General features: G+C 61.7%; 108 protein-coding genes, 1 pseudogene and 1 riboswitch (1 of these 110 cut by a window edge). Of the genes and pseudogenes, 43 read left to right on the forward strand and 66 right to left on the reverse strand.

From position 1 onward, the window contains the following. Both dsbG and QWI18_RS08835 read left to right on the forward strand, forming a co-directional pair. Positions 1–459, forward strand: partial view of a thiol:disulfide interchange protein DsbG gene (gene dsbG / locus QWI18_RS08830; RefSeq protein ID WP_369318700.1) — the 3' portion only. It extends 300 nt beyond the left edge of the window; the window shows 459 of its 759 coding nt (coding positions 301–759); its start codon lies off the left edge, out of view; its stop codon occupies positions 457–459. 149 nt (positions 460–608) lie between these two features. Then, positions 609–1,172, forward strand: a complete 564-nt coding sequence (locus QWI18_RS08835; protein ID WP_369318650.1) for a TetR/AcrR family transcriptional regulator — start codon at positions 609–611, stop codon at positions 1,170–1,172. Positions 1,173–1,229: 57 nt separating this feature from the next. On the opposite strand, the gene fabF is transcribed toward QWI18_RS08835, so the two are convergent. The 17 genes from fabF to mtnA form a co-directional block, all read right to left on the reverse strand. After that, the gene (gene fabF, locus QWI18_RS08840; RefSeq protein WP_369318651.1) at positions 1,230–2,504 is read right to left on the reverse strand and encodes a beta-ketoacyl-ACP synthase II; all 1,275 of its coding nucleotides are present in this window, start codon (positions 2,502–2,504) and stop codon (positions 1,230–1,232) included. A gap of 40 nt (positions 2,505–2,544) precedes the next feature. Then, a complete protein-coding gene (locus QWI18_RS08845) occupies positions 2,545–3,348 on the reverse strand; it encodes an SDR family oxidoreductase (RefSeq protein ID WP_192133782.1) in 804 nt (267 codons plus the stop codon). A gap of 167 nt (positions 3,349–3,515) precedes the next feature. Beyond that, positions 3,516–3,848, reverse strand: a complete 333-nt coding sequence (locus tag QWI18_RS08850) for a helix-hairpin-helix domain-containing protein (RefSeq protein WP_192133784.1) — start codon at positions 3,846–3,848, stop codon at positions 3,516–3,518. Positions 3,849–4,045: 197 nt separating this feature from the next. Further along, the gene (locus tag QWI18_RS08855) at positions 4,046–6,040 is read right to left on the reverse strand and encodes a polysaccharide biosynthesis protein (protein WP_369318652.1); all 1,995 of its coding nucleotides are present in this window, start codon (positions 6,038–6,040) and stop codon (positions 4,046–4,048) included. A 109-nt stretch (positions 6,041–6,149) separates the two neighbouring features. Beyond that, positions 6,150–7,166, reverse strand: coding sequence for a glycosyltransferase family 4 protein (locus tag QWI18_RS08860; RefSeq protein WP_369318653.1), 1,017 nt, complete (start codon positions 7,164–7,166; stop codon positions 6,150–6,152). Next, complete coding sequence (locus tag QWI18_RS08865) at positions 7,163–8,131, reverse strand: UDP-glucose 4-epimerase family protein (RefSeq protein WP_369318654.1); 969 nt, start codon at positions 8,129–8,131, stop codon at positions 7,163–7,165. Before QWI18_RS08865 ends, QWI18_RS08860 begins: the two co-directional genes overlap by 4 nt. A gap of 123 nt (positions 8,132–8,254) precedes the next feature. Further along, a complete protein-coding gene (locus QWI18_RS08870; RefSeq protein WP_065992989.1) occupies positions 8,255–9,628 on the reverse strand; it encodes a phosphomannomutase/phosphoglucomutase in 1,374 nt (457 codons plus the stop codon). Positions 9,629–9,824: 196 nt separating this feature from the next. Then, complete coding sequence (locus QWI18_RS08875; RefSeq protein ID WP_369318655.1) at positions 9,825–10,064, reverse strand: LapA family protein; 240 nt, start codon at positions 10,062–10,064, stop codon at positions 9,825–9,827. Between the two features lie 17 nt (positions 10,065–10,081). After that, on the reverse strand, positions 10,082–10,381 hold the full coding sequence (gene ihfB / locus QWI18_RS08880) for an integration host factor subunit beta (protein WP_037011901.1): 300 nt from the start codon (positions 10,379–10,381) through the stop codon (positions 10,082–10,084). 201 nt (positions 10,382–10,582) lie between these two features. Then, complete coding sequence (gene rpsA / locus QWI18_RS08885; RefSeq protein ID WP_065992985.1) at positions 10,583–12,274, reverse strand: 30S ribosomal protein S1; 1,692 nt, start codon at positions 12,272–12,274, stop codon at positions 10,583–10,585. A 121-nt stretch (positions 12,275–12,395) separates the two neighbouring features. Next, on the reverse strand, positions 12,396–13,085 hold the full coding sequence (cmk, locus tag QWI18_RS08890; RefSeq protein ID WP_065992981.1) for a (d)CMP kinase: 690 nt from the start codon (positions 13,083–13,085) through the stop codon (positions 12,396–12,398). After that, a complete protein-coding gene (locus tag QWI18_RS08895) occupies positions 13,082–15,289 on the reverse strand; it encodes a bifunctional prephenate dehydrogenase/3-phosphoshikimate 1-carboxyvinyltransferase (RefSeq protein WP_369318701.1) in 2,208 nt (735 codons plus the stop codon). The genes cmk and QWI18_RS08895 overlap by 4 nt, the downstream gene beginning before the upstream one ends. A gap of 28 nt (positions 15,290–15,317) precedes the next feature. Further along, on the reverse strand, positions 15,318–16,430 hold the full coding sequence (hisC, locus tag QWI18_RS08900) for a histidinol-phosphate transaminase (RefSeq protein WP_369318656.1): 1,113 nt from the start codon (positions 16,428–16,430) through the stop codon (positions 15,318–15,320). Positions 16,431–16,484: 54 nt separating this feature from the next. After that, entirely contained in the window at positions 16,485–17,579 is a 1,095-nt protein-coding gene (gene pheA / locus QWI18_RS08905; RefSeq protein WP_065992977.1) for a prephenate dehydratase, read from the reverse strand. Next, positions 17,579–18,664 (reverse strand): 3-phosphoserine/phosphohydroxythreonine transaminase, encoded by a 1,086-nt coding sequence (gene serC, locus QWI18_RS08910; protein WP_369318657.1) that lies wholly within the window; start codon positions 18,662–18,664, stop codon positions 17,579–17,581. The genes pheA and serC overlap by 1 nt, the downstream gene beginning before the upstream one ends. A gap of 162 nt (positions 18,665–18,826) precedes the next feature. Further along, a complete protein-coding gene (gene gyrA / locus QWI18_RS08915) occupies positions 18,827–21,622 on the reverse strand; it encodes a DNA gyrase subunit A (protein WP_369318658.1) in 2,796 nt (931 codons plus the stop codon). A 305-nt stretch (positions 21,623–21,927) separates the two neighbouring features. Next, on the reverse strand, positions 21,928–23,004 hold the full coding sequence (gene mtnA / locus QWI18_RS08920) for an S-methyl-5-thioribose-1-phosphate isomerase (protein WP_192133795.1): 1,077 nt from the start codon (positions 23,002–23,004) through the stop codon (positions 21,928–21,930). Between the two features lie 163 nt (positions 23,005–23,167). Between mtnA and QWI18_RS08925 the strand changes: the two genes are divergently transcribed. From QWI18_RS08925 to QWI18_RS08940, 4 genes are all read left to right on the forward strand, one after another. Continuing rightward, positions 23,168–24,499, forward strand: coding sequence for a TRZ/ATZ family hydrolase (locus QWI18_RS08925; RefSeq protein ID WP_065992970.1), 1,332 nt, complete (start codon positions 23,168–23,170; stop codon positions 24,497–24,499). Between the two features lie 67 nt (positions 24,500–24,566). After that, on the forward strand, positions 24,567–25,265 hold the full coding sequence (gene ubiG, locus QWI18_RS08930; protein ID WP_192133799.1) for a bifunctional 2-polyprenyl-6-hydroxyphenol methylase/3-demethylubiquinol 3-O-methyltransferase UbiG: 699 nt from the start codon (positions 24,567–24,569) through the stop codon (positions 25,263–25,265). A 3-nt stretch (positions 25,266–25,268) separates the two neighbouring features. After that, positions 25,269–25,940 (forward strand): N-acetylmuramic acid 6-phosphate phosphatase MupP, encoded by a 672-nt coding sequence (gene mupP, locus QWI18_RS08935; RefSeq protein WP_369318659.1) that lies wholly within the window; start codon positions 25,269–25,271, stop codon positions 25,938–25,940. A gap of 60 nt (positions 25,941–26,000) precedes the next feature. Next, positions 26,001–26,747 (forward strand): YciK family oxidoreductase, encoded by a 747-nt coding sequence (locus tag QWI18_RS08940; RefSeq protein ID WP_296306407.1) that lies wholly within the window; start codon positions 26,001–26,003, stop codon positions 26,745–26,747. A 227-nt stretch (positions 26,748–26,974) separates the two neighbouring features. Here QWI18_RS08940 and QWI18_RS08945 read toward each other — a convergent pair whose 3' ends face one another. The 5 genes from QWI18_RS08945 to QWI18_RS08965 all read right to left on the reverse strand — a co-directional run bounded on the left by QWI18_RS08945 (position 26,975) and on the right by QWI18_RS08965 (position 33,990). Then, positions 26,975–27,772 carry a TenA family transcriptional regulator gene (locus QWI18_RS08945; protein WP_065992963.1) on the reverse strand — a complete coding sequence of 266 codons (798 nt, stop codon included), beginning with the start codon at positions 27,770–27,772 and terminating at the stop codon, positions 26,975–26,977. A gap of 36 nt (positions 27,773–27,808) precedes the next feature. Continuing rightward, on the reverse strand, positions 27,809–30,274 hold the full coding sequence (locus QWI18_RS08950) for an EAL domain-containing protein (protein WP_369318660.1): 2,466 nt from the start codon (positions 30,272–30,274) through the stop codon (positions 27,809–27,811). A gap of 271 nt (positions 30,275–30,545) precedes the next feature. Then, a complete protein-coding gene (locus tag QWI18_RS08955) occupies positions 30,546–32,369 on the reverse strand; it encodes an ABC transporter ATP-binding protein (protein ID WP_192134055.1) in 1,824 nt (607 codons plus the stop codon). A 10-nt stretch (positions 32,370–32,379) separates the two neighbouring features. After that, the gene (locus QWI18_RS08960) at positions 32,380–33,015 is read right to left on the reverse strand and encodes a DsbA family protein (RefSeq protein ID WP_192133815.1); all 636 of its coding nucleotides are present in this window, start codon (positions 33,013–33,015) and stop codon (positions 32,380–32,382) included. Positions 33,016–33,018: 3 nt separating this feature from the next. Next, positions 33,019–33,990, reverse strand: coding sequence for a rhodanese-related sulfurtransferase (locus tag QWI18_RS08965; RefSeq protein ID WP_369318661.1), 972 nt, complete (start codon positions 33,988–33,990; stop codon positions 33,019–33,021). A gap of 187 nt (positions 33,991–34,177) precedes the next feature. Here QWI18_RS08965 and QWI18_RS08970 point away from each other — a divergent pair. The 3 genes and pseudogenes from QWI18_RS08970 to QWI18_RS08980 form a co-directional block, all read left to right on the forward strand. Beyond that, a pseudogene (locus tag QWI18_RS08970) lies at positions 34,178–34,321 on the forward strand (FMN-dependent NADH-azoreductase); the annotation flags it as partial. A gap of 132 nt (positions 34,322–34,453) precedes the next feature. After that, positions 34,454–35,155 (forward strand): glutathione S-transferase family protein, encoded by a 702-nt coding sequence (locus QWI18_RS08975; protein WP_296306417.1) that lies wholly within the window; start codon positions 34,454–34,456, stop codon positions 35,153–35,155. 104 nt (positions 35,156–35,259) lie between these two features. After that, positions 35,260–35,823 (forward strand): TetR/AcrR family transcriptional regulator, encoded by a 564-nt coding sequence (locus QWI18_RS08980; RefSeq protein WP_369318662.1) that lies wholly within the window; start codon positions 35,260–35,262, stop codon positions 35,821–35,823. Positions 35,824–35,874: 51 nt separating this feature from the next. Here QWI18_RS08980 and QWI18_RS08985 read toward each other — a convergent pair whose 3' ends face one another. Next, a complete protein-coding gene (locus QWI18_RS08985) occupies positions 35,875–36,171 on the reverse strand; it encodes a BolA family transcriptional regulator (protein ID WP_065992949.1) in 297 nt (98 codons plus the stop codon). A gap of 12 nt (positions 36,172–36,183) precedes the next feature. After that, positions 36,184–36,720 carry a DUF2059 domain-containing protein gene (locus tag QWI18_RS08990; protein ID WP_065992947.1) on the reverse strand — a complete coding sequence of 179 codons (537 nt, stop codon included), beginning with the start codon at positions 36,718–36,720 and terminating at the stop codon, positions 36,184–36,186. 261 nt (positions 36,721–36,981) lie between these two features. Between QWI18_RS08990 and QWI18_RS08995 the strand changes: the two genes are divergently transcribed. The 3 genes from QWI18_RS08995 (at position 36,982) to QWI18_RS09005 (ending at position 39,360) form a co-directional block, all read left to right on the forward strand. Further along, positions 36,982–38,376 (forward strand): class II fumarate hydratase, encoded by a 1,395-nt coding sequence (locus QWI18_RS08995; RefSeq protein WP_369318663.1) that lies wholly within the window; start codon positions 36,982–36,984, stop codon positions 38,374–38,376. After that, positions 38,369–38,983 carry an NAD(P)H-dependent oxidoreductase gene (locus QWI18_RS09000; RefSeq protein WP_296308026.1) on the forward strand — a complete coding sequence of 205 codons (615 nt, stop codon included), beginning with the start codon at positions 38,369–38,371 and terminating at the stop codon, positions 38,981–38,983. Before QWI18_RS08995 ends, QWI18_RS09000 begins: the two co-directional genes overlap by 8 nt. A 155-nt stretch (positions 38,984–39,138) precedes the next feature. Next, a complete protein-coding gene (locus QWI18_RS09005; RefSeq protein WP_192172835.1) occupies positions 39,139–39,360 on the forward strand; it encodes a DUF6316 family protein in 222 nt (73 codons plus the stop codon). On the opposite strand, the gene QWI18_RS09010 is transcribed toward QWI18_RS09005, so the two are convergent. Continuing rightward, complete coding sequence (locus QWI18_RS09010; protein WP_369318664.1) at positions 39,327–39,962, reverse strand: tRNA-uridine aminocarboxypropyltransferase; 636 nt, start codon at positions 39,960–39,962, stop codon at positions 39,327–39,329. The genes QWI18_RS09005 and QWI18_RS09010 overlap by 34 nt on opposite strands. A 10-nt stretch (positions 39,963–39,972) precedes the next feature. Beyond that, on the reverse strand, positions 39,973–40,866 hold the full coding sequence (locus tag QWI18_RS09015) for a LysR family transcriptional regulator (protein ID WP_065992937.1): 894 nt from the start codon (positions 40,864–40,866) through the stop codon (positions 39,973–39,975). A gap of 165 nt (positions 40,867–41,031) precedes the next feature. On the opposite strand from QWI18_RS09015, the gene speB reads away from it, so the two are divergent. Together speB and QWI18_RS09025 are read left to right on the forward strand one after the other, a co-directional pair. Then, entirely contained in the window at positions 41,032–41,982 is a 951-nt protein-coding gene (gene speB, locus QWI18_RS09020) for an agmatinase (RefSeq protein ID WP_065992936.1), read from the forward strand. Between the two features lie 418 nt (positions 41,983–42,400). Then, positions 42,401–42,691 (forward strand): hypothetical protein, encoded by a 291-nt coding sequence (locus tag QWI18_RS09025; protein ID WP_369318665.1) that lies wholly within the window; start codon positions 42,401–42,403, stop codon positions 42,689–42,691. A 124-nt stretch (positions 42,692–42,815) separates the two neighbouring features. On the opposite strand, the gene QWI18_RS09030 is transcribed toward QWI18_RS09025, so the two are convergent. The 4 genes from QWI18_RS09030 to QWI18_RS09045 form a co-directional block, all read right to left on the reverse strand. Beyond that, entirely contained in the window at positions 42,816–42,941 is a 126-nt protein-coding gene (locus tag QWI18_RS09030; RefSeq protein ID WP_122535674.1) for a PA1414 family protein, read from the reverse strand. A gap of 182 nt (positions 42,942–43,123) precedes the next feature. Further along, positions 43,124–44,575 carry an NCS1 family nucleobase:cation symporter-1 gene (locus QWI18_RS09035; protein WP_296308037.1) on the reverse strand — a complete coding sequence of 484 codons (1,452 nt, stop codon included), beginning with the start codon at positions 44,573–44,575 and terminating at the stop codon, positions 43,124–43,126. A 364-nt stretch (positions 44,576–44,939) separates the two neighbouring features. Next, entirely contained in the window at positions 44,940–46,304 is a 1,365-nt protein-coding gene (gene rmuC, locus QWI18_RS09040) for a DNA recombination protein RmuC (protein ID WP_167355836.1), read from the reverse strand. 675 nt (positions 46,305–46,979) lie between these two features. Further along, on the reverse strand, positions 46,980–47,171 hold the full coding sequence (locus tag QWI18_RS09045) for a hypothetical protein (protein WP_192133833.1): 192 nt from the start codon (positions 47,169–47,171) through the stop codon (positions 46,980–46,982). Positions 47,172–47,382: 211 nt separating this feature from the next. Here QWI18_RS09045 and QWI18_RS09050 point away from each other — a divergent pair, with 211 nt between their 5' ends. The 3 genes from QWI18_RS09050 to QWI18_RS09060 all read left to right on the forward strand — a co-directional run bounded on the left by QWI18_RS09050 (position 47,383) and on the right by QWI18_RS09060 (position 49,838). Continuing rightward, a complete protein-coding gene (locus tag QWI18_RS09050; RefSeq protein ID WP_065992924.1) occupies positions 47,383–47,607 on the forward strand; it encodes a hypothetical protein in 225 nt (74 codons plus the stop codon). 304 nt (positions 47,608–47,911) lie between these two features. Further along, entirely contained in the window at positions 47,912–48,403 is a 492-nt protein-coding gene (locus QWI18_RS09055; RefSeq protein WP_369318666.1) for a hypothetical protein, read from the forward strand. Between the two features lie 139 nt (positions 48,404–48,542). Beyond that, entirely contained in the window at positions 48,543–49,838 is a 1,296-nt protein-coding gene (locus QWI18_RS09060) for an OmpP1/FadL family transporter (RefSeq protein WP_369318667.1), read from the forward strand. A gap of 110 nt (positions 49,839–49,948) precedes the next feature. Here QWI18_RS09060 and QWI18_RS09065 read toward each other — a convergent pair whose 3' ends face one another. From QWI18_RS09065 to QWI18_RS09150, 18 genes are all read right to left on the reverse strand, one after another. After that, a complete protein-coding gene (locus QWI18_RS09065; RefSeq protein WP_369318668.1) occupies positions 49,949–50,500 on the reverse strand; it encodes a glutathione peroxidase in 552 nt (183 codons plus the stop codon). A gap of 71 nt (positions 50,501–50,571) precedes the next feature. Further along, positions 50,572–51,543, reverse strand: a complete 972-nt coding sequence (locus QWI18_RS09070) for a GlxA family transcriptional regulator (protein ID WP_369318669.1) — start codon at positions 51,541–51,543, stop codon at positions 50,572–50,574. A gap of 246 nt (positions 51,544–51,789) precedes the next feature. Continuing rightward, the gene (locus tag QWI18_RS09075) at positions 51,790–52,527 is read right to left on the reverse strand and encodes an adenosylcobinamide-GDP ribazoletransferase (RefSeq protein ID WP_369318670.1); all 738 of its coding nucleotides are present in this window, start codon (positions 52,525–52,527) and stop codon (positions 51,790–51,792) included. Continuing rightward, positions 52,528–53,100, reverse strand: coding sequence for an alpha-ribazole phosphatase family protein (gene cobC / locus QWI18_RS09080; RefSeq protein WP_192133842.1), 573 nt, complete (start codon positions 53,098–53,100; stop codon positions 52,528–52,530). It abuts the gene before it with no gap. Then, the gene (cobT, locus tag QWI18_RS09085) at positions 53,097–54,149 is read right to left on the reverse strand and encodes a nicotinate-nucleotide--dimethylbenzimidazole phosphoribosyltransferase (protein WP_369318671.1); all 1,053 of its coding nucleotides are present in this window, start codon (positions 54,147–54,149) and stop codon (positions 53,097–53,099) included. Before cobT ends, cobC begins: the two co-directional genes overlap by 4 nt. After that, positions 54,146–54,667 (reverse strand): bifunctional adenosylcobinamide kinase/adenosylcobinamide-phosphate guanylyltransferase, encoded by a 522-nt coding sequence (cobU, locus tag QWI18_RS09090; protein ID WP_065992905.1) that lies wholly within the window; start codon positions 54,665–54,667, stop codon positions 54,146–54,148. The genes cobT and cobU overlap by 4 nt, the downstream gene beginning before the upstream one ends. Then, positions 54,667–56,136, reverse strand: coding sequence for a cobyric acid synthase (locus QWI18_RS09095; protein ID WP_192133846.1), 1,470 nt, complete (start codon positions 56,134–56,136; stop codon positions 54,667–54,669). Before QWI18_RS09095 ends, cobU begins: the two co-directional genes overlap by 1 nt. Further along, positions 56,133–57,125 (reverse strand): threonine-phosphate decarboxylase CobD, encoded by a 993-nt coding sequence (gene cobD, locus QWI18_RS09100; RefSeq protein WP_369318672.1) that lies wholly within the window; start codon positions 57,123–57,125, stop codon positions 56,133–56,135. The genes QWI18_RS09095 and cobD overlap by 4 nt, the downstream gene beginning before the upstream one ends. After that, positions 57,118–58,035: an adenosylcobinamide-phosphate synthase CbiB gene (cbiB, locus tag QWI18_RS09105; RefSeq protein WP_369318673.1), complete on the reverse strand. Its 918-nt coding sequence runs from the start codon at positions 58,033–58,035 to the stop codon at positions 57,118–57,120. The genes cobD and cbiB overlap by 8 nt, the downstream gene beginning before the upstream one ends. After that, a complete protein-coding gene (gene bluB, locus QWI18_RS09110; RefSeq protein WP_192133851.1) occupies positions 58,032–58,682 on the reverse strand; it encodes a 5,6-dimethylbenzimidazole synthase in 651 nt (216 codons plus the stop codon). The genes cbiB and bluB overlap by 4 nt, the downstream gene beginning before the upstream one ends. Before the next feature lie 10 nt (positions 58,683–58,692). Then, positions 58,693–59,994 carry a cobyrinate a,c-diamide synthase gene (locus tag QWI18_RS09115; RefSeq protein ID WP_192133853.1) on the reverse strand — a complete coding sequence of 434 codons (1,302 nt, stop codon included), beginning with the start codon at positions 59,992–59,994 and terminating at the stop codon, positions 58,693–58,695. Further along, positions 59,991–60,602 carry a cob(I)yrinic acid a,c-diamide adenosyltransferase gene (gene cobO, locus QWI18_RS09120; protein ID WP_369318674.1) on the reverse strand — a complete coding sequence of 204 codons (612 nt, stop codon included), beginning with the start codon at positions 60,600–60,602 and terminating at the stop codon, positions 59,991–59,993. The genes QWI18_RS09115 and cobO overlap by 4 nt, the downstream gene beginning before the upstream one ends. 106 nt (positions 60,603–60,708) lie before the next feature. Beyond that, positions 60,709–60,935: riboswitch (cobalamin riboswitch) on the reverse strand. Between the two features lie 127 nt (positions 60,936–61,062). Beyond that, the gene (locus tag QWI18_RS09125; RefSeq protein WP_065992892.1) at positions 61,063–61,599 is read right to left on the reverse strand and encodes a C40 family peptidase; all 537 of its coding nucleotides are present in this window, start codon (positions 61,597–61,599) and stop codon (positions 61,063–61,065) included. An 87-nt stretch (positions 61,600–61,686) separates the two neighbouring features. Continuing rightward, positions 61,687–62,388, reverse strand: a complete 702-nt coding sequence (locus QWI18_RS09130; RefSeq protein ID WP_369318675.1) for a C40 family peptidase — start codon at positions 62,386–62,388, stop codon at positions 61,687–61,689. Positions 62,389–62,454: 66 nt separating this feature from the next. After that, on the reverse strand, positions 62,455–63,228 hold the full coding sequence (locus QWI18_RS09135) for an NAD-dependent deacylase (RefSeq protein WP_369318702.1): 774 nt from the start codon (positions 63,226–63,228) through the stop codon (positions 62,455–62,457). Positions 63,229–63,236: 8 nt separating this feature from the next. After that, entirely contained in the window at positions 63,237–63,941 is a 705-nt protein-coding gene (gene hda, locus QWI18_RS09140; protein WP_037011979.1) for a DnaA regulatory inactivator Hda, read from the reverse strand. A 216-nt stretch (positions 63,942–64,157) separates the two neighbouring features. Next, positions 64,158–65,231 carry an AI-2E family transporter gene (locus QWI18_RS09145; protein ID WP_065992883.1) on the reverse strand — a complete coding sequence of 358 codons (1,074 nt, stop codon included), beginning with the start codon at positions 65,229–65,231 and terminating at the stop codon, positions 64,158–64,160. Between the two features lie 54 nt (positions 65,232–65,285). Next, complete coding sequence (locus QWI18_RS09150; protein ID WP_369318703.1) at positions 65,286–66,359, reverse strand: DUF2066 domain-containing protein; 1,074 nt, start codon at positions 66,357–66,359, stop codon at positions 65,286–65,288. Positions 66,360–66,693: 334 nt separating this feature from the next. Between QWI18_RS09150 and purM the strand changes: the two genes are divergently transcribed. From purM to QWI18_RS09170, 4 genes are all read left to right on the forward strand, one after another. Next, positions 66,694–67,752: a phosphoribosylformylglycinamidine cyclo-ligase gene (gene purM, locus QWI18_RS09155; protein ID WP_192133858.1), complete on the forward strand. Its 1,059-nt coding sequence runs from the start codon at positions 66,694–66,696 to the stop codon at positions 67,750–67,752. 8 nt (positions 67,753–67,760) lie between these two features. Next, positions 67,761–68,411, forward strand: a complete 651-nt coding sequence (gene purN / locus QWI18_RS09160; protein WP_369318704.1) for a phosphoribosylglycinamide formyltransferase — start codon at positions 67,761–67,763, stop codon at positions 68,409–68,411. Between the two features lie 8 nt (positions 68,412–68,419). Beyond that, a complete protein-coding gene (locus tag QWI18_RS09165) occupies positions 68,420–69,136 on the forward strand; it encodes a DUF3108 domain-containing protein (RefSeq protein WP_065992876.1) in 717 nt (238 codons plus the stop codon). Positions 69,137–69,429: 293 nt separating this feature from the next. Further along, the gene (locus tag QWI18_RS09170) at positions 69,430–69,618 is read left to right on the forward strand and encodes a hypothetical protein (protein WP_065992874.1); all 189 of its coding nucleotides are present in this window, start codon (positions 69,430–69,432) and stop codon (positions 69,616–69,618) included. A gap of 73 nt (positions 69,619–69,691) precedes the next feature. On the opposite strand, the gene QWI18_RS09175 is transcribed toward QWI18_RS09170, so the two are convergent. From QWI18_RS09175 to QWI18_RS09205, 7 genes are all read right to left on the reverse strand, one after another. Then, positions 69,692–70,234 (reverse strand): DUF2058 domain-containing protein, encoded by a 543-nt coding sequence (locus QWI18_RS09175; RefSeq protein WP_065992872.1) that lies wholly within the window; start codon positions 70,232–70,234, stop codon positions 69,692–69,694. A 26-nt stretch (positions 70,235–70,260) separates the two neighbouring features. Beyond that, entirely contained in the window at positions 70,261–71,094 is an 834-nt protein-coding gene (mazG, locus tag QWI18_RS09180) for a nucleoside triphosphate pyrophosphohydrolase (RefSeq protein WP_369318676.1), read from the reverse strand. A 105-nt stretch (positions 71,095–71,199) separates the two neighbouring features. Further along, entirely contained in the window at positions 71,200–73,443 is a 2,244-nt protein-coding gene (gene relA, locus QWI18_RS09185) for a GTP diphosphokinase (protein WP_065992867.1), read from the reverse strand. A 156-nt stretch (positions 73,444–73,599) separates the two neighbouring features. Further along, the gene (gene rlmD, locus QWI18_RS09190) at positions 73,600–74,955 is read right to left on the reverse strand and encodes a 23S rRNA (uracil(1939)-C(5))-methyltransferase RlmD (RefSeq protein ID WP_369318677.1); all 1,356 of its coding nucleotides are present in this window, start codon (positions 74,953–74,955) and stop codon (positions 73,600–73,602) included. After that, a complete protein-coding gene (gene cysM / locus QWI18_RS09195; protein ID WP_192133866.1) occupies positions 74,955–75,857 on the reverse strand; it encodes a cysteine synthase CysM in 903 nt (300 codons plus the stop codon). The genes rlmD and cysM overlap by 1 nt, the downstream gene beginning before the upstream one ends. An 82-nt stretch (positions 75,858–75,939) precedes the next feature. After that, the gene (locus tag QWI18_RS09200) at positions 75,940–77,328 is read right to left on the reverse strand and encodes a histidine kinase sensor domain-containing protein (protein WP_369318678.1); all 1,389 of its coding nucleotides are present in this window, start codon (positions 77,326–77,328) and stop codon (positions 75,940–75,942) included. Between the two features lie 8 nt (positions 77,329–77,336). After that, positions 77,337–78,083, reverse strand: a complete 747-nt coding sequence (locus QWI18_RS09205; protein WP_369318705.1) for a response regulator transcription factor — start codon at positions 78,081–78,083, stop codon at positions 77,337–77,339. Positions 78,084–78,978: 895 nt separating this feature from the next. Here QWI18_RS09205 and QWI18_RS09210 point away from each other — a divergent pair. From QWI18_RS09210 to QWI18_RS09230, 5 genes are all read left to right on the forward strand, one after another. Then, positions 78,979–81,732, forward strand: coding sequence for a response regulator (locus QWI18_RS09210; RefSeq protein WP_065992855.1), 2,754 nt, complete (start codon positions 78,979–78,981; stop codon positions 81,730–81,732). Between the two features lie 156 nt (positions 81,733–81,888). Further along, a complete protein-coding gene (locus QWI18_RS09215) occupies positions 81,889–82,875 on the forward strand; it encodes a 2-hydroxyacid dehydrogenase (protein ID WP_369318679.1) in 987 nt (328 codons plus the stop codon). Between the two features lie 85 nt (positions 82,876–82,960). Further along, positions 82,961–83,398 carry a hypothetical protein gene (locus tag QWI18_RS09220; RefSeq protein WP_065992852.1) on the forward strand — a complete coding sequence of 146 codons (438 nt, stop codon included), beginning with the start codon at positions 82,961–82,963 and terminating at the stop codon, positions 83,396–83,398. Beyond that, complete coding sequence (locus QWI18_RS09225) at positions 83,395–83,799, forward strand: META domain-containing protein (protein ID WP_296309909.1); 405 nt, start codon at positions 83,395–83,397, stop codon at positions 83,797–83,799. The genes QWI18_RS09220 and QWI18_RS09225 overlap by 4 nt, the downstream gene beginning before the upstream one ends. A 165-nt stretch (positions 83,800–83,964) precedes the next feature. After that, on the forward strand, positions 83,965–85,884 hold the full coding sequence (locus QWI18_RS09230; protein ID WP_369318680.1) for an ATP-binding protein: 1,920 nt from the start codon (positions 83,965–83,967) through the stop codon (positions 85,882–85,884). A 29-nt stretch (positions 85,885–85,913) separates the two neighbouring features. Here the strand turns inward: QWI18_RS09230 and QWI18_RS09235 are convergent, their stop codons facing one another. From QWI18_RS09235 to QWI18_RS09250, 4 genes are all read right to left on the reverse strand, one after another. Continuing rightward, on the reverse strand, positions 85,914–86,468 hold the full coding sequence (locus QWI18_RS09235; RefSeq protein ID WP_369318681.1) for an ankyrin repeat domain-containing protein: 555 nt from the start codon (positions 86,466–86,468) through the stop codon (positions 85,914–85,916). 69 nt (positions 86,469–86,537) lie between these two features. Next, positions 86,538–88,013 carry a catalase KatB gene (gene katB, locus QWI18_RS09240; protein WP_065993239.1) on the reverse strand — a complete coding sequence of 492 codons (1,476 nt, stop codon included), beginning with the start codon at positions 88,011–88,013 and terminating at the stop codon, positions 86,538–86,540. Between the two features lie 234 nt (positions 88,014–88,247). Beyond that, on the reverse strand, positions 88,248–89,375 hold the full coding sequence (locus QWI18_RS09245) for an acyltransferase family protein (RefSeq protein WP_369318682.1): 1,128 nt from the start codon (positions 89,373–89,375) through the stop codon (positions 88,248–88,250). A 206-nt stretch (positions 89,376–89,581) separates the two neighbouring features. Further along, on the reverse strand, positions 89,582–91,393 hold the full coding sequence (locus QWI18_RS09250; protein ID WP_369318683.1) for an ABC transporter ATP-binding protein: 1,812 nt from the start codon (positions 91,391–91,393) through the stop codon (positions 89,582–89,584). A gap of 240 nt (positions 91,394–91,633) precedes the next feature. Between QWI18_RS09250 and QWI18_RS09255 the strand changes: the two genes are divergently transcribed. Then, entirely contained in the window at positions 91,634–92,017 is a 384-nt protein-coding gene (locus tag QWI18_RS09255; RefSeq protein WP_065993238.1) for a response regulator, read from the forward strand. Between the two features lie 104 nt (positions 92,018–92,121). Here QWI18_RS09255 and QWI18_RS09260 read toward each other — a convergent pair whose 3' ends face one another. From QWI18_RS09260 to QWI18_RS09285, 6 genes are all read right to left on the reverse strand, one after another. Next, positions 92,122–93,426, reverse strand: a complete 1,305-nt coding sequence (locus QWI18_RS09260; RefSeq protein ID WP_369318684.1) for a PAS domain-containing methyl-accepting chemotaxis protein — start codon at positions 93,424–93,426, stop codon at positions 92,122–92,124. Positions 93,427–93,703: 277 nt separating this feature from the next. Then, a complete protein-coding gene (locus QWI18_RS09265) occupies positions 93,704–94,144 on the reverse strand; it encodes a DUF421 domain-containing protein (protein ID WP_065992844.1) in 441 nt (146 codons plus the stop codon). Positions 94,145–94,151: 7 nt separating this feature from the next. Beyond that, complete coding sequence (locus tag QWI18_RS09270; protein WP_369318685.1) at positions 94,152–94,664, reverse strand: hypothetical protein; 513 nt, start codon at positions 94,662–94,664, stop codon at positions 94,152–94,154. Between the two features lie 200 nt (positions 94,665–94,864). After that, positions 94,865–95,476, reverse strand: coding sequence for a glutathione S-transferase (locus QWI18_RS09275; RefSeq protein ID WP_065992842.1), 612 nt, complete (start codon positions 95,474–95,476; stop codon positions 94,865–94,867). Positions 95,477–95,749: 273 nt separating this feature from the next. After that, positions 95,750–96,250, reverse strand: a complete 501-nt coding sequence (locus QWI18_RS09280; protein ID WP_369318706.1) for an RES family NAD+ phosphorylase — start codon at positions 96,248–96,250, stop codon at positions 95,750–95,752. Then, positions 96,219–96,995 carry a hypothetical protein gene (locus QWI18_RS09285; RefSeq protein WP_369318686.1) on the reverse strand — a complete coding sequence of 259 codons (777 nt, stop codon included), beginning with the start codon at positions 96,993–96,995 and terminating at the stop codon, positions 96,219–96,221. The genes QWI18_RS09280 and QWI18_RS09285 overlap by 32 nt, the downstream gene beginning before the upstream one ends. Before the next feature lie 332 nt (positions 96,996–97,327). Between QWI18_RS09285 and QWI18_RS09290 the strand changes: the two genes are divergently transcribed. After that, a complete protein-coding gene (locus tag QWI18_RS09290; protein WP_369318687.1) occupies positions 97,328–97,840 on the forward strand; it encodes a GNAT family N-acetyltransferase in 513 nt (170 codons plus the stop codon). A gap of 44 nt (positions 97,841–97,884) precedes the next feature. Here the strand turns inward: QWI18_RS09290 and QWI18_RS09295 are convergent, their stop codons facing one another. Next, positions 97,885–98,352, reverse strand: a complete 468-nt coding sequence (locus QWI18_RS09295) for a TlpA disulfide reductase family protein (protein ID WP_192133896.1) — start codon at positions 98,350–98,352, stop codon at positions 97,885–97,887. Positions 98,353–98,487: 135 nt separating this feature from the next. Here QWI18_RS09295 and arsC point away from each other — a divergent pair, with 135 nt between their 5' ends. From arsC to QWI18_RS09370, 15 genes are all read left to right on the forward strand, one after another. Continuing rightward, positions 98,488–98,841 (forward strand): arsenate reductase (glutaredoxin), encoded by a 354-nt coding sequence (arsC, locus tag QWI18_RS09300; protein ID WP_065992834.1) that lies wholly within the window; start codon positions 98,488–98,490, stop codon positions 98,839–98,841. Next, a complete protein-coding gene (wrbA, locus tag QWI18_RS09305; protein WP_192133900.1) occupies positions 98,838–99,443 on the forward strand; it encodes an NAD(P)H:quinone oxidoreductase in 606 nt (201 codons plus the stop codon). The genes arsC and wrbA overlap by 4 nt, the downstream gene beginning before the upstream one ends. A gap of 145 nt (positions 99,444–99,588) precedes the next feature. Beyond that, positions 99,589–100,260, forward strand: coding sequence for a DNA-3-methyladenine glycosylase I (locus tag QWI18_RS09310; protein WP_122622243.1), 672 nt, complete (start codon positions 99,589–99,591; stop codon positions 100,258–100,260). 90 nt (positions 100,261–100,350) lie between these two features. After that, a complete protein-coding gene (locus QWI18_RS09315) occupies positions 100,351–101,034 on the forward strand; it encodes a GntR family transcriptional regulator (RefSeq protein ID WP_065992829.1) in 684 nt (227 codons plus the stop codon). A 1,043-nt stretch (positions 101,035–102,077) separates the two neighbouring features. Further along, positions 102,078–103,028, forward strand: a complete 951-nt coding sequence (locus tag QWI18_RS09320) for a 4-hydroxyproline epimerase (protein WP_369318688.1) — start codon at positions 102,078–102,080, stop codon at positions 103,026–103,028. Then, entirely contained in the window at positions 103,025–104,161 is a 1,137-nt protein-coding gene (locus tag QWI18_RS09325) for an NAD(P)/FAD-dependent oxidoreductase (protein WP_369318689.1), read from the forward strand. Before QWI18_RS09320 ends, QWI18_RS09325 begins: the two co-directional genes overlap by 4 nt. Continuing rightward, positions 104,154–104,390 (forward strand): (2Fe-2S)-binding protein, encoded by a 237-nt coding sequence (locus QWI18_RS09330; protein WP_369318690.1) that lies wholly within the window; start codon positions 104,154–104,156, stop codon positions 104,388–104,390. Before QWI18_RS09325 ends, QWI18_RS09330 begins: the two co-directional genes overlap by 8 nt. Positions 104,391–104,410: 20 nt before the next feature. Beyond that, positions 104,411–105,658, forward strand: a complete 1,248-nt coding sequence (locus tag QWI18_RS09335; protein ID WP_369318707.1) for an FAD-dependent oxidoreductase — start codon at positions 104,411–104,413, stop codon at positions 105,656–105,658. Positions 105,659–105,822: 164 nt separating this feature from the next. Beyond that, on the forward strand, positions 105,823–106,575 hold the full coding sequence (locus QWI18_RS09340; RefSeq protein ID WP_369318691.1) for a helix-turn-helix domain-containing protein: 753 nt from the start codon (positions 105,823–105,825) through the stop codon (positions 106,573–106,575). Between the two features lie 395 nt (positions 106,576–106,970). Beyond that, on the forward strand, positions 106,971–107,783 hold the full coding sequence (locus QWI18_RS09345) for a transporter substrate-binding domain-containing protein (RefSeq protein WP_065992820.1): 813 nt from the start codon (positions 106,971–106,973) through the stop codon (positions 107,781–107,783). A gap of 256 nt (positions 107,784–108,039) precedes the next feature. Continuing rightward, a complete protein-coding gene (locus QWI18_RS09350) occupies positions 108,040–109,824 on the forward strand; it encodes an aconitase X (protein ID WP_369318692.1) in 1,785 nt (594 codons plus the stop codon). Continuing rightward, positions 109,817–110,482 (forward strand): amino acid ABC transporter permease, encoded by a 666-nt coding sequence (locus tag QWI18_RS09355; RefSeq protein ID WP_065992814.1) that lies wholly within the window; start codon positions 109,817–109,819, stop codon positions 110,480–110,482. Before QWI18_RS09350 ends, QWI18_RS09355 begins: the two co-directional genes overlap by 8 nt. A 10-nt stretch (positions 110,483–110,492) precedes the next feature. Next, entirely contained in the window at positions 110,493–111,143 is a 651-nt protein-coding gene (locus QWI18_RS09360; RefSeq protein ID WP_369318693.1) for an amino acid ABC transporter permease, read from the forward strand. Beyond that, a complete protein-coding gene (locus QWI18_RS09365; protein WP_065992809.1) occupies positions 111,136–111,858 on the forward strand; it encodes an amino acid ABC transporter ATP-binding protein in 723 nt (240 codons plus the stop codon). The genes QWI18_RS09360 and QWI18_RS09365 overlap by 8 nt, the downstream gene beginning before the upstream one ends. Positions 111,859–111,883: 25 nt before the next feature. Then, complete coding sequence (locus tag QWI18_RS09370) at positions 111,884–112,921, forward strand: proline racemase family protein (RefSeq protein WP_369318694.1); 1,038 nt, start codon at positions 111,884–111,886, stop codon at positions 112,919–112,921. Positions 112,922–113,117 lie beyond the last annotated feature (196 nt).

Consider the following 113,117-nt stretch of genomic DNA (forward strand, 5'->3'; position numbering starts at 1 on the left):
ATGTGGGGCCGCTTGGAAAACAGCACCTGGATCGCCGACGGCGCCAAGACTGCGCCGAAAATCATCTACCTGTTCAGCGACGCCAACTGCCCGTACTGCAACCTGTTCTGGGAGCAGGCGCGGCCTTGGGTGAAGTCCGGCAAAGTGCAACTGCGCCACATCATGGTGGGCGTGATCCGCGAGGACAGCGCCGCCAAAGCCGCGAGCCTGCTGGCCGACGTGAACCCGGAACTGGCCCTGCAGAACCACGAGCAGGCGGGCAAAGCCAGCACGCTCAAGGCCATGCAGAACATCCCCAAAGACATCCAGGCCAAGCTCGACGCCAACATGAAACTGATGGAAGGCATGGGCCTTTCCGCCACGCCGTCGATTTTCTACAAGGACGAGGCCGGGCACCTTCAGCAGCAACAAGGCGCACCCCGGCCTGAGGCGCTGGCGAAAATGATGGGGCCAAAATAGCCGGATATCCGCTGTCGTAAGCGGGTGGTGGTGGACGGGGCGCTCTGACCGGTGGCAGCTCGTGTTTCAACGCGGGTACTGCACCGGCCTGTCATCCGTGTAAAAATGTCGACCACCATTTCAAGAGCCACACTCGGGAGGCTCGCTCCATGCGTTACGCCGAAGATCACAAAGCCCAGACCCACCAGCGCATCCTTCAGGAAGCCGCCGCACGCTTTCGCCGTGACGGCATCGGCGCCACCGGTTTGCAGCCGTTGATGAAGGCATTGGGCCTGACCCACGGTGGTTTTTATGCCCACTTCAAATCCAAGGACGACCTGGTCGAGAAATCCCTGCGCTGCGCCGTCGACCAAATGCTCGCCTCAGTCGCCGAGAAACTGGCCGAAGACAACTCGACCCAGACGTTCATCGACTTGTACCTGTCGACCGCCCATCGCGATCACCCGGAAAAGGGCTGCCCATTGCCGACCATGGCGTCCGAACTGGGCCAGCGCGGGCAACCGAGCGAGATCACCGACGAGTTGATCCACCGCATGCTCGCAACCCTTGATGCAGGCATGCCGGCCGATGGGCAGAGCAGCGACAAGAGCGTGATGCTGATGTCCGGGCTGGTGGGGGCGATGGTGCTGGCGCGCAGCGCAAAGGATCCGGCGCTGGCCGAGCGGATTCTGGAAACCACCCGCGATCAGCTCAAGCAACTGATCGAGGGCTGAGGCTCACTTCCCTGCCCTTTCTCGGCAGGAAAGCGTTACGTTTGTTTCACTGATGCCTCAGGGATGCCAGCGACGGAACAGCACGCTGGCGTTCACGCCCCCGAAGCCAAAACCGTTCGACAGCGCGTACTCGATGTTCATCGGGCGCGCCTTGCCGCGGACGATGTCGATGCCCACCGCCGCCTCGTCCGGGTTCTCCAGATTGAGGGTCATCGGCGCGATCTGATCGCGGATCGCCAATGCCGTGAAGATCGCCTCGATCCCGCCTGCTGCGCCGAGCAGGTGCCCGGTGGCTGATTTGGTCGACGTCACCGCGACGCCATTCTGGTCACCAAACACCGTTTTGATCGCCGCCATTTCACCCTTGTCGCCCACCGGGGTGGACGTGGCGTGGGCGTTGACGTGCTGGACGTCGGCAGGCTGGATGCCCGCCTGACGGATCGCTGCCTGCATCGCTCGACGCGCGCCACTGCCATCCTCCGGCCCGGCAGTCAGATGATAAGCGTCCGCGCTGGTGCCGTAGCCAACCAGCTCGACGATGGGCGTTGCACCGCGGGCAAGTGCGTGCTCCAGGGTTTCGATAACGATGATCCCCGCGCCTTCGCCCATGACGAAGCCGTCGCGGTCACGGTCGAAGGGCCGCGAGGCGCGCGCAGGCGTGTCGTTGAAGCCATGGGAGAGCGCACGGGCGGCCGCAAATCCGCCCAGGGCGACGCGGTCGATACAGGCTTCGGCGCCACCGCAGATGGCCACGTCCGCCTCCCCGTTGCGAATCAGCCGCGCGGCATCGCCGATGGCCTGGACGCCCGCCGCACATGCCGTCACCGGGGCGCCCAGCGGGCCTTTGAAACCGTGCTGGATCGACACATGCCCGGCTGCCAGATTGACCAGAAACGACGGAATGGTGAACGGCGACAAGCGCCGCGGCCCGCGGCTGTCCGTAATGCGCACGGCCTCGGCGATGGCGCCGAATCCACCGACGCCGGCGCCGATGATGGTCGCGGTGCGTTCGCGCTCCTCTTCGGTGGACGGTGCCCAGCCCGCCTGCGTGACCGCCTGTTGCGCAGCACCCAGGGCGAACAAGATGAAGCGGTCCATCTTCTTCTGCTCTTTGGGCGGCGCCGCAGCGTCAGCATCGAACCCGGCTTCAGGGTCTTGCTCCAGTGTCGGCACCGGGCCGCCGACTTTGCCCGGCAAATCAGCCACCGTCCCCTCAGGCAACTGCACAATGCCGGAGCGGCCTTCGAGCAACCGCTTCCATACCGCTTCGACGCCGGAGCCCAATGGCGTTACCAGCCCCATACCCGTCACTACGATGCGACGCTCACTCATGGGTTCACCTTCTCCTCGTTTTTGGCAGTGGCCGGCACCCTTACGCGCCAGCCGTTTTGTAACGCTGCGCCGCGTGCTGCAGCGACAGATTCGGGCCCAGCGCCAGGCGTGCCTGGGTGAACGCCTGCCAGTGCGCGGCGTCGGGCAGCGACGGAATGGTCACCCGCTCCTGCTGATCAAACCCGGCCAACGCGGCGTCGACCATTTCGTTGACGTCCATGACCATTTCCGGCGGGAAGGCGTTGATGTCCATGCCCGCGCGCTCCCAGATTTCAGTGCGTGTGGCACCGGGCATCACCGCCTGAACCTGCACGCCCCGTTCGTTCATCTCGGCGGCCAGCGACTGGGTCAGGCTCAACACATAGGCCTTGCTGGCCGTGTACACCGCGTTGAAGCGCTCCGGCAGCATGGGCACAACGGAAGCGATATTGATGATCGCCCCGGTGCCGCGCGCCGCGAAACCGGCCGCTGCGGCTGATGCCAGATGGGTCAGCGCCACGATATTGAGTTGAATCAGGCGGTCCACCTCGCCCAGATCCGATTCGGCAAGGGGCGTACTCAGTGCAACCCCGGCGTTGTTCACCAGCAAAGTGACCGATGCGTCCGAGCGCAAACGCTGCTCGAGAACGCTGACGTCGTCGGGCTGGGTCAGGTCGGCTTTCACCACCTCGACGTGGATCGAATGCTTTGCGCGCAGATCGGTTGCCAGTGCTTCCAGCCGCGCCTGGTCACGGGCCACCAGCACCAGATCGAATCCGCGCCGCGCCAGCCGGTCCGCGTAAGTGAAGCCAATGCCCGACGAGGCGCCGGTGATGACAGCTTTGCCTTGAGTCTGAGTCGTCATGAACGTTCTCCGTGGGAAGGTAAGCGTAGCGGCGGAGAGATATTACATCCGTAATTTAAAAAATAATATGTCAGTCGACATTTTTCATGTCGTGCGTGATTGGCCAGCCCTGGTTTATTGCAGGCATAAAAAAGACCGATCAGTGATCGGCCTTTGCTCACAGGGTTTTAGTTGATCGACAGCTTGTCGCGGTTCTTGTCCAGCAGCGCTTTGCCGATGCCCTTCACTTCGAGCAACTCGTCCACCGCCGTGAAGCCGCCGTGTTCTTCACGGTAAGCGACGATGGCGTTGGCCTTCGCGGCGCCAATGCCGGACAGCTCTTTCTGCAGGGTTTCCGCACTCGCGCTGTTGAGATTGACCTTGGCGTCCTGCATGCCCGCCGGCGCGGACATGGCAGGTTTGGCGGCTTCAGGCGGGGTGGCGGCAGGGGCGGCAGTCACGGCGAGGGACGTACTCGCGAGCAGTGCGAAGATCAGAGAGGACAGGTAAGAAGTACGCATGAGTCATGCTCCATCGGCATCGTAAGTGGAAGCAGCATTCCTGAGCTGCTTCCCAAACCTAGCCGATGGCGGCAGTGCGTCAACGCAGGGATCGGTGACCGGATATGTCCTGTCTCGCAGGCTCCGTGCACAGCGGCCTGGCGCCCGTTTCAGCGATCATTTGGCTGCGTAAGAAAAGGTTTCCGGTGTGCGTGTACTCAGGGTTCCCGACGACGCTGCTGATGAATCCAGTCAACGATATCGCCCTCGGGCGCATAGCCACTGACGGTGTCCCCGAGGATCTGCCGCACGCGGGTGTAATCATCGTCGTCCAACGCCTTGAGCAGCTGCGAAAGGCTTTGCTTGAAGACGTCCCACGTGAGGAAGTCTTCCTGGGCGCTCATGATCATCGGGTGGCGAGTCGCTGCCACATTGTTGCCGATCAGCAGCTCCTCATAGAGCTTCTCGCCAGGCCGCAGTCCGGTGAACTCGATGGCAATGTCGCCCTGGGGGTTGTGTTCCGAGCGGATGCTCAGGCCCGACAGATGCACCATCTTCTCGGCCAACTCGATGATGCGCACCGGCTCGCCCATGTCGAGCACGAACACGTCGCCGCCCTGCCCCATGGAACCGGCCTGGATCACCAACTGCGCCGCTTCCGGAATGGTCATGAAGTAGCGGGTGATTTTCGGGTGCGTGACCGTCAGCGGCCCACCGGATTTGATCTGCTGATGGAACAGCGGGATCACCGAACCGGACGACCCCAGCACATTGCCGAATCGCACCATGATGAATCGGGTCTTGTTGACCTGATGCACATTGGAGCGGTCGCCGAACATCACCGGCGCGGTTTCCCGGCTCAGTGCCTGCAACGTCAGCTCGGCCAGGCGCTTGGTGCTGCCCATCACATTGGTCGGGCGCACGGCCTTGTCGGTGGAGATCAACACGAAGTTTGCCACGCCGGCCTGCAGCGCGGCTTGGGCCGCATTCAGCGTACCGACCACGTTGTTGAGCACACCCTCGGCGATGTTGTGCTCGACCATCGGCACATGCTTGTAGGCCGCTGCGTGGTAGACCGTGTTGACCTGCCAGGTCTTCATCACGTCCAGCAGCTTGGCGTGATTGCGAATCGAGCCCAGGATCGGCAGCAACTTGACCTTGAGCGACTCGCGGGCCACCCGCCGCTCCAGTTCGGTGAGGATTGTGTACAGGTTGAATTCGCTGTGATCGAGCAGCAACAGCGTGGTCGGCTTCAGCAGCAGGATCTGTCGGCACAGCTCCGAGCCGATAGAGCCGCCCGCCCCTGTCACCAGCACACACTGATGCTTGATGCAGTGTTCGAGCAGTTCTTCCTGGGCAGGTACGGCGTCGCGGCCAAGCAGGTCGGCAATGTCGACTTCCTGCAGATCGTCGACCTTCACCCGGCCGGCGGCCAGATCAGAGAAATTCGGCACGCTGCGAACATGCAGCGGGAAGCCTTCGAGGAAGCCGAGGATTTCCCGGCGGCGCGCACGGGCTGACGACGGAATCGCCAGCAGGATTTCCTGGGCGCCGGTCACATCGATCATCTGCTGAATGTGCTTGGGCTTGTAGACCTGCAGCCCGGAAATGACCCGGTTGGAGATCGAGTCGTCGTCATCGATAAACGCCACGGGACGCATCGACCGGCCCATGCGCAAGGCGGCAACCAGTTGATTACCTGCCGCGCCGGCGCCGTAAATGGCCACTTTGGGCAGGCCATCGTCACGGGTCGCGAACGGCACATGGCGAGCGGCAGAGAACCAGTCGCCGAGGAAGTACTGACGCATGGCCAGCCGCAGGCCACCGATCATCACCAGGCTCAGCCACCAGTAATTGAACATCACCGATCGTGGCACAACGTGCTGGTGGTTGCTGTAGAGGTAGACCACGACCCCGAGAATCAGGGCCGAAAGGCTGACGGCTTTGATGATCGCGATCAGCGCGTCGTTGCCGAAATAACGCATGACCGCGCGGTACATGCCGAACCGAATGAACAGCGGGATGGCCACCACGGGGGCGCTTGCGAACAGCCAGGTATGGATTTCCAGGGGATTGATGAGCTCGTCGATGCCCAGGCGAACGACGAACGCCATCCACAACGCGAACCAGATCAGACAGACGTCTGCGGCGACCTGCATGATCCGCTTGTGCCGGCGAGGCAGCGCCAGCAGCGAAGTGCGAATTTTCTCCATTGTCCCCTCAAGCACGCGTTCAAACTCCTTTCAGTCGACCCTTGCACCGGCCATTGATTCCTGTCCCGCAAGGGAATCGGATCAACAGCATCAGCGCCAATGTCCACGCTCAGCTTTTTTCAAGCGCCCCTGCCTTGAAGATGACTGCCAGGGCGAGCAATGGAGCGTAAGCAATGATCACGCCGAGTGCCCCGTCCAGCCCGAAACGGGTGACACCTACAGCGACCGGCAACAGCCAGCACAGATTGATTACACCGACTGCGGACGTCACGGGAAGGTGCTTGCCAAAACGGCGCGAGGCGAATTGATAAGCGTGACTTCTGTGCGCCTCATAGACCTTGTCGCCCCGAATGAGCCGACGGATGAGGGTTACGGTAGCGTCTACGATGAACACCCCGAGGAGGATAAGCCATACCCACAAGAACTGCGAGGAAATCCACGCGCCCTGCAGCGACAGACAACCGAGCATGATGCCGAGAAACCCGCTGCCGGCGTCGCCCATGAAGATCTTTGCCGGGGGGAAATTCCAGGCCAGAAAGCCCGCCACTGCGCACGCCAGCAGGACCGGCAGCCACACCAGCGTGGCGACACCGCTGAGGGCGTAGATGATCGCCGCACCGACGCAGACGCAGATCGCCTCGACGCTGGCAATGCCGTCGATCCCGTCCATGAAGTTGTACAGATTAAGCAGCCAGACCAGATAGAACGCCGCCAGCACGTTGACGATCAAGCCCGGGGCGAGGGTCATGCCGAACACGCTGACCGGCGGAAGACCTCCCAGCCAGAACAACGCCCACGCTGCCGCGAAGAAGTGCCCCAGCAGGCGCCATCGCGCCGCGATGTGGCCGTGATCGTCGAGAAACCCCAGCGCCGCGATCAACGCGCCCGCGCCGAACATGGCCAGGAACGGATCGCGCCCTATCAGCCCTGCACAAAGCATCCAGACCAGTGCCACCAGGTAACTGATGACAATCGCCACACCGCCGCCCCGTGGCGTCGGGATCGTATGAGAGCTTCTACCGTTGGGAATATCGAGCAGGCTCTTGTGCAATGCATATCGTCGCAATACATGCGTCAGCGCAAACGACAACACCCCAACAGCAACCGCGACCCACCAATAATTCATGCTCGATCCGTAACCAGAAAATGCTCGACGGTCTTTTTCAGGCCGTCCTCTACCGACACCGGGGGCTGCCACTGCAACCGTTCGCGATTTTTGCTGATGTCCACCCGCAGCGAACCCAGCACCCGCTCGGCCGCCGATGTGCGACCCAACAGTGAGGCGCCGAGCATGATAAGGGATTCGGGGACGGGAATAAGCCAACCCGATGCACCAATGTGCGATTTGAGGCGGGCGGCCAGTTCGGTGGTCGACAGGTCGCGGCCGTCGCTGACCAGAAAGACCTGGTTCGCGGCGGCAGGATGATCGATGCAGACGCGGATCAGGTCGATCAAATTGTCCAGCGAGACCAGGCTGCGCGCATTGTTCACCGAACCGAGCGGCAACGGCACACCTTTGCGCAGGGTGCGCATCAGTTGCAGGAAGTTCGCCTTGACGCCGGGCCCATACACCAGCACCGGACGGATGATGACCACTTCCATCGCAGAGGTCTTTGCCAGCGCCAGAAGGCCCTGTTCTGCCTCGTGCTTGGAGATGGCGTAGGGATCGCTCGGATTGGGCGCGTCGTCCGGACGAAAGCATTGGCCCCGCGCAGTGGACTCGCCGTTGACCTTGATCGTGCTGATAAAGATGAAGCGCCGGACACCGGCTGCGGCGGCCTGCTCAGCGAGGTTCAGCGTGCCGAGGGTGTTGACCTCCCGGTACAGCGAAAGGGGGTCAGCCGCGGTGTCGTGCATGACATGCACCCGCGCTGCAGCATGAACGACCGTATCGACGTCGTGCAGCACTGCTCGCCGTGGGGTGTCGGCAGTCAGCCCGGCAACAGTGGCCGTCGTGACGTTTGCAGAAGAATGGGGCATCGCCCGTCGGCTGACCGCAACAATGTGCGTGTCAGGCAGGTGTGCAAGGTGGTCAACCAGCGCTGTTCCCAAAAATCCCGAACTGCCTGTTACCAGGATTTTTCTGGTCATATCCGATCCATGCACATAAGAATTCGTCGTCGATCATGACGGCCGCTGCGGGGCAGCGGCGCCATTGTAGACGATTGGCTCGCGGCCCTGCCATTCAGTCAGCAGGACCGCTTGCCAAGTGCATCACTTGCCGTTGATCAACGCTTCGATCTCTTTCACCTTGGCTTCGACCAGGGCTGGATCACGACGGCTCTCGACGTTCAGACGCAGCAACGGCTCGGTATTCGAACCGCGCAGGTTGAAACGCCACTCAGCGAACTCAAGGCTGATGCCGTCGGTTCTGTCGATGTTCGAGCAGGACGGCGTGTAGTGCTCCAGGATCTTGGCGATGATGGATTTGACGTCGTCGACCTTGTAGTTGATCTCGCCGCTGCACGGGTAGGCCGCCATGCGCTCATCGACCAGCTGCGAGAACTTCTTGCCGGACACCGACATCAGTGCAGCGACCAGCAGCCACGGGATCATGCCGCTGTCGCAATAGGCGAAATCGCGGAAGTAGTGGTGCGCACTCATTTCGCCGCCATACACGGCGTCTTCAAGACGCATGCGCTCCTTGATAAAGGCGTGGCCGGTTTTGCACAGCACCGGCGTGCCGCCCGCCTGCTCGACCTGATCAATGGTGTTCCAGGTCAGGCGCGGGTCGTGAATGATTTTCGAGCCCGGGTGTTGCTTGAGTAGCATTTCTGCCAGCAGGCCCACCAGGTAGTAGCCCTCGACGAAACGGCCCTGCTCGTCAAAGAAGAAGCAACGGTCGAAATCGCCGTCCCAGGCCAGACCCAGGTCGCAACCGTGCTTGAGCAGCGCGTCGCGGGTGATGCTGCGGTTTTCCGGCAGCAGCGGGTTCGGTACGCCATTAGGGAAGTTGCCATCCGGCTCAGCGTTGATGATGACCCACTCGAACGGCAGCTGGGAGCGGATCGCCTCCAGTGCAGGACCGACCGCGCCATTGCCCGGATCAGCGAGGATCTTCAGTGGACGAAGATCGGCGTCTTTGACGTAGGTCAGCAGGTGCTGAATGTAGGCCGTTTTGTCCGGCTTGGACTGAACGCTGCCGTGCTGGGCGGCAACCTGACCGAAATCGCCCGCATCGACGCGCTGGCGAATGGCATCAAGGCCGGTGTCACCGCTGATAGGACGAGACGACTTTTGCACCAGCTTCATGCCGTTATAACCCTTCGGGTTATGACTGGCCGTGACCATCACGCCGCCGTCTGCTTCGTAGTGGCTGGTGGCGAAATAGACTTCTTCGGTGCCGCACAGGCCGATGTCGATGACATCCGCGCCGGCTTCCTGGATGCCTTTGATCAACGCTTGAGCCAAGGCCGGGCTTTCAAGACGCATGTCTCGGCCCACGACGATATTTTTGGCACCCAGTTCGACAACCATGGACCGCCCGATGCGGTACGCGATGTCATCGTCAAGGTCATTAGGCACCTGACCACGGATGTCGTAGGCCTTGAAGCAGCGAGTCTGAAGAGCGGGATAGTCGGAATTCATGTGTAAAAACCTATGCGACGAAAAAACCCGAAGGTTCCTCTGTTCAGTAGAAGCAGCTCGAATGAAGAACTGCACGCAACCCTCGCGCCTGAAAGCTTGAGGCGTGGGTTAGGCATTGAAAAAGGGAATTAGTTATAGGTGCGCTTGTAATTATCTTCAACGCAAGCGTTGAGGTGTCTGGCGCGCGGGGATTCTATCAGGGCAGGCGTGACGCTTTGGGCTTCCTGCGCAGACGCGCGACTGAAACCAACAGCGGGCCAATCAACATGCCCACCAGCAGTGCGAAGATCACCGGCACGGCAACAGGCAGCTCGGGCGTGTTCCAGCCAAAGAATACCAGTGCGACGGTTTGCTGGTTTTCCAGCACAAATACGAGAATCGCCGCTGCGATCAACAGGGCGATAACTAAAAAGATCAGACGCTTCACATTTCGCATGAGAACTCCTCAAAGAGCTATTGGAGCTCGTGCTCCTCTTCTTCGTTCACCCGGTCGCGGAGCTCTTTGCCTGGCTTGAAGTGAGGGACGAACTTGCCATCGAGGCTGACAGACTGGCCTGTCTTTGGATTGCGGCCTACGCGAGGCGCGCGATAATGCAGGGAAAAGCTGCCGAAGCCGCGTATTTCAATACGGTCGCCCGTCGCGAGGCACTGCGACATCTGCTCAAGCATGGTCTTGATGGCCAGCTCCACATCTTTGGATGAGAGCAGTCCTTGATGGGTGACAATTCGTTCGATCAACTCCGACTTCGTCATGTTTTTCCCTTCTTTTTCAAGCAGCTAGGTAAAGCGCTTTGAAGGTTTTAGCATGACCTGAAGCATTTGAACAGAGTATGTCCAGACTTAAATCAACCGAGCTTGAAGATCGTCAACAGGCACTGGCCGAACATGCCGCAAAAACACCCGCCCACAAAAAAGGGCGACCGAAGTCGCCCTTTTTCAATGGTCAGACAGAACTCAGTTCTGTTTTTCCATTTGAGCACGCAGCAGGTCACCCAGAGTGGTAGGACCAGTGCTTTCAGCGGTTTCAGGCTTGCTACGCAGGCTCTGAATCGCTTCTTTCTCGTCTTCAACGTCTTTCGACTTGATGGACAAGCTGATCACGCGGCTCTTGCGGTCAACGCTGATGATCTTGGCTTCGATCTCTTCGCCTTCTTTCAGAACGTTACGCGCATCTTCAACGCGGTCACGGCTGATTTCGGAGGCTTTGAGGGTCGCTTCGATGTCGTCGGCCAGAGTGATGATGGCGCCTTTGGCGTCAACTTCTTTAACGATACCGCGGACGATAGCGCCTTTGTCATTGACAGTGACGTACTCGGAGAACGGATCGCTTTCCAGCTGCTTGATGCCCAGCGAGATGCGCTCACGCTCTGGATCAACCGACAGGATCACGGTGTCAAGCTCGTCGCCCTTCTTGAAACGACGTACGGCTTCTTCGCCCACTTCGTTCCAGGAGATGTCGGACAGGTGAACCAGACCGTCGATGCCGCCGTCCAGACCAATGAAGATACCGAAATCGGTGATCGACTTGATGGTGCCGGAGATCTTGTCGCCCTTGTTGAACTGGCCAGAGAAATCTTCCCACGGGTTAGATTTGCACTGCTTGATGCCGAGGGAGATACGACGACGCTCTTCGTCGATGTCCAGAACCATGACTTCCACTTCGTCGCCAACCTGAACGACTTTAGACGGGTGGATGTTCTTGTTGGTCCAGTCCATTTCGGAAACGTGTACCAGGCCTTCCACGCCTTCTTCCAGCTCTGCGAAGCAGCCGTAGTCGGTCAGATTGGTAACACGCGCGGTAACGCGAGTGCCTTCCGGGTAACGAGCCTTGATAGCAACCCATGGATCTTCACCCAGTTGCTTCAGACCCAGGGAAACACGATTGCGCTCGCGATCGTACTTCAGGACCTTTACATCGATCTCATCGCCAACGTTGACGATTTCCGATGGATGTTTGATGCGCTTCCAGGCCATGTCGGTGATGTGCAGCAGGCCATCGACGCCACCCAGATCGACGAATGCGCCGTAATCGGTGAGGTTCTTGACGATACCCTTGACCTGTTGGCCTTCCTGCAGCGATTCCAGCAGAGCTTCGCGCTCGGCGCTGTTTTCGGCTTCCAGGACACTGCGACGGGAAACGACAACGTTGTTGCGCTTCTGGTCCAGCTTGATGACCTTGAATTCCAGCTCTTTGCCTTCCAGGTGCGTGGTGTCGCGCACTGGACGGACGTCAACCAGAGAACCTGGCAGGAACGCACGGATGCCGTTAACGTCGACTGTGAAGCCGCCTTTAACCTTACCGTTGATAACGCCCTTGACCACTTCCTCAGCTGCGAAAGCCGCTTCCAGAACGATCCAGCACTCGGCACGCTTGGCTTTTTCGCGGGACAGCTTGGTTTCGCCAAAGCCGTCTTCGACCGCGTCCAGCGCAACGTGGACTTCATCGCCGATCTTGATGGTCAGCTCGCCAGCATCGTTGTGGAACTGCTCCAGCGGGATGAGGCCTTCGGACTTCAGACCAGCGTGAACGGTGACCCAACCAGCCTGGTAATCGATATCGACGATGATCGCGGTGATGATCGAACCGGCCTGAAGGTTAAGAGTCTTTAGGCTTTCTTCGAAAAGTTCAGCAAAGCTTTCGCTCATTTTAATTCCTGTTGATAAGGGCGAAGAATACGCCCATCTGCCACGCTCCAGACAACGTGGGTTTCGTTCATATGAAAGAAAGCCTGCGGGACTATGACTGGTCTCCCACATGGCTTTCTGGTCATCCGGCGAGATCGCGGAGTGCGACTTCACTCAGGATGCGTTCAAGCACCTGCTCGATGGACAATTCGGTGGAATCCAGCTGAATGGCGTCATGCGCCGGCTTGAGCGGGGCTACCGCTCGCTGGGTGTCACGCTCGTCGCGGACACGGATCTCATCTAGCAGACTCGGCAGACTAACATCGTCACCCTTGGCCTTCAACTGCAAATATCGCCGTCGGGCACGCTCGTCGACGCTGGCCGTCAGAAAAATCTTCAACGGCGCGCCGGGAAAGACCACCGTGCCCATGTCGCGACCGTCGGCAATCAGGCCCGGAAACTCCTGAAACGCCCGCTGGCGCTGCAGCAGTGCTTCACGAACAGCGGGCAACGACGCCACCTGCGACGCGCCACTGCCGACATGCTCATTGCGGATGGCCGACGTCACGTCCTCCCCTTCGAGGATAATGCGCTGACCGTGGTCATCGGTCGCTGCCATGAACTGCACGTCCAGGTGCGCAGCCAGCAGTTTCAGTGCTTCTTCATTGGTCAGATCGACGCCATGGTTGACGGCCGCGAAGGCCAGCAGCCGATACAGCGCGCCGGAATCCAGCAGGGACCAGCCCAGACGTTTGGCCAGCTTGCCGGCCACCGTGCCCTTCCCGGAACCGCTGGGTCCGTCGATCGTAATGACCGGAGCTTGAACTTTCACGATTGCCCCTCTTGCGTTACACGAATACCCACCTGAGCACACAGCGTCAGGAAACTGGGAAATGAAGTCGCCACATTGGCGCAGTCCCGGATATGAATCGGGCTGGCCGCACGCAGCGACGCGATACTGAATGCCATGGCGACGCGGTGATCGCCCTGCGCGTTGATTTCACCACCGCCGAGGTTTCCACCATCAATAATGATGCCATCTGCGGTCGTTTCAACGTTTATGCCGAGCGTCGCCAGACCGTTGGCCATGGCGCGAAGGCGGTCTGATTCCTTGACGCGCAATGCCTGAGCGCCCTTGAGGACCGTTCGCCCTTCGGCGCAAGCGGCGGCAATCAAGAGCGCCGGGAGCTCGTCAGTGGCCAGCGGTATCAGGGCCAGCGGGATATCGATACCCCTGAGACGGGCATGGCGCACGTGCAGATCAGCCACCGGCTCACCGCCCGCATCGCGCGGGTTGTCCAGCGTGATGTCCGCGCCCATCAGGCGCAGGATATCGATGACGCCCGAGCGCGTCGGGTTCACACCCACCCCTTCGACGATCAAATCCGAGCCCTCGGCGATGGAGGCTGCCACCAGAAAGAACGCCGCCGAAGAAATATCGGCGGGCACTTCGATGCGGGCGGCCTTGAGCTCAACCCCTGACTGCAACGCGACTGTCGCGTCATGAGCGGAAACCGAATGACCCAACCCTTGCAGCATGCGCTCGGTGTGGTCCCGGGTCGGGGCTGGCTCGTGCACCATCGTTGTGCCATTTGCGTAGAGACCGGCGAGCAACAGCGCGGATTTCACCTGAGCGCTGGGCAATGGCATGTCGTAGCGGATGGCCTGAAGACCCTGCCCACCGCGAAGGGTCAGCGGCGGCCGGCCGTCTTCTGCGGTGTCGATCACGGCGCCCATCTGGCGCAACGGTTCGACGACACGGGTCATCGAATGCCGTGACAGCGAGGCATCGCCGGTCAGCACGCTGTCGAATCGCTGCCCGGCCAACAGGCCACAGAGCAGGCGCATCGACGTGCCCGAGTTACCGAGGTAAAGCGGCCCCGGCGCCGGTCGCAGCCCGTTGAGGCCGACGCCATGAATGGTCAGGCGACCGTGGTGTGGGCCCTCGATGACCACACCCAGGTCGCGGAATGCCTGCAACGTCGCCAGCGCGTCCTCACTCTCGAGAAAGCCTTCGACGACGCTGGTGCCCTGGGCCAGGGACCCGAGCATGATCGCGCGGTGTGAAATCGACTTGTCACCCGGCACGCGAACCTGTCCCCGGACAACGCCGCCAGGCTTCCCGATAAACTTCAGGTCGGCGCACGCGGCTTGTTCAACGTAGGCACGACGGGCAAGGATCTTGCCGAAATGCTCGCGTGCGACCCGGGCCCGGGTGAACACACCGAGCAACTGGTGGCCATCGCCTGCATCCACGGCATCGCGCAGCGCATCAAGGTCGCTGCGGAAGGTGTCGAGGGTGCGCAGCACCGCCTCGCGATTCGCCAGGAAGATGTCATGCCACATCACCGGATCACTGCCGGCGATGCGCGTGAAGTCGCGGAAGCCCCCCGCCGCATAGCGGAAGATGTCGAGGTTTTCGTTACGTTTGGCCAGCGAATCCACCAGGCCGAACGCCAGAAGGTGCGGCAAATGACTGGTCGCCGCCAGCACTTCATCGTGGCGCTCGACCTGCATGTGCTCGACGTCGGCGCCCAGTGCCGACCAGAGACGGTCAACCAGCGCCAGCGCCAATGGATCGGTTTCGGCCAGTGGCGTGAGGATGACTTTGTGCCGCTTGAACAGCTCGGCGTTGGAGGCTTCCACTCCGCTCTGCTCGGAGCCGGCAATCGGGTGGCCGGGCACGAAGCGCGGCGGCATCACACCGAACGCTTCACGCGCGGCGCGGACCACATTGCCTTTGGCGCTACCGACGTCGGTCAGCACGGCATTGCCCAGGTCCATTCCAGCCAGTACGCCGAGGAGCTTTTCCATGGCCAGAATCGGCACGGCCAACTGAATGACGTCAGCCCCTACGCAGGCGGCAGCGAGATTGTCTTCACAGCGATCGACCACGCCCAGCTCCACGGCCAGTGTGCGCGATTGCGGATCGAGATCGACGCCCACGACTTCGCGACACAGGCCACTCTCCTTCAAGCCCTTGGCGAACGACCCTCCGATCAGGCCGAGCCCGACCACCACCAGGCGGCCGATCATAGGCGCAGCGGGTTGCAGCGACGTGACATCAACCACGTGCCAGAACCTTGCTCAACGCCTCGATGAAACGACTGTTCTCGCTCGGCAAACCGATGCTCACCCGCAGGTGATTGGGCATGCCATAACCACCAATCGGGCGAACGATCACACCTTCACGCAGCAATCCTTCGTAAACCGAAGCGGCCTCGCGGCCCAGGTCTACGGCGATGAAGTTGGCTTTGGAGGGAATCCAGCTCAGGCCCATCTGACCAAGCCCCTCTTCCAACTGCTGCATGCCGGCTTCATTGAGCTGACGGCTTCGCGCAACGTAGTCCACGTCGCCCAGCGCAGCGCAAGCGGCGGCCAGCGCGAGGCTGTTGACGTTGAACGGCTGACGCACGCGGTTCAGCACGTCGGCCACGACCGGCGAGGACAACCCATAGCCGACGCGCAACGACGCCAGGCCATAGGCCTTGGAAAACGTCCGCGACACCAGCAGGTTTGGATAGGCGCTCAGGAAGTTAAGCCCGTCAGGCAGCTCGGCGCTTTCGGCGTATTCGATGTAGGCCTCGTCCAGCACGACCAACACGTTGTCAGGCACCTGCGTGAGGAAATCCGCCAGCGCGCTTGGCCCGAACCAGGTCCCGGTGGGGTTGTTGGGGTTGGCGATGAAGACGACTCGGGTGTTGCTGTCGATGGCGGCGAGCATGGCCGGCAGGTCGTGACCCCACGCCTTTGCCCTGGCGACGTGAGCAGTCGCGCCCACGGCCTGGGTGACAATCGGATAGATGGCGAACGCGTGTTCGCTGAACACCGCATTCAGCCCCGGCGCCAGATAGGCACGGGCGACGATTTCCAGAATATCGTTGGAGCCGTTGCCCAGCGTCACTTGCTCGGGCTGCACGCCACAGGCTTGCGACAGCCGCTGCTTGAGCTCGAAACCGTTGCCGTCCGGGTAGCGGGTCAATTCCGCCAGCGCGTCGTTGATCGCCTGCAACGCCTTGGGGCTGGCGCCCATCGGGTTTTCATTGCTCGCCAGCTTGATGATGCGCCCCGGATCGATATCCAGTTCACGCGCCAGTTCGTCCACCGGTTTGCCGGGAACGTAAGGCGATAGTTTTTGCACGCCGGGCTGTGCCAGCGTGAGGAAGTCGCCGCTCATGTACCGCTTTACCTCTTCAGTGAAACCCGTAGGGCTACAAGTCCGGACGCAGGATCAAAGCACTGCCTTCGGATAGGAACCCAACACCTTGAGCGCCACGGCTTCCTGGCTGATCTGCTCGAGGACGGCCTTGATCAGCGGGTCGCGGTGGTGGCCGACGAAGTCGATGAAGAACACGTAGGTCCATTTCCCGCTTCGCGAGGGGCGCGTCTCGATGCGCGTCAGGTCGATGCCGTTTTGGTGAAACGGCACCAGCAGTTCATGCAGCGCGCCCGGCTTGTTGCTCATCGACACAATGATCGACGTTTTGTCGTCACCGGTCGGCGGCACTTCCTGGTTGCCGATCATGAGGAAACGCGTGGCGTTGTCCGGACGGTCTTCGATCTTCTCGGCAATCCGCGTCAGGCCGTAAAGGCCCGCCGCCATATCACCGGCGATCGCCGCCGAGTTCCACTCGCCCTTGACCCGCTTGGCCGCATCGGCGTTGCTGGCAACGGCGATGCGCTCGACGTTCGGGTAGTGCGCGTCCAGCCATTTGCGGCATTGCGCCAGGGACTGGGCGTGGGAATAGATGCGGCTGATGCTGTCAGTCTTGGTGCTTTCGCCCACCAGCAGATGATGGTGGATGCGCAGCTCGACTTCGCCACAGATCACCATGTCGTGCTCAAGGAAGCTGTCCAGCGTGTGGTTGACTGCACCTTCGGTGGAGTTTTCCACCGGGACGACGCCGAAATTCACCGCACCGGCGGCCACTTCACGGAACACTTCATCGATCGCAGCCATCGGCTTGCTGATGACGGCGTGGCCGAAATGCTTCAGCGCGGCAGCCTGGGTGAACGTGCCCTCGGGCCCCAGATAAGCGACCTTGAGCGGCTGCTCCAGCGCCAGGCACGAGGACATGATTTCGCGGAACAGCCGCGCCATCTCTTCATTGCTCAACGGGCCACGGTTGCGCTCCATGACACGTTTCAGGACCGCCGCTTCACGCTCAGGCCGGTAGAACACCGGCACCTCGCCCGCTGGCAGGTCGGCCATCTTGACCCGGGCGACTTCCTGGGCGCAGCGGGCGCGTTCGCTGATCAGCTCCAGAACTTTTTCGTCCAGGCTGTCGATGCGGACCCGCAGAGCCTTGAGTGCTTGTTCAGACATTAGCCGTGTTCCTTCTCGAACTCTGCCATGTACGCGGTCAGGGCGTTGACCGCACTGAGGTCGATGGCATTGTAGATGGACGCGCGCATGCCGCCGACCGAACGGTGGCCTTTGAGGTTGAGCAGGTTGCGCGCTTCGGCACCCGCGAGGAACGGCTTGTCCAGGCGATCATCGGCCAGACGGAACGGCACGTTCATCCACGAGCGGTCGGACGGGTTGATCGGGTTGCTGTACAGGCCGCTGGCATCGATGAAGTCGTACAGCGTGCGCTGCTTGAGTTCATTGCGCGTGGCCATGGCTTCGACACCGCCCTGCTCTTTCAGCCATTCGAAGACCAGACCGGACAGGTACCAGGCCAGCGTCGGCGGCGTGTTGTACATCGAGCCGTTGTCGGCCGCGACCTTGTAGTTGAGCATCGTCGGGCACAGGGAACGCGCGCGACCCAGCAGGTCCTCGCGGATGATCGCCAAGACGATGCCGCTCGGGCCGATGTTCTTCTGGGCGCCCGCGAAGATCATGCCGAAACGCGAAACGTCGAGGCGGCGCGAGAGGATGTCCGAAGACATGTCGGCGACCAGCGGCACGTCGCCGGTTTCCGGAATCCAGTTGAATTGCAGACCGCCAATGGTCTCGTTGGGCACGTAGTGAACGTAGGCCGCGTCTTTCGACAGCCTCCACTCGCTCTGGCCGGGAATGGCGAAATAATCGGCGGGCTTGGCGCTGGCGGCGACATTGATGTTGCCGTAACGCGATGCTTCTTCAATGGCTTTCTGCGACCAGATGCCGGTGTCGATGTAGTCGGCGGTGCCGTTTTCAGGCAGCAGGTTCAATGGAACCTGAGCGAATTGCTGGCTGCCGCCACCTTGAAGAAACAGCACTTTGTAATGGGAGGGGATGGACAGCAGATCGCGAAAATCCTGCTCTGCCTTGGTGGCGATGGAGACGAACTCGTCGCTGCGATGGCTCATTTCCATGACGGACAGGCCTTTGCCATGCCAGTCCAGGAGTTCGGCCTGGGCACGCAGCAGAACAGCTTCAGGGAGCGCGGCAGGACCTGCGCAGAAGTTAAAGGCTCGCTTGCTCATATCCACTCTCGTCGTGTCACTGAATTAATTTGGAACGGGTGAAGTGCGGGGAAATGCGGAAGGTTCTCGTTTCATTACGATCACCCGTTACCGAAACGGTTGACCGGCGCGTAGGGCATCGGTCAAAAAGGGGGGGCTGTCACCAGCCCCCCCCTCTCGGCGTTACTCCTGCGGCTCTTCTTCGTCAGCCGCGGGATCCGCTTGCGCATCGTCAGCGGACTCGTCGGTGTCGACGGCGCCAATCACGTCAGCATCAACCTCTTCGCCTTCGAACGCTTCGCCGTCCAGCTCTTCGCCCTCGACTTCCGATGGCTCCTGGACGCGCTCCAGACCGACCAGTTTCTCGTCCTTGGCCAGCTTGATCAGGGTCACGCCCTGAGTATTGCGGCCCAGACTCGAAACTTCGCCAACACGGGTACGCACCAGCGTGCCCTGGTCGGAAATCAGCATGATCTCCTCGCCTTCCTGCACCTGAACGGCGCCGACCAGACGGCCGTTACGCTCGTTGCTGACCATGGCGATGACGCCCTGACCGCCGCGCTTGTACTCAGGGAATTCGGTGATCGCGGTGCGCTTGCCGTAGCCACGCTCGGAAGCGGTGAGGATCTGGCTGCCCTGCTCCGGGATCAGCATGGAAATCAGCTTCTGACCTTCCGGCAGACGCATGCCGCGCACACCGCGAGCCGTGCGGCCCATGGCGCGCACTTCGGATTCCTTGAAGCGGGTGACCTTGCCGCCGTCGGAGAACAGCATGATTTCCTGCTCGCCATCGGTAACCGCGGCCGAGATCAAAATGTCGCCTTCGTCCAGCTCCAGCGCAATCAGGCCGACGCTGCGTTGACGACTGAACGCCACCAGCGGGGTCTTCTTGACGGTGCCGTTGGCGGTCGACATGAAGATGAACGGCGCCTTCTTCTTGTCAGCAGCCTTGATGCGCGCCTTGCGCTCTTCTTCGGTCTCGTTGCTGTTTTCGAGCTCTTCGGCCTCGGCGTCCACGCCTTCGGCTTCCTCTTCGTCAGCACGCTTGCGCATGGCTTCGAGATCGACCGGCAGCATGGTGGTGATGTATTCGCCTTCGCTCAGCGGCAACAGGTTGACCAGCGGACGACCACGGGCAGCGCGGGACGCTTCCGGGATCTCGTAGGTCTTGAGCCAGTACACCTTGCCTTTGCTGGAGAACATCAGCAGCGTGGTGTGACTGTTGGCGACCAGCAGGTGAGCGATGTAGTCCTCATCCTTGACGCCGGTGGCCGACTTGCCTTTGCCGCCGCGACGCTGGGCCTGATAGACAGCCAGCGGTTGAGTCTTGGCGTAGCCACCATGGGAGATGGTCACGACGCGCTCTTCTTCCGGGATCATGTCGCCGAGGGTCAGGTCCAGGCGCGCATCGAGGATCTCGGTGCGACGCACATCGCCGTACTCGGCGCGGATCAGCTCGAGCTCTTCGCGGATGACTTCCATCAGGCGCGTGGCGCTGTTGAGGATGCGCAGCAGCTCGCCGATCTGAGTCAGGATTTCCTGGTACTCGGTCAGCAGCTTTTCGTGTTCCAGACCGGTCAGGCGGTGCAGACGCAGCTCGAGGATGGCCTGAGCCTGTTCCGGCGACAGGAAATACTTGCCGTCTCGCATGCCGTACTGAGGATCGAGGTTTTCCGGGCGGGACGATTCGGCGCCCGCCCGCTCGACCATCTCGACCACGGCGCTGGATTCCCACGGCGTGCTGATCAGCCCTTCTTTGGCTTCAGCCGGGGTCGGCGAGGCTTTGATGAGGGCGATGACCGGGTCGATGTTCGACAGGGCAACGGCCTGACCTTCAAGAATGTGACCACGCTCGCGGGCCTTGCGCAGTTCGAACACGGTACGGCGGGTAACGACTTCGCGACGGTGACGAATGAAGGCTTCCAGCAGGTCCTTGAGGTTCAGGATGCGTGGGCGGCCGTCGATCAGCGCAACGATGTTGATACCGAAGACGCTTTGCAGTTGGGTCTGGGCGTAGAGGTTGTTGAGGATGACCTCAGGCACTTCGCCGCGACGCAGCTCGATGACCACGCGCATGCCGTCCTTGTCGGACTCGTCGCGCAGTTCGGTGATGCCTTCAAGCTTCTTCTCTTTAACCAGCTCGGCGATCTTCTCGATCAGACGCGCCTTGTTCAGCTGGTACGGCAGCTCGGTGATGACGATCTGCTGGCGACCACCGACCTTGTCGATGTCTTCGACAATGGAGCGGGCGCGCATGTAAATGCGGCCACGGCCCGTCTTGTAGGCTTCGACGATGCCGGCACGACCGTTGATGATCGCGGCGGTCGGAAAGTCGGGGCCGGGGATGTACTGCATCAACTCGTCGACGGTGAGGTCGCCGTTGTCGATCAGCGCCAGGCAGCCGTCGATGACTTCACCGAGGTTGTGCGGCGGAATATTGGTCGCCATGCCCACAGCGATACCGCTGGAGCCGTTGACGAGCAGGTTGGGAATACGGGTCGGCATGACCGCAGGAATCTGTTCGGTGCCGTCGTAGTTCGGCACCCAGTCCACGGTTTCCTTGTGCAGGTCGGCCAACAGCTCGTGGGCCAGCTTGGTCATGCGCACTTCGGTGTATCGCATGGCGGCGGCGTTGTCGCCGTCCACCGAACCGAAGTTGCCCTGGCCGTCTACCAGCAGGTAGCGCAGGGAAAAGGGTTGGGCCATACGAACGATGGTGTCGTAGACCGCGGTGTCGCCATGCGGGTGGTACTTACCGATAACGTCACCGACCACACGGGCGGATTTCTTGTACGGCTTGTTCCAGTCGTTACCCAGTTCGCTCATCGCGAACAGTACCCGACGGTGCACGGGCTTCAAGCCGTCGCGCGCATCGGGGAGAGCACGTCCGACGATGACGCTCATCGCGTAGTCGAGGTAGGACTGCTTCAGCTCGTCTTCGATATTGACCGGGAGGATTTCTTTGGCCAGTTCGCCCATGAGAAGCCTGATTCCTTTTTCTGGTGAAACCGCGTTCAGCCATCCGGGATGAACGAGGCTTGCCGCTGCCGACGATTGTCAGGCAACGACTTACGACAAATCAGCGAGTTATGCCATGAATGTGCGCAGTCATAAGGGTCGCCATGCGCCCCTTTGGAAACCGCCGGATGGTACCACAATCGCCGTGAGGCACGAAGTGTTTGCAGGCGCCGCGAACAAGCCGTTTCGCCAGCAGACGCCTGAGAAGCGCTCACAGAGCCCGATAGCGCGTTTGACGACGAATGGCATTATCGGCAGCGGGGTGATCAATGCAGGCGTTTGCGGCACATCAGCAGGGCCATTTTTGCCGTATCCGGGCGTTCGACAATGCCCTTCTCGGTGACGATGGCGTCGATGAGATCAGCAGGTGTCACGTCGAACACCGGGTTGAACGCATCGACGTCGGCCCCCACGCGTTTGCCGCCAACCTCAAGCAATTCGCGGCCGTCGCGTTCTTCGATGGGGATGTCGTCGCCACTGGCCAGGTTCATGTCGATGGTCGAGCTCGGCGCCACGACCATGAAGCGCACGCCGTGGTGCATGGCCGCGACCGCCAGCTGGTAGGTGCCGATCTTGTTGGCGACGTCGCCGTTGGCGGTGATGCGGTCAGCGCCGACGATGACCCAGGTGATGCCTTTGGTTTTCATCAGGTGCGCGGCGGCGGAGTCGGCGTTGAGGGTGACCGGGATGCCTTCGTTGACCAATTCCCACGCGGTCAGACGGGAGCCCTGCAGCCAGGGCCGGGTTTCGTCGGCATAGACACGCTCGATCATGCCTTCCAGGTGTGCCGCGCGAATCACGCCGAGCGCCGTCCCGAAGCCGCCTGTGGCCAGCGCGCCGGTGTTGCAGTGGGTCAGCACGGTCTGCAGATTGCCCTGATGCTTGCGGATCAGCTCTGCCCCCAGTTGCGCCATGGTCAGGTTGGCTTCGCGGTCGCTCAAGTGAATGGCCACGGCTTCGGCTTCCATGGCCTTCAGGGGATCTTCGTGATCCTTGAGGCGATACAGGCGCTCGCGCATGCGGTTCAGCGCCCAGAACAGGTTGACCGCCGTGGGCCGGGAATTGGCCAGCAGGTCGAAGTCCTCCTCCAGAGCCATCTGCCAGTCACCGCCTTCGGCGAGCCGATCAACCACCGCCAGGACGATGCCGTAGGCCGCACTGATGCCAATCGCCGGCGCGCCGCGCACGACCATCGTGCGAATGGCTTCGGCTACGCCTTCAGCACTGGTGTAGGGATGCCAGGTTTCTTCGAAGGGCAAGACCCGCTGATCCAGGAGATACAACGTGCCGTCCCGCCAATCGATTGCCTTTACCTTCTCCGCAGCCAGTAATCGATCGCGCATTGCACACCCCACTTGATGAATTTTGAAAAGCTTGCCGCCACAGCGACGGTGCAAAGAAGCAAATCGCCAGCACCTTAAAAAGCCGCCGATTATAGCGAGCCGCCTGCGAAGACGCTCGGGTATACTTCGCCGTCCCCGTAATAAGCCATTGGATGCCCGCCCCATGCCCCATTCCGCTGCCCCGCTCGACCTGTTGTTGCTGCCGGACTGGCTGGTACCGGTCGAACCCGCCGGCGTTGTGTTGCAGCAGCACGGGATCGGCATTCGCGACGGCCTGATCGTTTATATCGGTCCGCGCGCCGAGGCCCTGCGCCAGCCGGCCATCGAGGTGCGCGAGTTGCCGGGCATGCTGCTCAGTCCCGGGCTGATCAACGCCCACGGCCATGCGGCGATGACCCTGTTCCGCGGGCTGGCGGACGACCTGCCGTTGATGACTTGGCTGCAGGATCATATCTGGCCGGCCGAGGCGAAGTGGGTCGACGAGGATTTCGTCCGCGACGGCACCGACCTCGCCATCGCTGAACAGTTGAAGGGCGGCATCACCTGCTTCTCCGACATGTATTTCTTCCCGAAGGTCGCGTGCGAGCGAGTGCACAACAGTGGCATTCGCGCACAGATCACCGTGCCGGTGCTGGACTTCCCGATACCCGGCGCGCGCAACAGCGACGAATCCCTGCACATCGGCATCGAGCTGTTCAACGATCTGGCCCACCACGACCGCATCAAGATCGCCATGGGGCCCCACGCGCCCTACACCGTCAGCGACGAGAACCTGGAGAAGATCCGGGTCATCGCCGATGAACTGGACGCGATGATCCAGATGCACGTTCACGAAACCGCCTTTGAAGTGCACGACGCCGTTCAGCAACGTCAGGAGCGCCCCCTTGCGCGGCTGCATCGCCTGGGCCTGCTGGGCCCGCGCTTTCAGGCGGTGCACATGACCCAGATCAGCGATGACGACCTCGCGATGCTGGTCGAGAGCAACTCCAGCGTCATCCACTGCCCAGAATCGAATCTGAAACTGGCCAGCGGCTTCTGCCCGGTCGAGCGCCTGTGGCAGGCCGGTGTCAACGTCGCCATCGGCACCGACGGCGCGGCCAGTAACAACGATCTGGACCTGCTCGGCGAAACCCGCACCGCCGCGCTGCTGGCAAAAGCCGTTGCCGGCTCGGCCACCGCACTGGACGCCCACCGTGCACTGCGCATGGCCACGCTGAACGGCGCCCGCGCCCTGGGCATCGACGATCACACCGGCTCGCTGCAAATCGGCAAGGCCGCCGACATGGTCGCGTTCGACCTGTCCGGCCTTGCGCAACAGCCGGTCTACGATCCGGTATCACAACTTATTTATGCAACGGGTCGCGATTGCGTGACGCACGTCTGGGTCGCCGGCAAGCCATTGCTGCAGGACAAACGCCTGACCCGCATGGACGAAGAAGCGCTGACCCGGACCGCCAAAGCCTGGGGCAACCGCATCGCGGCTGACAAAGCCTGACCCATTGAGCGCCGCCACGGTCAGATACCGTGCCCGGACACCGAATTCAAGTTTCAGAGGATCACACATGAGCAACGTCGACAACGCCGAAATCGCCAAATTCGAGGCCCTCGCCCATCGCTGGTGGGACCGCAACAGCGAGTTCAAGCCCCTTCACGACATCAATCCGCTGCGCGTGAACTGGATTGACGAACGGGTGAATCTGGCGGGCAAGAAGGTCCTCGACGTCGGCTGCGGCGGCGGCATTCTGAGTGAGGCCATGGCCTTGCGTGGCGCGACCGTGACCGGCATCGACATGGGCGAAGCGCCGCTGGCCGTGGCGCGACTGCACCAGCTGGAATCCGGCGTGAGCGTGGAATACCGGCAGATCACCGCCGAAGCGCTGGCCGAAGAAATGCCCGAGCAGTTTGATGTCGTGACCTGTCTGGAAATGCTGGAGCACGTGCCGGACCCGTCGTCGGTGATCCGTGCCTGCTACAAGATGGTCAAGCCGGGCGGTCAGGTGTTTTTTTCTACCATCAATCGCAACCCGAAGGCCTACCTGTTCGCCATTATCGGCGCCGAATACATCATGAACCTGCTGCCGCGCGGCACCCATGACTTCAAGAAATTCATCCGCCCTTCCGAACTGGGCGCGTGGAGCCGCGATGCCGGGCTGCAGGTCAAAGACATCACCGGTCTGACCTACAACCCGTTGACCAAGCACTACAAGCTGGCCTCGGACGTCGACGTCAATTACATGATCCAGACACTGCGGGGAGTCTGAGCCATGCGCTTGAGGGCAGTTCTCTTCGACATGGACGGCACGCTGCTCGACACCGCGCCGGACTTCATCGCGATCTGCCAGGCAATGCTGGCCGAACGCGGCTTACCGCCGGTGAACGACAAGCTGATCCGCGACGAGATATCCGGCGGTGCCAGGGCGATGGTCTCGGCGGCGTTCGCGATGCCCCCCGAGGCAGCGGAATTCGAGGCGCTGCGCCTGGACTTCCTGGCGCGCTATCAGACCGATTGCGCGGTGCACAGCAAACTGTTCGACGGCATGGCCGAATTGCTGGCCGACATCGAGAAAGCCAGACTGATGTGGGGCGTGGTGACCAACAAACCGGTTCGTTTCGCTCAACCGATCATGGAGCAACTGGCTTTGTCGGAGCGTTCCGCGGTGCTGATCTGCCCGGACCATGTGACCAAGAGCAAACCCGATCCGGAGCCGCTGCTGCTGGCCTGCAAGATGCTCGGTCTGGACCCGGCCAGTGTGCTGTTCGTGGGCGATGACCTGCGTGACATCGAATCCGGTCGCGACGCAGGCACCAAGACCGCCGCCGTGCGCTATGGCTACATCCATCCCCAGGACAACCCCGATCACTGGGGCGCGGACGTGGTGGTGAATCACCCGCTGGAGCTGCGCCGGGTCTTGGATGACGCGTTGTGCAGTTGCTGAGGCGACAGTCCGCAACCAAATCCTTCACTGCGCCCATTTAGACATTAGAAAGGAGCCGCCATGTTCAATTACTCCGCCCGCCCCGACCTGCTCAAAGGCCGGGTGATTCTGGTGACCGGGGCCGGCCGTGGCATCGGCGCCGCTGCCGCGAAAACCTATGCCGCCCACGGCGCGACGGTCTTGCTGCTGGGCCGGACCGAAGCGAATCTGAGCGCGCTGTATGACGAGATCGAGGCTGCCGGGCATCCGCAACCGGTGGTCGTCCCGTTCGATCTCGAGACTGCCCTCCCCCGTCAGTACGACGAGCTCGCCGCGATGATCGAAGCAGAGTTCGGCCGCCTGGACGGCGTCTTGCACAACGCCTCGATCATCGGCCCGCGCACGCCGGTCGAACAACTCACCGGTGAGCAATTCATGCAGGTGATGCACGTTAACGTCAACGCCACGTTCATGCTGACCACCGCCTTGCTGCCGTTGCTCAAGCTTTCGGGCGACGCGTCCATCGCGTTCACCTCCAGCAGCGTCGGGCGCAAAGGCCGCGCATACTGGGGCGCCTATGGCGTGTCCAAGTTCGCCACCGAAGGGCTGATGCAGACGCTGGCCGACGAGATCGATGGTCTTGGTTCGCTGCGCGCCAACAGCATCAATCCGGGCGCAACCCGCACCGACATGCGCGCACAGGCATACCCGGCGGAAGATCCGACCAACAACCCGACGCCGGAAGAGATCATGCCGGTGTACCTGTACCTGATGGGCCCGGACAGCATCGGCATCAACGGACAGGCACTGGATGCCCAGACCCGCTGAACCGAGTGGTGCTGACGCGGTTGGCTCACCAAGGCGAGTGACTGCGCAGCGCCGCACTGCAACGCTCTTATCCGCTGAAGGGACGGGCGTAGACGTGACGGTCAGCCTCGGTTGCTCGACGCTGCCGCCGGGCGAATCGCCCGACAGCACGGTGCGACGTGAAGCTACGGCCCTGTACGCCGCCAGGCGCAAGGGCCGCCACCGCCTGGACATGGCGGGCTGAGGGATCAGGCGCGGGCGGGGATCCGGTGTTCACGGACCGAGCCGCTGCCTTCCTGAGATCGTTCCAGCGTCATGCACCGTTCCAGGAACAGGAACATGTACTCGTAGCTCTTGCAGACCGCCATTCGCAGGTCGCTCTGCAATTGCTCGCTGGGGTTGTTGCCGGCCAGGGTGCAGATGATTTCCAGCGCTTCCCAGGGGTGGGAATCGTCGTACTGCGCGTGCATCTTCAGCCACTTCATCGCCCGCTTTCGCGTGTCCGGCGGGAACATGTCCGCGTAGGTGTCCTGGGAACAGACAACGGCCGACCATTCACCGGTGGCGCCTTCGATGGCGTAGTTGGTCGCCGCGATGGCCACCACCAGCGAATCCGACGAACAGCTGTGCCAGCACCAGTGATTCAGGGCGTGAAGTTCCGACGGCACCCGCTGCGCCTGCAAGTCTTCCAGGCTCACCCCGTGGGCGGCGCTCCAGTTGACCCAGTAATCGGCGTGGTTGAGTTCGACCCGAATGTTGCGCATCAACCATCGTCGCGCCATGTCTTCACCCGGGTGTCGGGCGAATCGGGTTTTGGTCAGGTTATGCGCCATATAGACCGCGAACTGTTCGACGACCGGCCAGCCACCAATCAGGTACTGGCGCATGGTCTTAGAACTGAGCCGCCCGTCACGCATGCGTTGATAAAGTTCATGCCCTACCACCTTGGCCTTGGCGTCACTGCAATCTTCAATCAATTGCTGTGCCCAAGCGGGGTAACTGCTGGCATCCATCAGCGGACCGGTTCTAATGAACATATCGATCACTGTGTAGCTCCTTATATAAGTTGCTTAATGGTGTGTTCAGCGAAAAGTCCCGGGAGCGCTGAACAACAGTGGGGTCTGCCTCGCGGGCCGTGCGTGCAGACATTCACAGGTGAATAATTGCGGTCGCTCGATGACGTACCCCTGAGCGTAGTCCACACCGATTTCCAATAACGCCTGCTCTATCTGAGGGCTCTCGACGAACTCGGCGATCGTCTGTTTGCCCATTACGTGCCCGATATGGTTGATCACTTCTACCATCGCCCGGTTGACCGGATCGTCGAGCATGTCCTTTACGAAGCTCCCGTCAATCTTCAGAAAATCCACAGGCAAGTGCTTCAAGTAAGCGAATGACGACATGCCTGCACAGAAGTCATCCAGAGAGAAACGGCATCCCAGACCTTTGAGTTCATTGATGAACCGAATGGCGCTGCCCAGATTGGCGATCGCACTGGTTTCGGTGATTTCAAAACAGATAAGTTCAGGGGGGATTGCGTAGATCTGGAACTGCTGTCGCAAATACTCGAGGAAGGCGTCGTCGCCAATGCTGCTCCCGGACAGGTTGATCGCACACACGGCCATTGGCCCTTCGCGGTGTCCGGACCTGAGGCACTCCGCGATGATCATGAAGACGTGCTGCACGACCCAGCGGTCCAGGGTGGTCATCATGCCGTAGCGCTCGGCGGCGGGGATAAAACTGTCGGGCAGGATCATGCGCCCGGACTCGTCGCGCAGCCGCAGCAGAATCTCGATATGGCCGTGGCGTTGCTCGGCATTGCGACCCAGCGCTGCAATTTCCTGGGAATACAGGCAGAAGCGGTCTTCTTCGAGGGCCATGTGCAGGCGCTGAATCCAGGCCATCTCGCCGAAGCGGGTGGACAGATCGGAGTCATCGTCGTGGTAGACCTGAACCCGGTTGCGGCCTTTTTCCTTGGCCATGTAGCAGGCCATGTCGGCGGCGCGCAGCGACGTCTCAAGGGTGGTCGGGACGTCGTCGATGTGCACCAGACCAATGCTGACGGTGGTGACAAACGGCCGGCCTTTCCAGACAAAATGCAGGCTTTCCACAGTTTGGCGCAGGCTCTCGGCCACTCGCTCGGCGGCCTCCGGCGCGCAGTGTTCAAGGAGGATGCCAAACTCGTCGCCACCCAGACGTGCCAGCGTGTCGCCTTCGCGCACGCCCTGTTGCAGCAGCGTGCAAATGTGCCGCAGCAGTTCATCCCCCGCGGCGTGACCGCTGGTGTCGTTGACCAGCTTGAACTGATCGAGGTCCAGAAACATCAACGCATGCCGCGCCGGCTGTTCGGTCAGGCCGTTGAGGGCCAGTTCCAGGCGGTATTCGAACTCGCGGCGGTTGGTCAAACCGGTCAGCGCATCGTGGGTCGCCTGCCAGGACAAATTGGCGATGTACTGCCGCTCCTGGGTCATGTCATGCAACACCAGCACCGCGCCGCTGACTTTGCCTTCGGTGCGAATCGGCGAGCCGACTAGCGCGACCGAAACGGTGCTGCCGTCCAGGCGTTGAATCAGTCGTGAGCTTTCACTGCCGCCGCCCAGATTGCCGCTGAGCATGCGCTCGATCAGGGTCGAGGTGTCTTTCTGGTCATTCTCGTCGAGCAGGCTGAACAGCGCCGCCAGCGGCAGACCGGCTGCCTGCTCGTTCTTCCAGTGGGTCATGAGCTCGGCGGCGGGGTTCATGTAGACGATGGAGCCGTCGACATCGGTGGTGATGACGCCATCACCGATGGACTCCAGGGTAATCTGCGCGCGTTCTTTTTCCATCTGCAGCGCAATCGCAAAGCCGTGGCGCTGCTCCAGCAGTTTATGGGTGCGCAGCAGCGCGAGGATGATCAGGCACAGCGCGGTGGCGAGGTTGACCACCAGCAGAATCCGCAGGATGACCCGCGAGCCCTCGCCCAGCGCGTCGCTGAAGGCCATGGCCGCCGGCGTGACGCCTTCGTTGATGGCACTGATGCGCTGGCGCCAGCCCATGACTTCACTGTTGGTGACGTTGCCTTCCTGAATGCGCGCGTGCATTTCGCGGGCGACTTCATCCAGTTGCACCAGATAGTTGTCACCGACCTTCCACAGGTCGATGGCCTTCTCGAGATAGCTGAAGTGCTGAAAATTCAGGTAGAGCCAGATGATGCTCTGGGCATCGTCGGGATGGTTACCACCCTGCAGAATCCCCGCAGTAGCGCGCGCGATGTCGGGCACCGGCTGATCCATCGCCAGGCGCAAGTCATGCCCGCCCTGGGGAATGGCAATCGCTTTCTGGTACTTCAGGTAATTGATGTCATCTCGACTGTTGGCGTAGAGATTCAGGTAGTAAATGGCGTCCTTCTGGCCCTTCGACCACAGGCTCTCGCCGCCAATGTAGCTGCGGACCGCCGACATCATGTACAAGCTGACGCAGCCGAGCAGTGCCTGTAACAGCACGACGGCGATAAATGGCCAGACGATGCCCAGAAGACGAGGCTTCTCGAGAATCCGCTTTTGCTTCATGGTGTCCCTTTGATCAGCACTGCCAGATACTCATTCCCCCTTCACCAGGCAACCTTCCTGGAGCCTGAGGGACTTCGCTAATTTCCACGATGCAGCAGACAATCTCTCACATCTTTTACAAGACGTAACCAGCCATTTGAGTGCGGAGACGTAAATATGACGCTTTTCACATTTTCAGTGATTGCCATGGGAGAGCATAGCCCGAGGATTGACGTGGTCCAGTGGCGATACGCCATTTCAGTGTGGCGGCCCTAAAACCCGTCGCGCTGTTTCACACCTGCTGCAGGTGTCCGTAGAGCCTGGCGTACAGCCCGCCGTCTGCAATCAGTTGCTGATGATCACCGTCTTCGGCGATCCGCCCGCCATCGAACACCAATACACGGTCCGCCTGTTTCACCGCCGACAGTCGGTGGGCAATGATCAGCGTCGTGCGGCCACTGAGAAACCGGTTGAGCGCCTGGTGCAGGTTGTACTCGGTGGCGGCGTCCAGCGCAGAGGTGGCCTCGTCGAGAATCACCACCTTGGGATCGGCCAGCACCATGCGCGCAATGGCCAGCCTTTGGCGCTGGCCGCCGGACAACCGAACACCCGAGCGCCCGACCACGCTGTCCAGCCCCAGCGGCAGCGCGCGGATCGTCGCATCCATCTGGGCGATTTCCAGCGCCTGCCAACAGGCCCTGTCGTCCTGCTCCCGGCCCATCAACAGGTTGGCGCGGACGGTGTCGTTGAACAGCGCCGGATGCTGCAAGACCACGGCGACGTTCTCGCGCACGGTGTCCAGGCCGATCTCCTGCAAGCTTGAGCCACCAAACCGGATGAGACCGGATTTCGCGGTGTAGAGCCCGAGCAGCAACTGCACCAGGGTGCTTTTGCCACCGCCGCTGGCGCCGACGATCGCGACTTTTTCGCCGGGATTGATCGACAGGTCTAGCTGATCGAGGACCAACTCGTCGTTGTAGCCGAAGCTCAGCCCGCGGACGTCGATGCTCACCGTCTGCCGACCCGCGAACGGATTGCTCTGCCCCGGATACTGAGGCTCGTCCGCGCGGGCCAGCAGTTCGTTGATGCGCGTCAGAGCACCGCCCGCCGCGTAATAGGCGTACTGCAGATTCAGCAGTTGTTCGACCGGACCGATCATGAACCACAGGTAGCTGAACACCGCGAGCATGTGGCCGATGGACAGGTCGGAGAACAGCACCGTGAGCATCGCGGCAGCGCGGAAAATGTCGATGCCGAATTGAAACAGCAGCCCGCTGGCCCGGCCCGACGCGTCGCTCTTCCACTGGGACGACACCGCGTAATCGCGCACTTCCCGGGCACGCAGGCCGAGCAATCCGAGGAAATAGCCCTGACGGTTACTGGCACGGATCTCCTGAATACCCTCGAGGGTTTCGGTCAGCGCCTGGGTGAAGCGTGAGGTGCTGTCGTTTTCCAGTTTCTTGAGGTGCTTGACGCGCTTGCCAAGCTTCACCGTGGCGAACACCACCAGCGGGTTGAACAGCAGGATCAGCAGCGCCAGTTGCCAGTGCATCCACATCAAGATCGCAGCGGTCCCAGTGAGGGTCAGCATCGCCACGAGAAACTTGCTCAGCGTCTCGCCGACGAATTTGTCCACGGTGTCCAGATCCGTCACCAGATGCGCGGTGACCGTGCCAGTGCCCAGGCTTTCGTATTCGCTCAGCGAGATCCGCTTGAGCCGCTCGATCAGGCGCGTGCGGATGCGATAGACGATGTCCTTGGCGAGCCCGGCGAACAAGCGCGACTGGATCACGTTGAACACCAGCGCCCCCAAACGCAGACACAGTGTCGCCACCAGCATCAGACCGATATAGCCGACGGGCTTTTGCAGACTGTCCGGCAAAAACTGATTCATGAAGACGAGTGCCGAATTACCTTTGCCCAGCAGCACTTCATCGACCAGCAAGGGCAGCAGCAGCGGGATCGGCACCGAGCAGAGCACCGCCAGGACCGCGACGCCATTGGCCACCCACAGCGCCTTCTTGTGCTGCAGCGCGAGGCGCCTGATCTGCGCCCAGTTCAAGCGGTCAGCGACAGGAGGTTCATTAGCCGGTGCAGCGGGATGGCGATGTTCCAGATCAGGGACGTCAGGCACTGGCGTTGCGCTCCAGCCAGCGACCCAGCAAAGGCCCGAGGACCTCCAGGGGTTGATAGCCGTTGGTCAGCAGCGCCAGTTGGCCGTTGCGCTCGGCGAGCATCGTCGGGAAACCCGCGATGCCCAAGTCCTGAACCCAGGAAAAATCCGACGCGGTGGCCGTGTGCTGTTCGACGCTGTCGAAGGCTTCGGCGAACTCGATGCGCGGCAAACCGGCTTTTTCGGCGAGTTCGGCCAGCACCGAGCCGTGGGTCACGTCGCGACCGTGAAGGTAAAAGGCCTGCTGGATTTCTTTGACCAGCCGCCAGGCGACGTCCGGTGCCAGGCTGCGCGCCGCAACGATGGCCCGGCAGGCGGGCGCAGTGTCGTAGACGAAACCGTCGGGCAAGGCATCCTCGAAACGGAACGTCTGGCCCGTGGCCTCGTGCACCGCTTGCCAGTGTTCAAGAATGTAACGTTTGGTCGTCGGTTCCAGCGCCGCGCCACTGCCGGTGCGCAATCCGCCCACCACCAGATGCAACGGCACCCCCGCCGCTCCCGCCTGCTCGACCAATGCTTCGGCCACCGGAGAAAACCCCCAGCACCAGGAACACATCGGGTCCATCACGTACAGCAGGCGGGTGGACATGGTTCAGGCCTTGTTGCTTGGGGTTTCAGTCGCCTGGCCGTCGAGCGCACGGTAATTGCGACCGATAGGGTGCGGCTGATTGCGCGCCTTCGCCAGCTCGATCTGCTTTTGCCGGTCGATGGCGCTGCGGCGGGTTTTCTCGCTCAGCGAATCCCAGCAGTGCGGGCAACTGACGCCCGGCGAATAATGCTCGCTGGCCCGGTCTTCTGCGCTGATCGGCGTGCGGCAGGCATGGCATTGATCGTAGTCGCCTTCGGTCAGGTCGTGGCGGACCGTGACGCGATTATCGAACACGAAGCAGTCGCCCTGCCAGCGGGTTTCTTCCTCGGGCACTTCTTCCAGGTATTTGAGGATGCCGCCCTTGAGGTGATAGACCTCTTCAAAGCCTTCACCGAGCATGTAGCTGGACGCCTTTTCACAGCGAATGCCGCCGGTGCAGAACATCGCGACCTTCTTGTGCTTCGCTGGATCGAAGTGGGTTTTGATGTAGTCCGGAAATTCACGGAAGGACGTGGTCTTGGGGTCAATCGCGCCTTCGAAGGTGCCGATGGACACTTCGTAATCGTTGCGCGTGTCGATGAGCAGCACTTCAGGGTCGGCGATCAGCGCGTTCCAGTCCTTGGGATCGACGTAGGTGCCCACCGCCTTGTTCGGGTCGACGCCCGGGACGCCCAACGTCACGATCTCTTTCTTGAGCTTGACCTTGGTGCGGTAGAACGGCTGGTCGTCGCAGTACGATTCCTTGTGATCGATGTCGACCATGCGCGGATCGTTCTTCAGCCAGGCCATCAGGCCGTCGATGCCCTCGCGGCTGCCGGAGACCGTGCCGTTGATGCCTTCTTCAGCGATCAGCAAGGTGCCTTTGATGCCGTTGTCGACCATCGCCTGCAGCAGGGGCTCGCGCAGTGCGACGTAATCGGAAAGGGTGACGAATTTGTACAGCGCCGCAACGACGATGGGGGCGGTTTGGGTCATGTAGCGTCTCCAGGTGGTGACCCTCGCAAAGGGCCTACCGGGTGAATGATTCAGATGAACGCGTGCCGACCGGGCAACGCGGCGCGGATTCTATCAAGAATCGAACGTGGGCAGGCAGGCGGGTTGATCAATCGTCTCAATCACCCTGCTCATCTATCGTGAACATCGGCATCTGCCTCACAGACGCCTCAAAACCTGGGCACGAATGGTGGGTAGACCGGCCATCGATGCGGTGGTCTCGGAGGCAACCCTCGCGGATTCGACGACCGCAGAAACGAATTTCAACGCGGCGCTGGCACACGCCTCGAAGCTGGCTGCAGATCTGACGTGAAGGCTCGTTAGCATGAGGCAAAAACAAACCTAACGAATGTTAGGTAGCCTATTGACGTATGCGGATTTCGCGCCTAAGGTCTGCCTACCTAACAAACGTTAGGTGAACATTCTTCCACCACAGGACGGCGCCATGACAACCAAATTGCAGCTATTCACCTCTCCTTCGGCGTTTCCCAATCCCCAGCGACTGCGCCTGTTCATGCACGAAAAGGGTATCGCCGATCAGTTCGATGAAACCATCTATGACATGGCGCCCGGTGGCGAGCAACGCGGCTGGCGTCACCTCAACATGAACCCATGGGGAGAAACCCCTACGCTCCAGTTGGCGGATGGCAGCTATATTTCCGAAACACCGGCCATCGCCCGTTTTCTCGACCAGTCCTACCCAGGCCGCAAGATCATGGGCGAAAGCGCGCTGGAACAAGGCCTGGACAACATGTGGGATAACCGCATCTGGGTGCATATCCTGTATCGGATCGTCACGGCTTTTCACGTCTTGCACACAGGGCTCGGCTTCAAGCTGGAGCTGACGAAGAATGAGGCATGGGGTGAGCACTGCCGCAAGGAGGCACTGATGCACGCCGCCCTGGTGAATCGTCATCTGGCTGACGGTCGCGAGTGGCTGCTCGGCGGTGCCGAACCCACGTTTGCCGACATCACGCTGGCGACCGCGATTGCCTTCTCCAAATTCCCGGTGAACGCAACCCCGCTGGACGAGCGTTTCGAGCACCTGGACAGCTACTGGCAGCGTTGGCAGAAACGCCCGGCCTTCCAGGCCGCCTACGCTGATCGCAGCAGTGGCATACCTGAGCTGGATTCGCCTTCTGCGTGATACGTCCGTAGGGCAAGTCATGATCTGTGAGGACGGTTGCAGGGACTTTTGCTCTAAGATCGCCGGTTCCACTGCAACTCGTCCGACCCAGGAAAGGCACGACAATGAGCATCAACGCCCGCGAAGCCATACTTCTGGCCGCCCGAAACATTGCCCAGTCACAGGGTTACAACGGACTGAATTTTCGCGACCTGGCCCAAGCGGTTGGCATCAAGCCAGCCAGCATCTACTACCACTTCCCGAGCAAGGCTGACCTGGGCATTGCCGTTGCCAGGCGGTACTGGCAAGACGGTGCGGCGGCGCTGGAGACGCTTTCTGAGGAGACGCCGGACCCCGCTGAAGCACTGCGTCGTTTTCCAGAGATCTTTCGTCGCTCGCTGGAGGCCGGCAACCGGCTGTGTCTGGCCAGCTTCGTGGGAGCGGAAACCGATAATCTGCCCACGGCCATGGCCGAGGAGATTCAGGCTTTTGCTCAGGTGAATACAGACTGGCTGCGCCGACAGCTTGTCGCCGCCAACTGCTGCGAGGCAACCGACAGCGACGTCCGCGCGCGCGCCATTTTTTCGGCCGTCGCGGGGGCCCAGCTCATCGCAAGAAGCCGGTCAGACATCACGCTGTTCGATACGTTGATCGCGGCCTATCGCGCTTATGGCCCCTTACCGGCTTGATAGCCGCTTGCCCCCGAAGCCTGCAGCAAGGCCTGCTTCGGGGGGCAGGCGTCAGTCATGCCCACCCGCACAGGTCGGTGAAGACGGCGCGGCGCCGAGCTTCGCCCATTCCTCCGGTGTGTAGGTGTGCAGCGCCAGAGCGTGGAACTCACCCATCAGGCCACCGAGCAGGCCGTAGACCTTCTGGTGACGCTTGACCGCGTTGAGGCCGGCGAACTGCTCGCTGACCACCACCGCCTTGTAGTGAGTGTCCGTGCCGCGACTGTGCATGTGGCTTTCATTGAGCACCTGAAGGTACTCGGGCTGAAAGACCGTCAACGCGGATTCGATTCGCTGTTGCATGCTCATGTCAGGCTTCGCTTATGGCTTCTTGGCAGGAGCGGCCGGTGCAGCTGGCTTGGCGCCGGCCGGGGTCAGTTCCTTGGTCATGTCGGCGAGCAGCTTGTTGACCACAGGCACCGCGCTTTCCAGTTTGCTCTGGGTCAGCTGGAACGACTGCTGGCTGATCTGCGGCATCTTCGCCTGGACTTTCTGGCCCAGTGGCGACTGATAGAAGGCAACCAGGTCTTTCAGCTCGCTTTCGGTGAAGTTCGAGGTGTACAGCTTGACCATGTCAGGCTGCAGTTTTGGCCAGCTGATCACCTGATCCAGCGCGGCGTTGGCCTTGCCCTGATAGGTTTCGAGAGTGGCTTGCTTGGACGCAGGTGCTTTGGTTTCAGCGAAGCGCTGAGCGAACATCTGCTGGACTTGCATGTAAACCGGCGCACCCAGTTGATCGGCGTGAGCCAGTTTGAGGAACGCTACAGCACTGGCTTCATGGCTGGCGGTATCGGCAAGAACCTGGCCGCTGGCACATACCAGAGCAACCGCAGCACAAATGGCACGAAGACGGGTCATCGAGTTTCCTTATCTAGCAGGCGAGGCAGAACCCCAAGGCCGGCCATTCTGCGCCCCTTTGCGCATTTCCCTCAACCCCCGACCCTACGAGCGGTTATCCCGCAGGCGTGACGCCCTCGCCCGCACGAAGGTTTAAGGCGACCGGCCCGGGCGTTTTGTCGCACACTGTGCGCACCTGTTCCGACCGCACAGCAGCCACGGGGAACCCACCGACTCCCCCGGTTACTAAACTGCGCCAATCGATCTTAAGGAGAGAGTCCAGTGAGCCGTACCGAAACCGACAGCATAGGTCCGATCGACGTCCCCGAAGACGCTTACTGGGGGGCACAGACGCAACGATCCCTGATCAACTTCGCCATTGGCCAGGAGCGCATGCCGCTGCCGGTATTGCACGCGCTGGCGCTGATCAAAAAAGCCGCGGCGCGGGTCAATAATCGCAACGGCGACCTGCCGGCCGATATTGCCAACCTGATCGAGCAGTCCGCTGACGAGGTGCTGCAAGGCCAGCTCGACGATCAGTTTCCCCTGGTGGTCTGGCAGACCGGCAGCGGCACCCAGAGCAACATGAACGTCAACGAAGTCATCGCCGGCCGTGCCAACGAACTGGCGGGTGGCGTTCGCGGCGGCAAATCGCCGGTTCACCCCAACGATCACGTCAATCGCTCGCAAAGCTCCAACGACTGCTTCCCCACCGCGATGCACATCGCGGCCGTGCAAGCGGTGAAAGAGCAACTGCTGCCGGCGATCGCCGAACTGTCCAACGGTCTGTCCGAGCAGTCCTCGCGGCACATGAAACTGGTGAAAACCGGCCGCACGCACATGATGGACGCCACGCCCATCACCTTCGGCCAGGAGCTCTCGGCCTACGTCGCCCAGCTCGATTACGCTGAAAAAAGCATCCGCGCCGCGTTGCCTGCGGTGTGCGAGCTGGCCCAGGGCGGCACCGCTGTCGGCACCGGCTTGAACTCGCCCCACGGATTCGCCGAGGCCGTTGCCGCCGAATTGTCCGCGCTGTCCGGCCTGCCCTTCGTCACCGCACCGAACAAGTTTGCCGCGCTGGCCGGCCATGAGCCCCTGACCGCGCTGTCCGGCGCGCTGAAAACCCTGGCCGTGACCCTGATGAAGATCGCCAACGACCTGCGCCTGCTGGGTTCCGGCCCACGTGCGGGCCTGGCTGAAGTAAAGCTGCCGGCCAACGAACCGGGCAGCTCGATCATGCCGGGCAAGGTCAACCCGACCCAGTGCGAAGCGCTGTCGATGCTGGCGTGTCAGGTGATGGGCAACGACACCACGATCACCTTCGCCGCCAGTCAGGGCCACCTGCAGCTGAACGTGTTCAAGCCGGTGATCATCCACAACCTGTTGCAATCGATCCGCTTGCTGGGCGATGGCTGCCGCAACTTCAACGAGCATTGCATTGCCGGCATGGAACCGGATGCCGCCAAGATGGCCGAGCATCTGGAGCGCGGCCTGATGCTGGTGACCGCGCTGAACCCGCACATCGGCTACGACAAGTCGGCGCAGATCGCCAAGAAAGCCTACAGCGAAGGCTTGACCCTGCGCGAAGCGGCGCTGCAGCTGGGCTTCCTCACCGACGCCGAGTTCGACGCCTGGGTGCGTCCGGAAAAAATGCTCGAGGCTGGCAGCAATGGCTGAATCCATCAGCGGCGCCACGCCACTGGAAGGCTATGGCAAACGCATCCTGATGATCATCGGCACGCCGAAAAGCATCAGCCTCGGCCACGCGCTGGGCGAGGCGTATGCCCAGGGCGCGCGCAGCAAAGGTCATGTGGTGCGGGTGCTGAAGCTCGACGAAATGGATTTCGACCCGGTGCTGCGCGGTGGCTATGAGTCCGCCCAGACCCTGGAACACGATCTGCTTGAAGCCCAGCGCGAGGTGCACTGGGCACAGCATCTGGTGTTTGTGTATCCGGTCTGGTGGGGCGGTTTGCCGAGCCTGCTGGGTGGATTCTTCGACCGGGTGTTCATGCCCGGTTTTGCCTTCAAGGCCCATGGCAGGCACCACCCTTCCAACGAGCTGCTGAAGGGCCGGACAGCGGAATTGCTGGTGACCATGGACACGCCCTCGCGGTATTTCCGCTGGGTCTTCAAGGCCCCTGCCCATCGGCAGATGGTCCGAACCATCCTTGAATTCTGCGGGATCAAGACCACACGCCTGACGGAGTTCTCGCCGGTGCGCACCTCTACCGAGGAGCAGCGTCAGCAGTGGATTCGTCAGGCCGAGGGGCTGGGGAAGCGCTAAATCAAGTGCCTGCACTTCCAAAAAATGGGGAAGCGGGTGTGCAAGTTGATGGAACCGTTAAGAACGCTACTATTCAAATGATCTGACTCACATTGTGGCGGCGCCTGTCGCCCATTCAGATCATTCGCGTACCAACCCAATGCCCGGAGAAGGCTATGTTAAGCAAGCGTGAACAAGATCCAGCCCCCACTGTTCGTTTTCGCAGCGACCGCGTTTCCCGTGTCAATGGCCTCTACTTCTTCAGCACCCGGGAAAACACCCTCGAAGGTCCGTTCATGAGCAAGGAAGACGCTGCACGGGAAACCGAGGTCTATGTCCGTCGCATGCAGGCGGCCAGCGCGTATCAGCCAGGCATGCCCTCCTCGCTCAACGGCTGACCGATCCCGCCTTTAGGATGATTGCGGCGAAACGTCTCTTCGCCCATTGCTGCAATCTGTCCGTCGATCAGTGCATCGAACGGACGCAACAAGCCCTCGAATGATGTCTCCGGCTCCAGCGTGTGCAGCGCATGGACGATGGCCTCCAGCGTCGACAACGCGTCGGGGCCCGGCGCCTTGCGCAATCGATAGCGTGAGGGCGGCGCGTCCGTCAGCACGACCCTGGGCAACGCCGCCAGCAAGGGGTTGAGGTGCAGCAACTTGCGCGCCTTGCGCCAGGTGCCATCAGGCACGACGAGCAGCAGGGGCACTCCGTCGGCACGGCTGGCTGTCAGCGCCACGGCCTCCTCCCCCGGGAATAGCAGACACGCTCGATAACCGGGCCGGCTCAGCCATTGCGTCAGATCCTCGAACACCTCCCCCACGTGCAACTCCGCATTCTCAAGGCCCAGGGCTGCCAGGCGCGCCGTGTTGAGCGCGTGATTGACCTCACTGGGATGCTGCAAAATCAACACTCGCGTCCGGCTGCCCAACGCGGGAATCAGCGCACACAGGCAATGATTGGTCGGACGCAGGCAGCGTTCGCAGCGGGCACGGGACATCGTCGGTTTCCTACAGTGGATTGAGCTGCGCTTTAAGCAGATCACGAAAGGTCTGAATCAGCGGCTCACGGCTGCGACCGCGGCGCAGGATCATTGAGAACGGCGCCTGATAGCCAAAGGTTGCCGGCAGCAAGACCCGCAGGTGCCCGGAATCCACCCACGATTGCGCGTAGTGCTCGGGCAAGTAACCGATGTAGGCGCCGGACAGCACCAGAATCAGCTGCGCTTCCATACTCTCGACGGTCGCGGCGCTGTGCTTGAAGCCGTGACGGGCGAGTTCGGCCTGGCTCCAGTAGCCGCGTCCGACCATGCGCTGTTGAGTGATGACGGGCTCGGGAATGCGCCGCTCGGCATACAGCGCGTGGCGATTGCTGCAATACAGCCAATGCTGCTCGCGGTACAGCGGCTGATAGAGCAGGCCGTTCATGCGCGTGGAAAACGATCCGATCGCCAGGTCCAGCCGGTTGTCCAGCACGCCCAGCTGAAGTTCGTAGGGGCTCATCACCGCAAGGTGCAAATGCACGGCCGGATGCTCCGCACTGTAGGCGCCGATGACTTCCGCAAAGGGCAATGCGCGGTCACTGACCGTCGAGTCCAGCACGCCGAGATTGAGCGTGCCGCGCAGCTCGCCCTTGAGCGCAGCGGCGTAGAGTTCGAAGCCTTCCAGCTCGCCGAGCAGGCGCAGGGTTTCCTGATGAAACAGCTCGCCCTTGCTGGTCAGGCTGAACCCGCCACGCCCGCGATGACAGAGCACGATGCCGAGCGCGGCTTCAAGCTGGCTCATGTAGGTGCTGATCGCCGAGGTCGACAGATTGAGTTCTTGCTGAGCGCTGGCAAAGCCCTGATGGCGCACGACGCAGGCGAAGATGCGCAGCAATTTGAGGTCGGGAAGCGCGCTGGGCATGGGGTTTCCAGAATGGTTTTCCGCGCAGCTTACCCGATACTTCAGGAATATCTGAACTAAGTATTTCGCCTGACGGATTGTTCGCGGCGGGTCCGGTCAACAGAATCGGCTCCATGCCGGAAGCTTGCTTCCGCCCCTTTTGCTTACCACCGATGAGGCATTCCCGTGGACAAGATTTTCCATCAACCACTGGGCGGCAACGAAATGCCGCGCTTCGCCGGCATCGCCACCATGATGCGCTTGCCGCACCTGCAAACCGCGGCCGGGCTGGACGCGGCGTTCGTCGGCGTGCCGCTGGACATCGGTACGTCCCTGCGTGCCGGCACCCGCTTCGGCCCACGGGAAATTCGCGCCGAATCGGTGATGATTCGCCCTTACAACATGGCCACCGGCGCCGCCCCTTTTGACTCCCTGTCAGTGGCGGACATCGGCGACGTGGCGATCAACACGTTCAATCTGCTGGACGCCGTGCGCATCATCGAAGAGGCCTACGACGGTTTTCTCGAGCACGGCATCATCCCGCTGACCCTCGGCGGCGATCACACCATCACGCTGCCGATCCTGCGCGCCATGAAGAAGAAACACGGCAAGGTGGGGCTTGTGCACATCGACGCCCACGCGGACGTCAACGATCACATGTTCGGCGAGAAGATCGCCCACGGCACCACCTTCCGCCGAGCGGTGGAGGAAGGTCTTCTGGATTGCGATCGGGTGGTTCAGATTGGTCTGCGTGCCCAGGGCTATACCGCCGAAGATTTCAACTGGAGCCGCAAGCAGGGGTTCCGCGTGGTCCAGGCCGAGGAGTGCTGGCACAAGTCGCTGGCGCCGCTGATGGCCGAAGTGCGCGAGAAGGTGGGCGGCGGTCCGGTGTACCTGAGTTTCGACATCGACGGCATTGACCCGGCCTGGGCGCCGGGCACGGGTACGCCAGAGATCGGCGGGCTGACCACCATTCAGGCCATCGAAATCATCCGTGGGTGCCAGGGGCTGGACCTGATCGGCTGCGACCTCGTCGAGGTCTCGCCGCCCTACGACACCACCGGCAACACCTCGTTGCTGGGCGCCAATCTGCTCTACGAAATGCTCTGCGTGCTGCCCGGCGTGGCACACCGCTGACAGACCACATTTGAACCGCCGACCCCTTCCCTGCTAAAGCCGGCCCCACAATGGGTGTGCGCTGTTTCAATAAGGCCAGACGCGCTGCTTTCTAGTGGGACCGGCTTCAGCCGGGAAGAGGCCTGTATGAGCATCCTCAATTTTGCGGTGTAGCGCCTGACGCCTTCCCGGCTGAAGCCGGTCCCACATGTGTGCGCTGCATCGGGCGCGCCGTTCTTTCACTCCTCGCCCGTTACAAAAAATCCGCACACACCTGCCATTCGTGTCTCGCCAACTTGGGCTAGCCTTAGTCCGAGACCGCCGACGTTGCGCATCGCAGCGCAGGTTTTCAGGGTGGTTGCCCACTGGGCATTTCTGCCACAACCCTCTGTTTTTTGATGTTGGGGTGATTACCACTTGAATCAAGCAGAGGCCTGCCATGAAGCGAAGCGAAGTCAGACAACATGTCATCGACACAATCGGAAAGATTCTGGTCGACAAAAGCCTGATTCAGGAAGAAGAGGACGTGACGCTGAGCGCTCTTGAGCTGGATGAAGCCGACTTCAACGAATTTTTTTCAATTCTGCAAAGCGACTTTGGCGTTGTCCTCCCGAATCAGATCAAGGCCGACATAGCAGGTATGTCCGCGCACTCACCCTACGGACAACTGACGCTGCAGGGCCTGGTTGACCTGATTCTCGTCGAGAAGAAACGCAGAACCCACCACTGAGGGGCAATCGGGATCGATTTGGGAAAGCAACTGAATCATACGGGAGAGGTGACCGAACGGTCGGGGAAAACAGAGCGGGCTATCGGGCGATAGCGCCGCTTTTTTTACACGTGTTACCGGGCACTCAACGGCGTGGACGGCGACGCTCATCATCGTTGCTGCGCACGGGAATAGGTTGCAGCTTTGGCTTTTCAATTAACCCGAGCGCGACGCCTACATCGTGAAGCCATTCTTGCAATTTGCTGTTCATATAACGCCCCCTTCAGGGAAATACTCGGCAGCCAATGTCCGAACTGCCTAGAGCAGATCATAGTGCTAAGGCGCACTTTACGCCTGCTACCGAGTGTCGCGGCAGGAATTTTTCGCCTTGCATGAGGATGTGACAGTGCAAATCGGCCATTCGAAGCCATCACGCGACAAACGGCAGGGCCTTCAACCTGCCACCACGGGCGTCATCACCGCGCATTCATGGGCCTGGCGACGTCTGGCCAGCAGATAGAAGACCCCACCACCCAGGAAACATCCTGTAAACCATGCAAAGTTCGCCATCGGCTGCAATGCCGGGATGAAGGTGATGGCAATGCCTGCCAGGGTTGCCAGCAACAGCGCCTTCACCGCCGTGTAATTCACCCCGCCGGTGTACCAGTAGCGTCCGGTCGGCCCATCGTTGAACAGCGCGTCGACGTCGATCTGTTGCTTTTTGATCACGTAATAATCCACCAGCAAGATGCCGAACAACGGCCCGATGAACGCTGCCAGCACGTCCAGCGTGTAGTGGATAACGGCGGGGTTGTTGAACAGATTCCATGGTGTGATGAAGATGGACGCCACCGCCGCGATCATCCCGCCTGCGCGCCAGCTGATCTTGCTGGGGGCGACGTTGGCGAAGTCGAACGCCGGCGACACGAAGTTGGCGACGATGTTGATGCCGATCGTCGCGGTCACGAAAGCAAATGCGCCAAGAAGCACAGCGATGTCATTGTCGATGCGCGCCACCGTGGCGATCGGGTCATGCAACATCTCGCCGAACACCGGCAACGTTCCCGAAACGATGACAACGGTGACCAGTGAGAAGGCCAGAAAATTGATCGGCAGCCCCCAGAAATTGCCGCGCCGTACTTCGGACATGCTCCGGCAGTAGCGACTGAAGTCGCCAAAGTTAAGCGTAGGACCCGAGAAGTAGGACACCACCAGCGCCGTGGCCATGATCACTTGGGAAAACGCTTCCCAGCCGGTCAGCGATTTTTCGGAGAGGGTAAAACTGATGTTGGTCCAGCCCGCCTTCCAGACAATCCAGCCCGCCAGGATGAACATCACGGCGTAGACCACAGGGCCGGCCCAGTCGATGAAGCGGCGGATCGAGTCCATCCCGGTCCAGAACACAGCCGCCTGTACCACCCAGAGCGCCAGGAAGCCGAACCAGCCGAGGTAAGACAAACCTGCAAAGTGCGGCTCTGCGTAGACCGACATCTGTGGGAAGAAGCGCAGCACCACGATGATCAGCGCGCTGGACGCCAGGTACGTCTGCACCCCGTACCACGCCACCGCGATCAGACCGCGGATCACCGCCGGAATATTCGCACCGAACACGCCGAAGGCCAGACGGCAGATCACCGGATATGGCACGGCGGCCTGCTGACTCGGCTTTGCCAGCAGGTTGGCGATCACCTGAATAATGCAGATACCCGCCAGCAGCGCGATCAGCACCTGCCAGCTCGCCAGCCCGAGGGCAAAAAGGCTGGCCGCGAAGACGTAGCCGCCCACGCTGTGCACGTCACTCATCCAGAACGCGAAAATGTTGTACCAGGTCCATTTCTGCGGCACGGGGCCCAGGTCCTCGTTGTACAGGCGGGGGCTGTAGCCCTTCGGCAATGGCTCGGTCATCGCATTTCTCCCTCATAAGGACGAAGCGGCTCCCGGCATCACACGTGCACACACTGCGTACGGGAGCGCGTGTGGGTTGTATACGAAACAGGAGGCAGAATGCGTGCCATTGCCGAAGAGATTCGCGTGCAAGACGCCAAGACAGCGGGTTTCGGGCAGCCGATGAGGCCAAGATGTCAGATTTTCAAAGCTGGGCTTGCAGACGCCGCGCCTGCCCACAGTGCACCGTGACCAAAGTCGGTGCATTTTTAACGGGCAGGAAATGGGCTGATGGATGAACGAGAAGGTGTATACGATCAGCGCGGGTTTTGGTTCAACTTATAAGCCCTGGCCTCATCGCCTCCCCTTCGATTAACGCCCGCAATCACTCCGGCAGCTGGGCCAGTCCATCCGGGTCGGTCATTGCCCGCTCCAGCAGATCCGCCGGCAGACTCTTGCTGGCTCGCGCGCCCAGCAGCTTGAGCTGTTCGCTGCGGCTGACCAGATTGCCGCGCCCCTCGACGAGCTTGTTGCGCGCGGCGCCGTAGGCCTTGTCCAGCTGCTGAAGGCGGTTGCCGACTTCGTCCAGGTCCTGGATGAACAGCACGAACTTGTCATAGAGCCACCCTGCCCGTTCGGCGATCTCCCGCGCATTCTGGCTCTGCCGCTCCTGCTTCCACAGGCTGTCGATGACTCGCAGCGTTGCCAGCAGCGTGGTCGGGCTGACGATCACGATATTGCGGTCGAACGCCTCCTGAAACATGTTCGGCTCGGCCTGCAACGCTGCAGAAAACGCCGCCTCGATCGGCACGAACAGCAAAACAAAATCGAGACTGTGCAGCCCCTCAAGGCGTTTGTAGTCCTTGCCGGACAGGCCTTTGACGTGATTGCGCAGGGACAGCACGTGCTGTTTCAGCGCCGCCTGGGAAATCACCTCATCGTCGGCTGACACGTACTGTTGATAGGCCGTCAGGCTGACCTTCGCGTCCACCACGACCTGCTTGTCGCCGGGCAGCATGATCAGAACGTCGGGCTGGAAGCGCTCGCCGTCGGGGCCTTTCAGGCTGACCTGGGTCTGATACTCCCGGCCCTTTTCAAGTCCGGCATGTTCGAGCACCCGCTCCAGAATCAATTCACCCCAGTTGCCCTGGGTCTTCTGCCCCTTCAACGCACGGGTCAGGTTGTTGGCTTCGTCGCTCAGGCGCAGGTTGAGCTGCTGCAAGCGCTCCAGCTCCTTGCTCAGGGAGAAACGTTCGCGGGCTTCGTTCTGATAACTCTCTTCGACGCGCTTTTCGAACGACTGGATGCGTTCCTTGAGCGGGTTGAGCAACTGCCCCAACTGCTGCTGACTGGTTTCGGCAAAGCGCTGCTCGCGTTCATCGAAAATCTTGCCGGCCAGCTCCGCAAACTGCGCACGCAGCTCATCGCGGGAGCCTTGCAGGTCGGTGAGGCGCTGCTGGTGACTTTCCTGCTGTTCACGCAGCTCGGCGCCCAGCGAGGCGCACTGGGCGTCGAGTCGACGCAGTTCGGCTTCTCTGACGGCCCGTTCGCGCCCCCAGTCTTCCTGGGCCTCGCGCGCACCCTCATGCTGTTGGCGCAGCAATTCCACTTCCCGGCGCAGGGCCGCCAGGTCCGCCTGCTTGACCGCATTGGCTTGGGCAAGGTCGCTGATCTCGTCGCGACTGGCGTCGAGCTGGGCATTCAAGCCATCCTGGGCCATCTGCGCATTGCTCAAGCGCTCGTCGAGCAACGCGGTGTCCGCTTCCCGTTGCGCCAGACGCCGCTGCAACTGCCACGCCAGCCCCAACAAAGGCACCGCTGCCACCGCCAAACCCAGCAACAGGCTGGTTAACTCAAACACCATAAAATCCAGACTCCGACATTCATGCAGACCGCATTATGCGCAGAAGCAGGCTCGACGTCCGATCCGGGTAAATCAGTGCCTCGGAAAAAGAAAACCGCCAGCGGGTGCTTCAAGAGCGCCGCGATAGAGCCGGCGCTTGGGACAATCCACAGAACCTGTGGATAACTCAGTGGACAACACCCCTTAAGCTCTCGCAAACGCACGTAGAATGGGGCCTGCGTTCAAACTGACGATTTTTTCACCAGCGTAAAAAAACGATGGTTTTCATTGACTTAATAATTCGTTGCATTAAATCAAGCGCTTAGCGGCCGACGTGACAGTGACATGACAGATACCTTTCGCAATGTGCACAAGTTCATTTCGTCTGTTCATAAGCCCGTTTCGACAGCCCCCATTGCCAGTGGAAATTCTCGGGAATAAGGCACTGGGCCACCTTTTCTGCCCGATATGCTGTACGCTCTTTCGCCCGCTTTGCGGCATACGTCTGCCTTATTGCAAATCAGTGCTTGCTTTGCCCCAGCGACTCCATTAGCATCGCCGCCGTTAGTACCAAGCTGAAAGTCAATTCTGATCGAACAAATCCCCCAATCCCGGTTCGCCAACTGAGCGAACGGATTGAAAAAAGGGATCGATCACCTCGATGGTTTCCAGACATGAACTCACACGACCTGCCGTCAAAACGGAGGGGTGTGTAAAACATTCATGCTCTACCCAACCAGCCTGCAAATTGATCAGGATCTTCACCTCGAGCATCGAACCTTAGCTCTTGTTGTGTTGCCTGCCCTCCTAAGTACCTACCAGTCAGCCCCGCGCCACACTTTAAACGCGCTCAACTGGCTGCTTTTGTTCCAGACAGGTTCTGCGCCCTGCCCTTGACTCGCATTCGAGCATCGGTCCGCGTTTACTGGAACGTTTTAATTTTGCACGCCTCTTATTGCGTGTCGATTCAGGAAACACCCATAACATGACTACCCATATCCAGACTCAAAACGCTATTCGTACACTGACCAACGCTTTTGCTCCAATGAACTGCCTGATCATGGCAGCACGCAAAGGCTGCTTCAGCTTCACCATCGTCAACGAGCACGGTATCGCCCGCCACAGCGAGCGTTTGTACCCGGATCAATACTCCAGCGACGCTCCGCTGCAGGCTGTGATCGACCGTACGCGTCAGGCCCTAGTTGCCTGATATGGCTGCCTGACACCGTTGCCTGATACCGTCCGTCGGTTAATATCGCTGCATCGACAAGGCCTCACCCGATAAAGGTGGGGCTTTTTTGTGTCTGTTTTACTTACATAAAAAGCGAGAGCTGCAGTAATGAATGCCGGTCAACGTGGTGATGCTGCACGGGAACTGACCGTAAAACAGACCTTTACACCGCAAATATCACACTACACTTCAAGTCAGCGGCCCCGGTCGCTGCCGGTGGGCCCACTCCATCCCTGCTGCCAAGCGCCAGGGCCTGCCGACTCATCAACTCCCCGAGGGTGTTATGGGAATCGCCGCCAGTGAACTGTGTCGCTATGTCATCCGCCCGATACTCGTCTACCTCGGCCGACACAATCGAGCGGCCGAATCCCTGCTACTGGGCGTCGCCGCCAGCCAGTCCGCGTTAGGCGCCGAGCTGGATAACCCACGCGGCCACGGGCTTTACAGCATCGCCGACACCCAGCACCGCCAGCTGTGGGATCACTACCTCGCCCGCGATCCGGACCTTGCCAGCCTGGTTCGAGGCCTGGCCAGCCAGCACGCGTTTCTCACCGGCCCCGATCTGGAACTGACCGTCAACCTGCGCTACTCGACCGCCATCGCCTGGTTGATGGTCGAAGCGAGCCATATGTCGCTGCCGGATGCCGATGATTCGCTGGCCATGGCGCGGATGTGGCGCGAGGTATTTCAACCTGGCGGTCAGCTTCAGGATTTCACCGCGGCTTGGCAAACATGGGTCAGCCCCCTGTTTCAGTCCTCGCCAGCCATTTCGTGACCGAGTGGTATTCAACGAAGAAGCGGCGAACTTTCAGGATTGTCCTACAAGAACCGCTCTAAATAGGCTGATTCGGGCTATGGCGCGGGGGCGGAAATATTGGTAATTTCCGCGCGGTGATCAACAAGGAGTTCTAACAATGAAAAAAACAATGATCAAATCCAGCCTCAGTTTCGCCATCACTCTTGCCTCCACCCAGATTTTTGCATCCGGCTTTGCCCTGAATGAGCAAAGCATCAGCGGCATGGGGACCGGTTTTGCGGGCCGTACCTCTTCTGTCGATGACGCCAGCATCGTGTACGGCAACCCGGCCGGCATGTCGCGCCTCAAGCGCGCTCAGGCGACCGTGGGGGTCGCCGCAATCGATGCCTCCACCGACATTACCGACACCAGCGGCCGCAGCACCGGCTCGAACAAAGGCGACATGGTGCCTTTCATCGCCGTACCGATGGGTTTCTACGTGAACCCGGTCGACGAGCACTGGGCGTTCGGCTTCGGTGTCTACGCGCCATTCGGCCTGGTCACCGACTATGAAGACAACTTCCAGGGCCGCAACTTCGGCAGCAAGAGCATCGTCAAGGTCGTGACCTTCCAGCCGACCGTCAGCTACGCCTTCAACGACAAGGTATCGATCGGTTTCGGCCCGACCATCAACCGTATTTCCGGTGCGCTGGAATCGGCACTCAATGTCAGCCCGCTGCTGGGTGCCCGCACCGGCGACGGCCGCGTGCAGGTCAAGGGTGATGACGTCGGTTACGGTTTCAACGCCGGTATCCTGGTGCAAGCCACCGATACCACCAGCGTTGGCCTGACCTACCACTCCAAAGTGACCTACAAGCTTGAAGGCCACACCGAAGTGACCCCGGGTGCAGGCGTGCCTTCGGCCATCCTGCCGGGCGGTCGCTATGACGCCAAGCTGAACATCGATACACCGGAAACCGTCGACTTCTCCGTCACTCAGAAAATGAACGACGCCTGGAAGCTGTACGCCGGTGCAACGTGGACGCGCTGGAGCCGTCTGGAAGACATCACCGTTCAAAACTCCGGCATTACGCCGGTGTCTCGTCGCGACGCTACTCAGTCTCTGGTCGGCACCATCAAGGAAGAGCAGAACTGGCACGACACCTGGGCCTACGCCGTGGGTACGTCGTATCAGTTGAACAAGCAGTGGGTGCTGCGTACCGGTCTGTCGTTCGACCAGTCGCCGACCAACAACGAAAACCGCTCGCCGCGCATCCCGACAGGCGATCGCACGATCTTCAGTCTGGGCGCCGGTTACAGCCCGACCGACGACATCACCATCGATGTGGCCTACTCCTACTTGCAGGAAGAGAAGGTCAAGGTCGCCGACGCGAACGCGCTGGGCCAAAGCTACAACGCCAAGTACGACAACAGCGCCAACGGTTTCGGCGTGGGCATGACATACCGCTTCTGATGCAGTGGGCGGGACAGGCCGATCACCTGTCCGCCCTATAGAAAACCCCGCAGCCAGCGATGGATGCGGGGTTTTTCGTTGTGGCCCGTCTGCTTTGCGTCAGCGCGTTTTTAGGGTTTGGAAGCGATAGCCTTCTCGATGGCTGAAATCAGCTCGGGATCGTCCGGTGCGGTCTTGCTGGAGAAGCTGGCAACCACGTTGCCTTTGCGGTCGACCACGTATTTATAGAAGTTCCAGCTTGGCGCGCTGCTCTGCCTGGCAAGCACCTTGAACAGGTTGATGGCGTCGGCGCCACGCACCGGCTGCGGCTCGGTCATGGTGAAGGTCACGCCGTAGTTCACGTAGCAGACCTTGGCGGTTTCGTTAGCGTCTTTGGATTCCTGCAGAAAGTCATCAGAAGGCACGCCAAGGACTTCCAGCCCCTCGCTTTTGAAGCGCTGATTGAGGGCTTCAAGGCCTTTGAACTGCGGCGCGAAGCCACAGAAGCTTGCGGTGTTGACCACCAGCATCGGCTTTCCGGCGAACTGTTTGCACAGGTCGATCTCCTGTTTCGCCCGCAGCTTGGGCAGCTCGCCCTGCAGCAGTGGCGGGCAATCGGCGGCCGCGGTGGCGCCACTGAGGGCAAGCAGAAGCAAAGGCGCGTGAATCCAGCGAAGGGCCATGGTGACGTCCATTCATGAGCGGGCAGGAAAGGTGGAGCTGTCGCTACGCTACTCCGCCGCGCGATGTATGCCTAGCGCGCCACAGAAACGTGGCTATTAGCTGGCTTTTCGGTCGCCATGAACGCCCGCTGGATCGCCTGGGGCGGCTCGCCGAAGTTGCGCAGAAACGCCTGGCGCATCCTTTCTCGATCGCCGAAGCCGGTTTCCCGGGCCACCACTTCGATGGGGTGCCGACTGGTTTCCATCATCGCCCGCGCGACTTCCACCCGCAGGCATTCGATGGCTTTGGCCGGGGTTTGGCCGGTTTCCTCGCGAAACACCCGACTGAACTGGCGGGGGCTCAAGCGGGCAATGGCCGCCAGCGCGTCTATTGAAAGATCGCTTTTGAGGTTCTCGCGGGCATAGGCCAGCACCAGTTGCACACGATCGGACTTGGGGTCCAGCTCCAGTAACGTCGACAACTGGGAATGCTCGCTGCCGCGCCGCTGATAAATCACCAGCTTGCGCGCGACCTGCCGGGCGATGTCGGCGCCGAGGTCGTTCTCGACCATCGCCAGTGCGAGATCAAGCCCGGCGCTCATGCCCGCGCCGGTCCAGATCTGGCCGTCCACGGTGAACAGTTTGTCGTCCTCGACACGAACGTTCGGGTAGCGCTTGCGAAACTCCGGGGCGTGAATCCAGTGCATGGTCGCGCGCTTGCCATCGAGCAGGCCCGCTTCGGCCAGCACAAACCCGCCCGTGCACAGCGACGCCACGCGACGCGATTGAGCCGACGCGGTGCGCACGAACTCAAGCAGGCTGGGGGTGGGCAATTGCAGGTCCATGTAGCCGCTGACAATGATGGTGTCGTAACCGTCGGGCTGCAATGGCGTGGTGTTGACCGAGAAGCCTTCGGACGACATGACCGCCCCGCCGCTTTCGGACACCAGATGAAAGGAATACGCCGCCTCGCCCTGCATCAGGTTCGCGCAGGTCAGCACGGAACCGACCGACAGACTGAGGGACTGAAATTGCGGGTACACCACCAGCGCAACGCTATGCATGACACCTCTCCGGTTGGTCCGGAACACCATGGATAAATCTTCGATTAGCTAGCGTAGCGGGTTTGTAGGAGCGTGGCTTGTCCCGCGATCTGGCGCGCAGCGGCAGCAAGTCTGCTTACGGACTGTCTGGCACACCGCCGCGCAGGATTTTGCTGCCGGTTCCCGGCAGATCGCGGGACAAGCCACGCTCCTACTCCTACTCCTACTCCTACTCCGCACGCCGCACGCCGGCGGCAGGACACTGCATCAATCGCACATCAACGCCAATGTGACCAGCACCAGGGTTTCGAGCAGTTCAAGCATCGCGCCGGCGGTGTCGCCAGTGCTGCCGCCCAGACGTTGCATCATCACCCGGCGCAGCCATAAGAAACCGCCCGTCGCAATGACCAGCACCCACGCCGCCGCGCCGCCACCGATGAGCACGCAGACCACCGCCACCGCTGCCAGCACCTGCACCCCGGCCTTGCGCGGCAGGTGATCGGCCAGCGCCTGGCCCAGCCCGCCCGCGCGCACATATGGCGTGTTCAGAAACAGCACCAGCATCGCCGCGCGGCCGATCACCGGCGCCAGCAGCAGGCCAATGCCCGTGTGCGCTTCAATCAACGCCAGCACAGCGCTGAACTTCAACAGTAACACCACCACCAGCGTCACCACCGCAATCGGGCCGCTGCGCGGGTCTTTCATAATGAGCAGCGTGCGTTCACGGTCGCCGAACCCACCGAGCCAGGCGTCCGCGCTGTCGGCCAGGCCGTCCAGGTGCAGCCCTCCGCTGAGCATGACCCACGCCGCCAGCAGCAGGGCGGCATGCAACAGGGTCGGCGCGCCGTCGAGCAGGTGATTCAGCGCCATCAACAGCACGCCGAACAGCAACCCCACCAGCGGGTAGAACAGCAGCGAACGTCCCGATTCCTGGGGCGTCGGCATGCCCGGCAGGCGAATCGGCAGACTGCTGAGGAACTGCAAGGCGATCCAGAACGGCAGCATTTAAACCTCCGTCAACTCACCGTCGGCCTGGACATCGAGGCCGAACATACAGCCGTGTGCCACCGTGACCTGCAGCAATTGCTCACGGGGCAGACCGCGGGCGCGGGCCAACAGCAGACGCATCACCCCGCCATGGCTGATCAGCAGAATGCGCTGTCCGTCATACGCCCGCTGCACCCGCTCAACGGCAGCCAACACGCGAGTGGCAAACGCCTCAACCGGCTCGCCGTTGGGTGGCGTAAACCCGTACGGATCCTCCCAGAAGCGACCCAACCCGGCAGCATCGGTTTCCATCAACTGCGCGGGGCTCTGCCCTTCCCAGTCACCGAAATGCAGTTCCTGAAGACCGGCTTCCAACTCCACGGGCAAGCCCAGTCGCTCGGCCAGCTCGTCGGCGAAGCGGGCGCAGCGTTGCAGCGGTGAGCTGACGATGCGGTCCCAGGGGCCACGATCAATCACCGCCGCGCGCATCTGCTGCCAGCCGGTGTCGGTCAGCGCATCGTCAATACTGCCGCGCAGGCCGCCGCCGAATTCGGTTTCGCCGTGGCGCAACAGGTCAAGATGCAAGGTCATGCCGGGCGGTCTGCCACAGCGGCTTCAGCGAAGGTCGCCATGCCGTTATGCAGCTCACAGGCCAGACGCAACAACGGCACCGCGAGCGCCGCGCCACTGCCTTCGCCCAGACGCAATCCCAGGTCCAGCAACGGCTCGGCCTGCAGCGCGTCCAGCACCAGACGATGGCCCGGCTCGGCGCCCCGATGGCCGAAAAACAGCCACTCTTGGCACGACGCATTGATGCGCACCGCCACCAGCGCCGCCACGGAACAGATAAAGCCATCGACCAACGCGACGATGCCCTCCTGCGCACAGGCCAGGTAGGCGCCGACCAGCGCCGCCACTTCAAACCCCCCGAGGGCGCACAGACTGGCCAGGGCGTCACCGACGGCGTCGGCGTGCAGCCGCAGGGCCCCTTCGATCACCTGGGCCTTGTGGCTCACGCCCTCGGCATCCAGACCGGTGCCGGGGCCGACCAGCAAGGTGGCCGGACAATCGAGCAGCGCGCAGGCCAGCGCACTGGCGACGGTGGTGTTGCCGATGCCCATTTCGCCGCCGATGAACAGCTGAGTACCTGCGGCCTTGGCGCGCAACACGCTGTCGCGACCGCCTTCGAGGGCGGCGTGCAGTTGCGCCTCCGTCATCGCCGGGCCATGGGCAAAATTTGCGGTGCCCGGGCCAAGATTGAGGTGGCGCACACCCGGCAGGTCCAGCGGTGCAACCGTGCCCAGATCGACCACGTCCAGCTGCGCGGACAGTTGCCGGGCCAGCACGCTGATGGCCGCGCCGCCCATGATGAAGTTGTGCAGCATCTGCCCGGTCACTGCCTGCGGGTACGCCGAAACCCCTTCCGCGACCACGCCGTGGTCACCGGCAAAAATCGCGATCCAGACCTCATCGACCTTCGGCTTCGGGCGACCCTGCAGGCCGGCCAGTTGCACCGCGGCGTGTTCAAGCCGGCCCAGTGAGCCGGTCGGTTTGGTCAGTTGCTGCTGCCGGGCCATCGCGTCGTCGCGGCTGGCGTGATCGACGTCTCGGGCAGGCGCGAGCCACCAGGCGTTACTCATAGTGCGGGTCCTTTCAGGGTCATGGGCAGTCCGGCGACGGTAAACACCACGCGATGGCAGCGTTCGGCCAGCGCCTGATGCAGCCAGCCGGCTTCATCGACATAACGACGGGTCAGCTCACCGAGGGGCACGACGCCGAGCCCGGTTTCGTTGCTGACAAAAATGATCTCGCCCGGCCATTCCGCCAGGCCATCGAGCAAGGCTTCACGCTCTTGAGCCAGGCGCTGCGGATCGTCGAGCATCAGCAGATTGGTCAGCCACAGGGTCAGGCAATCCACCAAGAGGCAGCGGCCCTCCCCGGCGTTTTCCCGGAGCACGCGGGCCAGCTCGACGGGTTCCTCGATCAGCCCCCATTCAGCTGGCCGACGCTCGCGGTGCAAGGCGACGCGCTGGTTCATTTCGCCGTCGAGGGGCTGACTGGTAGCGATATAGATGACGTCGAGGCCGCTGTCGCTGGCGAGTTTTTCAGCCAGCCGACTTTTGCCGGAACGCGCACCGCCGAGGATCAATTGCAGCATCAGGGTTGCTCCAGGCCGCAGAGTTCACGCAGCAGTGTGCCGTCCAGGTGAGTTTCGACCAGATCGGCGAGGCGTTCGATGTCGCGCTCGCGCAAAGCGTGGTAATCGACCGACTGCACATTCTGCAGCCCGGCCCATCGCAGCAAGGCGCTGCTCGACGCCGGGTTCTCGAACAGACCGTGCAGGTAGGTGCCGAGCACTTGGCCGTCAGGGCTGCACGCGCCATCGCAGCGGCCGTCGGCGAGCTGGACCAGTGGACGTTCCAGCGCCGCGCCGGTGGTCACGCCCGCATGAATCTCGTAGCCGATGACGTCGGCGTCTTCGAGGGTAAGGCGACCGCTGACGTTGCGCAGTTGCTTCTCTTCTTCCAGCACCGTGCTCAGGGCCAACAGCCCCAGGCCCGGGCTTGACCCGGCAGCGCCTTCAAGCCCCAGCGGGTCATGCAACTGCTCGCCGAGCATTTGCAGGCCACCACAGATGCCCAGCACGTTGCCGCCGTAACGCAGGTGGCGGTTGATGGCGGTGTCCCAGCCATTGGCGCGCAGATACGCGAGATCGCTGCGAACGCTTTTCGAGCCGGGCAGGATGATCAGGTCAGCATCAGGAATCGCCTGCCCCGGCCCGACGAATTGCAGATTGACCTGGGGGTGCAGACGCAGCGGGTCGAAGTCGGTGTGGTTACTGATGCGCGGCAACACCGGCACGATGACGTTGAGCACCTGCTCGGCCTTGTCGGCCTGACGCTGGTCGAGGCCGTCCTCGGCTTCCAGGTGCAGGTCCATCACGTAGGGCAGCACGCCAACCACTGGTTTGCCGGTGCGCTGTTCGAGCCAGTCGAGGCCGGGCTGAAGCAGCGCGATGTCGCCGCGAAAGCGATTGATGATGAAGCCCTTGACCCGCGCCTGTTCGCTGGGCGACAGCAATTCCAGTGTGCCGACCAGATGGGCAAACACCCCGCCGCGATTGATGTCCGCCACCAACAGCACCGGGCAATCCACCGCTTCGGCAAAGCCCATGTTGGCGATGTCGCCGGCACGCAGGTTGATCTCTGCCGGCGACCCGGCGCCTTCGACCATCACCACCGGCCAGCCTTCGCTGAGGCGACGATGGGAGGCGAGTACGGCCTGCATGGCGATGGCTTTGTAGTCGTGGTAGGCGACGGCGTTCATGGTCGTGACGGCGCGACCGTGGATGATCACTTGCGCGCCGGTGTCGCTGTTGGGTTTGAGCAGCACCGGGTTCATGTCGGTATGGGGTTCGAGGCCGCAGGCCTGGGCTTGCACGGCCTGGGCGCGGCCGATCTCGCCGCCGTCGGCGGTCACTGCGCTGTTCAGCGCCATGTTCTGCGGCTTGAACGGCACGGTGCGCACGCCCTGCCGGGTCAGCCAGCGGCACAGCGCCGTCACCAGCGTGCTTTTGCCGGCGTCGGAGGTGGTGCCCTGAACCATCAGGGTTTTGCCGAGGGTCATGGGCGCTCCCGGGAGAATTCGCTCAGCGCCTGTTCCAGACGCTGCCAATCCGCTTCTTCGCGGGGCAGGCCGAAACGCAGGCTGCTGTTGTGGGTGAAGATGCGCAGGAGGATGCCCCGCTGTGCGCAGAATTCGTAAAGCGCTTCCGCCAGCGGCGTGATCAACCACTGGAACAGCGCGCAACCGCCCTTGGGCGCGAAGCCGTGGCGATTGAGCACGTCCACCAGACGCTGGCTGGCCTGCTCGGTGCGCTGACGCTGGCGTTGATGGCCGGCGATATCGTTGAGACAGGCCTGACCGATGATCCGCGTCGGCCCGCTGACCGACCATGGCCCGATCTGCCGCGCCATGACTTTCAGAAAGCGCGGCTCCGCCAGCACAAAACCCAGGCGCACACCGGCCAGGCCGAAAAACTTGCCGAACGAGCGCAGCACGATCAGGCCCGCGCGCTGGGTGTACGCCGCCAGGCTCAACTCCGGCGTGTTGTCCATGAACGCTTCGTCCACCACCAGCCAGGCGCCGCGCTGGGACAGACGCGCGTGCCATTCCAGCAGGCGTTCGGGCGGCAGGCTCAGGCCGGTGGGGTTATTCGGGTTGACCACGACGAGCACATCGAGGGTGTCGATGAACCGCTCCACTTCGTTCTCCAGCACTTCGCGCACCAGAAAACCGGTGTTGCGCCAGGCCTCGGCGTGCTCGGCGTAGCACGGCGACAGCACGCCCACCTTCCCCGCCTGACGCAGACGCGGCAGCGCCTGGATCGCCGCTTGGGAACCGGCCACCGGCAGCACGTCCGTGGCGCCGTAGTAGCGACGGGCAGCGATTTCCAGGCCGTCATCGGTTTCCGGCAAACGCGCCCATGCCGCTTCGGGGATCGCAGGGATCGGCCACGACCACGGCGAAATCCCGCTGGACAGGTCGAGCCAGTCCGCCTCATCGATGCCGTATTTCAGGACTGCGCCACGCAATCGGCCGCCATGTTCAAGCATAAAATTCTGTCCCCAGACACAAGATCAGCAACCACAGCCACACGCCGCGCTGCACCAGTTGCCAACCGCGATCAATAGAGTCAGCGTCCGCCGGCACGCCTTCGCCCAGGGTCGCGCGCTCATGCAGTTCGCCGTGATAAATCGCCGGACCACCCAGTTCGACGCCCAACGCACCGGCACCGGCCGCCATCACCGGGCCTGCGTTCGGGCTGTCCCACTTCGGGGCCTGGGTGCGCCAGCAACGCAGGGCCAGTCGGGTGTTGCCCAGCAGCGCGTAGGTCAACGCCACCAAGCGCGCGGGAATGTAGTTAAGCAGGTCGTCGATTTTCGCCGCCGCCCAGCCGAAGCGTTCGAAGCGTTCGAAGCGCTCGTTGCGATAGCCCCACATGGCGTCGAGGGTGTTGCTCAGGCGGTAGAGCACGACGCCCGGCGCGCCCAGCACGACGAACCAGAAAATCGCCGCAAACACTGCGTCGCTGCCGTTTTCCAGCACCGATTCCGTGGCCGCACGGGCCACTTCGGTGCTGTCCAGCTCGGAGGTCTGGCGACTGACCAGGTAACCGACCCGCCGGCGCGCTTCGTCCAGATTGTCGCTGCGCAACGCCTGGGCAACCGGCTCGACGTGCTCGCCCAGACTGCGCAGGCCCAACGCGCAGTAAAGCGCCAGTACGTCCACCAGCCAGCCAACGAACGGCAGCCAGCTGAGTAACGTGGCGATCAGGGTCAGCGGAATGACGGCGATGAACCATGCGCTCACGCCATGGCTGCGCCAGCCCCGGCCGGCGGCGTTCAGGCGCTGTTCGATACGCTCGGCGAAACGGCCGAACGCCACCAGTGGGTGGTTCCGTTTTGGCTCGCCGAGCAGCGCGTCCAGCGCGACTCCGGCGACGCTCAATAACGCCACACTCATGCAATCACTCCCCATGTGTTCTCGTAGACCAGCTCTTGCAACGCGCGCGGCTGCGCCCAGCCTTCCATCACCAGCATCGGCGCCGGGTAGAATTCCTTTACAGGGCCCAGGCACAGAATCGCCAGGGGTTTCGAACCGGCTGGCATCTGCAGCAGATCGGCCAGGGCCTGGGGGTCGAACAGCGACACCCAGCCCATGCCAAGGCCTTCGGCACGCGCCGCCAGCCACAGGTTTTGAATGGCGCAGGACAGCGACGCCATGTCCATCTCCGGCAGGGTGCGGCGGCCGAAGATGTGTTTGTCGCGGTCATCCATCAACGCGGCGACCAGCACTTCGGCGCAATCGCTGATGCCCTCGACTTTCAGCTTCATGAAATCGTCAGACCGCTCGCCTAAAGCTTCAGCGGTACGAACGCGCTCCTCCTCCACCTGCGCCTGAATCTGCGCGCGCAAGGCCGGGTCGGTGATGCGCAGAAAGCGCCACGGCTGCATCAGGCCAACGCTCGGTGCGTGGTGCGCGGCTTCGAGCAGACGGGCCAGCAACTCCGGCGCGACCGTGCCACCGCAGAAGTGGCGCATGTCGCGACGCTCGGCGATGGCGCGGTATACGGCGGCGCGTTCGGGGTCGGTGAACGTGTGGTCAGTCATGCAAGCGAGCTCATGGCAAAAACAGCGCCGCCATCGCCTGGGGATTCGAGGGGAAGTAGAAGTGCACGTACGACGCAGTCATGCGCCCTTCCCGGTACACCGCTTCGGCACCGCGCCCGCCATTGGGGCTGAGGCCGCGGGCGATGGGGGTCAGTTCGGTGCTGGTCAGGGAATGGTGATAGGTGTGGCCACGCAGCGTGCCTTCCGGCAGCTCGACCGATTGCAGGGCCAGGGCTGCCAGACGCTTCTGCATCACGGCTTCACCCTTGAGCAAGCCCACCCCTTCGGCGCGCTGGCCGTCGACATCGGTCAAGGCATCGAGCAGGTACAACATGCCGCCGCATTCGGCGAGCAGGGGTTTGCCGGCGGCGTGGTGCGCACGAATCGCGGCGAGCATGCTGTGGTTTTCGGCCAGCGCCGTGTGATGCAATTCCGGGTAGCCCCCGGGTAGATACAGGCTGTCGGCGTCGGGTAATTCCCGGTCGCGGAGCGGCGAGAAGAACGACAGTTCGGCGCCCATCTCCCGTAGCAGGTCAAGGCTGGCACCATAGAAAAACGCGAACGCCTCGTCGTGGGCGATGGCGATTTTCACGCCGGTCAGCAACGGCTCGGCGGGAACGAAGTCGGGCGCGGTGAAGGTCACGGCCGGCGGCAACGTGGCGTCGCAGGTGCTGGCCAGCGCGTTGGCAGCAGTGTCGAGGCGCATGTCCAGGTCATTCAGTTCACTGGCCTGAACCAGGCCGAGGTGCCGGCTGGGCAGTTCAATGCCGGTTTCACGGGACAGCGCGCCGTACCAGCGCAGGCCTTCGGTCAGGCTGCCTTCCAGCAACTGCGCATGGCGCACCGTGCCGACTCGATTGGCCAGCACGCCGGCAAATGGCAGATCCGGCTGATACCGCGCCAGTCCCAGCGCCAGTGCGCCGAAGGTCTGGGCCATGGCCGTGCCGTCGATCACCCCGAGCACCGGCACGCCGAAACGCCGGGCCAGGTCCGCGCTGGAGGGCGTGCCGTCGAACAAGCCCATGACGCCTTCGATGAGGATCAGGTCGGCCTCCGCGGCGGCTTCCCACAACAGGCGCCGACTTTCGTCCTCGCCGATCATCCACATGTCCAGCTGATACACCGGATGGCCGCTGGCGCGCTCGAGGATCATCGGGTCGAGAAAGTCCGGCCCGCATTTGAACACCCGCACCTTGCGGCCCTGATTGCGATGCAAGCGGGCCAGTGCGGCGGTGACGGTGGTTTTACCCTGACCGGACGCAGGGGCGGCGATCAATACTGCCGGGCAGTGCCGCGGTGGGCGCTCACTCACAGCTCGATGCCTTTCTGCGCCTTGATGCCGGACTGAAAGGCATGCTTGACCACGCCGATTTCGGACACGGTGTCGGACAGGTCGATCAATTCCTGCTTCGCCCCGCGACCGGTGACGATCACGTGCTGCATCGGCGGACGTGCCTGCAGGTCGCTCAGCACCTGCTCCAGGTCCAGATAGCCGTGCTTGAGGGCGATGTTCAGCTCATCGAGCACGACCATGCCGATGGAGGCGTCCTTGAGCATTTCACGGGTCACGGCCCAGGCGGATTCGGCGGCGGCAATGTCACGCTGGCGGTCCTGGGTTTCCCAGGTGAAGCCCTCGCCCATCACGTGGTAACGCACTTGTTCAGGGAAGCGGCGGAAGAACAGCTCTTCGCCGGTGCTGTGCCGGCCTTTAATGAACTGCACGACGCCGCACTTCATGCCGTGGCCCATGGCGCGGGCAAGCATGCCGAACGCCGAGCTGCTCTTGCCTTTGCCGTTACCGGTCAGGACCAGCAGCAACCCGCATTCATTGGGCGCGCTGGAAATGCGCTCGTCCATCACCGCCTTTTTGCGCAGCATGCGCGCCAGGTGGCGTTCGTCACGTTCGGGGGATTCGCTCATCTCAGCTCTCCGCTTGAGGGCAAGTGTGGCAAACGGAGGGCACAGGCAAAGACTGTCAGCAGGCACTGGGCAAAACCCGGCCTGCAGCAGAGCATCGCCCTCCGTGATGCTGTTCGATGGATCAGGCCGGTCTCCGGACTCACGAGTTGCCACAACCGTGGCAGGCCAGGCGCCTTCCCATGTTCAGCGAACACAGTGGCATTGTGCGTGGCTTTGACTCATCTACCGTTGCGGAGGCAGCGCCGGAATTGATCACACGAGCAATCGCACCGGCTTCCCTGTTTCACCCTGCGGACCTGACGGGTCCCGGGCACCTGAAACATGGCGCGAAGGTTAGAGGGTTGACTCGGGAGCGTCAATCGAACCGTAGGCAGACCGCCTCCGGCTAAACGGGATTTCACCCTGAAAGGCATACGTGCTCACCCAGCAACAGCGGATGAGCACAGTGCTCAGGAAGTCGCTATTGCCTGGCCAGGTTCGATGGCTGGATGACGCGCTTGGCATTCAGCCAGGCCTTTTGCCAATACGGCTTGTCGAGACTGTCGAGTTTGACCGTGCCGCCAGTGGCCGGCGCGTGGACGAACCGCCCTTCCCCGACGTAGATGCCGGCGTGACTGACGTGGGAGCCGCCACTGGTGGCGAAGAACACCAGATCACCGGTCTGCAACTGACTGCGATCGATGTCAGGCCCGCGCAGGGTGATCATTTCCCGCGTCGACCGAGGCAGGGTGATGCCCGCGGCGTCGTGGTAGACGTAGCCGATCAGGCCACTGCAATCGAAACCCGAATCAGGCGTGTTGCCGCCCCAGCGATAGGGCGTGCCGACAAGGCCGATCGCGCGCAACAGGACGTCGTCGGCGAGCGGTGAAGAAAACTGGGGAGGAGCGGACACCACAGGCCGGTAGACGACCTTGCGTGGAGCGGGCGGTGGCGTGCTGGAACATGCGGCCAGCAGCACAGCCAGGGAGGCGACGATCAGGCGAACCGTTAACGACATAAACACGACAACCTGTGCGGGGTGCAGCTTACTTTGCCGAGAGCCGGGATTGCACGCAAGAGGGTCAGGCCCTTTGCGCGCCCGGAATTAACGGTGCTGGCGCTTGATTGTAGTCGAGGTCATCGCGGTGGAAGTTGCAGGTACCGTTGACGATGCCGTTACAGGTGCCATTGCCAGCGCGCGTTTGGCTTCGATGAATGTCTTGGCCCAATAGGCATCGTCGAGGCTGTCGACACGGACTCCGCCACTGCGACGACTGCTGGAGTGGATGAACTGATCATCGCCCAGATAGATGCCGGCATGGCTGACACGGCCGCGGCCGGCGGTGCTGAAGAACAGCAGATCGCCTGGCTTGAGGTCATTGCGCTTGATGAGGGGGGCATCGATATTGATCATTTCGCGGGAAGAACGCGGCAGGCTCATGCCCGCCTCTTCACGGAACAGATAACCGATGAAACCGCTGCAATCGAAACCGGAGGTGGTCGACGTACCGCCGAAGCGATAGCGAGTGCCTATCAAGGATTTGCCGCGTTCGAGGATGCTGTCAGCCAGAACCGGCAGGCGGTAAGGCTTGTTGTCGGCAAATTGAGCGAGTTCATCTTCGGTAGCGACTTCGTCATCCAGTACGGAGGATGCGTAATCAGCACGCTTGCTGGCGGATTGAGCGGTGGCAGAGTCCCGGAACTGGGGGTTTTGCGACTGTTGTTGCGACGTCGGCATCTGGGCCGCGCAGCCGAACAACAGCGTGACGAGTGCGAGAGGCACGAGGGGTGCGAAGCGGTTTAGCATGTGCACGACCGTGGCTGAAGTGTAAAGAAGCCGAGACTATGCCTTCAATCGTACCCATTTGCAAATTCAATCGAAACAAATGTGACTTACGATGTCGTCCATCACTTCTAAGGCTCTACACCTCAGAAACACATCCATGTGCGCGGAATGATCGGTCGGCGAAGGGTTTATCTCGGCAGTAAAGCCGCCCGTCACCCGAGCGCGCAGCATGGGCTCATGAATGTACGGGAAGCTGGCAGTGGTTCCGATGCTGAGCACAGCGTCAAAACCTTTTGCCATCTCCTCCTGAAGCACATTCAATGCCAACTCCGGCAACATCTCCTGAAACAACACCACCGATGGCCTCAAAACGCCACTACAGCGGGGGCACAGCGGTGGCAGTGGTCGACTAAGGTGCTCGCTTAACTGCGGATCTACGGCGCCACAAGATTGACAGTACAGCGGCGCCAGCTGTCCGTGGATCTCGATCAACCGCTCTGGCGGACTGCCCGCCGCCCTGTGATAGCCGTCGACGTTTTGCGTCAATACCCAGCACTCCGGCTTGCGCCGCTGCAATTCAGCGATGGCGTAGTGCGCCGCATTGGGACGTCCGCCCAGGCAAGCGCTGCTCAATTGTGCGATGTACTTCCAGCACAGCGCCGGATCACGCCGCAACATCGGGCCGGACAAGGCCATTTCGATGGGCAGGCCGTCGTCGGTCTCGCCGTTGTACAGACCGCCGACGCCGCGATAGGTCGGCAGCCCTGAATCCGCCGACAGGCCGGCACCGGTAATGATCAAAATCCGCGAGGCGTGGCGCAAGGCTGCTGCGGTTTGCAGGACCAGGGCCGGATCGACCACAGACTCGCTTACCAACCGAGGGTTTCTTTCAAGAAGGGAATGGTCAGCTTGCGCTGGGCCTGCAGCGATGCCTGATCGAGTTGCTCAAGCAAGTCGAACAGCGCGCTCATGCTGCGCTTGCCGCGGGTGAGGATGAAATGCCCTACCTCATCGGTGAGGTGCAGGCCCCGACGGGACGCGCGCAGTTGCAGAGCGCGGAGTTTTTCTTCGTCGGACAAGAGGCGCATCTGGAACACCAGCGCCATGGTCAGCCGGGATTTCAAGTCCGCCAGTTTGACCGGCAGCTCCCGGGGCGAGCATGAAGCGGCGATGAGCAAGCGTCGGCCGCTGTCGCGCAGGCGGTTGAACAGGTGGAACAACGCTTCTTCCCACTCGGGTTTGCCGACCACCGCTTGCAGGTCGTCGAGGCACACCAGCTCGTACTGCTCCAGATGATCGAACAGGCCGACACCTTGATCGAGAAGTTCGGCCATCGGCAGGTAAACCGCCGGCTCGCCCATCTGTTCGAAGCGCAGGCAGGCAGCCTGCAACAGATGCGTGCGCCCTACCCCGTTCTTGCCCCACAGGTAGATGAGGCTTTCTGTCCAGCCGGCCTCGGCTTCGCACAGCCGCTCGACATAGCCGAGTGCAGCGGCATTGGCGCCTGGATAGTAATTGATGAAGGTGGCGTCATCACGCAGACGCACACTCAGGGGCAGCTGAACTGGTTTCATGCTGGCTGAACGGTTCGTGACGAACCGCCAAGGGGCCTCTGTGAAAAGTGTGCAAAGTCTATACCCGCAGGGCTGGCCGCACAATGCGGCAGACCGCCAGCAAAATCAAAGGCTTGCGCAGGTCACTGGTATGACAGGGGATTACGGGAAAATCCCGTGGAGGAAAGAGACGCGCGGTGAACACCGCGCGCCTTCACGAATCCTGATCGGCAGGAATCAGAGATCCAGGTCATCCAGACCGCCGTAGATGTCCGAATCCTTGTACAGGTCATGAACATGGCGTACCAGGACCATGATCACCGCCGCCACCGGCAACGCCAGCAGGATACCGGTGAATCCGAACAGCTCGCCGCCCGCCAGAATCGCGAAGATCACCGCCACCGGGTGCAGGCCGATGCGGTCACCCACCAGCAGCGGCGTCAGCACCATGCCTTCCAGCGCCTGACCGACCATGAACACCGCGACGATGCCCAGCATCGGGTACAGGTCGCCGCCGAACTGGAAGAAACCGGCCAGAATCGCCGAGCCAATGCCGATGACGAAGCCCATGTACGGCACGATGGCCGCCAGACCGGCAATGACACCAATCAACAGCCCCAGCTCCAGCCCGACCAGCATCAGGCCGGCGGCGTAAATCACGCCCAGCGCGACCATCACCAGCAACTGGCCACGGATGAACGCACCCAAGACTTCATGGCATTCATCCGCCAGTGCGACGATTTTCTTCTCGCGGTGACGCGGCAGCAGGCTGCGCACCTTCGCCATCATCACGTCCCAGTCACGCAGCAGGTAGAAACAGACCACCGGGATCAGCACCAGATTGGTCAGCCAGCCGATGAGCGCCAGGGTCGAGGTGGTGGCCTGGGACAGGACGATGCCGACGATGTCGCCAGTCTGACCCATGTGCTCCGAGATCGCCGCCTTGACCTTGTCGAACTTCCAGAACCCTTCTGCCAGCCCCAGTTTGGCCTGCGCCCACGGCATCGCGGTGTGCTGCAGCCAGTCGAGAATCTGCGGCGCCAGTTCGTACAGGCGATAAAGCTGCTTGGCCAGCATCGGCACCAGCACCAACAGCAGGCCCATGAAGATCAGGGTGAACAACAGAAACACCGTCACCACACTCATGGTGCGCGACAGCTTCAGTTTTTCCAGCCGGTCTGCCAGCGGATCGCCCATGTACGCCAGCAGCAGCGCCACCAGGAACGGGGTCAGAATCGAATGCAGCAGCCAGACGAACAAACAGACCAGGACAACCCCGCCCAGCCAGAACCAACGACGCGTATCAGTCATTACTGCCTCTTTCCCCAGGATGATGTGCTTCGTGCAACGTCGTTATGAACCTGTTCACCAACGGAAGTGCAATGCGCTGTCGGAAACAGCGGGCGGCTGCGGTGCCGCTGGCGTGCCGTCCGCGGAAACCGGCGCGGGATTGGCCGCAGAACTGTCCGGCGCACTGGCGATTTCACCGACCGGCACTTCCTGCAGTTTCGCCAGCGCCAACTGGGAACGCAACTGATCGGGGCTGCCGCTGACATCGAAAGCGATACGGTCACCCTCGGCTGATTTCAGACGGCCTCCGAAGGGTTCGAGCAGGTGCAACAGCTGCGCGTAACGCTCAAGATTCATGCCCTGTACGTCCAGCACCATGCCCGTCGAAGCGCCCGGTTTGACCACAAAGCGTGGCGCCAGGCGCTGACTCACCGCCAACAGCACCGCGTCGGCCAGTTCCGCCGAGTTGGCGCCGCTGGCACTGCCCTGCTCCATCTTGTCGCCCAGCCACAGGTGCCATTTGCCCTGCCACTGGCCACCGTTTTCCTGCGCGTGAACCGCCAGAATCGCATCCGAACCGTAGCGCTCGGAAGCCTCCTTGAGCGGGCCGACGTTGTTGCCGTCGAGGGTCTTGGCGTTGCCGATACCCTGCTCGCCCAGGTCCGCCAGTGGCAGACGCAGCGGCAGACCGCGGTGCTGAGCCGCGCGGCGCAAAGGCTCGGCGGAGGATTGGCCGTCGCCGACCAGGTTGGCGCCGTCAGTCGCGTCGTTCAGCCACCAGGCCATGATCACCGGACGGTTGGAGCCCCACAACGACAGCCCGGCCTGCCGCAGCACGCGCTCGGTGCTCGACGGGTCGAAGTCGACCTGGAGGGTTTCCGGCGGGCCGGCGTCATAACCATACTGGCTGATGATTTGTTGAGGGTCCTTGCGCACGTCGGCAAGGCCGCCGTTCTGCACGGCCTTGGGGTCGCCGGTCAAGCGGATGACCAGGGTTTCCAGCGCGGCCTGGGTGGCGCGGGTTTTCTCGTCAGGGGTCTGGCCGCTGACGGGCTCGCGCACCTGATAAAGAGTGTTCACCGTCTCGGCGAGCGCCGGCAGACTCATCAATGAGAGGCACCCTGCGAACAGGCAGTTTTTTAGGCGCATGAATGAAGGTGGACGCATGAAAGATTCCCGCTGGGTAAAAAGGCAACGCTATAAATAGCTGCATAAAGACGAATGACCCGACTCTGACCGCAGACGCGCCCGAATCGCTCACTCAGGCGCCAACGTTACACCGGATCCCTCTGTCGACGAACGGGTGCGGCGGGATAAACCGGGTTATTTTTTCTTCACCATTGTCCTGCCCGTCGGCCCAAGGATGGCCGCTTGCGCCCAACCCTGATAAAATCGCGCGCCTTCGCAGACCGGCGATGACACGGCCCCCGCGTCGTTGCCACTCGGTCGTTACCCCGAATCCCCCCCCTTAAAGGCCTGGATCATGAGCAAGCAACCCTCCCTGAGCTACAAAGACGCCGGTGTTGACATCGACGCCGGTGAAGCGCTGGTCGAACGCATCAAGAGCGTCGCCAAGCGCACCAAGCGCCCGGAAGTGATGGGCGGGCTCGGGGGCTTCGGCGCTCTGTGCGAAATCCCGGCCGGCTACAAGCAGCCTGTTCTGGTGAGCGGCACCGACGGTGTCGGCACCAAGCTGCGCCTGGCACTGAATCTGAACAAACACGACACCATCGGCATTGACCTGGTCGCCATGTGCGTCAACGATCTGGTGGTCTGCGGCGCTGAACCGCTGTTCTTCCTCGACTACTACGCCACCGGCAAACTCAACGTCGACACCGCGGCTCAAGTGGTGACCGGCATCGGCGCGGGCTGCGAACTGGCTGGCTGCTCGCTGGTCGGCGGCGAGACCGCTGAAATGCCCGGCATGTACGAAGGCGAAGACTACGACCTGGCTGGCTTCTGCGTCGGTGTCGTGGAGAAAGCTGACATCATCGACGGCTCGAAGGTGGCCGCCGGCGACGCACTGATCGCCCTGCCGTCTTCCGGTCCGCACTCCAACGGCTACTCGCTGATCCGCAAGATCATCGACGTGTCGGGTGCCGACATCGACACCATCCAGCTCGACGGCAAGCCGCTCACCGACCTGCTGATGGCGCCAACCCGCATTTACGTCAAGCAGCTGCTCAAGCTGATCAAAGACACCGGCGCGGTGAAAGCCATGGCCCACATCACCGGCGGCGGCCTGCTGGACAACATCCCGCGCGTGCTGCCAGAAGGCGCTCAGGCCATCGTCGACGTGGCCAGCTGGACCCGTCCGGCGGTCTTCGACTGGCTGCAGGAAAAAGGCAACGTCGATGAGCATGAAATGCACCGCGTGCTGAACTGCGGCGTCGGCATGGTCATCTGCGTGGCCCAGGAACACGTCGAAGTCTCGCTGAATGCCCTGCGTGAAGCCGGTGAGCAGCCGTGGGTCATCGGCCAGATCGGCACCGCTGCCGAAGGCGCTGCACAAGTCGAGCTGAAGAACGTCAAGGCTCATTAATGCCTGACATGCCCCAACCCTGTGATGTGGTGGTGCTGCTGTCCGGCACTGGCGGTAACCTGCAGGCAATGATCGACAGCTTTCAGGACAGCGCGAGCCCTGCGCGCATCCGTGCGGTGATTTCCAACCGCGCCGATGCCTTCGGGCTTGAGCGGGCCGCCCGTGCGGGAATCGACACCCGCGTGCTCGATCACACCGGCTACGAAGGTCGCGAGGCCTTCGATGCGGCGCTGATCGAGGCCATCGATTCGTTTCAGCCGTCGCTGGTGGTGCTCGCCGGATTCATGCGCATCCTCACGCCCGGGTTCGTCCGCCACTACCATGGCCGCCTGCTGAACATTCACCCTTCCCTGCTTCCGCGGTATAAAGGCCTGCACACCCATCAACGGGTGCTGGAGGCCGGCGATGCCGACCATGGCTGCAGCGTGCACTTTGTCACCGAGGAACTCGATGGGGGGCCTCTGGTCGTACAGGCAGTTGTTTCTGTAGAGTTGCACGACACGCCCGCCACGCTGGCACAGAGGGTACACGCCCAGGAACACTTGATTTATCCCCTGGCCATTCGCTGGTTCGCCGAAGGACGATTGACCCTCGACGAACACGGCGCCTCACTGGACGGCCAGCCCTTAGGGCCCAGCGGCCACTTGATCCGACCTTAGGAGATATTATGCGTCGCGCTTTGCTCTTCGCTTTCGCTCTGTTCGCACTTCCCGCAGTCAACGCGGCAGACCTTCAACCTTTTTCCGCCAGCTACACCGCTGACTGGAAACAGCTGCCCATGAGCGGTGGCAGCGCCACCCGCAGCCTCGAGAAGAACGCCAACGGCACCTGGACCCTGAATTTCAAGGCATCGATGATGATCGCCAGCCTGACCGAAGTCAGCACGATCAAAGTCGACAAGGATCAACTGCTGCCGCAGACCTACCACTTCGAACGTGGCGGCCTGGGCAAGAGCAAAACGGTCGATCTGGTATTCGACTGGCCCACCAAATTCATCACCGGTTCGGACCGTGGCGACGCGGTGAAAATCCCGCTGAATGCCGGGGTCCTCGACAAGTCCACCTACCAGCTCGCGCTGCAGCATGACGTAGCGGCGGGCAAAAAGAGCATGTCGTACCAGGTCGTCGATGGTGACGAAATCGACACCTATGACTTCCGCGTGCTCGGCACTGAAAAGGTCGAGACCAAAGTCGGTTCGGTCGACGCCATCAAGGTCGAACGCGTGCGTGACCCGACGCAGAACAAGCGCATCACCGTGATGTGGTTCGCCAAGGACTACGACTACCTGCTGGTTCGCCTGCAACAGGTTGAAACCGACGGCAAGGAATACAACATCATGCTGCAGGACGGCACGGTGAACGGTAAGTCGGTCAAGGGCAGTTAATTCAGCCAGCTGATTCACGCCTACATCGAGCGCAATACGAAAACCCCGCCTTCATGGCGGGTTTTTTTTTGGCGTCGATCAGTGATTCAGGCCTACATGAAACATTCTTCATGGCCTTCAACCGGGTGTGACAAAACGCCGCACACCCTTCAAATACAAGCATTTAGCGCACTGTTACGGATTTGGTAAATAACTGTTGCCGGATGCGCGCGTTTACTTGGTCGGCCGCCGAAAACTATAAAGAAGGCCTGCGACGTCCTGCCGCAGATTTCCAAAAGTCAGGAGTTTGCACTATGACCGTAACTGTTACTGAACGCGACGACGCCCACATCTCCCACGAAAGCATCGCCGATGGCATCCAGATCTGGGATGTACGCCAACAAGACCAGCTGGTAGGGATGTTTCATTACGAATCGGACGCACAGCGTTACGCAGCAGAGCTTGCCGAGCAAGAAGCAAAGCTTGAGGCCAGTCATTCGTAATTTCGGAATCGCAGCAAAACAAAACCCGCCACGTGGCGGGTTTTGTTGTTTTAGCTGAGTGAGCGACGGGCGCTTACCACATCAGGTCATCCGGGATCTTATACGCAGCGTACGGATCGTCGCCATCCGGCTCTTCGGTCGGCGCGCTGAGCATGACGATACGGCGCGGATCGCGCTCCTGCACCTTGAGGGCGGCTTCGCGGGGGATCACCTCGTAGCTGCCGCCGTGGTGCACAATGGCCAGCGAGCCGTTGCTCAGTTTGCTGCGCATCAGGGCGTTGACGGACAGGCGCTTGACCTTCTTGTCATCGACGAAGTTGTAGTAGTCCTCGGTGGTCAGCTTCGGCAGGCGCGTGGCTTCGATCAGTTGCTTGACCTGTGCGGCACGGGCTTTCTGCTCGATTTTTTCCTGCTGCTGACGATTCAATTCCTGGTCACGTTTGGCTTTCTCGGCCATCGCTTCCTGGGCAGCGCGCTGGCTGGTGTCGTCCGCCACCGCCTGGCCCTTGTGCACCAGACGTTGCTCCTTCTGCTTGCTCTTGCTGGCCTGCTTCGCCTGTTTTTCATTGACCAGTCCGGCTTTCAGCAACTGGTCACGAAGGGAAATACCCGCCATCTGTCTTCTCTCTCTAAATAGTCAACTCAACCGCAGTTGGGCGTGATCTTTTCCTGACGCTTGGCTTCGCCCCAGAGCGCATCCATCTCTTCGAGGCTGCAATCTTCGATGGGGCGCCGGGTGTCGCGCAAGGCCTGTTCGATAAATCTGAAGCGCCGCTCGAATTTGGCATTGGCGGCGCGCAGGGCATTTTCCGGATCAACCTTGAGGTGGCGGGCCAGATTGACGGCGGCAAACAGCAGATCGCCGACTTCTTCGGTGATCCCCGCGCTGTCGCTGTCAGCCATGGCTTCGAGGACTTCGTCGAGCTCCTCACGGACGTTATCGACCACCGGCAAGGCGTCCGGCCAATCGAACCCGACCTGGGACGCGCGCTTCTGCAGCTTCGCCGCCCGCGACAGCGCCGGCAATACGCCCGGCACATCGTCCAGCAGGGACAGCTGCTCGGGTGCACTGGCCTTCTCGGCGCGTTCCTCGGCTTTGATCTGTTCCCAGCGGTGCTTGACCTGGTCTTCGCTGAGACGCGGGGTTTCCAGCGGCGCGTACAGATCGCCGGTCGGGAACACGTGGGGATGACGGCGAATCAGTTTGCGGGTGATACCGTCCACCACGCCATCGAACTCGAAGCGCCCTTCTTCCCGCGCCAGTTGGCAGTAATACACCACTTGAAACAGCAGATCGCCCAGCTCACCGCGCAGGTCATCGAAATCGCCGCGCTCAATGGCGTCGGCCACTTCGTAGGCTTCTTCGAGGGTGTGCGGCACGATGCTTGCGTAATTCTGCTTCACGTCCCACGGGCAACCGAATTGGGGATCGCGCAGACGGGCCATGAGCGTGAGCAGGTCTTGGAGGCTATACATGAGGGATCCCTTTGGTCACAGCTTCAAGCGGCACGCCACAAGCTTCAAGCCGTGCGCGTACAGCTTGCAGCTTGTGGCTTGCCGCTTGTAGCTTGCAGCTACGCCTCACGGCGTTCTGTTTCGCCGCGTTTCGATGATGTTCGGCAGTTGCGAGATGCGCCCCAGCAGCCGGCCCAGCGCGTCCAGGCCCGGGATCTCGATGGTCAGCGACATCAGCGCGGTGTTGTCTTCCTTGTTCGAGCGGGTGTTGACCGCCAGGACGTTGATGCGCTCGTTGAGCAGGATCTGCGAAACGTCGCGCAGCAGGCCCGACCGGTCGTAGGCTCGGATGATGATGTCCACCGGGTAGGTGAGCACCGGCACCGGGCCCCAGCTGACCTGAATGATCCGCTCGGGTTCACGCCCCCCCAGTTGCAGCACCGAGGCGCAGTCCTGACGGTGAATGCTCACGCCGCGGCCCTGGGTGATGTAACCGACGATGGCGTCGCCCGGCAGCGGCTGGCAGCAGCCGGCCATCTGGGTCATCAGGTTGCCGACGCCCTGGATCTGAATGTCCCCGCGCTTGCCCGGTTTGTAGCCCGTGGCCTTGCGTGGAATCAGCTCCAGCTGCTCGTTGCCGCGTTCCGGCTCGACCAGTTGCTGAGCCAGATTGACCAACTGAGCAATGCGCAGGTCGCCGGCACCGAGGGCGGCGAACATGTCGTCGGCGATCTTCATGTTGGCCTTCTCGGCCAGCTTGTCGAAGTCCACCTGAGGCAGCGCCAGACGCGCCAGTTCGCGCTCCAGCAGCACCTTGCCGGCGGCGACGTTCTGGTCGCGCGCCTGCAGCTTGAACCAGTGCACGATCTTCGCCCTCGCCCGGGACGTGGTGATGTAACCCAGGTTCGAGTTCAGCCAGTCGCGGCTCGGCGTGCCGTGCTTGCTGGTGATGATCTCGACCTGCTCGCCGGTCTGCAGGCTGTAGTTGAGCGGGACGATGCGGCCGTTGATCTTGGCGCCACGGCAGTTGTGGCCGATTTCGGTGTGCACGCGGTAGGCGAAGTCCAGCGGCGTCGCGCCCTTGGGCAGGTCGATCGCGTGACCGTCCGGGGTGAACACATAGACGCGGTCGGGCTCGATGTCGACGCGCAGCTGTTCCGCCAGCCCGCCGATATCACCCAGCTCCTCATGCCACTCGAGGACCTGACGCAGCCAGGAGATTTTCTCTTCGTAGTGATTGGAACCGGATTTGACATCGGTGCCCTTGTACTTCCAGTGCGCGCAGACCCCCAGCTCGGCTTCTTCGTGCATGGCGTGGGTGCGGATCTGCACTTCCAGCACCTTGCCTTCCGGACCGATCACCGCCGTGTGCAGGGAGCGATAGCCGTTTTCCTTGGGGTTGGCGATGTAGTCGTCGAATTCCTTGGGAATGTGCCGCCACAGGGTGTGGACGATGCCGAGGGCGGTGTAGCAATCGCGCATCTCCGGCACCAGCACGCGAACGGCACGCACGTCGTAAATCTGGCTGAACTCCAGACCTTTGCGCTGCATTTTTCGCCAGATCGAGTAGATGTGCTTGGCCCGGCCGCTGATGTCGGCCTTGACGCCGGTGGCCAGCAGCTCGTTCTCAAGCTGCGACATGACGTCGGTGATGAAGCGCTCGCGATCAAGGCGGCGTTCGTGCAGCAGTTTGGCGATCTGCTTGTACTGCTCGGGCTCCAGGTAACGGAAGGACAGGTCCTCCAGCTCCCATTTGATGTGACCGATGCCCAGCCGGTGGGCCAGGGGTGCGTAGATGTCGAAGACTTCCCGGGCGACGCGGTTGCGCTTTTCATCGTCGGTGTTCTTCACCGCACGGATGGCGCAGGTGCGTTCGGCCAGCTTGATCAGCGCGACGCGCACGTCGTCGACCATGGCCACCAGCATCTTGCGCAGGTTTTCGACTTGGGCCTGGGTGCCGAGCACCAGCGATTGACGCGGGCTGAGACTGGCGCTGATGGCCGCCATGCGCAGCACGCCGTCGATGAGCTTGGTGACGGTGGGGCCGAAGCGCTGGTTGACGTCGGGCAGCGAGATCTTGCCTTCGCGCACGCCGCGGTAAATCACGGCGGCGACGAGTGAGTCCTGGTCGAGCTTGAGGTCGGCCAGGATTTCAGCGATTTCCAGGCCCGTCTGAAAACTCGACGTGCCCTCCGCCCAGAGGTTCTTGGCGGCGTTGTCCTGTTGCTCGGCGTGCCGGGCAAATTCACAGGCCTCTTTAAGGGCCTGTCGGTCCACTGCGAGGTCGACGCTGACCACGTGATCCAGCCACGCGTCGAGGTTGATACTGCCGTCTGTGTTGATCGGCTGGTGGGGTCTCACCTGTACCATGTTGCTTACCTTCCCTACGGCGCGATGAAATGCGCCATCAGTCGCCGGCCTTCTTGAGCGCGTGCGCCTTGCGGGCCATGCAAGGTCGTGTACGCGCGGGCCAGTCGGATTAAACGAGACTCCGTGTAAGGCATCGGCATTTCCTGAGCCGCCGCCTCACTTGCTCGCTTCAAATAACGCCATCGCCTCGACATGCGCTGTCTGCGGGAACATATCGAGGATTCCGGCACGTTTTAAACGGTAGCCCTGCTTGATCAATTCAACCGTGTCGCGCGCCAGCGTGGCCGGGTTGCACGACACATAAAGGACGCGTTGAGCGCCCAGCGACTTGAGCTTGCCCACTGCTTCGAACGCCCCGTCACGCGGCGGATCGAGCAGCACTGCGGCGAAACCTTCCGCCACCCAGGCCGCCTTGTCCAGTGGGTGCGACAGATCGGCCTGATAAAACGTCACGTTGCTTAAACCGTTGCCGGCGGCATTGGCCGTCGCCCGCTGAACCATGGCCTCGACGCCCTCCACGGCCACCACGTCGCGCGTCATTTGCGCAAGCGGTAGGGCGAAGTTACCAAGCCCGCAGAACAAGTCCAGCACTCGTTCGTCCTTGTCCGGCGCGAGCCAGGCCAGCGCCTGTTCGATCATCGCGGTGTTGACCTGAGCATTGACCTGCACGAAGTCGCCAGGGCGATAGGCCAGGGACAGATTCCACGGTTCCAGGCGGTAGCCCAGTTGCGCGTAAGGGTCGACCGGCTGTGGTTCGCCTTCGCCGTGCAACCACAGCTGCGCGTCATGGGTGTCGCAAAATGCCTTGAGGATTGTGAGATCGCTCTCAGGCAACGGCGCAGTGTGCCGCAGCAGCACGGCATTGGCCCAACCGCTGAACAGCTCGACATGCCCCAGCGCCTGAGGTTTGCTCAGACGGCGGAGCATGGGCGCCAACGCTGTCATGATCGGTTGCAAGGCCTGTACCAGCACCGGGCATTGTTCGATGGCGATGATGTCCTGACTCGCGGCGGCGCGGAATCCGACGTCCAGGCGTTTGGCGCGGACGTCCCAGCGCACGGCAACGCGGGCGCGGCGGCGGTAGGCGTATTCATCGCCGGTCAGGGGCGCGGCCCATTCCTGCGGCTCGACCCCGGCGATGCGGCTCAATTGCTCGGCAAGCATGCTCTGTTTCAGGGCGAGCTGTTCGGCGTGGGGCATGTGCTGGGTGCTGCAGCCGCCGCAACGGCCAAAATGCGGGCACGCGGCTGGCCGGCGCACAGGACTGGCCTGGAACACGCGCTCGGTGCGGGCTTCGACCACTTTGCCGTGGACATTGAGCACGCGGGCCTCGACCTCTTCGCCGGCCAGACTGCCCATGACAAACCAGGTGCGGCCGTCGACGAAAGCGATGCCGCGACCGTCGTTGGCCAGCCGCTCGATGGTCAGGCGTTGTTTTTTACCGGTGGGGACCTGCGGGGCCCGGGTGCCGCCGCTGGGCTGGAAACGCAGGCCTGCATCACGCTTGGCCATCAGTTGGGCGCATCGTAGACGCCGGTCGACAGGTAACGGTCGCCGCGGTCACAAATGATCGCGACCATCACCGCGTTTTCGACTTCCTGCGACAGCCGCAGCATCCCGGCGACGGAGCCGCCCGACGACACGCCGCAGAAAATACCTTCTTCCCGCGCCAGACGACGCATCACGTCCTCGGCTTCGGCTTGGCCCATGTCCAGAATCCGATCAACGCGGTCGGCCTGATAAATACTCGGCAGGTATTGCTGAGGCCAGCGGCGAATGCCCGGAATCGACGCGCCATCCATAGGCTGGAGGCCGACGATCTGGATGTCCGGGTTCTGTTCCTTGAGGAAGCGCGAGGTGCCCATGATGGTGCCGGTGGTGCCCATGGAGCTGATGAAATGGGTGACGGTGCCGCCGGTCTGCCGCCAGATTTCCGGGCCGGTGCCGACGTAGTGCGCCTGGGGATTGTCGCCGTTGGCGAACTGGTCGAGCACTTTGCCGTGGCCTTCGGCCTGCATGCGCTCGGCCATGTCACGGGCGCCTTCCATGCCCTCTTCCTTGCTGACCAGAATCAGCTCGGCGCCATAAGCGGTCATGGCGGCCTTGCGCTCGGCGCTGGAATTGTCGGGCATGATGAGAATCATGCGGTAGCCCTTGATCGCCGCGGCCATGGCCAGGGCGATGCCGGTGTTGCCGGAGGTGGCTTCGATCAGGGTGTCGCCGGGGTGGATCTGCCCGCGCAGTTCGGCGCGGGTAATCATCGACAGCGCCGGGCGGTCCTTCACGGAACCGGCCGGGTTATTGCCTTCGAGCTTGAGCAGCAACGTGTTGCTGGTGTTCCCGGCCATGCGTTGCAGACGCACCAGCGGGGTGTTGCCGACGCAATCGGCGATGGTTTGATACTGCAGGGTCATGGCGTGTTCGCGATCCAGACGTGCGGGGGTCGCCTATCATACCGGCAATCGCCGCCAGCCCATATCACGCAAAGTGAGGGGGTTATCGCTGAATGGAATAAGGCGGATTGTTCCGCGCCGGCAACCGCATGATCATCCTCAAGCCCTGCCCGGTGTTCTCCGCCCACAAGTCCCCGCCCTGCAGGCGCAGCGAGTTGCGCGCGATGCTCAGACCCAGGCCGAAACCACCGTCGCCCGGGCGTGCACCGTCGAGGCGGATGAACGGCGCGAAGATCCGCTCGAGATCGCCCTCGTCGATCCCGCCGCCTTGATCTTCGAGCCACAAAAGCCAGTCATCGCCCTCACGCCGACCGTCCAGGCGCACGATGCCCTCGGGCGGTGAGTGGCGGATGGCATTGCGCAGAATGTTTTCCAGCGCCTGGGCCAGGGTGTTGAGATGGCCACTGACCCAGCACTCGCTGTCCAGATCACAGCGCAATTGACGGGACGGCCAGCAGGTTTCGAAACAGGCGTCATCCACCAGCATCTCCCACAGCGCCGCCACCTGAATGTCCTCACCGGGGAGTTTTTCGCGCTCCGTGTCGAGCCAGGCGAGTTGCAGGGTGTCGTCCACCAGCCGGCGCATGCCATCCACCTCCCGGCTCAGGCGCTCGCGCAGTTCGGGCAGGCTTTGCTCGCTGTCGCAGGCCACCCGCAGGCGACTCAGGGGCGTGCGCAGTTCGTGGGAAAGATCGCGCAGTAACTGCTGCTGAACCTGCACCGTCGAATGCAGGCGCGCGGCCATGTGGTCGAAGGCGCGGTTCAGCTCACCCAGTTCATCACGGCGCTCGGTCATTTGCGGCGACAGTCGGCTGGTCAGCCGATCGGCGCGCCATGCGTTGGCCTGTTCACGCAGTTGATTGAGGGGGCGAATCAGCAGGCGATACAGCCCGACGCACAACAGCAGGGTGAACAGCGCGGGAATCAGCCCGTTGGTGAGTATCTGCCCGATCAGCGCATAACGGCCCGGCTTGAAGCGCTCCGGCAGTTCGATCACCAGACTGCCCGCGTCCGGGTTGCCGGGAAACGGGATCTTCAGCCAGGGCACGGTTTTCTGCCGCGTGCTCATCGGCCAGTCGATGCCGCGCATGAAGGTCAGGCGCTGGAACTGCTCGCGGGTCAGCCGCGCGCTGCCGAGTGATTGCAAATCGCTGCCGATGACCCCGACCCAGCCGGGTTCCTGCTGACGGACCTGCTTCAGCCATTCGTCGACGCCGCGCTGGCCACCCCTGCTCCACGCCCGTTCGGCCTGCGCCGCGTAGTCGTTCAGCACCTGATGGGCCTCGGCGTTGAGATAGGCGTTGCGGGTCTCGATGTAGCGGCCCCAATACCAGCTGAGCCAGATCATCAGCAGGCAGAAGCCGACCAGCAGGACCGCCAGTTTCCAGAACAGCGAATGCCGGCCGGGCAGCCGTTTGCGTGACTCAGGCATTCAACACCTCAGGCATCCGCCACCGCCGCCGTGAGCACGTAGCCTTTGCCCCAGACCGTGCGCAGCTGCCGCGCCTGATAGCCGACGGCTTTGAGCTTGCGACGAATCTGGCTGATGTGCATGTCCAGGCTGCGGTCATGCCGCGAGTAGCCGCGCTGCAAGACGTGCTGATAGAGGAAGGCTTTGCTGAGGACGTCTTCGGGATTGCGCCACAGGGTTTCCAGCAGACGGTATTCGCTGCCGGTCAATTGCGCCGGGGCGTCGGCGAAGAAGACGTCACAGCGCGCTTCGTCGAAGGTCAAACTGTCTTCATCGACTTTTTCGACGCTGGGCTCGGGCTCGATCGCCGTCAGGGCGTGGAAGCGACGTTCCAGGTCGACCCGGCGCAGGATCGCCTCGATGCGCACCCGCAGTTCATCGACGCTGAAGGGTTTGGGCAGGTAATCGTCGGCGCCGTTCTGGAAGCCGGTGATGCGGTCGGCCTCGGCGCCGAGGGCAGACATGAGGATGATCGGCATGCTGTGGCGGCGACGCAGATGGGTGAGGATGTCGAGGCCGTTCATGCCCGGCAGCAGGATGTCCATCACCACCACGTCGAACGGTTCGCGTTGCGCGCAGGCCAGCCCTTCGACGCCGTTCTGGCACCAGGTCACCTGAAACCCGCAGCGATCAAGCTGATCATGAACGAACGCACCGAGCACGACATCGTCCTCGATGGCGAGTATGTGGGGGCGGTGAATGCTGGCGGGAGTCATTGGCGTCTGCGATTGATTCTCAAGCAGCGGATTATTCAAGATTGCGCGCCATGGGGCAATGCTGGCCTGCCGGCGATGCGTTCTCCAATGGGAGCAACGTGCTTCGGTAGGGCCGGCTTTAGCCGGGAATAGGCCAGTGTGAACGACGCGTATTTTGCGCCGTGACGCCCGACGCTTTCCCGGCTAAAGCCGGTCCTACAAGGGATATGTCCATTCCCATCAAGTGCGCACGCCGCGCGCCCGTAGGACTGGCTTCAGCCGGGAAGAGGCCGGTTTGGGCACCATCAAATTTCGCGGTGTGACCTCCAATGCCTTCCCGGCTAAAGCCAGTCCTACGAGGGGATTGTCCAGCTCCATCAAGTGCGCACGCCGCGCTCCCGTATGAATGGCTTTAGCCGGGAAGAGGCCGGTGTGAACGACGCGTATTTTGCGCCGTGACGCCCGACGCTTTCCCGGCTAAAGCCAGTCCTACAAGGGATATGTCCAGTCCCATCAAGTGTGCACGCCGCGCTCCCGTAGGACCGGCTTCAGCCGGGAAGAGGCCCGCTTGGGCACCAGCAAATTTCGCGGTGTGACCTCCAATGCCTTCCCGGCTAAAGCCAGTCCTACAAGGGATATGTCCAGCTCCATCAAGTGTGCACGCTGCGCTCCCGTAGGACTGGCTTCAGCCGGGAAGAGGCCGGTTTGGGCACCAGCAAATTTTGCGGTGTGATCTCCAATGCCTTCCCGGCTAAATCAAGTCCTACAAGGGAAGTGTCCAGTTCCATCAGGTCGGCATGCGTCGGCGCACTGTGTGCACGAGGCGCAAATGACTACACTGCGCAGTGATCGAGCGTCACACGCTGCATTGGCGCAGCGGTTGCCTGAATTCGTGCCGGGTTGTTGGAGAAGAAGTGTGCTGAGAAAAGTGGGCATCAAAGGCCGCGTCATGCTGCTGACTCTGCTGCCGGCGTGCCTGATGGCGGCGCTGCTGGGCGGGTATTTCACCTGGATGCAGCTCACCGAGTTGCAGACCCAGTTGCTCAAGCGTGGCGAGATGATTGCCAACGAGCTGGCGCCGCTGTCTGCCGCCGCGCTGGCCAGCGGTGACCAGGCCATGCTCGAACGCATCGCCGGCCAGGTGCTGGAGCAGGCCGACGTGCGCGCGGTGTCGTTCCTCAATGCCGAGCGGGGAATGCTGGCCCACGCCGGTCCCAGCATGATCAATCAGGCCCCCATCGGTAACAGCACGCACATGCTGCAGCGCTCGGAAAACGACGCGACCCGCTACCTGATGCCGGTGTTCGGGCGCAGTCGCCACCTCACCGGCGATGTGGTTCCCGCCGAAGCCGACCGCCTGCTCGGCTGGGTCGAGCTGGAGCTGTCCCACAACGGCACCCTGCTGCGCGGTTATCGCAGCCTGTTCGCCAGCCTCATCCTGATTGTCATCGGTCTCGGTCTGACCGCCATTCTGTCGCTGCGCATGAGCCGCACCATCAACGGCCCGATCACCCAGATCAAACACGTCGTCGCCCAGCTCAAGGACGGTAATCTGGAAGCGCGATTGCCGCCCATGGGCAGTTACGAGCTGGACGAACTGGGGTCGGGCATCAACCGCATGGCGGCGACGTTGCAGAACGCCCAGGAAGAATTGCAGCACAGCATCGAGCAGGCCACCGAAGACGTGCGCCAGAACCTGGAAACCATCGAGATCCAGAACATCGAGCTGGACCTGGCGCGCAAGGAAGCCCTGGAGGCCAGCCGAATCAAATCCGAGTTTCTGGCGAATATGAGCCATGAAATCCGCACGCCACTCAACGGCATCCTCGGCTTCACCCACCTGTTGCAGAAAAGCGAACTGACCCCGCGTCAGTACGATTACCTGGGCACCATCGAAAAATCCGCCGACAACCTCTTGAGCATCATCAACGAGATTCTGGATTTCTCGAAGATCGAGGCCGGCAAGCTGGTCCTCGACGCGATCCCCTTCAACCTGCGCGACCTGTTGCAGGACACCCTGACCATCCTCGCCCCCGCCGCCCACGCCAAACAGCTGGAGCTGGTGAGTCTGGTCTATCGCGACACGCCACTGTCGCTGGTGGGCGATCCGCTGCGGCTACGGCAGATACTGACCAACCTGGTCAGCAACGCGATCAAGTTCACCCGCGAGGGCACCATCGTTGCGCGGGCGATGCTGGAGGAGGAACACGACACCACCGTGCAGTTGCGCATCAGCGTGCAGGACACCGGCATCGGCCTCTCCAGCCAGGACGTGCGCGCGTTGTTCCAGGCGTTCAGCCAGGCGGACAATTCCCTGTCGCGGCATTCCGGCGGTACCGGACTGGGGCTGGTGATTTCCAAGCGGCTGGTCGAGCAAATGGGCGGCGAGATCGGCGTCGAGAGCACGCCGGGGGAAGGTTCGGAGTTCTGGATCAGCCTGACGCTGCCGAAAACCCGCGACGACCTCGAAGACCTGCCCGCCCCGCCGCTGCTGGGCCGTCGAGTGGCGGTGCTGGAGCATCACGACCTGTCGCGTCAGGCGCTTGAGCATCAGCTGGAAGACTGCGGTCTGCAGCCGATGGTCTTCAACAATCTGGAAAACCTCATCAACGGCGTGACGGTGGTGCACCAGACGCCCCACGCCATCGACATGGCCGTGCTCGGCGTCACCGCCCACGAACTGCCGCCCGAGCGCCTGCGCCAGCAGATCTGGGATCTGGAAAACCTCAACTGTAAAGTGTTGGTGCTGTGCCCGACCACCGAACAGGCGCTGTATCAGTTTTCCGTGCCCGACGCCTACAACCAGTTGCAGGCCAAACCTGCGTGTACGCGCAAACTGCGCCGCGCGCTGTCGGAGCTGATCCAGCCCAAGCAGTTGCGCAACGAGGTGCCGGAGCCGCTGTCGAGCCGGCCGCCGCGCATTCTCTGCGTCGACGACAACCCGGCCAATCTGTTGCTGGTGCAGACCTTGCTCGAAGACATGGGTGCCAAGGTCAAGGCCGTCGACAGTGGTTATGCGGCGGTGCAAGCGGTGCAGGATGAACCCTTCGATCTGGTGCTGATGGACGTGCAGATGCCGGGCATGGACGGGCGTCAGGCCACCGAAGAAATTCGCAGCTGGGAGAGCGAGCGTCAGGCCACGTCGCTGCCTATTGTCGCCCTGACCGCCCACGCCATGGCCAACGAGAAACGCGCGCTGTTGCAGAGCGGCATGGACGATTACCTGACCAAGCCGATCAGCGAGCGTCAACTGGCGCAGGTGGTGCTGAAGTGGACCGGGCTGGCGCTGCGCAATCAAGCGCCGGAGCGGCCGATCGAAATCGCTCAGGGCGGCATCAATCTGCAGGTCCTGGATCACGAAGAAGGGCTGCGGCTGGCGGCGGGCAAAGCCGATCTGGCGGCAGACATGCTGGCGATGCTGCTGGCCTCCCTCGCCACTGACCGCGAGGCCATCCTCACTGCACGCGAGGCCAGGGACAACGTCGCGCTGATCGAACGCGTCCACCGCCTCCACGGCGCCACCCGTTACTGCGGCGTCCCGCAATTGCGCGCGGCGTGCCAGCGCAGCGAGACCCTGCTGAAGCAGGAATCGGCGGACAGCGACAAGGCCCTGGATGAACTGGAGAAGGCCATCAGCCGACTGGAAACCGAGGCGCGCGTGACGGCTTGATCCAAGTCACTGATTTTTGCTCTGTGATGGATAGGCTGCGGGGGGTGGGTCAGGTCAAATGAAGGGCGTTGACAGGACGCCTTCGCGAGCAAGCTCACTCCCACAGGACCTTTGTTTGCTGCGACAGCCATACGTCAGGCCATTTAAGGAGCAACCATGCGCACGCTTGTTTACAGCAGCCAGACCTACGACCGCGAGAGTTTTCTTGGCGCGCAGATCGCCCCGGAAATCGAGCTGCATTTCCAGCCCGCGCGGTTGACGCTGGACACGGTGGCGCTGGCCGATCAGTACGAGGTGGTCTGCGCGTTCATCAACGATGACCTGAGCGCACCGGTGCTGGAGCAACTGGCCGCAGGCGGCACCCGATTAATAGCCCTGCGCTCGGCCGGTTTCAATCATGTCGACCTGGCCGTCGCCAAGCGGCTCGGCCTCAGCGTCGTGCGGGTTCCGGCCTACTCGCCCCATGCCGTCGCCGAACATGCGGTGGCATTGATCCTCTCGCTGAACCGCCACCTGCACCGCGCCTACAACCGCACCCGCGACGGCGATTTCAGCCTGCACGGCCTGACCGGTTTCGATCTGGTGGGCAAGACCGTCGGCGTGGTCGGCACCGGCCAGATCGGGGCGACGTTCGCGCGGATCATGGCGGGCTTCGGCTGCCAATTGCTGGCCTACGATCCGTCCCCCAACCCGCGGGTCGAAGCACTGGGCGCCCGTTATCTGCCCCTCGGCGAACTGCTCGCCGAAGCGCAGATCATCAGCCTGCATTGCCCGCTCAACGATCACACCCGGCACCTGATCAACCCGGATTCGCTGTCGCGCATGCAGCGCGGCGCGATGCTGATCAATACCGGGCGCGGCGCTCTGGTGAACACGCCGGCGCTGATCGACGCCCTCAAGAGCGGCCAGTTGGGCTACCTCGGACTGGACGTCTATGAAGAGGAAGCCCAGCTGTTTTTCGAGGACCGCTCGGATCTGCCACTGCAGGACGATGTGCTGGCCCGTCTGCTGACATTTCCCAACGTGGTGATCACCGCCCATCAGGCGTTTCTGACCAAAGAGGCCCTCGGCGCGATCGCCCAGACTACGCTGGATAACATCACCGGCTGGGCGGCGGGCAGCCCGCAGAACCTGGTGCAGTAAGCATGCTTGCTGCCGGTCACAGGGTGGTCGGCCGCGAGAATTCATCCTCTAAAGTGTTAGCATGCGCGCCTATTTGGAGACCCCCATGGCCGAACACGATTTCCGTTACAGCATGCTCACCCCGCAACACACCCTGATCGAATGCCGCAGCCTCGCCGTCGGTCGTTATCAAGTGACCGGCAACGGCGGCTCGATCAAGCCCGACGACGTGCTGCTGGTCACCGTCAAAGGCAGCAAAGAGCTGTTCATGCGCCTGAACGTCGAAAAAGTCCGCCACCTGATCAACCCGACCGGTCAGTGGGTGGCCGTCGCCAACGGCCCGGCGTTCACCGAGCTGGCGATCCATCAGTGGAAAGTCAACTGCAACGACTGCGGCAAAGAGCGCGACATCGAGTTCATGGTTGACGGCAAGGACGGCAAAAAAGCCCTCAAGCCTGCCGCCACCGCGCGCATCGAGGAGCTGGGCTGGAAGGTCGTCGGCGAAAACCACCTCTGCCCTGCCTGCGCGAAGAAAGCCGCATGAAACCGCTTCTGCTGACACTGCTGGCGGCCACGCTGCTGGCGGGATGCGCCACCGAATCACCTGCCCTCAAGCAGGACCATGGTTACGTGCTGGAATGGATCGGTGAACGGCCGTTGATCGACAACAGCCACCTGACCATGACCCTCGGCAACGACGGCCGCGCCTACGGCAATGCCGGCTGCAATCACTGGTTCGCGTCATACCAGTTGCAGGGCGATGCCATCACCTTCGGCCCGGTCGGCAGTACCCGCAAACTGTGCGCGCCGGCGCTGATGGAGCAGGAACACCGATTCCTTGAAGCGATGGGCAAGGTGCAGAGGTGGGATGTGTCGCCCATCGAGCAATTGCGGCTGTGGCCGGCGCAGGGCAAACCGTTGCGGTTTTGGCTGGAAGAGGACTGAATGCATTAGGCCACGGGCATCGCCATCCTTGCGCATATAGCCGGATGCCGCAGGCCGCTCATGCAGCCCGCGCTTTGGCCGATAGCCCTTACACCGTGTTCCCTCCCATTGATGCACGACTTGCCAGGCGTGCCCGAGAGTACGGATTGGACCCTTGGAGCCCACTTGATCAGTATTTTGTCATCGCGCCTTGAGCTGGTTCGACGCTTTGCCCGCACTCGGCGGAGCAAACCGGCTCGTTATGCGGGCGCACTTCTGATAGTGATGCTGTGCTGCGCGCTTCGTTCGCTGCTTCCCTTCACCGCCCTGCCCTACCTGTTTTTCATTCCCGGATTGATGTTCATCGGCTTCTGCTTCGGGGTCGGGCCATCCGCTTTTGGTTGCGTGCTTGCGGTTCTCACTGCGCAATATTTTTTCATCGGCGAAATCGGTTTCAACGACGGGTTTTCGACCTGGGCCAGCAGCGCGAGCTTCGCATTGGTGACCTTCGGCATGTCAGTCATCTGCGCATTGTTCCAGAAGAGCTTGAACGCGCTTTCCGATCTCAATGATCGTCTGGAGCTTGAGGTTGAGCGGCGCACCCTTGAGCGGGATGGCATCTGGAATGTCTCCCCCGACCTGATCTGCATGCTGTCCGAACGTGGCGAAGTCGTTGCGATGAATCCCTCCTGGCAAACCGAGACGGGACACGCCGAACATGCACTCAAAGACGGGGCATTTTTCAGCTTTATCTCTCCTTCGCAGTTGTCCGATGCCTTGCGCAGACTCAGCGAGCTGCCGGTCGCTGAGCTCGATAGCCAGGGCCCGCGCAGCAATGGGACGCCGTTGCACCTGAACTGGCGAATTGCACGTCGCGAGGGGCATTATTTCGCGGTGGCCCGAGACATCTCTCTTCAAAAAGAACGCGAGGAAGCGTTCGAAGAGGTCAGGTCGCAATTACAGCAAAGTCAGAAAATGGAAGCGGTCGGTCAGCTGACCGGCGGTCTGGCCCATGACTTCAACAACCTGCTGACAGTGATCACCAGCAGCCTGGACATGCTCGAACAACGCCTTGCCCAAGGCAGGCACGCCGAACTTCAACGATACGTGGGTCTGGCCCGCAATGCCTCCGATCGCGCCGCCTCCCTCACCCATCGTCTGTTGGCCTATGCAAGGCGCCAGACACTGGCAAGTACGGTCATCGATCCGGCCTTATTGGTTCAGGAAATGGAGGACCTGATCAGCAGAACGCTGACCCCTCGTATAGAGCTGGAGGTACTGGCGGCCAAGGACGCGGTGCTGTGCTTTTGCGACGCGCACCAGTTGGAAAACGCGCTACTGAACCTGTGCATCAATGCGCGCGACGCCATGCCGCAAGGTGGCCGGCTACAGATTGAGGTCACCGCTGTGCGCATCGAGCCGGCGCAAGCCACCGGGACGCTGAGCGCAGGTGGATATGCACGTTTCAGTGTCAGCGATACCGGCACAGGTATGCCGCGCAGCGTGCTCGATCGTGCATTCGATCCGTTCTTCACAACCAAGCCACTGGGTTCCGGCACTGGCCTGGGGCTTTCGATGGTCCACGGCTTTGCCCGACAATCATCCGGGGACGTCCAGATCGAGTCGCAGGTAGGTAAAGGCACGACGGTGAACCTGTTTCTGCCCTTGCATCAAGGTACGGCACCGGCTCCAGGGGTCGTCTTGCCAACGGCGGCCGAGGACAAGGCTCACACGCTGAGCGGGTCCATATTGGTGGTCGACGATGAGGACGCCATCCGCGATCTGATCAGTGAGACACTGTTGGACATGGGCTATCAGGTCGCCAGGGCGGCAACCGCTGCGCAGGCGCTACAGCAGCTAGAGCGACTGCCTGAGGTCAGCTTGCTCATCACCGATATCGGTCTGGCGGGCGGCATGAGTGGCGATGAATTAGCCGTAGCCGCGCTGGATGCGCGACCCACGCTCAAGGTCTTGTTCATCTCCGGTTTCGCCGAAAACAGCATCCCTGCGATCGCCTTGAAAAGCGGCCAGACTGAATTGCTGCTCAAGCCTTTCGCAATGAAACACCTCAAGACGCTGACCCAGCAATTACTGACGTCAGGCTGAACCCACTCACCTTTAGAGCCTGGGAGCAATCATCGGGTCGCCGGCAATGGCTGGAACTCGCCGCGCTCAAGGTTTTGCACCTTATTGCCCATGGCGTCTGTGGCATTGAGATCCGCGCCTTTGGCGGCCAGTGCGTCAAGCACATCCTTGCGATGGAACAGCGCCGCGTACATGGCCGCCGTTTGCCCCGCGTTATTGCGTTGATCGGGCGCGCAATTAGCGGCGACCAGTTGCCGAGCAATGCTGAGTTCGCCTTTGAAGATCGCCCCCATCAACGCTGTGTTGCCCCTGAGGTCTTTGGCGCAGGGATCAGCGCCAGCGTTGAGCAGTTGGGTGACGGCAGGTTGTTGGCCGTGGTAAGCGGCGAGAATCAGGGCGGTGTAGCCTTTTTCGTCCTGTACGTTCAGGTCGAATTTGGCATTGATGAATTCGTTGAGCATGTCTTGTCGGCCCTCTCGGGCGGCTTGAAAAAACAGCTCTTTCAGTTGCGTCTGGGTGTCGGCGGTGCTGCCGGTATCTGACGGCCCGGCGTGGACCACGCTCGCGGTCAGACACAGCAACAACGCGTAAAAGGTTCTGTGCATGTGTTGTCCTCCAAGAGGTGATGTCCTCAAAAGCCTCGGCCCGCTGTGCCAACGGGCCGAGGGGGTCGGTCAGTCCTTCAGTGCAGCGGCCAGCTGCTTGACCTTGGCCAGGTCGCCATTGGCAACCTTGGTCACGCCGGTGCCGTATTCCGGATCGGCCTTGTAGAGGTACGACAGCATGATGTTCTTGCTTTCGGTATCGGTGGTCGCCAGGGATTCACCAAAACTCTGAATCAGGTCCTTGCGGTCCTTCTCGCTGTAAGAACGATACAAATCGCCCGCCTGTTTGAAGTTTTGTTCCTTCTGAGTCTTGGCCTGTTGTGTGCTGCCGGTCAGTGGCAGTTGGCTGTAGCGCGCCTCTTCAGCCGCTGGACGCGGATTGAGTCGGCTTGGCTCGTAGTTCACGCCGGTAGTGGTATGACCGGTATTGAGCGCGCCGTCTTGGTTGCCGTTGTTGACCTTGACCCGTGGCGCGTTGATCGGGAGGCTCAGCACGTTAGTGCCCACGCGATAGAGCTGGGTGTCAGCGTAGGAAAATACCCGGCCTTGCAGCAGGCGGTCTTCCGAAGGCTCGATACCCGGCACAACGTTGGCGGGCGCCATGGCGACCTGCTCGGTTTCCTGGAAGTAGTTATCCACATTCTTGTTCAGGACCATCTGGCCGATTTTGCGCTCGGGAATATTGGGCCAGATTTTGGTGGCGTCCAGCGGGTCGAAGTCGAACTTCGCCAGGTCCTCAGGCTTGACCACCTGGACGTACAGGTCCCACTTCGGAAAATCGCCCTTGTTGATGGCGGCTACCAGATCGTTGGTCAGGTGGCTGTAGTCCTTGGACTGCACTTCAGCGACCTGCTTGGGATCGAGGTTTTTCAGGCCCTGCAGGCTTTTCCAGTGGAACTTCACATAGTTGACTTCGCCCTTGGCGTTTACCAGTTTGTAGGCGTGCACGCCGTTGCCATCCATGGTGCGATAGCTGGCGGGTGTGCCTTCGTTGGAGTACAGCAACGTCAGCGTGCGGGTGGCTTCCGGGACGTGGGAGAAGAAGTCGAAACGTCGGGAATCGTCATCCAGGTTGGTGCGCGGGTCAGGCTTGAAAGCGTGGACCATGTCCGGGAACTTGATCGCGTCACGGATGAAAAACGTCGGGAAGTTGTTACCGACCAGGTCCCAATTGCCGTCGGCGGTGTAGAACTTGGTGGCGAAGCCGCGGGGGTCACGCAGGGTTTCAGGGGAGTGGTTGCCGTGGACAACGGCTGAAAACCGTACGAACACCGGGGTGTGCTCGCCCTTGCTGAAGACCTTGGCTTTGCTCAGGTCGGAGGCGTCGTCGGAGGCAACGAATTCGCCATGCACGCCCGTACCGCGAGCATGCACGACACGCTCCGGAATGCGTTCACGATCAAAGCGCTGGAGCTTTTGCAGCAATTGCACATCTTGCAGGAGGACCGGGCCGTTGGGGCCGGCGGTTTGGGAGTTCTGGTTGTCGCCAACGGCGGCGCCGTTGTCGCGGGTCAGGGTGTCTGCGTACGCTGCAGAACTGACCATCAAGCTCGCGCCAATCAGGCTGGCGGCGATAGGGGATCGGGGTAAGTACATCTCGGTCTCTCTCTCTGTTTTTGGTTGTTCTGAGAGTAGAAGCCTACGGTCCGAGCCCGCCATTCCTGAATTGGTTCTGACTATGTCCTTGATAAATTAAAAAATGTTGACGTGCTGACGGTCCTGGTCGGTCCGCTCGGCACTGAATGGGTTGAGGTTTTGGCTGGGACAGGAATCACTGCCTTAGCCCACGGGCATCGCCATCCTGCGCCGCAATAACTGCTTGCCCACCCCCTGCCCTCTGAGCTCGACATAGTGATAAGTCGCGCTGGAAATCGTCACGACCACCGCCAGAATCAGCAACACCATCAGGTTATTCAGCCAGGCATGCCCGGTGTCCAGGTAGCGAATTTCACCCAGCATCGGCGCAACGTCAAAGCCGGTTTTTTTCTGCACCACCATAAAGGCCGAAATAACAAAGAACAGTATGGCCAGATGGGTCAAGTAGATGGAGTAGGACAACCGCCCCAGACGGGCGAAGAATTCATACTTGAGCACGCGGGACAACGCTCCGCCGTCGAAGGCAAACACCACGATGGTCACGCAGAATACTGCGCTGGCTGCCAATACCTTTTGCGACAACTCAGAGGTCAGCACCCACCAGATGGCGAGCGCTGACAGGGCTTCCAGCACGCTGAGCAACCCAAAGCCAGGGGCAATCCAGCGTCTTGAGCGGGTGAAAAAGGCGTAGGCCAATGCCCCGGCAAAGAAACAGCCCACGCCTTTTTGCGCGTAGACGGTCAGCACATCGATCTGGCGGTAAAGCAGCGCAAATCCGCAAAGGGCGATGACGGCCCACAGCAGGTATCGCCGCGTGGAAGCCATCAACACAGTCGCGGCGAACAACATGTAGGTCCAGTACTCGATGCTGATGCTCCAGGACGCGGTGTTGAATGACAGGTTTTCCGTCAGGTGCGTCCAGCTTTGCACCAGCAGAAGATTGGGCAGGATCTGCGACGGCGCGTAGATGCCGGTAAAAGGCGTTTGATTGAAGGAAAAGCCACGCTTGTAGGCGGCATACTTGAGAAATTCCAGGCCAATGAAGACCGCGAGCATGAACACGTGCAGGGGCAACAGGCGGAAGGTGCGCGAAATCAGGAAGCGACTGAAGTCCAGTTGACGCTTGCTGCCGTAGGCGTGCGCCATGACGAAACCGCTGAGAACAAAGAAGAACTCGACGAACAAGTCGGCATTGGCGAAGAAGGTCCACTCCGTGATGCTGCCGACAAGATGGGTGTGGTAAAGGACGACCGCTATTGCGCAGATACCGCGCAGGCTGTCCAGCGCGTGAAATCGTTTCACATCCTGCATGTAAACCCCCGATAAGTTGCCATCGCTCGAAAGCGCCTAAAGCAACCCGTCGGGGTTCGGTCGCGTACTACCTAAGGCAGAACCATAGTGCAGGGACGGTTTTGTGCAAGGAGCGGTGGTCGAAGACTTTTCGTGACGTGGGGTAAGGGTTTGTTGCAAGCCCCTACCCAACTCAGTCTTGCCTCGTCAGTGGCCAGCCTGGGTCGTCACCGATACCCACGCGCCTGAATGTCGAACAGGCTCGCATAGCGCCCGCCGCCCGCCGTCAGTTGCACGTGGGTGCCTTGTTCCAGAATCCGGCCCTGATCCAGCACGATGATGTGGTCGGCGTTGCGCACGCTGGAGAATCGGTGAGAGATCAGCAGCGTCATGCGCCCCTTGGCGTAATCGCGGAAGTGCTCGAATACGGCAGCCTCGGCCGCTGCGTCGAGGGCGGCCGTCGGTTCGTCCAGAATCAGCAGATCGGCCCCACGGCGCATGTAGGCCCGTGACAGCGCCAGCTTTTGCCATTGCCCGCCGGACAGCTCCTGCCCACCCACGAACCAGCGCCCCAGCTGCGTGTGATAGCCGTTGCTCAAGCGTTCGATGAATTCGGCGGCGATCCCTTGAGTGGCCGCTTCGCGCCAACGGTCCTGGTCGTCGAAAGCGTCGACGTCACCCACCCCAAGGTTTTCGCCGACGGTCATCTGGTAACGGATGTAGTCCTGAAAGATCACCCCGATGCGCTGGTGCAAAGCCTGTTCGTCCCAGTCCTGCAAATCGCTGCCGTCCAGCAGGATCCGGCCCTCGTCAGGGGTATAGAGCCGGGTGAGCAGCTTGATCAAGGTGGTTTTGCCCGAGCCGTTTTCGCCAACCAGTGCCAGGCTCATGCCAGGCGTCAGGTGCAGGCTGATGTCGCTGAGCGTGGCGTGCGCTGCACCCGGGTAGCGGAATCCCAAGCGCTCGCAGCGCAGGCCGTCGCCCGGGCGTGCACCGGCCTTGAGCGTGCCGCGTACAGGTGCCACCGGCACCCCGAGGTATTCGTAGAGGTCGGACAGGTACAGGCCGTCCTCGTACAAACCGGCAATCGCGCTGAGGCTGGCAGTGATGGCGACCTGGCCTTGCTTGAACAGCACCAGGTACATCGTCATCTGGCCCAGTGTGGTCTGGCCGCGCACGGTGTCCAGTACCACCCAGGCGTAGGCCACGTAGAACGCGGCAGTGCCCAATAGCCCGAGGACAAAGCCCCAGACGTCGCGTCGCACGGTTAGCCGACGGTCTTCGGCGTACAGGCGCGTGAAGTTGTCGCGGTAGCGTTGCAGCAACAACGGCGCCATGCCGAACAGCTTGACCTCCTTGGTGTGCGACTCATGGGACAGCAGTGCCTCCAGGTAATTTTGATGGCGGGTTTCCGGGGCGCGACGTTGAAACAGGCGGAAGGCATTACCGGAAAAATGCGTCTCGGCGAAGAACACCGGCAGCGCACCGAACACCAGGATCAAGAGCGCCCAAGGGGAAAAATGCACCAGCAGCACCGCGAAGCTGACCAGCGAGATAAGGTTTTGCGTAAGCCCCAGGCCTTTTGTGACGAAGCCCAGTGGCCGGGCCGACGCATCGCGGCGCACGCGCACCAGCTTGTCGTAAAAGGCTGAGTCTTCGAACTGCAGCAGCGAAAGGGTCTGGGCCTTTTCCAGGATCATCAGGTTGACCTTCTGCCCCAACTGCACCCGCAGGAGCGCTTGTTGCATTAAAAGCGCCCGTTGCGCCGCGGCCAGCAACGCCAATACGCCCGCCTCGGCCAGCACGTAACGCAGGACAGGCCATACCGGCGCCTGGCTGCCACTGCCATGGATCTGCATCGCCTGAACCACCGCATCGACGATCCGCTGGCCGATCCAGGCGGCAAGCGCGGGTAAGATGCCGGCGATCAGCGTCGCCACGATCAAGCCGCTGAACAAGGGGCGGGAAGTCGCCCAGACCAGGCCGACCGCCCTGCCGCTCTGGGTTGAAAATGCAGTCAAACGATTGAACAACGACATTAAAGGCCCAGGCTCCGGGTTGTCAGTGACGGGGGATTGTACCGACTAGTTCGGCACGCTCTGTCGATCTTGTTCATAGCTGTCCAGATGATCAGGGGCGATTCAGGCCTTGGATACAACAACACACCACCGAATTAGAGCGGTATAACCGGGCAAACCCACCTAGACTACCGCTGTATCGGAAGCGGGAACCCGCAGACAGTGGCCCAGTCCAACTGCACGACAAACCAGCATGGGCTCATGACAGTGTTATCAACCGTATTAGTCGTGGAAGATGACTGGCTCATTCGCAGTTTGATCCATGAAATTTTAGAGACGGAAGGCTTCGAGGTCGTAACAGCAGAGACAGGCGACGACGCCTGGGAATGGTTGTGCGAGACCTCAGGAGGGGCGGATCTCATCCTGTCTGATATTCATATGCCGGGGGGGCTGAGCGGTATCGGCCTGGCCAATCGGGTGCAAGCTCATTGGCCCCGCATCCCCGTGATCTTGTCCTCGGGGGGACGAGGGCAACAAATCCTGGAGTCTGGATATGCCCCACTGTTCATCCCCAAACCTTGGCATTCCCTGGACATAGGTACAATTTGTCGGCGCGCATTAGCCCTGGCCATAAACCGACAGTGATCCTGCCGATCCCAGGGCGTCTGCGTTGGAAAGTCTTCTTCCGAACCACTGCTTTTCAGACCTCAACCTGGTTCAAGGAACCAGGGGGTTGAATGAAGCTAGGGCTAGCGGGCAATCATGCCGGCTGCCTGCTCAGTGGCTTCAGTGGTGCGCGTTGCCAACTTGCGAACCTCGTCGGCAACCACTGCGAAGCCCCGACCCGCCTCCCCCGCACGTGCAGCCTCAATAGCCGCATTCAGGGCTAAAAGGTTGGTCTGGCTGGCGATGCTCTGGATCGTCCCCACGATCTGGGACAATTGCTCGATATTGTGCTCAAGCGTCTGCTGATGCTTGACCTCTGTTTCCCTCAGAACTTCCTGCTCGTGCTGCAAGTTGACGTCCACAAGGGCACCGACTACGCGCACAGGCAGGCCGGCGGGGTCACGCCTGGTCTGGCCTCGCGCACGGAACCACCGATATTCGCCGCTTTTCATCCTCAGCCGGTACTCGATATCAAAGGGTGTCTTGCCTGATCGGTCATTCAGATGAGCCCCGAAAGCGCTGAGGCTTCTGTCCTTGTCATCCGGGTGCAACCTGGATGCCCAGCTGTCCAAGACATCTGGAAACTCCTCGACCGTTTCGAAGCCCAGCAACCGACGGAACTGGGGTGACCACCAGAACGGGTTTTTGGGATTTACAGGGTCGCCGGCAATGACCTCCATATCCCACAGCCCATCCGAGAGCATCTCCCGCGCCAGCTCGAATCTGGTGATGATGACGTCATGCTCCTGGTCCCGCTCCAACTGGTCATGGATATCCCGGAGCGAGCCGGCGACACGGATGGGCGTGCCTCGCTCGTCGCGGAGTGTCTCACCCTGTGCGTGGAACCAACGATACGAACCGTCTTTCATGGCGAGCCGGTTATTGACTTTGTACGGGGTCATTCCGGACTTGTCGTTGAGATGACGAGCGAAGGCGTCGAGCGTTGCCTGCTTGTCCTGCGGATGGAGCCGATCCGCCCAACTGGCGAGCACATTCGGAAAATCCCTTTCGTCTTTGAAGCCCAGCAGGCTGCGGAATTGCTGCGACCACCAAAAGCGGTTTCCGGGATTGACGGGGTCGCCGGCCACGACCTCCATGTCCCAAAGACCTTCACTGGACGCGCGATTGACGAGATCGAATCGGATCTCGTGCGCTGACGCGGAGGCTGCTGATTCGCGAAGCAACTCGCGGGCATCCTCAAGCTCCTTCTCGAGCAGGCCGATGCGGGATTGATATTGATCATGAGAGGACTGGATCAGGCGCCAGGCGTCCAGGACCGCTGGACCTTCTTTGCACTGGGCGACCTCAGGATTGTTGCCGCTCATGATCGAGGCCAGCAATTGCTTCAGCGCGCGACGATCACGGCGAAGAAGGAAAAAATTGGACATGTTGTACACACTCGAAATGCGTGACGGGCCTCCTCCATGGCACCTTGCCATTCATATCGTCTTCAGCGACCAAAACTTTATCGGCCTGGCTGAATAACTGGCCGTCAACTCGCTGAAATTGTTCAGTAATAGGGGCCACGCTTGCGAGGTGTGTTTCAAACGAGCTACGCGGAGGGAGCAACGGCCAGATCTGATATCCAGCCTTGGGGTGCCCCTGCTGACCAAGCCGCTTGCGGCGCTGGAAGCTTCTCCCATCAGGCCGTGTCGGGGCAGATGATCAGGCAGGAATGATCGAGATCTTGCCGTTTCGCTCGAGGATCGCGTACTTGATCTGCTCCACCCGCTCGAAGCCCTGCTCTATTCTGGCGGCCTCCAGAATGTCGTCCTCCTGGACACGGGCCTCGTGCATGCGATGGCGCAGGAACGCGCCGTTTTCGACGATGATCGTCGGCCCCCCATCGATCAGCTTGGCCAAGCGTTTGGAGCGCCGCTTGACGAGGGAAAGGCCGATGTCGATCACCATCAACGTCACAATCACCAGAATCGCATTGGTCACGGAGAAGTCATCGCCCAGCAGCGCTTGCTGGGTGGCTTCGCCAATGACCATCAGCAGCACAAAATCAAACGACGTCAGCTCGCCCAATGATCGTCGGCCAGAAATCTTGAAGAGCACCATCAGTGCAAGGTAAATCGCACCCGCGCGTAGTACGGCATCCATTGAGCACCTATGGGTAGATGAACTGAGTGAGGGGAATGTGGCCGCCGCCCACGACGCTGATCTGGCTTTTAAACAGCCCGATGCCGTCGCTGCGCCATGAAATGAAGAGCGTGACTTGACCACTCTTGTCGGTAGGGAACGTAAGACTCAAACCTTGGGGGCTGCCCACGGAGCGGACCGGCTGCGGCTGGATAGACTCGATGCTGAAGCCATCCAGCATGGGCTTGCTGATCGACAGCGTGATCTCTTTGCCCGGCTGCCCCGTGGCCTGAACGATCATCGGATTGGTCCCGCCGGCGCGGTGGAAACGCTCGTACTGCACCGTCAGGTCACCCTGCTCACTCACCGTTTCGAGCGAACTGAGCGGGCCTCTGGAAAACAAACCGAGCAACGTCAGGATGACAACCGCCGTCAGCACATACCAGCCCACCCTCTGGAACCGCCAGACTTTACGCTGCAGCGTAAGGTCCTCGGCTACGGGGTGTACACGGTCCTGCATTTCCTGCTCTAAGAGGCTCATACGCATCACTCGTCGGGACTAGCGATGTGACCGCTTTGGTCTTTGGGAAGTTCTGGTGGGGTAGGCGTGCGCTGCTGATTGCGAGGGGGCATGTGAGACGCTGAGCTTGTCTTTGGATTCAGCGCTTTGATCAGGCTAGGGACCGCGTTGGGTCGAGTTCAGCGATCGAGCCGACCGCACTTCCGCTCTGGGTTGGGCAATCAACCTTGGGGGTAGCGTTTAAATAGCTCGGTAGCTTCCCAGCGTGCCGCATGTGCCTGCAACGCCGGGAACGCATCCGCCCTGACCACATCAGCGACCATCAACTGAATGAACGACCAAGCGACGGCGCTGGTGATGTCGACCTGCCCCGGGCTATCTGGCGCAACCGGTTGCCGTCCCGACATTAGGGCATCCCATGCGCGACAAGCAGCCAACAACTGCTGGGTTACCCGCTCCAGCCAGGGCTGATGGCGTTTTTCCTCCGGTCGCAGTTTGTATTCGTAAACGATCTGCACTGCTTTTTCGCAGGCAGCCAATGCCAGCCCCAAGATCCGCAGCGATGCGGCCAGAGGCAAGGCCTGGAGTGGCATCAATTTTTGCTCAGCCGGGCTCAGCGCCTCGAAGTAGTCGATGATCAGCGTCGAATCCATCAACACGCTACCGTCATCCAGCACCAAACTCGGCGCCTTAACCACAGGATTGATCGCACCGAATGCTTCGTACTCGCTGAATACCGAAAGCGCTGAGTGCTCGAACGGCACACCCATGACATCCAGCGAAATCGCCACACGGCGAACATAGGGGGAGTCCAGCATTCCAATCAGTTTCATAGAGCGCACTCCTTTCTAGTGGGATCAATCCTATTTATTGGCTTTGCGGCAGAAAAGCGGAATTTAGTGTTTCCAGGGAGTACAGGCGATGTCGTTAGGCTAAAAGCGTCGGTTGACTATAGCGAAGGTACGCCAGAAGGTTGGGGTAGATACCCAAATATCACGCAGTCGGCCGCAGTTGGCCAAGAGCAGACTCTGGACAACCCGCTCCACAGGGCGGTGGGGTCGGCTCGGGTGATGACTGCCTAGCTGTCGCGGCAGGCTTGCAGCAAGCTAGGCAATGCCATTAGTCGGTGGGTTTATCGTGAGATAGTCAACTCGCGCTACTTCAAAGATCGATACTGCTTCTTGCGATACGACAAGGTCGAACTGGGGTACCCAATCGGGGGTCTGCAATGCCTCAGGCTTGCTCCTATCGAAAATCACGTAGTTGACGCCACCCTCTCGCTGCACTGAGCGGAACGAGATGCCATCAAACCTCTGCTTTCGGTAGTACCGAATGAACTCAGCCAGCGCTTGGGTCATTACATAATCGGTATCGGTAGCGCGCACAGGACGGGCGATCAGATCGTGAAGATACTCAAGCAACAACCGACGGTCAGTGCGCTCCCTATAGCCAGGCTCGAACCAGCTGATTTCTTTGTGCTGAAGCGCCGTAAGTGCTGTGAAATCAAAAAACTCCAAATGCCGACTGGAGATAAATTCCCCTACCGCCACCTTGTCTCCGATCGAAGGCCGTACCTCAGCAATACTTGTCTGGGCGTCGGCGGCCACGTAAAGCAAGGGCACGCCTGCCGGGCTCATCCGGTTGTTCGCCGCGCGATCCTTGGGGGGGGGCTCCTAATTCCTTGGAAGGATTTTTTTGAAACTCCAGGATTTGCGCATGTGTAGCGGCAATTCGTGCTCGATAAAAACAAGTGTTCTCTGGGACTACCTTGACGGCCGAGGTCGTGTAAGCATGTGCATCACTACCGGCCAGTATCGCTTCCGCCATCAGGGATTCAAAAAACCGGCTGGCATTGGTATTGAAAAACCTACGGCCATGAACCAACTCAGTTGCTACTTGTGTCCACTCACCCTCGATCCACCACCGCTCATGTTCCTCGGACTCGAATCGGCTGGAAGCCCTACAATACTCCTGCCCATGAGAGTAAAAGTGTTCCTCATCTGCATCGGGGTCTATGAGTCGTTCGGCTACCGCGTTGCACACAGCTTCCGATTCACTGTGGATTGCATGACCAATAATTTGACTGAGCGTCATTTCGTAGCCTGGGTAAAGCCCAAAGTCGATGGCAAAGTGGTCTGAAAGTTTGTCCTTGATGGTCTCTGCAATAGTTTTGGATGTGAGCGCCACCAGCGTGGACGTTCCACAGGCAGCGCAGGTCCGTGGCATCGCGCGCTTGGAGGGGCGGCCTTTGAGCCAAGTGTCACCAATGCACGGTAGGCACACAAACATGGACTCCTCGGCTTCCTCCTTGAGGAGGATGTCATGCATGATTTCTGCTAATAGTGAAACCATCACATTGCCCCTTTGTAGGTTTTATGCTCGGCCAGGATCCTATCATTTCCTCGATCCTGCTTGTGCGGTCTACAGTCGAGGCGGAGGCTAAAACGGTGCTATGAATCGTCCCTAGCTTAGTAGCGTTTCCAGTGTCTGCTTTTGGCCGGTAGCGGACGCTGGTGAGAACCCACTATTGGCCGCCAGCGCAAACCCAATCTCCAGTCTGATTGGACTCAGGATAGTTTCGTCTTCATCATGGAAATCACAGATTCGCAAGAAACAGGCTCCCGGCAACATAGGCGTCAGCAATCCGAATAAGCCATCGGGAAAGCAGGCAAAGAGAAGAGATTATGGAAATGTCAGACGTCAAGCTCGCCCGGGTAACGCGCGCCGATATCGACGAGCTTCTCCACGCCAACCGGGAAAGCCGGGACTATCACGGCCGCTGGGTACAGCCGTTCATAACCGCTTCAGGCTTCGAGGAGTGGTACTCCGCTCAGACCACAGGCGCTAGCGTTGGGCTGCTGGCTCGCGATACCGAATCGGGTCACATCGTTGGAGTCACCAACCTGAGCCAGATTTTCTATAAAGGATTTCAGAACGCGTATCTCAGCTACTGGGGCATGGTCTCGTTTGCCGGGACGGGAAGAATGTCCCAGGCGGTAAAACTGACGACGCGGTACGCCTTTGAAGAGCTGGGTCTTCACCGTATCGAGGCCAATATTCAGCCTGAAAATGTGCGATCAATCGCGCTGGTCAAGCGCCTGGGATTTCGGAAAGAGGGGTTCTCCCCGAAATACCTTCAGATCGCCGGAGTCTGGTGCGATCACGAGCGCTGGGCGCTTCTGGCCGATGAGCGTTAATCAGCGAGCAATCCCGTTGTGAACCTAAGCTGACTTGATCTGCCTCAGCCCTTCCCCTTCAACTCCGCCAGCTTCTGCATCACCCCCGCCGCGGTCTGTTCGCCCATCAACTGCTCACGCACTTTGCCCTTGTCGTCGATGATGTAGGTCACCGGCAGGGCTTCGCTTTTCGGCAGGTCGTAGTGATCGGCCGGGTCCTGGGCCAGCACGGTGAAGGTGATGCCCAGCGCTTTGCTGGCGCTCTTCAGGTCTTCGCCCTGGAGGTTGTCGAAATTGACGCCGAACACGCTGACGTTCTGCCCTTTGACCTGCTCGGACAACTTGTTCAGTTCGGGGATTTCAGTTCGGCACGGACCGCACCATTCAGCCCAGTAATTGACCACCAGCCAGTGTTTGTCGACGCGGCTGCTGGCGACTTTCTCGCCATTCTGGTCCGTGCCCAGATCCACGCCGCACCCGCTGAGCAACAGACTTCCAATCAGTGCTGCCGCCGCCGCCAATCGCCTTGCCATGATGCTGTTTCCTTCTGGATGCTCTTTCTTTCTAGAGAGACGCGACGCCGGCCGCGCATCGCTCGCCGCGTGTTACCGGTCGTTACCGTGACGCAGGTAGAATAGCCGCCACCTCAGGCAAGATGCGACCCGCAAATGACCGATCTCACGCTTTATCACAACCCGCGTTGCACCAAATCCCGTGGCACGCTGGAATTGCTTGAAGCCCGCGGCCTGACGCCGACCATCATTCATTACCTCGAGACCCCGCCCGATGCCGCGCAACTGCGCGAGCTGCTGGGCAAGCTCGGCATCGGTGCTCGCGGACTGCTGCGCACCGGTGAAGACGAGTACAAAACCCTGAACCTGGCCGACACCGGCCTGAGCGACGAGCAACTGATCGCCGCCATGGCGGCCCATCCCAAGTTGATCGAACGCCCCATTCTCGTCGTCGGCGACAAGGCTGTAATTGGTCGTCCGCCGGAAAACATTCTGGAGATCCTGCCATGAGCGCGCCGTACATTCTGGTTCTGTTTTACAGCCGTAACGGCGCGACCGCGGAGATGGCGCGGCAGATCGCTCGTGGCGTCGAGATGACCGGCATGGAAGCGCGCCTGCGCACGGTGCCGGCGGTGTCTACCGACTGCGAAGCCGTGGCGCCGAGCATTCCGGAGGCCGGCGCGTTGTACGCCACACTGGATGATCTGAAAAACTGCGCGGGCCTGGCCTTGGGCAGCCCGACCCGCTTCGGGAATATGGCCGCGCCGCTGAAGTACTTTCTCGACGGCACCAGCAACCTGTGGCTGACCGGCGCACTGGTGGGCAAACCGGCCAGCGTGTTCACCTCCACCGCCAGCCTGCACGGCGGCCAGGAAACCACGTTGCTGTCGATGCTGCTGCCCCTGCTGCACCACGGCATGCTCATCAGCGGCCTGCCCTACAGCGAAGCGGCGCTGATCGAAACCCGTGGCGGCGGCACGCCTTATGGCGCCAGTCATCACGCCGGCGCCGACGGCAAACGCGCGCTGGATGAGCACGAAACCGCGCTGTGCCGATCGTTGGGTCAGCGGCTGGCGAGAACCGCGCTGTTGCTCGATCCGCCCAAGGGCTGATAGCTCAAGGCGTTGCTCGCGCGCGATTGCTGGAACCCCTTGCTCAAACCGGGTCAAAGCACAGAGCCCCTGCCGGGGTTCTGCGTCAGCACTCGGAATGCGCTACGCCAGCAATCGCGCACATGAATTTTGTTTTGGAGAGGGCATGCAAGACTACAAATGGCTCCATGAATACTGCCTCAACCGCTTTGGTTCCGTCGCCGCCCTCGAGGCGCATCTGCCGACCCCCGCCACGCCGAAAAAACTCAAAGCCCTCAGCGACGACCGGTATCTGTCGACCATGGCGCTGCGGGTGTTTCGTGCCGGCCTCAAGCACAGCCTGGTGGACGCCAAATGGCCGGCCTTCGAGCAGGCCTTCTTCGGCTTCGATCCGGAAAAGGTCACGCTGATGGGCGGTGATCACCTTGAACGCCTGATGCAGGACGCGCGGATCATCCGTCACCTGGGCAAGCTCAAGAGCGTGCCGCGCAATGCGCAGTTGATCCTCGACATCGCCCACGAACATGGCAGCTTCGGCAATTTCATCGCCGAATGGCCGGTGACCGATATCGTCGGGCTGTGGCGTTACCTGTTCAAACACGGCAATCAGATGGGCGGGCTCTCATCGCCGCGCTTTTTGCGCATGGTCGGCAAAGACACCTTCATTCCCAGCCATGACGTGGTCGCTGCGCTGAATGCGCAGAAGATCGTCGACCGCGTGCCCAGCAGCCAGCGTGATCAGGCGGCGGTGCAAGCGGCGTTCAACCAGTGGCATGCGGACAGCGGCCGGCCGATGTGCCAGCTGTCGATGATGCTGTCGTACACGGCAAACCATTGATCGTTTTGCCGGTGGAGTGAGCAGACACATCGCGTAACAAATCGGACGTCGTATACAATATTCGGCATCCGCCCTTTTCGAGTCATCTGCGTGCCTTTTCTTCTTCCAGACGCCCCCAACCTCGGTGTCGCGCCCTCCGCGTCCGAGGTCATTGCCAAGTACCTGCGCGAGTCGATCATCTCCGGCCAGTTCGCCGAGGACGAGCCGATCCGTCAGGACGACATCGCCCGCGTGTTCAACGTCAGCAAGATCCCCGTGCGTGAAGCGCTCAAGCGTCTGGAAGCCGAAGGGCTTGTGCAATTCCAGCGTAACAAGGGTGCCGTGGTCACGCGGATTTCCGAGCCGGAGCTGGCGCAGATCTTTGAAGTGCGGGTGCTGCTGGAGGTGCAAGCCATCCGCCTCGCCGTGCCGCGAATGACCGCTGCCCAGCTGGACCGGGCACGGGCCATCTGTGACGAATTCATGCGCGACGACGACATCGGGCGTTGGGCCGAGCTGAACTGGGCGTTTCACACCTGTCTGTATGAAGCGGCGCAGCGGCCGTTTCTGCTGAACATGATTCGCTCGATCCACGACAAGGTTGAACGCTACCTGCGGGTGCAGATGAGCTTTGAAGAAGGCAAAGAGCGCGCCGACCTGGAACACCGCGAGATTCTCAAGGCCTGTGCCGATCGTGACGTGGACAAAGCGGCCGAACTGATCGAGCACCACATCATTGGCGTCTGCCGAACCCTCTACGCCCACCTGCCTCATGCCGTGCTCAGCGAGATCTGAACGAATCGTGGCTATGCCGATTTCGTCATTGGCGAGGGTGAAATCGGTCAAGACCCTGGACGTCGTTCGCGGCACTCTTGCCTCAATAGTGAAGTTGCTCCGCGCCGCGATCTGTAAACCGGTTGTACAGCGCTTTTTGTAGGACCGGATTTAGCCGGGAAGAGGCCAGCGTGAACACCATAAATCTCGGGTGTGACGACTGACGCCTTCCCGGCTGAAGCCGGTCCTACAAGGGATCGTCTTAGCCAGTTAGATCGGGGTGTACACAGGACTTTATGTAGGACCGGCTTTAGCCGGGAAGAGGCCAGTATGAACACCATGAATCTCGGGTGTGACGACCGACGCTTTCCCGGCTGAAGCCGGTCCTACAAGGGATCGTCGTAGCCAGTTACGTCGGGGTGTACGCAGCGCTTTTAGTGGGACCGGCTTTAGCCGGGAAGAGGCCAGCGTGAACACCATGAATCTCGGGTGTGACGACTGACGCCTTCCCGGCTGAAGCCGGTCCCACAGGGATGGTCGTTGCCAGTTACGTCGGAGTGTACGCGGCGCTTTTAGTGGGACCGGCTTTAGCCGGGAAGAGGCCAGCGTGAACACCATGAATTTTGCAGCGTGGCGACTGACGCCTTCCCGGCTGAAGCCGGTCCTACAAGGGATCGTCTTAGCCAGTTCCATCGGGGTGTAGGCAGCGCTTTTAGTGGGACCGGCTTTAGCCGGGAAGAGGCCAGCGTTAGCACCGCAAATCTTGCAGCGTGGCGACTGACGCCTTCCCGGCTGAAGCCGGTCCTACAGGGGATCGTCGAAGCCAGTTCCATTGGGTGAACGCAGTCCCATTAGGGATCGTCGTCGCCCGTTACGTCGGGGTGTACGCGGCGCTTTTAGTAGGACCGGCTTTAGCCGGGAAGAGGCCAGCGTTAGCACCATAAATCTCGGGTGTGGCGACCGACGCCTTCCCGGCTGAAGCCGGTCCTACAAGTGACCGTGATCGCCAGTTCCATCGGGTGTACCCAATAGCCAGTTCCAGACTCAGTCCGACAGGGGAATACATGAAACGCATCCAGATCCTCGATTCTCACACCGGCGGCGAGCCGACGCGGCTGGTGCTCGACGGGTTTCCCGATCTCGGGCGGGGCAGCATGGCCGAGCGGCGTCAGCGTCTGGCTGAGCAGTTCGATGACTGGCGCGCCGCCACCGTGCTCGAACCCCGCGGCAGCGATGTGCTGGTCGGCGCGCTGTTGTGTGAGCCGGTCGATCCCGAGGCCTGCGCCGGGGTGATCTTTTTCAACAACAGCGGCTACCTGGGCATGTGCGGCCACGGCACCATCGGGCTGGTGGTATCGCTGGCGCATCTGGGCAAGATCGGCCCCGGCGTGCACCGCATCGAAACCCCGGTCGGCACGGTTCAGGCCACGCTGCACGAAGATCGCTCCGTGAGCGTCGACAACGTGCCCTCCTACCGCTACCGCAAGGACTTCGTCGTGGAGGTGCCTGAACTGGGCAGCGTGACCGGCGACATCGCCTGGGGCGGCAACTGGTTTTTCCTGATCGCCGACCACGGCCTGAGCGTCGCCGCCGACAACCTCGACGCCCTCACCGACTACACCTGGAAGGTCCGGCAGGCGCTGGAAAACCAGGGCATTCGCGGTGAAGACGGCGGCGTCATCGACCACATCGAGCTGTTCGCCGACGACGACCACGCCGACAGCCGCAACTTCGTGCTCTGCCCCGGCAAAGCCTACGACCGCTCGCCCTGCGGCACCGGCACCAGCGCCAAACTGGCGTGCCTGGCAGCGGACGGCAAACTTCAGCCCGATACGCTGTGGCAGCAGGCCAGCGTGATCGGCAGCCAATTCGAAGGCAGTTTCGTCTGGGAGCACGGCGAGCGGCAGGCGGGCGACCGCATCGTGCCGACCATTCGCGGCCGTGCGTACATCAGCGCCGAAGCCACCTTGCTGCTTGACGACGAAGACCCGTTCGCCTGGGGCATTCGCTCGTGACCGACGCCCCCACCCTGCAAGGCCAGGCCGCCGATGTGATCGTCATTGGCGGCGGCATCGTCGGCGCGGCGTGTGCGGACGAGTTGGCGTCTCAGGGCTTGCATGTGCTGGTGCTGGATTGTCAGCGCCCCGCCGCGACCGCTGCGGGCATGGGCCATCTGGTGGTGCTGGACCACAGCGCGGCCGAGCTGGCGCTGGGGGAATATTCGGTCAAGGCCTGGCGCGAGCTCGCGCCGCAGATGCCGGACGACTGCGCGATGCGCACCAACGGCACGATGTGGCTGGCCTGCAATGAAGAAGAAATGGAAGAAGCCGAGCGCAAGCATGCGGCCCTGAGCGAATACGGTCTGGCGTGCGAGTTGCTGTCCGGCGCCGAACTGGCAACGGCCGAACCGTCATTGCGATCCGGTCTCCTCGGGGCACTGAAGGTCAGCGGCGACGGCATTCTTTACGCGCCCAACGCCGCGCGCTGGTTGTTGCAGCGTCAGTCTTCGCGAGTGGTTCAGCGGCAAGCGGAGGTCGCTGAAGTTCAGGGCAACCGGGTCCGCCTCGCAACGGGTGAATGGCTGCAAGCCCCGGCCGTTGTGCTGGCCAGCGGCATCTATGCCCGCGAACTCTGTCCCGATTTACCGCTGCAAGCCAAGAAAGGCCATCTGTTGATCACCGACCGTTACCCCGCGCAGATCACCCACACGCTGGTTGAGTTGGGCTACGTCACCAGCGCCCACAAGGGCAACGGCCCTTCGGTGGCGTTCAATGTGCAGCAGCGCCCGACCGGCCAGATGTTCATCGGCTCATCGCGGCAGTTCGACAACCACAACCCGGAGGTGGACGCGGCCATGCTCGGGCGGATGCTGCGTCGGGCGATGGATTTTCTTCCTGGCCTGGGCGAGATGAACGGCCTTCGCAGCTGGACCGGTTTTCGCTCCGCCAGCCCCGACGGTCAGCCGCTGATTGGCGAGCACCCGCATCAGCCCGGCCTGTGGCTGGCGGTCGGGCACGAAGGCCTCGGCGTCACCACGGCCACCGGCACCGCCCGCTTGCTGGCCGCGCAAATGCTGCGCACTCGACCGCCCCTCGACGTTGAACCCTACCTGCCGCAACGCTTTATCGGAGCCCGCGCCCATGCCTGAATTGAGCATCGATGGTCAGCCCTTTCGCTTCGCCCAAGGCACCACGGTGGCCGCCGCGCTGATGTCGAGCGGCGATCGTTGCAGCCGCACCTCGGTCACCGGCCAGCGGCGCGCGCCCTTGTGTGGCATGGGCATCTGTCAGGAATGCCGGGTGAGCATCGACGGCCTGCGCCGGCTGGCGTGTCAGACGATCTGCCGCGACGGCATGCAGGTCGAGACTCGGCCATGAACATGAACATGAACATGAACATGACCGAGCATGTCGATCTGCTGATCATCGGCGCAGGTCCGGCGGGCATGGCGGCGGCCCTGACGGCGGCGCCTCACGGGCCGAGCATCGCTTTGCTCGACGACAACCCGCTGCCAGGCGGGCAGATCTGGCGCGACGGCCCCAATGCTCAGGTGCCGAAACAGGCCCAGGACATGCGCACGCAGTTGCAGGGGTTCAGCAACGTTCGCCTGCACAGCGGCTGCAAGGTGGTCGCGCTGGCCGGGACGAAGCGCTTGCTGCTGGAGGACGCCGAGCGGGGCTGGGTGTTGAGTTACGGCACACTGATTCTGTGCACCGGCGCGCGGGAGCGACTGCTGCCCTTTCCCGGCTGGACGCTGCCGGGTGTCACCGGCGCCGGCGGTTTGCAGGCGCTGATCAAAGGCGGGCTGGCGGTCGCTGACGAACGCATCGTGATTGCCGGAACCGGCCCGCTGTTGCTGGCCTCGTCGGCGACCGCGCAGAAGCACGGCGCCGAGGTCGTGCGCGTTGCCGAGCAGGCGCCCTTGAGCGCCGTCGCCGGATTTGCTGCCGGGCTGTGGCGCTGGCCGAACAAGGCGATTCAGGCGATCACCTTGGCGAGCGCCGCCTATCGAACGTCGGCCCATGTGCTGGCAGCGCTGGGTACGGATCGGCTGGAAGGCGTGCGCGTTCAGGTCGGTGACAAGGTCGAAGAGCTGGCCTGCGAGCGTCTGGCCTGCGGTTTCAGTCTGGTGCCCAACACCGAGATCGCCCGCGCACTGGGCTGCACGCTGCGGGATCAGGCCATCGTGGTGGATGAGTGGCAGGCGACGGGTCTGGCCGATCACTTCGCAGCGGGGGAATGCACCGGTTTCGGCGGCAGCGAACTGGCGTTGGTGGAGGGGCGCATCGCCGGGCTGGTGGCGGTAGGTGACCGAAATAAGGCCCGAGGGTTGTGGGCTGAGCGGCAGCGCTGGCAAGGTTTTGCGGATCGGTTGAACAAGGCCTTCAGCCTGAATCCGGCGCTGAAACATCTGGCGGCGCCGGACACGCTGGTCTGTCGCTGTGAGGACGTGCGTTACGCGGACCTCGCTGCGCATGACAGCTGGACCGGCGCCAAACTCGCCACCCGCTGCGGGATGGGCGCGTGTCAGGGGCGCATCTGTGCCACGGCGGCGCAGACCTTGTTCGGCTGGGAACCCCCCTTGTTGCGCCCGCCCTTCAGCCCGGCGCGGATCTCCACCCTCGCCTGTCTGGATGATATTTAAAGTGATTTAAAGGGGACTGATTTATTTACAGCGCTTCACCGTAAATAAATCTGTCCCCGCAGATCAAATCTGTCCCCGCAGATCAGTCGCCCCCCGACTAGCCGCCGCATCCAACATCCCGCATCATCGATCCCATTCCCCACCCGGCCGTCCCGCCCGTGAACATGATCGACGTCCTCCTCACCACGCCCTTGCACGACCTCGACCAACTGCTGGCCAGCCTGACGTTGGTCGCGCCGCTGTTCGATACGATTCCCGGCGTGGTGTTCTTCGTCAAAGACGCCCACGCGCGTTACGCACTGGTCAACCAGACGCTGGTGCAGCGCTGCGGTTTCAAGGAAAAAAGCCAGATCGTCGGGCTGACCGCCGAGGAAGTGTTCCCCGCGCGCTTCGGGCCGTTGTATACCGCCCAGGACCGCCGGGTGCTGGCCGATGGCAGGCAGCTCAGCGGTCAGCTGGAGCTGCACCTTTATTACGGCAATCAGCCGATCTGGTGCCTGACTCACAAGATCGCCCTGCGCGATCAACACGGCGCGATCATCGGGCTGGCGGGAATCTCCCGTGACCTGCAAATCCTGCAGACGACCCATCCGGCGTATCAGAAACTGGTCGAGGTCGATGCGTACATCCGCGAACACTTCGCGCAGCCCATCACCCTTGAGCAACTGACGGCCATTGCCGGGCTCTCCATCGCCCAACTGGAGCGGCACTGCAAACGCATCTTCCAGCTGACGCCACGGCAGATGATTCACAAGGCGCGGCTGGGTGAAGCGTCGCGGTTGTTGCAGGAAGACCTGTCGATCACCGAAATCGCCCTGCGCTGCGGGTACACCGATCACAGCGCGTTTAGCCGCCAGTTCAAGGCGCTGACCGGAGCGTCGCCGAGTGAGTATCGGGGTTCGCAAAGGCGCATCTGAATTCGCTGCTCCCCCCTGGATGATCGCGGTATTTGTGTAGGACTGGCTTTGGCCGGGAAGGGGCCTGTGTGTGCGCTGTAGTTTTTGCAGTGTGGCGACCGACGCCTTCCCGGCTAAAGCCAGTCCTACGGTGACCGCAGTCCCGGTGGTTTATCGCGGTGCGGCGGAATGTGGCGACTACCGCACTGCAACGTGCATCAATGAAGCACGCTGCGGATTCTTGCTCCTTTATGTAACACCGTCCCGCGCTCCTGAAATACCCATCCAAACCCCGGCCCGCTGATCCAGAGCCCTGCACGGCGTACTGGCAAAACAGGCACGCTGCGTGCATATCAAATATCGTATACGAAATTACTTATCCGGCCTTTTCTCCTTTTGCACGCACCGAGGCTTCTATGAAAAATCAAGCTGTCGCCGTCGCCCTCCTCGCCGTCATGAGCTCATCTTTTATCAACACCGCGTTGGCCGACAAGCTCGATGACATCATCGACTCCGGCAAGCTGCGCTGCGCCGTGACCCTGGACTTCCCGCCGATGGGGTCCCGTGACGACAAGAACAACCCGGTCGGATTTGACGTCGATTACTGCAACGACCTGGCGAAGGTACTGGGCGTCACAGCCGAGGTGGTGGAAACACCCTTTCCGGACCGCATTCCTGCGCTGGTTTCAGGCCGCGCCGACGTGATCGTGGCGTCGACCTCGGACACCCTGGAGCGGGCGAAAACGGTGGCGATGACCATCCCCTATTTCGCCTTCCAGATGGTGGTACTGACCCGCGACGACGCCGGCATCAACAGCTATGACGACCTCAAGGGCAAAGATGTCGGCAACACCAGCGGCACGTTCGAAGCGATCGCCCTGGAGAAGGATCAGAAGAAATGGGGCAGCGGCAGTTTCCGCGCCTACCAGACCCAGAACGACACCATCCTCGCCGTTGCCCAGGGCCACATCAAAGCGTCCGTGGTGACCAACACCGTCGCCGCCGCCACGCTCAAATCCGGCAAGTACAAAGGCCTGAAGATCGCCGGCAATGCGCCCTACACCATCGACTACGTTTCCCTTGCGGCGAAGCGTAACGAGTATGGGCTGATTCATTACCTGAACCTGTTCGTGAACCAGCAAGTGCGGTCCGGGCGCTATGCCGAGCTGTATGAAAAGTGGGTGAGTGGCAAGCCGGTAGACCTGACCGTGCCGGGCGTCTATTACTGAGGGGAACGATCAGAGGGCGCGGACCGTGTAGGAGCGTGGCTTGTCCCGCGATCTGGCGCGAAGCGGCAGCAAGACCGTCGAACATGCTGATTCAGTGACGCCGCGGTTGTAGGTTTTACGACGACTGCGTCGCCGATCGCGGGACAAGCCACGCTACTACAGGGCTACGCGTCCCGTCTGAATCATTCGCGGAACCTGAACCAGGAACCCATCAGCGTCACCCGCTAAAAGCGATTCACTCACTCAGGAGCCCACGATGTCTGAAGTCTCGTTGAACGGGCGCTGTCTCGTCGCCGGCAGCGCGCAAGGTGAATTGCTGTACGCCGATGTGGGCCTGAGTTTCTGGGGCGGGGTCGAGCCGTTTACCGGTGAAGTGATCGACCGCCATCACCCCCTCAGCGGTCAGTTCATCAACGGCCGGGTGCTGGCCATTCCCAGCGGGCGCGGTTCGTGCACCGGCAGCAGCGTGTTGCTGGAACTGATCCTCAACGGCCACGCGCCGGCCGCACTGGTCTTCGAACGCGTGGAAGACATCCTCACCCTCGGCGTGCTGATCGCCGAACAGATGTTCGGCCATTCGATCCCGGTGATCAGCCTCGGCGAAGCGGGCTTTGCGGCCCTGCGGGACGTTGCTTTCGTGCGGGTGGAAGATGACCGCGTGAGCGGCTTTGCCTGCCTGCCGCCACCACTCCCTCGCGATCAAAAAAGCCTGATACGTCAGCGCCCGATCACCCAGATTTCACTCACCGAAACCGACCAGGGTTTTCTCGACGGCGCTTACGGCAAAGCCGCGCAGGTGGCGATGGGCATCATCCTGCGCATGGCCGAGCTGCAGGGCGCGACGGAACTGCTGGACATCACCCAGGCGCACATCGACGGCTGCATCTACACCGGGCCGGCCAGCCTGCGGTTCGCCCGGCAACTGGTGGCCTGGGGCGCCAAGGTCCGCGTGCCCACCACCCTCAATTCCATCTCCGTGGACAAGCGCCGCTGGCGCGAACTGGGCGTTGATCCGGCCCTTGGCGAACCGGCCAGTCAGCTGGGCGATGCCTATCTGGAGATGGGCGCGCGGGTGAGTTTTACCTGCGCGCCATACCTGCTGGACAGCGCGCCGGAGCTGGGCGAGCAGATCGTCTGGGCCGAGTCCAATGCGGTGGTGTACGCCAACAGCGTGATCGGCGCGCGCACCCTGAAGTACCCGGACTACCTCGACATCTGCATCGCCCTCACCGGCCGCGCGCCGAAGATCGGCTGCCACCTGACCCAGCAACGTCTGGCGACCCTACGCATCGACGTCCCTGTCCTGGACGGCCTCGACGACAGTTTCTACCCGCTGCTCGGTTATAACGTCGGGCTGCTGTGCGGCGCCACGATCCCGGTGATCTGCGGCCTTGAGCACAAGGCGCCCACGCTGGATGACCTCAAGGCGTTCGGCGCGGCGTTCGCCACCACCTCCGCTGCGCCGATGTTCCATATCGCTGGCGTGACCCCCGAAGCCACCACCGCCGAACTCGCGCTGGACGGGCACGCGCCGGAGAAAACCCTGAGCATCAGCCTGGCGGACTTGCTCCACAGCTGGCGCGAGCTGAACAGCGCGCAAACGCCGGAAGTGGACGCCGTGACGCTGGGCAATCCGCATTTTTCCCTGAGCGAATGCGCAATGCTGGCGCACCTGTGTGGCAACCAGCGCAAACACGAAAACGTGGCGATTGTCGTGACCTGTGGCCGCGCTACCCTGGAGCGCGCGCAACAGGCCGGCTACGTCGACACGCTGGAAGGCTTCGGCGTGCAGTTCGTCACCGACACCTGCTGGTGCATGCTCGGCGAACCGGTGATTCCGCCGACCGCGCGCAACCTGATGACCAACTCCGGCAAATACGCGCACTACGCCCCCGGACTGGTGGGGCGTCGCGTGCATTTCGCCAGCCTGGCCGAGTGCGTCAACAGCGCGATCACCGGAGTCGCCAGCGGTCGCCTGCCGATCTGGCTGCAGGGCGCTGCCCTTGCCGCCGATGCAGCCGAGGCCAGCCCCCATGTTTGATTACAACTTCCACTGGCGCGCGGCGTTCAAGGCGCTGCCTGACATGCTCAACGGCGCGTGGGTCACCTTCGAAACCGCCGCGCTGTCGATGATCCTCGGCGTCACCATCGCGCTGTTTCTGGTGTTCATGCGCCAGGGCAAAAACCGGCTGTTCCGAGGCTTCGCGGCGACCTGGATTTCCATCGCGCGCAACACGCCGTCGCTGTTCCAGGTGTACATCCTGTATTTCGGCCTGGGCTCGTTCGGCCTGCACATCAGCTCGTGGGCGGCGTTGCTGGCGGGCATCACCATCAACAACGCGGGCTATCTGGCGGAGAACTTTCGCGGCGGGCTGAAGGCCGTGCCCGACACGCAATTGCGCGCCGCCCGTTCGCTGGGCATGAGCGCGCCCCAGGCCTATCGGCTGATCGTAATTCCGCAGTTGCTGCGCATCGTTTTCTATCCGCTGACCAACCAGATGGTCTGGGCCGTGCTGATGACCTCGATGGGGGTGATCGTCGGCCTCAATAACGACCTCACCGGCGTGACCCAGGATTACAACGTCAAGACGTTCCGCACCTTCGAATTCTTCGCCATTGCGGCGGTGCTCTATTACCTGATCGCCAAGCTGATCGTGGCCGTTGCGCGGCTGCTGTCCTGGCGGCTGTTCCGGTACTGAGGAGATGGGCATGTTCGAGAGCACGTTCAGCTGGAACGACCTGCAATTCATGCTTCAGGGCGCCTGGGTCACGATTTTGCTGACCGTGGTGTCGATGTTCATCGGCACGCTGGCCGGGTTGGTCTGCGGCATGGCCCGCGCCCTGCTGCCGCGCAGCACGATCCCGCTGGCCTGGCTGCTGGACGTGTTTCGCAGCGTGCCGTTGCTGATCCAGTTCGTGCTGTTCAACGCGCTGAAAAGCATCGTCGGCCTGAACTGGAGCGCCTTCGCCGTCGCCTGCGTGGTGCTGGGCCTGTACGTCACCGCTTACTGCACGGAGATCGTGCGCAGCGGCGTGCTGTCGGTGCCGCTCAGCCTGCGCCGCGCCAGTCGTTCCCTGGGCCTGACGTACTGGCAGGACTTGCGCCAGATCGTCATGCCGATGGCCACCCGCGTGGCGTTTCCCGGCTGGATCAACCTGCTGCTGGGGGTGATGAAAGACACCGCGCTGGTGATGTGGATCGGCATCGTCGAACTGCTGCGCGCCTCGCAAACCATCGTCACGCGCATTCAGGAGCCGCTGTTGGTGCTGTGCATCGCCGGCCTGATTTATTACGTCATGAGTCTGGTGGTCGCTCGCCTGGGCGCCCGGCTGGAAACGAGGTGGCAGGAAAATGATTGAGATCGACAACGTGCACAAGTCCTTCGGCGAGCTTGAGGTCATCAAGGGCGTGAGCCTGCAGGTGAACAAGGGCGAAGTGGTGTCGATCATCGGCGGTTCGGGCTCGGGCAAGTCGACCTTGCTGATGTGCATCAACGGCCTGGAATCGATCAAGAGCGGCAGCATTCGCGTCGACGGCACCGAGGTCCACGCCAGGGGCACGGACATCAACAAGCTGCGGCAGAAGATCGGCATCGTCTTTCAACAGTGGAACGCGTTTCCCCATCTGACGGTGCTGGAAAACGTGATGCTCGCCCCGCGCACGGTGCTGGGCAAAAGCAAGGCCGAAGCCGAAGCGCTGGCGGTCAAGCAGCTGACCCACGTCGGGCTGGGCGACAAGCTCAAGGTGTTTCCCGGCAAGTTGTCGGGCGGCCAGCAGCAGCGTATGGCGATTGCCCGGGCGCTGGCGATGTCGCCGGATTACATGCTGTTCGACGAAGCGACATCGGCCCTCGATCCGCAGCTGGTGGGCGAGGTACTGGACACCATGCGCATGCTGGCCGAGGACGGCATGACGATGATTCTGGTGACCCACGAAATCCGCTTCGCCCGGGACGTGTCGGACCGCGTGGCGTTTTTCCGCAACGGGCTGGTGCACGAGATCGGCACGCCGGATCAGGTGATCGGCAACCCGCAACGGCCGGAGACGGCGGATTTTTTGCGATCAATCAACTAGAGCCTGCTCAGGAGGATTTTAGGTCATGCGCTCGTCGAAAGTGATTCATGTGGTCAGTTGTCACGCCGAGGGTGAGGTGGGCGATGTGATTGTTGGCGGGGTTGCGCCGCCTCCCGGAGAGACGATCTGGGAGCAGTCGCGCTGGATCGAGAAGGACAACGTGCTGCGCAATTTCATGCTCAATGAGCCCCGCGGCGGGGTGTTCCGTCACGTCAATCTGCTGGTGCCGCCCAAGCACCCGAAGGCGCAGATGGGCTGGATCATCATGGAGCCGGCCGACGTGCCGCCGATGTCCGGTTCCAATTCCCTGTGCGTGGCGACGGTGCTGCTGGACAGCGGGATTCTGCCGATGACCGAGCCGGAAACCCGGCTGATACTGGAGGCGCCGGGCGGCCTGATCGAGGCGATTGCCCAGTGCCGCGACGGCAAGGTGACGAGCGTCGAGGTGCACAACCACCCTTCTTTCGCCGATCAGCTGGACGTGTGGATCGAGGTGCCGGGGTTGGGTTCGATGCAGGTCGATACCGCCTATGGCGGCGACAGTTTTGCCATCGTCGATTCGGTGAAGCTGGGCTTTTCGTTGACCGCCGATGAGGCGAAGGACCTGGTGGACACCGGCCTGAAAATCACCAACGCGGCCAACGAGCAACTGGGTTTCAGCCACCCGTTGAACACAGACTGGAATCATATTTCGTTCTGCCAGATCGCCGCGCCGGTGAATTTTGACGGCGGCGTGGCGAATGCGGCAAACGCGGTGGTAATTCGCCCGGGCAAGATCGACCGCTCGCCGTGCGGCACCGGCTGTTCGGCGCGGCTGGCGGTGTTGCATGCGAAGGGTCAGTTGAAGGTGGGGGACCGGTTTATCGGACGTTCGATCATTGGCTCGGAGTTCCACTGCAAGATCCAGAGCGAGACTGAAGTGGCCGGGCGCAAGGCGATCATCCCGAGCCTGTCCGGGCGGGCGTGGATCACCGGGACGCACCAGCACATGCTCGACCCGAGCGACCCGTGGCCGGAGGGGTACAAGCTGAGTGATACGTGGCCGGTGGGGTTGAAGCTGTAGATGCTGCGGCTGCTTTCAATAAATCGAAACCGATTTTTCTGAATGAATGCAAAACCGATTTTTTCTGAATGAATGCAAATCCTGTAGGAGTGGGGGGGGGGGGGGGTGGGGGGTGTTTGGGGTGGGGTTGGGGGGGTGCACGTCCCCCAACGCGGCCACCCGACCACACACACCCGGGGGGGGCGCGCCCCAGCAC

It is taken from the genome of Pseudomonas sp. W2Oct36 (assembly GCF_041060465.1).
In the GTDB taxonomy this organism is placed as follows: Bacteria; Pseudomonadota; Gammaproteobacteria; order Pseudomonadales; family Pseudomonadaceae; genus Aquipseudomonas; species Aquipseudomonas graminis_B.

What these genes read in the sequence shown, in the direction of transcription:
- QWI18_RS08835 (WP_369318650.1), top strand. Translation starts at nt 609, where the DNA reads ATGCGTTACGCCGAAGATCACAAAGCCCAGACCCACCAGCGCATCCTT.
- fabF (WP_369318651.1), bottom strand. Translation starts at nt 2,504, where the DNA reads ATGAGTGAGCGTCGCATCGTAGTGACGGGTATGGGGCTGGTAACGCCA.
- QWI18_RS08845 (WP_192133782.1), bottom strand. Translation starts at nt 3,348, where the DNA reads ATGACGACTCAGACTCAAGGCAAAGCTGTCATCACCGGCGCCTCGTCG.
- QWI18_RS08850 (WP_192133784.1), bottom strand. Translation starts at nt 3,848, where the DNA reads ATGCGTACTTCTTACCTGTCCTCTCTGATCTTCGCACTGCTCGCGAGT.
- QWI18_RS08855 (WP_369318652.1), bottom strand. Translation starts at nt 6,040, where the DNA reads ATGGAGAAAATTCGCACTTCGCTGCTGGCGCTGCCTCGCCGGCACAAG.
- QWI18_RS08860 (WP_369318653.1), bottom strand. Translation starts at nt 7,166, where the DNA reads ATGAATTATTGGTGGGTCGCGGTTGCTGTTGGGGTGTTGTCGTTTGCG.
- QWI18_RS08865 (WP_369318654.1), bottom strand. Translation starts at nt 8,131, where the DNA reads ATGACCAGAAAAATCCTGGTAACAGGCAGTTCGGGATTTTTGGGAACA.
- QWI18_RS08870 (WP_065992989.1), bottom strand. Translation starts at nt 9,628, where the DNA reads ATGAATTCCGACTATCCCGCTCTTCAGACTCGCTGCTTCAAGGCCTAC.
- QWI18_RS08875 (WP_369318655.1), bottom strand. Translation starts at nt 10,064, where the DNA reads ATGCGAAATGTGAAGCGTCTGATCTTTTTAGTTATCGCCCTGTTGATC.
- ihfB (WP_037011901.1), bottom strand. Translation starts at nt 10,381, where the DNA reads ATGACGAAGTCGGAGTTGATCGAACGAATTGTCACCCATCAAGGACTG.
- rpsA (WP_065992985.1), bottom strand. Translation starts at nt 12,274, where the DNA reads ATGAGCGAAAGCTTTGCTGAACTTTTCGAAGAAAGCCTAAAGACTCTT.
- QWI18_RS08895 (WP_369318701.1), bottom strand. Translation starts at nt 15,289, where the DNA reads ATGATCGGCCGCCTGGTGGTGGTCGGGCTCGGCCTGATCGGAGGGTCG.
- hisC (WP_369318656.1), bottom strand. Translation starts at nt 16,430, where the DNA reads ATGAGCGGCGACTTCCTCACGCTGGCACAGCCCGGCGTGCAAAAACTA.
- pheA (WP_065992977.1), bottom strand. Translation starts at nt 17,579, where the DNA reads ATGTCTGAACAAGCACTCAAGGCTCTGCGGGTCCGCATCGACAGCCTG.
- serC (WP_369318657.1), bottom strand. Translation starts at nt 18,664, where the DNA reads ATGAGCAAGCGAGCCTTTAACTTCTGCGCAGGTCCTGCCGCGCTCCCT.
- gyrA (WP_369318658.1), bottom strand. Translation starts at nt 21,622, where the DNA reads ATGGGCGAACTGGCCAAAGAAATCCTCCCGGTCAATATCGAAGACGAG.
- mtnA (WP_192133795.1), bottom strand. Translation starts at nt 23,004, where the DNA reads ATGCGCGATCGATTACTGGCTGCGGAGAAGGTAAAGGCAATCGATTGG.
- QWI18_RS08925 (WP_065992970.1), top strand. Translation starts at nt 23,168, where the DNA reads ATGCCCCATTCCGCTGCCCCGCTCGACCTGTTGTTGCTGCCGGACTGG.
- ubiG (WP_192133799.1), top strand. Translation starts at nt 24,567, where the DNA reads ATGAGCAACGTCGACAACGCCGAAATCGCCAAATTCGAGGCCCTCGCC.
- mupP (WP_369318659.1), top strand. Translation starts at nt 25,269, where the DNA reads ATGCGCTTGAGGGCAGTTCTCTTCGACATGGACGGCACGCTGCTCGAC.
- QWI18_RS08940 (WP_296306407.1), top strand. Translation starts at nt 26,001, where the DNA reads ATGTTCAATTACTCCGCCCGCCCCGACCTGCTCAAAGGCCGGGTGATT.
- QWI18_RS08950 (WP_369318660.1), bottom strand. Translation starts at nt 30,274, where the DNA reads ATGAAGCAAAAGCGGATTCTCGAGAAGCCTCGTCTTCTGGGCATCGTC.
- QWI18_RS08960 (WP_192133815.1), bottom strand. Translation starts at nt 33,015, where the DNA reads ATGTCCACCCGCCTGCTGTACGTGATGGACCCGATGTGTTCCTGGTGC.
- QWI18_RS08965 (WP_369318661.1), bottom strand. Translation starts at nt 33,990, where the DNA reads ATGACCCAAACCGCCCCCATCGTCGTTGCGGCGCTGTACAAATTCGTC.
- QWI18_RS08975 (WP_296306417.1), top strand. Translation starts at nt 34,454, where the DNA reads ATGACAACCAAATTGCAGCTATTCACCTCTCCTTCGGCGTTTCCCAAT.
- QWI18_RS08980 (WP_369318662.1), top strand. Translation starts at nt 35,260, where the DNA reads ATGAGCATCAACGCCCGCGAAGCCATACTTCTGGCCGCCCGAAACATT.
- QWI18_RS08985 (WP_065992949.1), bottom strand. Translation starts at nt 36,171, where the DNA reads ATGAGCATGCAACAGCGAATCGAATCCGCGTTGACGGTCTTTCAGCCC.
- QWI18_RS08990 (WP_065992947.1), bottom strand. Translation starts at nt 36,720, where the DNA reads ATGACCCGTCTTCGTGCCATTTGTGCTGCGGTTGCTCTGGTATGTGCC.
- QWI18_RS09000 (WP_296308026.1), top strand. Translation starts at nt 38,369, where the DNA reads ATGGCTGAATCCATCAGCGGCGCCACGCCACTGGAAGGCTATGGCAAA.
- QWI18_RS09005 (WP_192172835.1), top strand. Translation starts at nt 39,139, where the DNA reads ATGTTAAGCAAGCGTGAACAAGATCCAGCCCCCACTGTTCGTTTTCGC.
- QWI18_RS09010 (WP_369318664.1), bottom strand. Translation starts at nt 39,962, where the DNA reads ATGTCCCGTGCCCGCTGCGAACGCTGCCTGCGTCCGACCAATCATTGC.
- QWI18_RS09015 (WP_065992937.1), bottom strand. Translation starts at nt 40,866, where the DNA reads ATGCCCAGCGCGCTTCCCGACCTCAAATTGCTGCGCATCTTCGCCTGC.
- QWI18_RS09025 (WP_369318665.1), top strand. Translation starts at nt 42,401, where the DNA reads ATGAAGCGAAGCGAAGTCAGACAACATGTCATCGACACAATCGGAAAG.
- QWI18_RS09030 (WP_122535674.1), bottom strand. Translation starts at nt 42,941, where the DNA reads ATGAACAGCAAATTGCAAGAATGGCTTCACGATGTAGGCGTCGCGCTC.
- QWI18_RS09035 (WP_296308037.1), bottom strand. Translation starts at nt 44,575, where the DNA reads ATGACCGAGCCATTGCCGAAGGGCTACAGCCCCCGCCTGTACAACGAG.
- QWI18_RS09045 (WP_192133833.1), bottom strand. Translation starts at nt 47,171, where the DNA reads ATGCTCGAGGTGAAGATCCTGATCAATTTGCAGGCTGGTTGGGTAGAG.
- QWI18_RS09050 (WP_065992924.1), top strand. Translation starts at nt 47,383, where the DNA reads ATGACTACCCATATCCAGACTCAAAACGCTATTCGTACACTGACCAAC.
- QWI18_RS09055 (WP_369318666.1), top strand. Translation starts at nt 47,912, where the DNA reads ATGGGAATCGCCGCCAGTGAACTGTGTCGCTATGTCATCCGCCCGATA.
- QWI18_RS09060 (WP_369318667.1), top strand. Translation starts at nt 48,543, where the DNA reads ATGAAAAAAACAATGATCAAATCCAGCCTCAGTTTCGCCATCACTCTT.
- QWI18_RS09065 (WP_369318668.1), bottom strand. Translation starts at nt 50,500, where the DNA reads ATGGCCCTTCGCTGGATTCACGCGCCTTTGCTTCTGCTTGCCCTCAGT.
- QWI18_RS09070 (WP_369318669.1), bottom strand. Translation starts at nt 51,543, where the DNA reads ATGCATAGCGTTGCGCTGGTGGTGTACCCGCAATTTCAGTCCCTCAGT.
- QWI18_RS09075 (WP_369318670.1), bottom strand. Translation starts at nt 52,527, where the DNA reads ATGCTGCCGTTCTGGATCGCCTTGCAGTTCCTCAGCAGTCTGCCGATT.
- cobC (WP_192133842.1), bottom strand. Translation starts at nt 53,100, where the DNA reads ATGACCTTGCATCTTGACCTGTTGCGCCACGGCGAAACCGAATTCGGC.
- cobT (WP_369318671.1), bottom strand. Translation starts at nt 54,149, where the DNA reads ATGAGTAACGCCTGGTGGCTCGCGCCTGCCCGAGACGTCGATCACGCC.
- cobU (WP_065992905.1), bottom strand. Translation starts at nt 54,667, where the DNA reads ATGCTGCAATTGATCCTCGGCGGTGCGCGTTCCGGCAAAAGTCGGCTG.
- QWI18_RS09095 (WP_192133846.1), bottom strand. Translation starts at nt 56,136, where the DNA reads ATGACCCTCGGCAAAACCCTGATGGTTCAGGGCACCACCTCCGACGCC.
- cobD (WP_369318672.1), bottom strand. Translation starts at nt 57,125, where the DNA reads ATGCTTGAACATGGCGGCCGATTGCGTGGCGCAGTCCTGAAATACGGC.
- cbiB (WP_369318673.1), bottom strand. Translation starts at nt 58,035, where the DNA reads ATGAGTGTGGCGTTATTGAGCGTCGCCGGAGTCGCGCTGGACGCGCTG.
- bluB (WP_192133851.1), bottom strand. Translation starts at nt 58,682, where the DNA reads ATGACTGACCACACGTTCACCGACCCCGAACGCGCCGCCGTATACCGC.
- cobO (WP_369318674.1), bottom strand. Translation starts at nt 60,602, where the DNA reads ATGAGCGAATCCCCCGAACGTGACGAACGCCACCTGGCGCGCATGCTG.
- QWI18_RS09125 (WP_065992892.1), bottom strand. Translation starts at nt 61,599, where the DNA reads ATGTCGTTAACGGTTCGCCTGATCGTCGCCTCCCTGGCTGTGCTGCTG.
- QWI18_RS09130 (WP_369318675.1), bottom strand. Translation starts at nt 62,388, where the DNA reads ATGCTAAACCGCTTCGCACCCCTCGTGCCTCTCGCACTCGTCACGCTG.
- hda (WP_037011979.1), bottom strand. Translation starts at nt 63,941, where the DNA reads ATGAAACCAGTTCAGCTGCCCCTGAGTGTGCGTCTGCGTGATGACGCC.
- QWI18_RS09145 (WP_065992883.1), bottom strand. Translation starts at nt 65,231, where the DNA reads ATGACTGATACGCGTCGTTGGTTCTGGCTGGGCGGGGTTGTCCTGGTC.
- QWI18_RS09150 (WP_369318703.1), bottom strand. Translation starts at nt 66,359, where the DNA reads ATGCGCCTAAAAAACTGCCTGTTCGCAGGGTGCCTCTCATTGATGAGT.
- purM (WP_192133858.1), top strand. Translation starts at nt 66,694, where the DNA reads ATGAGCAAGCAACCCTCCCTGAGCTACAAAGACGCCGGTGTTGACATC.
- purN (WP_369318704.1), top strand. Translation starts at nt 67,761, where the DNA reads ATGCCCCAACCCTGTGATGTGGTGGTGCTGCTGTCCGGCACTGGCGGT.
- QWI18_RS09165 (WP_065992876.1), top strand. Translation starts at nt 68,420, where the DNA reads ATGCGTCGCGCTTTGCTCTTCGCTTTCGCTCTGTTCGCACTTCCCGCA.
- QWI18_RS09170 (WP_065992874.1), top strand. Translation starts at nt 69,430, where the DNA reads ATGACCGTAACTGTTACTGAACGCGACGACGCCCACATCTCCCACGAA.
- QWI18_RS09175 (WP_065992872.1), bottom strand. Translation starts at nt 70,234, where the DNA reads ATGGCGGGTATTTCCCTTCGTGACCAGTTGCTGAAAGCCGGACTGGTC.
- mazG (WP_369318676.1), bottom strand. Translation starts at nt 71,094, where the DNA reads ATGTATAGCCTCCAAGACCTGCTCACGCTCATGGCCCGTCTGCGCGAT.
- relA (WP_065992867.1), bottom strand. Translation starts at nt 73,443, where the DNA reads ATGGTACAGGTGAGACCCCACCAGCCGATCAACACAGACGGCAGTATC.
- rlmD (WP_369318677.1), bottom strand. Translation starts at nt 74,955, where the DNA reads ATGGCCAAGCGTGATGCAGGCCTGCGTTTCCAGCCCAGCGGCGGCACC.
- cysM (WP_192133866.1), bottom strand. Translation starts at nt 75,857, where the DNA reads ATGACCCTGCAGTATCAAACCATCGCCGATTGCGTCGGCAACACCCCG.
- QWI18_RS09200 (WP_369318678.1), bottom strand. Translation starts at nt 77,328, where the DNA reads ATGCCTGAGTCACGCAAACGGCTGCCCGGCCGGCATTCGCTGTTCTGG.
- QWI18_RS09205 (WP_369318705.1), bottom strand. Translation starts at nt 78,083, where the DNA reads ATGACTCCCGCCAGCATTCACCGCCCCCACATACTCGCCATCGAGGAC.
- QWI18_RS09215 (WP_369318679.1), top strand. Translation starts at nt 81,889, where the DNA reads ATGCGCACGCTTGTTTACAGCAGCCAGACCTACGACCGCGAGAGTTTT.
- QWI18_RS09220 (WP_065992852.1), top strand. Translation starts at nt 82,961, where the DNA reads ATGGCCGAACACGATTTCCGTTACAGCATGCTCACCCCGCAACACACC.
- QWI18_RS09225 (WP_296309909.1), top strand. Translation starts at nt 83,395, where the DNA reads ATGAAACCGCTTCTGCTGACACTGCTGGCGGCCACGCTGCTGGCGGGA.
- QWI18_RS09235 (WP_369318681.1), bottom strand. Translation starts at nt 86,468, where the DNA reads ATGCACAGAACCTTTTACGCGTTGTTGCTGTGTCTGACCGCGAGCGTG.
- katB (WP_065993239.1), bottom strand. Translation starts at nt 88,013, where the DNA reads ATGGTCAGTTCTGCAGCGTACGCAGACACCCTGACCCGCGACAACGGC.
- QWI18_RS09245 (WP_369318682.1), bottom strand. Translation starts at nt 89,375, where the DNA reads ATGCAGGATGTGAAACGATTTCACGCGCTGGACAGCCTGCGCGGTATC.
- QWI18_RS09250 (WP_369318683.1), bottom strand. Translation starts at nt 91,393, where the DNA reads ATGTCGTTGTTCAATCGTTTGACTGCATTTTCAACCCAGAGCGGCAGG.
- QWI18_RS09255 (WP_065993238.1), top strand. Translation starts at nt 91,634, where the DNA reads ATGACAGTGTTATCAACCGTATTAGTCGTGGAAGATGACTGGCTCATT.
- QWI18_RS09260 (WP_369318684.1), bottom strand. Translation starts at nt 93,426, where the DNA reads ATGTCCAATTTTTTCCTTCTTCGCCGTGATCGTCGCGCGCTGAAGCAA.
- QWI18_RS09265 (WP_065992844.1), bottom strand. Translation starts at nt 94,144, where the DNA reads ATGGATGCCGTACTACGCGCGGGTGCGATTTACCTTGCACTGATGGTG.
- QWI18_RS09270 (WP_369318685.1), bottom strand. Translation starts at nt 94,664, where the DNA reads ATGAGCCTCTTAGAGCAGGAAATGCAGGACCGTGTACACCCCGTAGCC.
- QWI18_RS09275 (WP_065992842.1), bottom strand. Translation starts at nt 95,476, where the DNA reads ATGAAACTGATTGGAATGCTGGACTCCCCCTATGTTCGCCGTGTGGCG.
- QWI18_RS09285 (WP_369318686.1), bottom strand. Translation starts at nt 96,995, where the DNA reads ATGGTTTCACTATTAGCAGAAATCATGCATGACATCCTCCTCAAGGAG.
- QWI18_RS09290 (WP_369318687.1), top strand. Translation starts at nt 97,328, where the DNA reads ATGGAAATGTCAGACGTCAAGCTCGCCCGGGTAACGCGCGCCGATATC.
- QWI18_RS09295 (WP_192133896.1), bottom strand. Translation starts at nt 98,352, where the DNA reads ATGGCAAGGCGATTGGCGGCGGCGGCAGCACTGATTGGAAGTCTGTTG.
- arsC (WP_065992834.1), top strand. Translation starts at nt 98,488, where the DNA reads ATGACCGATCTCACGCTTTATCACAACCCGCGTTGCACCAAATCCCGT.
- wrbA (WP_192133900.1), top strand. Translation starts at nt 98,838, where the DNA reads ATGAGCGCGCCGTACATTCTGGTTCTGTTTTACAGCCGTAACGGCGCG.
- QWI18_RS09310 (WP_122622243.1), top strand. Translation starts at nt 99,589, where the DNA reads ATGCAAGACTACAAATGGCTCCATGAATACTGCCTCAACCGCTTTGGT.
- QWI18_RS09320 (WP_369318688.1), top strand. Translation starts at nt 102,078, where the DNA reads ATGAAACGCATCCAGATCCTCGATTCTCACACCGGCGGCGAGCCGACG.
- QWI18_RS09330 (WP_369318690.1), top strand. Translation starts at nt 104,154, where the DNA reads ATGCCTGAATTGAGCATCGATGGTCAGCCCTTTCGCTTCGCCCAAGGC.
- QWI18_RS09335 (WP_369318707.1), top strand. Translation starts at nt 104,411, where the DNA reads ATGACCGAGCATGTCGATCTGCTGATCATCGGCGCAGGTCCGGCGGGC.
- QWI18_RS09340 (WP_369318691.1), top strand. Translation starts at nt 105,823, where the DNA reads ATGATCGACGTCCTCCTCACCACGCCCTTGCACGACCTCGACCAACTG.
- QWI18_RS09345 (WP_065992820.1), top strand. Translation starts at nt 106,971, where the DNA reads ATGAAAAATCAAGCTGTCGCCGTCGCCCTCCTCGCCGTCATGAGCTCA.
- QWI18_RS09350 (WP_369318692.1), top strand. Translation starts at nt 108,040, where the DNA reads ATGTCTGAAGTCTCGTTGAACGGGCGCTGTCTCGTCGCCGGCAGCGCG.
- QWI18_RS09355 (WP_065992814.1), top strand. Translation starts at nt 109,817, where the DNA reads ATGTTTGATTACAACTTCCACTGGCGCGCGGCGTTCAAGGCGCTGCCT.
- QWI18_RS09360 (WP_369318693.1), top strand. Translation starts at nt 110,493, where the DNA reads ATGTTCGAGAGCACGTTCAGCTGGAACGACCTGCAATTCATGCTTCAG.
- QWI18_RS09365 (WP_065992809.1), top strand. Translation starts at nt 111,136, where the DNA reads ATGATTGAGATCGACAACGTGCACAAGTCCTTCGGCGAGCTTGAGGTC.
- QWI18_RS09370 (WP_369318694.1), top strand. Translation starts at nt 111,884, where the DNA reads ATGCGCTCGTCGAAAGTGATTCATGTGGTCAGTTGTCACGCCGAGGGT.